Source organism: Actinomyces glycerinitolerans (assembly GCF_900098745.1).
GTDB classification, from domain to species: Bacteria; Actinomycetota; Actinomycetes; order Actinomycetales; family Actinomycetaceae; genus Actinomyces; species Actinomyces glycerinitolerans.
The window spans coordinates 57,150-140,468 of record NZ_FQTT01000010.1 but is presented as its reverse complement, the minus strand read 5'-3'; the positions used below and the strand labels follow the sequence as shown (position 1 = coordinate 140,468).

80 protein-coding genes (1 of these 80 cut by a window edge) are annotated in these 83,319 nt (G+C 68.1%); 29 read left to right on the top strand and 51 right to left on the bottom strand.

The genetic code is table 11. The annotated features are described in order from the left end of the window. Positions 1-144 precede the first annotated feature (144 nt). The 8 genes from ACGLYG10_RS15590 to serS form a co-directional block, all read right to left on the bottom strand. Complete coding sequence (locus ACGLYG10_RS15590) at positions 145-687, bottom strand: hypothetical protein (RefSeq protein WP_244542613.1); 543 nt, start codon at positions 685-687, stop codon at positions 145-147. Between the two features lie 522 nt (positions 688-1,209). Beyond that, positions 1,210-1,905, bottom strand: coding sequence for a hypothetical protein (locus tag ACGLYG10_RS16215; protein WP_170866482.1), 696 nt, complete (start codon positions 1,903-1,905; stop codon positions 1,210-1,212). Between the two features lie 40 nt (positions 1,906-1,945). Next, positions 1,946-2,560 carry a hypothetical protein gene (locus ACGLYG10_RS07195; RefSeq protein ID WP_139240896.1) on the bottom strand — a complete coding sequence of 205 codons (615 nt, stop codon included), beginning with the start codon at positions 2,558-2,560 and terminating at the stop codon, positions 1,946-1,948. An 88-nt stretch (positions 2,561-2,648) separates the two neighbouring features. Then, positions 2,649-4,775 (bottom strand): DUF6571 family protein, encoded by a 2,127-nt coding sequence (locus ACGLYG10_RS07190; RefSeq protein ID WP_073329782.1) that lies wholly within the window; start codon positions 4,773-4,775, stop codon positions 2,649-2,651. A gap of 133 nt (positions 4,776-4,908) precedes the next feature. Beyond that, entirely contained in the window at positions 4,909-5,139 is a 231-nt protein-coding gene (locus ACGLYG10_RS07185; RefSeq protein ID WP_073329779.1) for a hypothetical protein, read from the bottom strand. A gap of 435 nt (positions 5,140-5,574) precedes the next feature. Continuing rightward, positions 5,575-7,266, bottom strand: a complete 1,692-nt coding sequence (locus tag ACGLYG10_RS07180; protein ID WP_073329776.1) for an ABC transporter substrate-binding protein — start codon at positions 7,264-7,266, stop codon at positions 5,575-5,577. Next, positions 7,263-8,270: an HAD family hydrolase gene (locus ACGLYG10_RS07175; protein ID WP_083565718.1), complete on the bottom strand. Its 1,008-nt coding sequence runs from the start codon at positions 8,268-8,270 to the stop codon at positions 7,263-7,265. Before ACGLYG10_RS07175 ends, ACGLYG10_RS07180 begins: the two co-directional genes overlap by 4 nt. A 44-nt stretch (positions 8,271-8,314) precedes the next feature. Further along, positions 8,315-9,589 carry a serine--tRNA ligase gene (serS, locus tag ACGLYG10_RS07170; protein ID WP_073329773.1) on the bottom strand — a complete coding sequence of 425 codons (1,275 nt, stop codon included), beginning with the start codon at positions 9,587-9,589 and terminating at the stop codon, positions 8,315-8,317. A 187-nt stretch (positions 9,590-9,776) separates the two neighbouring features. On the opposite strand from serS, the gene ACGLYG10_RS07165 reads away from it, so the two are divergent. Together ACGLYG10_RS07165 and ACGLYG10_RS07160 are read left to right on the top strand one after the other, a co-directional pair. Then, positions 9,777-10,709 (top strand): hydrogen peroxide-inducible genes activator, encoded by a 933-nt coding sequence (locus tag ACGLYG10_RS07165; protein WP_073329770.1) that lies wholly within the window; start codon positions 9,777-9,779, stop codon positions 10,707-10,709. Positions 10,710-10,874: 165 nt separating this feature from the next. Further along, the gene (locus ACGLYG10_RS07160; RefSeq protein ID WP_073329767.1) at positions 10,875-11,927 is read left to right on the top strand and encodes a diacylglycerol/lipid kinase family protein; all 1,053 of its coding nucleotides are present in this window, start codon (positions 10,875-10,877) and stop codon (positions 11,925-11,927) included. Positions 11,928-11,970: 43 nt separating this feature from the next. On the opposite strand, the gene pheA is transcribed toward ACGLYG10_RS07160, so the two are convergent. Further along, positions 11,971-12,927, bottom strand: a complete 957-nt coding sequence (gene pheA, locus ACGLYG10_RS07155; RefSeq protein ID WP_073329765.1) for a prephenate dehydratase — start codon at positions 12,925-12,927, stop codon at positions 11,971-11,973. A gap of 63 nt (positions 12,928-12,990) precedes the next feature. On the opposite strand from pheA, the gene ACGLYG10_RS16210 reads away from it, so the two are divergent. Beyond that, positions 12,991-15,303 carry a hypothetical protein gene (locus ACGLYG10_RS16210; RefSeq protein WP_073329762.1) on the top strand — a complete coding sequence of 771 codons (2,313 nt, stop codon included), beginning with the start codon at positions 12,991-12,993 and terminating at the stop codon, positions 15,301-15,303. On the opposite strand, the gene ACGLYG10_RS07145 is transcribed toward ACGLYG10_RS16210, so the two are convergent. Further along, positions 15,261-16,094: a glycosyltransferase family 2 protein gene (locus ACGLYG10_RS07145; protein WP_073329758.1), complete on the bottom strand. Its 834-nt coding sequence runs from the start codon at positions 16,092-16,094 to the stop codon at positions 15,261-15,263. The genes ACGLYG10_RS16210 and ACGLYG10_RS07145 overlap by 43 nt on opposite strands. A gap of 502 nt (positions 16,095-16,596) precedes the next feature. Here ACGLYG10_RS07145 and ACGLYG10_RS07140 point away from each other — a divergent pair. Beyond that, positions 16,597-17,463: a sensor histidine kinase gene (locus ACGLYG10_RS07140; RefSeq protein ID WP_073330450.1), complete on the top strand. Its 867-nt coding sequence runs from the start codon at positions 16,597-16,599 to the stop codon at positions 17,461-17,463. Beyond that, positions 17,460-18,185, top strand: a complete 726-nt coding sequence (locus tag ACGLYG10_RS07135) for a response regulator transcription factor (protein ID WP_073329755.1) — start codon at positions 17,460-17,462, stop codon at positions 18,183-18,185. The genes ACGLYG10_RS07140 and ACGLYG10_RS07135 overlap by 4 nt, the downstream gene beginning before the upstream one ends. A 1,063-nt stretch (positions 18,186-19,248) precedes the next feature. On the opposite strand, the gene ACGLYG10_RS16205 is transcribed toward ACGLYG10_RS07135, so the two are convergent. Continuing rightward, positions 19,249-19,389, bottom strand: coding sequence for a hypothetical protein (locus tag ACGLYG10_RS16205; protein WP_170866481.1), 141 nt, complete (start codon positions 19,387-19,389; stop codon positions 19,249-19,251). A gap of 32 nt (positions 19,390-19,421) precedes the next feature. Between ACGLYG10_RS16205 and ACGLYG10_RS07130 the strand changes: the two genes are divergently transcribed. The 3 genes from ACGLYG10_RS07130 (at position 19,422) to ACGLYG10_RS07120 (ending at position 23,645) form a co-directional block, all read left to right on the top strand. After that, the gene (locus ACGLYG10_RS07130; RefSeq protein ID WP_073329752.1) at positions 19,422-20,486 is read left to right on the top strand and encodes an ABC transporter substrate-binding protein; all 1,065 of its coding nucleotides are present in this window, start codon (positions 19,422-19,424) and stop codon (positions 20,484-20,486) included. Positions 20,487-20,619: 133 nt separating this feature from the next. Beyond that, positions 20,620-22,368 carry an ABC transporter permease gene (locus ACGLYG10_RS07125; RefSeq protein WP_073329749.1) on the top strand — a complete coding sequence of 583 codons (1,749 nt, stop codon included), beginning with the start codon at positions 20,620-20,622 and terminating at the stop codon, positions 22,366-22,368. Positions 22,369-22,466: 98 nt separating this feature from the next. Then, positions 22,467-23,645, top strand: a complete 1,179-nt coding sequence (locus ACGLYG10_RS07120; RefSeq protein ID WP_083565717.1) for an ABC transporter ATP-binding protein — start codon at positions 22,467-22,469, stop codon at positions 23,643-23,645. Between the two features lie 31 nt (positions 23,646-23,676). Here the strand turns inward: ACGLYG10_RS07120 and ACGLYG10_RS07115 are convergent, their stop codons facing one another. The 3 genes from ACGLYG10_RS07115 to murQ are packed head-to-tail and all read right to left on the bottom strand — an operon-like array spanning position 23,677 to position 27,299. Then, positions 23,677-24,699, bottom strand: coding sequence for a MupG family TIM beta-alpha barrel fold protein (locus ACGLYG10_RS07115; RefSeq protein ID WP_073329746.1), 1,023 nt, complete (start codon positions 24,697-24,699; stop codon positions 23,677-23,679). 32 nt (positions 24,700-24,731) lie between these two features. Beyond that, on the bottom strand, positions 24,732-26,237 hold the full coding sequence (locus ACGLYG10_RS07110) for a PTS transporter subunit EIIC (protein WP_073329744.1): 1,506 nt from the start codon (positions 26,235-26,237) through the stop codon (positions 24,732-24,734). Between the two features lie 9 nt (positions 26,238-26,246). Beyond that, the gene (gene murQ, locus ACGLYG10_RS07105; protein WP_073329741.1) at positions 26,247-27,299 is read right to left on the bottom strand and encodes an N-acetylmuramic acid 6-phosphate etherase; all 1,053 of its coding nucleotides are present in this window, start codon (positions 27,297-27,299) and stop codon (positions 26,247-26,249) included. Positions 27,300-27,450: 151 nt separating this feature from the next. Between murQ and ACGLYG10_RS07100 the strand changes: the two genes are divergently transcribed. The 3 genes from ACGLYG10_RS07100 to ACGLYG10_RS15875 all read left to right on the top strand — a co-directional run bounded on the left by ACGLYG10_RS07100 (position 27,451) and on the right by ACGLYG10_RS15875 (position 29,646). Next, positions 27,451-28,404 (top strand): MurR/RpiR family transcriptional regulator, encoded by a 954-nt coding sequence (locus ACGLYG10_RS07100; RefSeq protein WP_211482993.1) that lies wholly within the window; start codon positions 27,451-27,453, stop codon positions 28,402-28,404. 25 nt (positions 28,405-28,429) lie between these two features. After that, the gene (locus ACGLYG10_RS07095) at positions 28,430-28,642 is read left to right on the top strand and encodes a TOBE domain-containing protein (RefSeq protein WP_073329738.1); all 213 of its coding nucleotides are present in this window, start codon (positions 28,430-28,432) and stop codon (positions 28,640-28,642) included. Between the two features lie 524 nt (positions 28,643-29,166). Beyond that, positions 29,167-29,646 carry a hypothetical protein gene (locus ACGLYG10_RS15875; RefSeq protein WP_139240895.1) on the top strand — a complete coding sequence of 160 codons (480 nt, stop codon included), beginning with the start codon at positions 29,167-29,169 and terminating at the stop codon, positions 29,644-29,646. 3 nt (positions 29,647-29,649) lie between these two features. On the opposite strand, the gene ACGLYG10_RS16200 is transcribed toward ACGLYG10_RS15875, so the two are convergent. After that, positions 29,650-30,738 (bottom strand): hypothetical protein, encoded by a 1,089-nt coding sequence (locus tag ACGLYG10_RS16200; protein ID WP_170866480.1) that lies wholly within the window; start codon positions 30,736-30,738, stop codon positions 29,650-29,652. A gap of 504 nt (positions 30,739-31,242) precedes the next feature. On the opposite strand from ACGLYG10_RS16200, the gene ACGLYG10_RS07080 reads away from it, so the two are divergent. Beyond that, positions 31,243-31,797, top strand: coding sequence for an ImmA/IrrE family metallo-endopeptidase (locus ACGLYG10_RS07080; RefSeq protein ID WP_073329730.1), 555 nt, complete (start codon positions 31,243-31,245; stop codon positions 31,795-31,797). Beyond that, the gene (locus tag ACGLYG10_RS07075; RefSeq protein ID WP_073329728.1) at positions 31,794-32,291 is read left to right on the top strand and encodes a hypothetical protein; all 498 of its coding nucleotides are present in this window, start codon (positions 31,794-31,796) and stop codon (positions 32,289-32,291) included. Before ACGLYG10_RS07080 ends, ACGLYG10_RS07075 begins: the two co-directional genes overlap by 4 nt. A 710-nt stretch (positions 32,292-33,001) precedes the next feature. On the opposite strand, the gene ACGLYG10_RS07070 is transcribed toward ACGLYG10_RS07075, so the two are convergent. From ACGLYG10_RS07070 to nrdF, 16 genes are all read right to left on the bottom strand, one after another. Further along, the gene (locus ACGLYG10_RS07070) at positions 33,002-34,114 is read right to left on the bottom strand and encodes a hypothetical protein (RefSeq protein ID WP_073329726.1); all 1,113 of its coding nucleotides are present in this window, start codon (positions 34,112-34,114) and stop codon (positions 33,002-33,004) included. Between the two features lie 34 nt (positions 34,115-34,148). Next, on the bottom strand, positions 34,149-35,030 hold the full coding sequence (locus ACGLYG10_RS07065) for a hypothetical protein (RefSeq protein WP_073329724.1): 882 nt from the start codon (positions 35,028-35,030) through the stop codon (positions 34,149-34,151). 12 nt (positions 35,031-35,042) lie between these two features. Next, complete coding sequence (locus ACGLYG10_RS07060; protein WP_073329721.1) at positions 35,043-35,333, bottom strand: hypothetical protein; 291 nt, start codon at positions 35,331-35,333, stop codon at positions 35,043-35,045. 625 nt (positions 35,334-35,958) lie between these two features. Then, on the bottom strand, positions 35,959-36,738 hold the full coding sequence (locus tag ACGLYG10_RS07055; RefSeq protein ID WP_083565716.1) for a DNA primase family protein: 780 nt from the start codon (positions 36,736-36,738) through the stop codon (positions 35,959-35,961). A gap of 46 nt (positions 36,739-36,784) precedes the next feature. Next, positions 36,785-37,345 carry a hypothetical protein gene (locus ACGLYG10_RS07050; protein ID WP_073329715.1) on the bottom strand — a complete coding sequence of 187 codons (561 nt, stop codon included), beginning with the start codon at positions 37,343-37,345 and terminating at the stop codon, positions 36,785-36,787. A 30-nt stretch (positions 37,346-37,375) separates the two neighbouring features. Further along, positions 37,376-37,645: a hypothetical protein gene (locus tag ACGLYG10_RS07045; RefSeq protein ID WP_139240893.1), complete on the bottom strand. Its 270-nt coding sequence runs from the start codon at positions 37,643-37,645 to the stop codon at positions 37,376-37,378. Continuing rightward, entirely contained in the window at positions 37,630-38,013 is a 384-nt protein-coding gene (locus tag ACGLYG10_RS07040; RefSeq protein WP_073329709.1) for a hypothetical protein, read from the bottom strand. The genes ACGLYG10_RS07045 and ACGLYG10_RS07040 overlap by 16 nt, the downstream gene beginning before the upstream one ends. A 349-nt stretch (positions 38,014-38,362) precedes the next feature. After that, positions 38,363-39,043 carry an NYN domain-containing protein gene (locus ACGLYG10_RS07035; protein ID WP_073329706.1) on the bottom strand — a complete coding sequence of 227 codons (681 nt, stop codon included), beginning with the start codon at positions 39,041-39,043 and terminating at the stop codon, positions 38,363-38,365. A 236-nt stretch (positions 39,044-39,279) separates the two neighbouring features. Further along, positions 39,280-39,525 carry a hypothetical protein gene (locus ACGLYG10_RS07030; RefSeq protein WP_073329703.1) on the bottom strand — a complete coding sequence of 82 codons (246 nt, stop codon included), beginning with the start codon at positions 39,523-39,525 and terminating at the stop codon, positions 39,280-39,282. Continuing rightward, positions 39,522-40,814, bottom strand: coding sequence for an AAA family ATPase (locus ACGLYG10_RS07025; RefSeq protein ID WP_073329700.1), 1,293 nt, complete (start codon positions 40,812-40,814; stop codon positions 39,522-39,524). Before ACGLYG10_RS07025 ends, ACGLYG10_RS07030 begins: the two co-directional genes overlap by 4 nt. Then, a complete protein-coding gene (locus ACGLYG10_RS07020; RefSeq protein ID WP_073329697.1) occupies positions 40,811-41,356 on the bottom strand; it encodes a hypothetical protein in 546 nt (181 codons plus the stop codon). The genes ACGLYG10_RS07025 and ACGLYG10_RS07020 overlap by 4 nt, the downstream gene beginning before the upstream one ends. Continuing rightward, positions 41,353-41,799: a hypothetical protein gene (locus ACGLYG10_RS07015; protein ID WP_073329694.1), complete on the bottom strand. Its 447-nt coding sequence runs from the start codon at positions 41,797-41,799 to the stop codon at positions 41,353-41,355. The genes ACGLYG10_RS07020 and ACGLYG10_RS07015 overlap by 4 nt, the downstream gene beginning before the upstream one ends. Position 41,800: 1 nt before the next feature. Further along, positions 41,801-42,049 carry an excisionase family DNA-binding protein gene (locus tag ACGLYG10_RS07010; protein ID WP_139240892.1) on the bottom strand — a complete coding sequence of 83 codons (249 nt, stop codon included), beginning with the start codon at positions 42,047-42,049 and terminating at the stop codon, positions 41,801-41,803. Positions 42,050-42,219: 170 nt separating this feature from the next. Beyond that, on the bottom strand, positions 42,220-43,014 hold the full coding sequence (locus ACGLYG10_RS07005) for a hypothetical protein (protein ID WP_139240891.1): 795 nt from the start codon (positions 43,012-43,014) through the stop codon (positions 42,220-42,222). A gap of 422 nt (positions 43,015-43,436) precedes the next feature. Beyond that, complete coding sequence (locus ACGLYG10_RS07000; protein ID WP_073329685.1) at positions 43,437-44,654, bottom strand: tyrosine-type recombinase/integrase; 1,218 nt, start codon at positions 44,652-44,654, stop codon at positions 43,437-43,439. Between the two features lie 174 nt (positions 44,655-44,828). Continuing rightward, on the bottom strand, positions 44,829-45,803 hold the full coding sequence (nrdF, locus tag ACGLYG10_RS06995; RefSeq protein WP_073329682.1) for a class 1b ribonucleoside-diphosphate reductase subunit beta: 975 nt from the start codon (positions 45,801-45,803) through the stop codon (positions 44,829-44,831). A gap of 168 nt (positions 45,804-45,971) precedes the next feature. Here nrdF and ACGLYG10_RS06990 point away from each other — a divergent pair, with 168 nt between their 5' ends. Continuing rightward, a complete protein-coding gene (locus tag ACGLYG10_RS06990) occupies positions 45,972-47,630 on the top strand; it encodes a Na+/H+ antiporter NhaC family protein (RefSeq protein ID WP_244542612.1) in 1,659 nt (552 codons plus the stop codon). A gap of 223 nt (positions 47,631-47,853) precedes the next feature. On the opposite strand, the gene ACGLYG10_RS06985 is transcribed toward ACGLYG10_RS06990, so the two are convergent. Further along, the gene (locus ACGLYG10_RS06985; RefSeq protein WP_073329676.1) at positions 47,854-48,270 is read right to left on the bottom strand and encodes a DUF2000 domain-containing protein; all 417 of its coding nucleotides are present in this window, start codon (positions 48,268-48,270) and stop codon (positions 47,854-47,856) included. Positions 48,271-48,617: 347 nt separating this feature from the next. Here ACGLYG10_RS06985 and ACGLYG10_RS06980 point away from each other — a divergent pair, with 347 nt between their 5' ends. Both ACGLYG10_RS06980 and ACGLYG10_RS06975 read left to right on the top strand, forming a co-directional pair. Next, a complete protein-coding gene (locus tag ACGLYG10_RS06980) occupies positions 48,618-49,418 on the top strand; it encodes a TrmB family transcriptional regulator (RefSeq protein ID WP_073329673.1) in 801 nt (266 codons plus the stop codon). 457 nt (positions 49,419-49,875) lie between these two features. Further along, the gene (locus ACGLYG10_RS06975) at positions 49,876-51,627 is read left to right on the top strand and encodes a DUF885 domain-containing protein (RefSeq protein WP_073329670.1); all 1,752 of its coding nucleotides are present in this window, start codon (positions 49,876-49,878) and stop codon (positions 51,625-51,627) included. A 119-nt stretch (positions 51,628-51,746) separates the two neighbouring features. On the opposite strand, the gene ACGLYG10_RS06970 is transcribed toward ACGLYG10_RS06975, so the two are convergent. The 5 genes from ACGLYG10_RS06970 to ACGLYG10_RS06950 all read right to left on the bottom strand — a co-directional run bounded on the left by ACGLYG10_RS06970 (position 51,747) and on the right by ACGLYG10_RS06950 (position 56,466). Next, positions 51,747-53,171: an amidohydrolase gene (locus tag ACGLYG10_RS06970; protein WP_073329667.1), complete on the bottom strand. Its 1,425-nt coding sequence runs from the start codon at positions 53,169-53,171 to the stop codon at positions 51,747-51,749. A 74-nt stretch (positions 53,172-53,245) separates the two neighbouring features. Then, positions 53,246-54,001 carry a hypothetical protein gene (locus ACGLYG10_RS06965; RefSeq protein WP_073329664.1) on the bottom strand — a complete coding sequence of 252 codons (756 nt, stop codon included), beginning with the start codon at positions 53,999-54,001 and terminating at the stop codon, positions 53,246-53,248. Continuing rightward, positions 53,998-54,438, bottom strand: coding sequence for a hypothetical protein (locus tag ACGLYG10_RS06960; protein ID WP_139240889.1), 441 nt, complete (start codon positions 54,436-54,438; stop codon positions 53,998-54,000). Before ACGLYG10_RS06960 ends, ACGLYG10_RS06965 begins: the two co-directional genes overlap by 4 nt. A gap of 90 nt (positions 54,439-54,528) precedes the next feature. Further along, positions 54,529-54,747 (bottom strand): hypothetical protein, encoded by a 219-nt coding sequence (locus tag ACGLYG10_RS06955; protein WP_073329658.1) that lies wholly within the window; start codon positions 54,745-54,747, stop codon positions 54,529-54,531. A 318-nt stretch (positions 54,748-55,065) separates the two neighbouring features. Then, positions 55,066-56,466, bottom strand: coding sequence for an amidohydrolase family protein (locus ACGLYG10_RS06950; protein ID WP_073329655.1), 1,401 nt, complete (start codon positions 56,464-56,466; stop codon positions 55,066-55,068). Positions 56,467-56,776: 310 nt separating this feature from the next. Between ACGLYG10_RS06950 and ACGLYG10_RS06945 the strand changes: the two genes are divergently transcribed. The 4 genes from ACGLYG10_RS06945 (at position 56,777) to ACGLYG10_RS06930 (ending at position 61,421) form a co-directional block, all read left to right on the top strand. Next, positions 56,777-57,742, top strand: a complete 966-nt coding sequence (locus ACGLYG10_RS06945) for a helix-turn-helix transcriptional regulator (protein WP_170866478.1) — start codon at positions 56,777-56,779, stop codon at positions 57,740-57,742. A 118-nt stretch (positions 57,743-57,860) separates the two neighbouring features. Then, positions 57,861-59,774 (top strand): Ig-like domain-containing protein, encoded by a 1,914-nt coding sequence (locus ACGLYG10_RS16195; protein WP_073329649.1) that lies wholly within the window; start codon positions 57,861-57,863, stop codon positions 59,772-59,774. A gap of 218 nt (positions 59,775-59,992) precedes the next feature. Next, the gene (locus tag ACGLYG10_RS06935; RefSeq protein WP_244542611.1) at positions 59,993-60,754 is read left to right on the top strand and encodes a nucleoside/nucleotide kinase family protein; all 762 of its coding nucleotides are present in this window, start codon (positions 59,993-59,995) and stop codon (positions 60,752-60,754) included. Between the two features lie 169 nt (positions 60,755-60,923). Next, entirely contained in the window at positions 60,924-61,421 is a 498-nt protein-coding gene (locus ACGLYG10_RS06930) for a TspO/MBR family protein (RefSeq protein WP_073329646.1), read from the top strand. Positions 61,422-61,483: 62 nt separating this feature from the next. Here ACGLYG10_RS06930 and ACGLYG10_RS06925 read toward each other — a convergent pair whose 3' ends face one another. Next, entirely contained in the window at positions 61,484-62,770 is a 1,287-nt protein-coding gene (locus ACGLYG10_RS06925; RefSeq protein WP_073329643.1) for a hemolysin family protein, read from the bottom strand. Between the two features lie 292 nt (positions 62,771-63,062). On the opposite strand from ACGLYG10_RS06925, the gene ACGLYG10_RS06920 reads away from it, so the two are divergent. Continuing rightward, on the top strand, positions 63,063-63,671 hold the full coding sequence (locus ACGLYG10_RS06920; RefSeq protein WP_073329640.1) for a DUF1269 domain-containing protein: 609 nt from the start codon (positions 63,063-63,065) through the stop codon (positions 63,669-63,671). Between the two features lie 57 nt (positions 63,672-63,728). Here ACGLYG10_RS06920 and ACGLYG10_RS06915 read toward each other — a convergent pair whose 3' ends face one another. Beyond that, entirely contained in the window at positions 63,729-64,607 is an 879-nt protein-coding gene (locus tag ACGLYG10_RS06915; protein ID WP_073329570.1) for an SMP-30/gluconolactonase/LRE family protein, read from the bottom strand. Positions 64,608-64,849: 242 nt separating this feature from the next. Between ACGLYG10_RS06915 and ACGLYG10_RS06910 the strand changes: the two genes are divergently transcribed. After that, on the top strand, positions 64,850-65,977 hold the full coding sequence (locus ACGLYG10_RS06910) for a bile acid:sodium symporter family protein (RefSeq protein WP_083565708.1): 1,128 nt from the start codon (positions 64,850-64,852) through the stop codon (positions 65,975-65,977). A gap of 1,055 nt (positions 65,978-67,032) precedes the next feature. Here the strand turns inward: ACGLYG10_RS06910 and ACGLYG10_RS16620 are convergent. The 4 genes from ACGLYG10_RS16620 to nrdH are packed head-to-tail and all read right to left on the bottom strand — an operon-like array spanning position 67,033 to position 70,431. Next, the gene (locus ACGLYG10_RS16620) at positions 67,033-67,578 is read right to left on the bottom strand and encodes a hypothetical protein (RefSeq protein ID WP_139240887.1); all 546 of its coding nucleotides are present in this window, start codon (positions 67,576-67,578) and stop codon (positions 67,033-67,035) included. 27 nt (positions 67,579-67,605) lie between these two features. Beyond that, positions 67,606-69,771: a class 1b ribonucleoside-diphosphate reductase subunit alpha gene (gene nrdE / locus ACGLYG10_RS06900; protein WP_073329564.1), complete on the bottom strand. Its 2,166-nt coding sequence runs from the start codon at positions 69,769-69,771 to the stop codon at positions 67,606-67,608. Then, positions 69,756-70,166 carry a class Ib ribonucleoside-diphosphate reductase assembly flavoprotein NrdI gene (nrdI, locus tag ACGLYG10_RS06895; RefSeq protein ID WP_073329561.1) on the bottom strand — a complete coding sequence of 137 codons (411 nt, stop codon included), beginning with the start codon at positions 70,164-70,166 and terminating at the stop codon, positions 69,756-69,758. Before nrdI ends, nrdE begins: the two co-directional genes overlap by 16 nt. 16 nt (positions 70,167-70,182) lie before the next feature. Continuing rightward, positions 70,183-70,431, bottom strand: coding sequence for a glutaredoxin-like protein NrdH (gene nrdH / locus ACGLYG10_RS06890; protein ID WP_073329558.1), 249 nt, complete (start codon positions 70,429-70,431; stop codon positions 70,183-70,185). A 631-nt stretch (positions 70,432-71,062) separates the two neighbouring features. On the opposite strand from nrdH, the gene ACGLYG10_RS06885 reads away from it, so the two are divergent. Both ACGLYG10_RS06885 and ACGLYG10_RS06880 read left to right on the top strand, forming a co-directional pair. Beyond that, on the top strand, positions 71,063-71,563 hold the full coding sequence (locus tag ACGLYG10_RS06885) for a transcription repressor NadR (RefSeq protein ID WP_073329555.1): 501 nt from the start codon (positions 71,063-71,065) through the stop codon (positions 71,561-71,563). Positions 71,564-71,878: 315 nt separating this feature from the next. Next, positions 71,879-73,051, top strand: a complete 1,173-nt coding sequence (locus tag ACGLYG10_RS06880) for a PTS sugar transporter subunit IIC (RefSeq protein ID WP_083565707.1) — start codon at positions 71,879-71,881, stop codon at positions 73,049-73,051. Between the two features lie 64 nt (positions 73,052-73,115). Here ACGLYG10_RS06880 and ACGLYG10_RS06875 read toward each other — a convergent pair whose 3' ends face one another. Together ACGLYG10_RS06875 and ACGLYG10_RS06870 are read right to left on the bottom strand one after the other, a co-directional pair. Next, positions 73,116-73,469 carry a hypothetical protein gene (locus ACGLYG10_RS06875; protein ID WP_139240886.1) on the bottom strand — a complete coding sequence of 118 codons (354 nt, stop codon included), beginning with the start codon at positions 73,467-73,469 and terminating at the stop codon, positions 73,116-73,118. A 221-nt stretch (positions 73,470-73,690) separates the two neighbouring features. Next, positions 73,691-74,131, bottom strand: a complete 441-nt coding sequence (locus ACGLYG10_RS06870) for a hypothetical protein (protein ID WP_073329550.1) — start codon at positions 74,129-74,131, stop codon at positions 73,691-73,693. Positions 74,132-74,356: 225 nt separating this feature from the next. Here ACGLYG10_RS06870 and ACGLYG10_RS06865 point away from each other — a divergent pair, with 225 nt between their 5' ends. From ACGLYG10_RS06865 to ACGLYG10_RS06850, 4 genes are all read left to right on the top strand, one after another. Beyond that, positions 74,357-74,989 carry a LytR C-terminal domain-containing protein gene (locus tag ACGLYG10_RS06865; RefSeq protein ID WP_073329548.1) on the top strand — a complete coding sequence of 211 codons (633 nt, stop codon included), beginning with the start codon at positions 74,357-74,359 and terminating at the stop codon, positions 74,987-74,989. Between the two features lie 100 nt (positions 74,990-75,089). Beyond that, positions 75,090-75,437, top strand: coding sequence for a DUF4190 domain-containing protein (locus tag ACGLYG10_RS06860; protein ID WP_073329545.1), 348 nt, complete (start codon positions 75,090-75,092; stop codon positions 75,435-75,437). 120 nt (positions 75,438-75,557) lie between these two features. After that, positions 75,558-76,298, top strand: a complete 741-nt coding sequence (locus ACGLYG10_RS06855) for a glutamine amidotransferase-related protein (protein WP_073329542.1) — start codon at positions 75,558-75,560, stop codon at positions 76,296-76,298. Between the two features lie 79 nt (positions 76,299-76,377). Next, the gene (locus tag ACGLYG10_RS06850) at positions 76,378-77,166 is read left to right on the top strand and encodes a Sir2 family NAD-dependent protein deacetylase (RefSeq protein WP_073330439.1); all 789 of its coding nucleotides are present in this window, start codon (positions 76,378-76,380) and stop codon (positions 77,164-77,166) included. A 116-nt stretch (positions 77,167-77,282) separates the two neighbouring features. Here the strand turns inward: ACGLYG10_RS06850 and ACGLYG10_RS06845 are convergent, their stop codons facing one another. From ACGLYG10_RS06845 to ACGLYG10_RS06820, 6 genes are all read right to left on the bottom strand, one after another. Continuing rightward, on the bottom strand, positions 77,283-77,969 hold the full coding sequence (locus ACGLYG10_RS06845; RefSeq protein ID WP_073329539.1) for an NAD(P)H-binding protein: 687 nt from the start codon (positions 77,967-77,969) through the stop codon (positions 77,283-77,285). A 166-nt stretch (positions 77,970-78,135) separates the two neighbouring features. Beyond that, entirely contained in the window at positions 78,136-78,867 is a 732-nt protein-coding gene (locus ACGLYG10_RS06840; RefSeq protein ID WP_073329536.1) for a glutamine amidotransferase, read from the bottom strand. A gap of 65 nt (positions 78,868-78,932) precedes the next feature. Continuing rightward, complete coding sequence (locus tag ACGLYG10_RS06835) at positions 78,933-79,745, bottom strand: phosphorylase family protein (protein WP_073330437.1); 813 nt, start codon at positions 79,743-79,745, stop codon at positions 78,933-78,935. Positions 79,746-79,878: 133 nt separating this feature from the next. Then, the gene (locus ACGLYG10_RS06830) at positions 79,879-80,415 is read right to left on the bottom strand and encodes a hypothetical protein (RefSeq protein WP_073329533.1); all 537 of its coding nucleotides are present in this window, start codon (positions 80,413-80,415) and stop codon (positions 79,879-79,881) included. After that, on the bottom strand, positions 80,408-80,596 hold the full coding sequence (locus ACGLYG10_RS06825) for a helix-turn-helix transcriptional regulator (RefSeq protein WP_073329530.1): 189 nt from the start codon (positions 80,594-80,596) through the stop codon (positions 80,408-80,410). Before ACGLYG10_RS06825 ends, ACGLYG10_RS06830 begins: the two co-directional genes overlap by 8 nt. Positions 80,597-80,736: 140 nt before the next feature. Next, a complete protein-coding gene (locus ACGLYG10_RS06820; protein WP_139240885.1) occupies positions 80,737-81,123 on the bottom strand; it encodes a hypothetical protein in 387 nt (128 codons plus the stop codon). 526 nt (positions 81,124-81,649) lie between these two features. On the opposite strand from ACGLYG10_RS06820, the gene hrpB reads away from it, so the two are divergent. Next, positions 81,650-83,319, top strand: partial view of an ATP-dependent helicase HrpB gene (hrpB, locus tag ACGLYG10_RS06815; protein ID WP_244542610.1) — the 5' portion only. It continues 1,138 nt past the right edge of the window; only the first 1,670 of its 2,808 coding nucleotides appear in the window; the start codon lies at positions 81,650-81,652; the stop codon falls past the right edge of the window.

Sequence of the window (83,319 nt, the reverse complement as noted above, 5' to 3'; positions counted from 1 at the left end):
CACCACCACCGGATTGCGCGTCCGGGTTCTCTGGTCCTACTTCCTCTTGATTGCGACTGCACCGTCTTCATCTCCCTACCTCCCTTCGCCGTCACCGTCCTGAACCACCATCAGCCATCCCACGCGCGCCTCCGCCCGGGCGCCTCATGGTTCATCGGTGGGCTGGACGATAATCGTCTGGATCTCCGCCACCGGGATCGTGGTGGTTGTGGATGTGGTGTGGGTGTCCATGGTTCCGGTAGCACCATCAGAAGCCGTGAACTCGATCGCGTAGGACACCTTCACATCCACCGGGGTGACGCTGTCCTTGAAGTGCGCACTGGACCGGTTGAACACGATCAGGCAGTCCGTACCCTTGGCGTCGTTCTCCTCACTCCAGGGGATGCCGAAGCCGGTGCACTTGGCGGTGCCGTCCTTGGGCTGGAGGGTCAGCATGGAGGCCGTGGCGGTGATCGTGGCGGTCGTCGACCCCGCGGTGGCGGTCACGGTCACTTCCTTCGGGGTGTCGCCCGTGGCCCACACCCAGGTATCCATACCCACAATCGTGGCCCCCACATCCCCAACCATCGGGTTATACGAGATCGTCGCCGTAGGGATCGTCACCGCATCCCACGCCGCCCGCGCCAACGTCGCCCCATCCACCTCCGGCTCCGGGGGCGAGCCACCAGCGGGAACCCATACAGCCATGTTCCTCTCAACCCAACTCTTTGACAGCGTGCTGAAGTCCGCAAGATCATCCCCCCTGTAATACTCGGGAGAGCACCAGGGAATGTACCAATACCCCTCCGAGTCGGACGCATGAGACTCGTAATCCGGGAAACGAGAACGATATTCTTCCAGCGTATGACCACTAAAACGGGTGACATTATAGATAGTATCATTCGACTCCAACGAGCTAGCAGTCTCCTCACCCGTCTTATACGGAATATACCAGCACACCGGATGCACACTCGCGGTCACCGCCTGCGACCACGTCGAAGCGCCACCGCCAGAACCGGCCGACCCATCCGCCGCAGCGGACACCGAGGTCGCCGTGACACTTATCGTCACCGAACCATCCCCACCAGACGACACCGAACCAGACGACGAACCGACTTCGGTATCCGACTCCCTAAAGGCCAGGGCGGTAGGAGAACCGACGAGAGACACGACTGCGGAAAACATGGCCACAACAAGAACAACAGCCAGCTGTTTACACGTATTCATAATTCAGACCACACACTTACCTTCAGATAATGTAGACTCGTCCGAATCCTTCCATACTCCGTCTTCATATTCCATGGTAACCAAAATCTCATAACGACCCTGGAGGGTTTCCGGATTGCTAATATCATTGCCATCGGCATCGTAAGCTACGAGATCTGACTGATCGGAACACGTAAGCACCTGGGCCTGTGTGGGACTCATGGCGAACACCTCCATTACAGAAATCCGCACTGTCCCCTCTGTCCGACCATCACCAAGCGAGTCGTAGCTCTCCTTCAGGATCTGATAAGACTCTGCGGTCATGAGCGGTTCAGCATTTTCCACACCTGACCTGGTGAACCAGATGTTCCAAGTCACCTCATCATAGTTGACGAACGCTTTGATAACCTCGGTCTGCTGCTCATCCAGGTCCTCAGGGATCGACGTGATCACATGCCGCTCGGTGGACAGCGACTCCGCCGTCACCACACCCGCAGCCTCCGCCGAAGCAGCAGCCGACGCAGACGCCTCAGCAGCGGCCGCCGACTCCGACGCCTCCGCCGACGCCGCAGCCTCCGGATCATAGGTAGGGATATTCAAGGGGTTGTCATCCGACTCAGACGAACACGCCACCAGAGGCGCACAGGCCAGCAACAGTGCCAGCAGAGCAGCCACCGGGCGGTGCCGACCGTGGCGCGATATGCGGGTTGAAGGTTGCATGTTTGACGGTTCTCCTTATGGTCCGGCGTAGTGCCAGGAATCAGTCGTCGGTGCTGGAGGCCGTGTCCTCGGCCTCGGGCGTGGGTGAAGGAACAGTGACGTGGGTGGGGGTTGCGGAAGCCAACTCCGGGATCTGGGCCAGGGCCGGCTCAAGGATCGCGTGGAACTTCTCCACCTGCTCATCCAGACCCTCCTCAGGACCCCAGTAAGTCAGGCGAGCCAGCAGCACCTGGGTGTCGTTATACCGCCAAGCCACATAGATGTCGACGCTGTCGGTCCATGCCCAGCCCTCGCCCTCCACACCCTCGAAAGTCACCTCCCGGGCGGTGTCGGGGTACTCAACGGGAATATCATCAAACTCCACCAGCCCGTAGCCGGTATTAAGGTTTGTCCTGATGCCGTAGTCGATGTTAAGCAACCCGAAGGGGCTACTGTCGGAGTCTATGTCGCAGCTGTAGCGGTAACCGGACTCGCCGGTTTCCACATTCGACGTGGGGCCAGTGATGTAGTCGTACCAGTAGGTGTTGAAACCGAGGGTCTCCTGGAGCTCCTGGTTGGGGAAGACGCCACAGATAGTCACATCCGCCAGCGGAGTGCTCGGAGCACGGGTGGGATCATCCGAACCACCAATGAGCCCGCATCCTGCCGAAGTCATGATCAAACATAACGCTACGACAACAGCCCAATCACGGCTGCCTGGAATCCACAATTCGACACACCTCCGACTGACATGACCCGGCTGCCTAATCTCTCTTGATCGCGATAACACCGTCTTTACCTCCCTCACCGTCATTGCCTTGGACCAGACGCTGCCCTCTACTGACACCAGTGTTGATGCCACGATTCGCGTCCACGATTGCGCCTTCGGGGTCGTGTTCGGTGTGGATGGCTTTGGCCCAGCTATGGACCTGAGCATCCTGTTCGCTACTTGGTGGGTTGTCGAGGTTGAAGGTGGTGGTGCCGTCGGGGTTGGTGGTGTACCAGATATAGGGCTGGCCGGAGTCGTCTTGGAGGTATTCGGGGTTGAATGCCTCCGGTTCGGTTATAAGCCCTCGATTGACGGCCTCGGCGTACGCTTGGGCCTCTAACGAGGTGGGAGAACCGGTTTCCGGTACGTCAACGTCGGGCAGATCGTCCGGGGCGAGTTGGTCGACCATGATAGGTTTGGTTACGGTCGTCCCCACGCTCCAGGCAAGCTTCGCCCCAGGGCCGGCAATTCCGGCACCCAAGACAGTGGTCGTCACGCCCAACATGGTGCCCATCGCGTCAGTGGCGGCCTTCTTCTCGGCCGTCGAGGCCTCCTTGAGGTCGGTTAGACGCTCGCTACCGATCGCGTCCAAATACCCATACACACTCCCGACCTCATCGTACTTGTCCCCAAGCTGACCCGAGTCGGTGATGTTGGGATATTCTTCCATCGCGGCGCTGGTGAATGCAGAAGCGATAGTAGCGGCTGCGTTCTCGTTGTCGATGAGCCGATAGATCAGCGTACTGTACAGGTTCCTGTCGTCATGGTCGGTTTTGCTGTCATCGCCCTGGTATAGGCCCAAGCCATGGGGGTAGCCACCGTATGCGACGTCAACGCCTTCCTCGGCGGTGTTGGCCACCACCACCGACAGGTTCTCCTTCATGGCCTCCGTGTAGCTCGCGAAGGGGACCTGGTCGACGGCGAACTCCATGGACCTGGCAACAGTCCAGGTAGCCGCGGCGGCGGTGTCCGCATTGTCGCTGCCGCGCATGGCGGAGTTGCCCGCCATGGCGGCGGTGAAACCGTCCAGCCCGACCTCGCTGTCCCACTCGCGGCCCGTCAACAGCTCCCACCGCTTCTTGGACTGCTCCCCCGGCACCCACTGCCCGTTACTCATCTGACCGTCGGGGTTGAGATACTTGAAAGCCGCCTCGGGATTGTTACCCATGGCCATCGTCACCCCATACAGGGGGTCCATCGAGTAATCACGCAGCGCCTTGCCCTCGTCGTAGCGCACCCCGTAATCGTCGTCATACCAGCCTTGTAGCGAGTCCGGGGTGCTGCTGGCCGCTGCCCCATCAAAGGGCAGGTCCTCCAACTGGTCGGCCAGATCCACCAGCGTGTTGGTGTCGTAGACGGCATCATCGGCAGCCAGCAGCGCGTTCAGCGCCGACATCCGCCCCCGATGCCCCTTGACCGTCACCGACTCATACATCGCATCCGACCAGGAGTCGTAGCCCTCAGGCGTAGATTCGGAGTTGGTGGCTGAGGCCAGCACCCGCCCCAGCACGTCCACCGCCTGATCCAGACCATCCCTGTCAACATGAAGAACACCTTCCTTGTCGACGCTGTTGTAGTGCCACTGCAGGTTAAGCACGAAGTCCAGGTAGTAGTCCACTCCACCGAAGGTGGTCACCACCGCATCCCCGTAGGCGGGCACATCTTGATATCGGGCCATGTCATCAAGGACCTGCTCCACGGTGCGGCCGTCCTCGGACACGCCATCGAGGCTGCCACTAGCCTGCTGCAGGGCCTCGGCGTCCTTCGCGCCATTGGTTACCGCCTCACCGTTATAGATCATGACATTGGCCGGGGTGTCCTCCACACCGTCGGGCAGGTAGTAGGAGATGAGATCACCGTCCATCGGTGTAATCCCGTTGGAGTTCATCTCCACCGCCTGATTCAGCCGCACCTGCAGCTCGTCCGCCGTTAGTGACAAGTCACCGATGCGCACGTGCGGGAGTGCCCACCACTCGACTTTGTCGCGGATATCGGCGGGATCGTCCCTCTCCGTATTTGCCCTGCTTATGGAGTCCAGCTCCGAAATATTCGAGGAGGTGAAGCTCTTCAAGGAATCAATGAATGCCTGTAGGTCTTCCTCATGTAAATATACGTAAGCCATATGTCACTCCTGTACGATCTGACCAACAATCCCGTCGAGTAGCCGGCCGCGAAAGGCGTACGACCAACGCATGCCGCGGCTCATCTGTACGCCGGTGCATCAATGAGCAGGCAACAACCAGTGGGTGGTACGGTTACGTGTCCAGCGCACCCTCCAGGTTGTACCAATCATTATAGATCGCAGTCACCATCTCGCTAATCAGGTCCTCGTAGTCATCGGCCTTCGGCGACTTCCACGCGTCCGACAGATCCTGGGACAAGGTCTCAGCCTTGTTGCTGCCATCCTCCAGACCGAGTTCCGCACGGGAGTCCTGCACCAGCGCACGAAGCTCCTCAATGGCCTCCTGCTTCTCCTCATCCGCCACAACAAAACACCTTCCTTACGTATAACAAGGACTCTCTCGTCACTTTCGTCCCTTTATAACTGCTTGGTGGGTATAACGCTGAACCGACCTCATCAGCCAGGGGCGAGGACCACATCTCTGACATTCCACCGCTGAACGCGCTCAAACCTCCAACATCGCCGTAGGAAGTCTGACGAACCGTCCTCGTCGTCGGCGTCGAAGCCGCCGTCAGCGGCTGTGCCTGCGTAGAAGTTGTGTGACATGGCTGGCTCAGGGCCCCTTCCCCCGGACCAGGGCCCGGGCACGCCAACAGGAACACACCCGCTCCCAGCCACGCAACGACTTGGTGGGACGGGTTAGACACCAGGACGTTATCACAGCTTGACCGGCCCGAGAAGTGCGAGCACCCGACTCCGCCCGCCTGCCCGGGGCTCGGCCCCGTTCACTCGGCCCCGTTCACTCGGGCCAGGCGGCCTCGGCCTGGGCCAGCGCCTCCTTGGAGTCCAGTTCGCCGGTGGTCCACTGGGTCAGGGCGCTCCACAGCGCGTCCGTACCCACGCCCGACGGCATCGAGTCCGAGGCATCGAAGCGGATCACGGACTGGCGCGACTGCAGCAGCAGGGTGGCGCGCCTGGCGACGTCGGAGCGCATCTGTGACGCATCCACACTCCGGTTAGCGGTGGCCACACCGCCGAGGTCGACGCGCCGCTGCGCCCACTCGGCGCTGGAAAGGTACGTCATGACCGCCTCAACGGCCTCGGGATCGGCCCCGTCCTCGGCGGCTTCTCCGGTGGCGGGTGCGCCCGCGGACAGCTGCACCAGGAAGTCGCCGCCGACGATCACCGGGGTGCCGATGTCGTCATCGACCACCCCCGGGACGAGGAACGCGGAGACGACCCCACCCGTCGTCGCGGACGTCTGGGAGGCCGTGGCCTGTGCCGCGGCGCTTTCCTCCGGCGCGGCGGACCCGCTCGCCCCCGCACCGGCAGCGGTGGTGGTTCCAGATCCCGGAGCACCACCGATGGCAACGACTTCCGCCCCCTCGGGCAGCAGGTTCTCGTACCCGGAGGAGGCGTGCAGCATGTAGCAGGACCCGTCCAGAAGCTGCGCGCCGGCCTCCTCCAGGCTCGTCTGCACGGCCTGCTGGCCGCCGCCGGGGACGTTCCCATCGGCGAGGAGCAGGGTGCCCACCGTGTCCAGCGCGCCCACCGCGGAGGCGTCATCCAGCGCGACGGCATGGTTCGCCCAGGCGTCATAGGCGCCGACGCCGTCGGTGGCCAGCAGCGCCTCCTCCAACCAGTCGCTTACGACCCAGCCGGTCGAGTCGCCGTCGGAGGCGCCCAGGCACCAGGGGGTGACGACGGCGTCGGCCCCGTCGCCCTCCTTTTCAGCGTCGCCGGCTTCCGCGTCCTCGGCACTCCCGTCACCGTCGTCGCCACCGGATGCGTCATCGGCGTCGGTGGCATTGTCGGCGGCGATCCGCTCGGTGAGTGCGACCAGTTCATCCCAGGTGCCGGGCACCTCGTAGCCCGCCTGCGCGAACGCGACCGGCGAGTACCAGATGAAGGACTTCACCGACGCCATCAGCGGCGCGGCGTACAAGACTCCGTCCACCGAGCCGACGTCCATCCAGGCGCGGTCCCAGCCGAGCTCAACGTTGGCGCCCACCGAGTCCGGTACGGCCACCAGCACTCCGGCGCGCGCCAGGTCGCCCACCAGGCCTGGCTGGGGGACGACGGCGAGGTCCGGAAGCTCCGCAGCCACCTGCTTCTCTCCGGTTGCGTCCGCGTCGTCCGTGGCCTCCGGCGTAGTCGTAGCCGCGCCGACCGCCTGCCGCAGCAGGGACTCCAGATCATCCGAACCGTTCTGGACGACGTCGATGCCGGTGCACTCCTCGAACTGTTCGACGGAGGCGTCGAAGCGCTCCGCCTCCGTGCCGGTGAAGGCGGTGGCGATGGTGACCGTGGCGCCGTCGGGGAACTCCCCGTAATCGGCCAGTGCGGCGCAGGGGCCGGTCCCGGTGGCGGTGGGGTCGACGTCGTCGCCCGTAGAGCAGGCGGTCAGGCCGCCGGTGAACAGCAGCAGTGCCGCCGCTGCCGGGGCGACGTGGGCGGCGGCATGCCGCAGGGTGTTCCGCGACCGTTTCATGAGCTCCTCCGGGTTCGTTCCACAACGGCGTCCAGCACGGCCGCACAACCATCGTGCCATACCGTATCGGTAACGATATCCCCTTGCTCCTTAACCCACTGCGGCGCCGAGCCCATGACGGCCCCGACGCCCGCCCAGCGCAGCATCTCGACGTCATTGGTGCCGTCACCCACGGCGATGGCGTGGTCGGAGTCGGTGCCGATCCTGGTCACCAGTGCCTGAAGGGCGGAGGCCTTGGTGATGCCCTGCGGGGCGACGTCGAGCCAGGCGGTCCAGCCGACCGCGTACTCCACCGAATGCAGTGCGGCCCGCCCGACGACGGCGCTGAACTCGTCCACCGGCATGCCCGGCGCCCGCAGTACCACCCGGGTGACCTCACCGCGACGCAGCTCCTCCAGGGGCACGACCGTCTGTTTCTCGATCAGCTCCCCGTCGGGGAAGGGCCGGGACACGCGGAAGCCGGCGCCCAGGTCCTCCACCGCGATGATCCCATCCGGGACCGCCTCCAGCAGGGTGTCGATGGCGGTGGCCGGGTTGAAGGTGCGCGAGTCGACGACCTCGTAGCCGCCCGGGGCGACCGGGGTCATCCGCAGCGTGATGGCGCCGTTGGCGCACACCATCCACCCGTCGGTCAGGCCCAGGCGACGGGCGACCGGCAGGGCGGCGGAGATGCCGCGCCCGGTGGCGATGACCACCTGCACGCCGTGGTGGCGCATGCGGGCGATCGACGCCATGACGCGCTCGGAGACGCCGCCGTCCAGGTCCAGGATGGTGCCGTCCACATCCAGGGCCACCATCAGCCGCCCACCGGGGGCCAGGTTCGCCGTCCCGTCGACGCCGATCGCGTCCAGGCGGTCCAGGTCGGCCATGCGCGCGCGCACCAGCGCGTGGTAGTCATCATGGGACAGCGGGCGATCGTATCCGGGCCCGTAGACGCCGACCGTCTGGGAGTTCCAGGCGGCCGAGCCGATCAGCGGGGTGTCGTCGTCGTTCCGGGTTGACATGTCAGAGCGCCGACGAGGCGGGGGTGGTCTCGCTGCGCATGACGTCAGGCGGCCGGCTCGATGACCTCGAGGCCACCCAGGTAGGGGCGCAGCCCCTCGGGGACGACGACGGTCCCATCCGCACGCTGCTGGTTCTCCAGGATGGCGACCATCCAGCGGGTGGTGGCCAGGGTGCCGTTGAGCGTGGCCACGGGTGCGGTCTTGCCGTCGCGGCGCTCGCGGATGGACAGCCGACGCGCCTGGAAGGTGGTGCAGTTGGACGTGGAGGTGACCTCCATCCAACGGTTCTGGGTGGGCAGCCAGGCCTCGCAGTCGAACTTGCGGGCGGCGGAGGAGCCCAGGTCGCCGGCGGCGGTGTCGATCACCCGGTAGGGCAGGCCCACCAGCGCGAGCATCTCCTCCTCCATGGCCAGCAGCCGCTGGTGCTCCTCGGCGGCGTCCTCGGGGCGGCAGTAGGAGAACATCTCCGCCTTGTTGAACTGGTGCACGCGGATGATGCCGCGGGTGTCCTTGCCGGCGGCGCCGGCCTCACGCCGGTAGCAGGTGGACCAGCCCATGTACCGCTTGGGCCCGGCGGACAGGTCCAGGATCTCGTCGGTGTGATAGCCGGCCAGCGCCACCTCGGAGGTGCCGGTCAGGTACAGGTCGTCGGCGGGCAGGTAGTAGATCTCGTCGCTGTGGGCGCCGAGGAAGCCGGTACCGCCCATCACCTGTGGGGTGACCAGGGTGGGGGTGGTCATGGGGATGAAGCCGTGCTCCACGGCCTTGTCCAGGGCGGCGGTCAGCAGCGCCAGCTCCAGGCGCATGCCCCAGCCCTTGAGATAGTAGAAGCGGGCGCCGGAGACCTTCGCGCCGCGGCGCGTGTCGATGATGTCCAGGCCCTCGCCGAGCGCCAGGTGGTCGGCCGGCTCGAAGCCCTCGGCGGCGAAGTCGCGCGGGGCGGGGCCCTCGTGGCGCAGCACCACGTAGTCCTCCTCGCCGCCGGCGGGAGCGCCCTCGATGAGGTTCTGGAACTGGGAGGCGAGCTCGTCCAGTTCGGCGGCTGCGGCGTTGGCGGACGCCTCGGCCTGCCGGACCCGCTCGGCCAGTTCCTTGGCGCCGCGCAGGGCGACCTCGCGCTCCTCGGGGGTGGAGGCCTTGCCGACCGACCGGGAGACCGTCTTCTGCTCGGCCCGCAGGGACTCGAAGCCGGCCAGGCTGGTGCGGCGGGCCTCATCGGCCTCGATGATGCGGTCGACCAGGGAGACGTCGGCTCCGCGGGCACGCTGGCTGGCACGGAAGGGCTCGGGGTTCTCACGAAGCGCACGCAGATCGATCATGGGTGCGAGTGTAGCCAGACGTGGGCCTGCCGCCAGTCAGCGCCGTATGGGCGCCCCAGGCGCGAGCTCCGACTGCAAACGGCATGAGATCCATCCGCGCGTGATCTAGAGTCAATACCAATAAACCACCCCCCACTACTATCCCCGGCCCGCCCGGCCGGATCTCCGCCTACATTCGGGACCCATCATGTCCAGCACTTCTCCCCCCTCCTTCTCCCAGTTGCGGGCCTTCGTCGCGCTATGCGACCACCAGCACTTCGGTGAAGCGGCATCGGCGCTGGGCGTGAGCCAGCCCAGCCTGTCGCAGGCGATCACCGCCCTGGAGAAACGCGTCGACGGCGAACTCGTCGAGCGCACCACGCGCCGAGTGCTGGTCACCCCGCTCGGTCAGGCGCTGCTGCCATATGCGCGCGAGGCCGTACTCGCCGCCGAGGCATTCAACGAAGCCGTCACCAACCAGGGGGCTGCGCTGGCCGGCACTCTGCGCCTGGGCGTCATCCCCACCATCGCCCCCTACCTGGTGCCACTGGTGCTGGATGGCCTCGGCCGCGAGCTGCCGCTGCTTCGCCCCGAACTGCGGGAGATGGTCACCGGCGACCTGCTCGACATGCTCGGACAGGGACGCCTCGATGCCGCGATCATGACCATCGACGTCGACCTGCGCCGCGCCACCGCGATCCCCATGTACGACGAACCGCTGGCCATCCTGGTGCCCGCCGGCCATCCCTGGGCGGGGCGCAACGACGTCGTCCCCACCGAGCTCGACGAACAGCGGCTCCTCCTGCTCGACGAGGACAACTGCCTGCGCGATCAGACCTTGGCCCTGTGTCAGCGCTACGGCGCCAACCCGCCGGCCGCCGTGGCCACCACCCTGTCCACGGTGGTGCGGATGGTGGCACACGGCGTCGGCGTGACGGTGATCCCCGAGGGGGCGCTGCGACTGCTATCCGGCGAGGAGTACGCCGTTGCTCACTTCGCCGCCCCGGTGCCGACCCGCCGCATCGGCCTGGTGCACCGCCGCTCCTCCTCGCGCGGCGCCGATTTCGCCCGCCTCGCCGGGGTCATCACCGGCCTTGCCCGCCAGGCCGGGCTGCCCGGCGCCGACGGCGTGCCCGCCTGACGCCCCATCAATTCGCGGTCTCGGCACAAGTGATGCGCCGAGACCGGTCGATACGGCGGCAACGAGCCTCATCCGTGCCGGAATACGAGTGCGGCCCGTGCTGCGAACCGTGGCCGCCCCGCCCGAACCGGGGCGGCGGAGTCGCCGGGCCGGTAGCCTTGCCTTATGACCGCCGGCACCGTCCCGGCGCCGGTTGCCGCCGTCGTCATCAATCCCGCCAAGCCCGCCGCCACGTCGGAAGTGCGGCGGGTGCTCGGCGGGGCACTGCATGCGGCCGGCTACCGCACCGTCTGGTTGGAGACCTCCGCCCGGGAGACCGGCGCTATTCAGGCTCGTCTCGCGGTCGCCTCCGGGGCCCGGCTAGTGGTCGCTGCGGGTGGGGACGGCACGGTGCGCACCGTGGCGGCGGGCCTGGCCGGGACCGGCGTCGACATGGGGATCATGCCGCTGGGAACCGCCAACCTGGCCGCTCGAAACCTCGGCCTACCGCTGCGGCGCTACACGGAACTGGCACGCATCGCGGCAAGCGGTCGCGCGGCACCGACCGACCTGTTGTGGGTACGCACCGAGGCCGGTGGCCATGCCGCCGGCATCGCTGAGCCGCCGCAGGGTTGGGCGCGGCCGACCTTGGGCGGCGAGCACGCGTGCCTGGTGGTGGCCGGCATTGGTTTCGACGCCGGCCTGGTGGCCTCCACACGCCCCGCCCTGAAGGAGCGCCTGAGCTGGGGTGCATACGGATTGGCGGCACTGGAGAACCTGGGGCAGCGCCGTTTGAATCTGGTGCTGAGGATTGCGAGCGGCCCCGCGAGCGCCGCCGCACCGGAGGCACATGCGGCGGCACCGGCGTCGCCGCAGGTTCCGCGCACCGAACGGATGCTGGCACGCACCCTGCTGATCGCCAACGGTGGGCGGCTGCCCGCGGGGGTCACGCTGCTGCCGGACGCCCGCCTGGATGACGGCCTGCTCGACGTCGCCGCCATCGACACGCTGTACGGTCTGTGGGGCTGGGCGTCGTTGGCGCGGCAGGTGCTGCCGCCGCGGCCGGCGTCCTACTCCACCGGTGGTGCCGCCCAAGTGCTGCTGCGGCGTGGGCGTGAGGTGACGGTGTGGCTGGAGCAGCCCGTCGCCGTCGAGGTCGACGGCGACCTGGTGGCCCCCACGCGCGGCATCCGCGTACGCGTGCAGCCCGGGGCCTTACGGGTGCGGTGCCCCGCATAGCCCAGGGTGCGGCGCCCCGCATGGTCCAGGGTGCGGCGCGCCCTCAGAGGGTGCGGCCGTCGAGCACGTCGGCGACCCAGGAGCGGGCCACCACGAAGTCCTTGTCGCTCGTGCCGGCGGGGACCACCACGGGCAGCGAGTCCAGGCGCGGGTAGGAACCGAGGAAGCGCAGGAACGGGCAGGTGCGGTGCAGACCGATGAAGGCCGCCTGCACGCGCTCCTCCCGGATGTGTCCCTCAACGTCGATGGAGAAGCGGTAGCGGCCCAGGGAGTCGCCGACGGGCCGGGACTCAATGCGCGTGAGGTTCACACCGCGGACACTGAACTGTTCGAGCATGTCCAACAGGGCGCCGGCACGGTTGTGTGGCAGCTGCACCAGCAGGGTGGTCTTGTCGGCGCCGGTGGGTTCGCCGACGCGCCCGGGACGACACACCTTGACGAAGCGGGTGACCGCGTCGGGGTTGTCGGCCACGCCCCCGGCGATGATGCTCAGGTGGTACTGCTCCGCGGCGAGGGGGTTGCACAGCACTGCCTGGTAGTCCAGGGCGGCGGCCGCGGCGTCGTCGGCCTCCGCCAGGGCGCGAGCGGGCGCGGAGGTCGAACTGCCCTCGATGTAGACGGCCTCGGGTAGGTGCTGGTGGACCCAGCCGCGGCACTGTGCCCAGGCGTGCGGATGGGTGGAGATGGCGCGCACGTCCTCCAGGCGGGTGCCCCGGCGACCGGCCAGCACGAAGGTGATGGGCACGGCCATTTCGGCGGCGATCACCAGGGGCGCGCCGGCCACGAGGTTGTCGAGCGTGGCATTCACGCCGCCTTCGACCGAGTTCTCGATGGGGACGACGGCGGCGACGGCGCTGCGGTCGCGCACGCGGTCAAGCGCGGTGGGGACGTCCTGGCAGGGGTCGAGGACGACGTCGCGGGGGGCCACCTGCCGCAGGGCGGACTCGCAGAAGGTGCCTCCGGGGCCGAGGAAGGACCAGGTGGGGGCTGGGGTCGTCATGGGGCCAGGCTATCCCGCGATTCGCCGCCGACGCGCGCGAATGCCCCACGTAGGCTGGGCGGCATGATCGAGCCCCAGCGCATCCGGCGGCGGCCGCGGCGTGCGGTCGCCGTCCGGGCGGTGCTGGCGCTGCTGGTAGGGGTGGTGCTGGGCGCGGTGGGGCCGGTCTCGGCGGCCGCTGCGGAGTCGACGACGACGCCCGCCTCTCCCGCTGCGCGGGCAGTCTCGGCTGCAGTTTCGACTAGCCCTAACGAGTCCGCGCCGCTGGTCGTGCTGGGGGTAAGCGGACTGTCATGGACCGCGGTGCGGGAGCTCGCCGCCTCCGACGACCCGCTGGTCGCCGCGGACGCCGCCGCGGTCCTGGACTATGCGGCGGCGAATGAGCCGGTCAACCTGGTCCAGCGCACGGTCGGGGAGGCCAGCTGCCCGGCCGATGGCTGGTTGACGCTGGGGGCGGGCACGCGCGCCCGCGCCGACGCCTCCCACCTGCATGCCACGACGACGTGCTCCGGTGGCACCTGGACGAGTGCCGCCCGGTTGGCGCAGGCCGACGGCTACGGGGCCGAGCCGGGCACGCTGGCGACGGCGCTCGAGGCGGCCGAGGTGAGCTACGCGGCCGCCGGGGACGGCGCCGTACTGGCACTGACCAATGCGGCCGGGCCGCCTGACTCCGCCGATCCGGCCGCACTGTTGGCGGGTAGCGGAACCGGGGCCGCCGGCGACCGCGCAGCCGACGACGGCACCGCACCGGGCCTGATCCTGATAGACCTCATGGGAACACCGGACTCGGGGGACACCGGGCCGGCGCCGGCGCCGACCGAGCCGTCACGGGCGGCGCAGGCGGTCCGGGCCCTCGCGCAGGCGCTTGGCGAGTTGACCGGGCCGGCGCGCGTCGTCGTCGTGTCCGTGGCCGACCCGCAGGACCCCTCCCCGCAGCTGGCGATCCTGCCAGCCGGAACCACATCCACGCGTGGCAGCGACGGCGGGCTGCTGGTCGGTCCGAGCACGCACCGGCGCGGCCTGATTCAGTTGACCGACCTGGCGCCCACGCTGCTGGCGGCGCTCGCAGGCCGGGACGCCGTCGCCGCTTCCGGGCTGAGCGGCGGGGTGCTGACGCTGCCGACCGCGCCGACCGCCGGCGCCGCAGACCCCTCCGCGGGCGCCGACCGCACAGCCGCCCTGGCCGACGACGCCGTCCACGCCGTCGCCTCCGAGCGCGCGGTGATCCCGGTGACGCTGGTGCTGCTGGCGGCCGCGTTGGTGTTGCTGGTCGCCGTCGGCCTTGGGTTGCGCCGCCCGCGGCGCGGGGCACTGGGGCGGCTTGGCTGGGCGGCCTGCTGGGTGACCGCCCTGCCGGCCGGAATCTGGCTGGCCAACCTGGTGCCCTGGTGGCGCGCGAATACCTGGGCGCCGGCGCTGGCGGCCCTCGTGGGCGCGCTCGGGGCAGGACTGCTCACCGGCTTGGCGGCGCTGTTGGCACGAATGCCGCGCCTGGGCGCCCCGGGCGCGGCGCTGGCGCTGGCCGCCACCGCGCCGGTGGTGATCTTGGCCGATGCCGCAGTGGGCGCACCGCTGGGGTTCAACGGGCCGCTGGGGATGAACGCGGTGGTGGCCGGGCGCTTCTACGGGGTGTCGAATACGGCCTTCGCGCTGGCGGCGGGGGCGCTGGTGGTGGCACTGGCCGTCGGCGCCGACCGGTTCGCCGCCACCCGTGGGCATCGGCGTGCGGCCGTCGTGGCGGCGGTGGCGGTGCCCGGGCTGCTTGCGCTCGCGGTCGATGGGGCCCCGCAACTGGGGGCCGACGTCGGCGGCGCGCTCACACTGATTCCGGCGCTGGTGGCGTTGGGCGCGGGTCTGGCCGGCGTGCGGCTGGGGCTGCGGCGCTGGCTGGGGGTCGGCGCGGTGACCGTGGGCGTGGTCGGTGGGTTCGCGCTGGTGGACTACGCCAGCGGCTCACGCACACACCTGGGCGGCTTCGTGGCCCAGGTGCTCGACGGCACCGCCGGCACCACGCTGGTGCGCAAGGCCGGCGCGCTGGTGAGCCCGTTCCGGTCCAGTCCGCTGGCGCTGGCGGCGCTGGCGGTGGGATTGGTGCTGGCCGTGGCGGTCGCCCGCTGGCTGCCGCGGACGGTGCGCCGGGCCCGGGCGGGGCGGGGCCCCTACTCCTGGTTGGCGACGACGCCCGCACCGGCTTGGCTGTCCCCGGCGCTGCGCGCACTGGCGGTGCTGGTGGTGGTGGAGGTGCTCGTCAACGACTCCGGCCCCACCATGTTGCTCTTCTCGGCGGCCGCCGCCCTGCCGGCACTCGCGGCGCTGCTGCTCTCGGGCCCGGGTCAGGCCTCGCCGACGGGGGCCGCGTCAGCCAGGGCACGGTAGGCGCGGAAGGGCAGCTGGTCGTGGACAGCGGCGGCGTCGAGCTTGTCGGCGGGCACGCGCACGCGCCGCAGACGACGGGAGGTCACCGCCCGCATCACGTCCTTGTACTGGGCGGCCCGGTGCAGGCGCCCGGCACGGTCGTTGCGGGAGACGCGGTGGGTGATGTCGCAGGGCACCTCGATCACGGTCATGCCGGCGACCAGCACATCGATGCTCAGTCCCACTTCGACGCCCCAGCCTTCGGCCAGCGGCGAGGCCGCCTCGTAGGCATCGCGGGTGATGCAGCGTTGCCCGGACAGCGGGGCGACGGGGGCCCAGCCGGTCGCGGAGGCGATCGCCGCGCGGGCGGCGCGCACCACCCTGCCGCGACCACCGGCCCCGGCCTGCTTGGGCGGGACGGCAATGGACATGTCCGCCACGCCGTCGACGATCGGGGGAACCAGTTCGGCGCAGGCGGCGGCGGAGTCGCCCAGGTCCGCGTCGATGAACATCAGCAGTCGGGCCGGACCGTCCTCGTAGTCGCGCATGGCGACGACGCTCGCACCGGTTTCCATGGCGGAGGCCTTGCCGCGGGAGACGGCGTGGCGGACCGTTACTGCGCCGGCGGCGCGCGCGTGCTCCTGGGTGCCGTCGGTGGAGCCGTCGTCGACGACGATTACCAGGTCGACCCGCGGGATGGCCCGGCAGGCGCGCACCGTGCCCGCGATGCGTTCAGCCTCGTCCTTGGCCGGGATGACCACGGCAACGCGTTGGTCAGGGAGCTGGTCGGGGTGCGACTCAGAGGGCGGCATCGGGCTCACAGCCCCAGGGTAGTCATATCGGCGGCAGGTCGTTCCCGAAGACACCACCCTCGGGTCACAGTCCCATTTCTCCGCGTCGGCATGTGAGCGGCACTCATCCAGGCAGACGGAGCCCCGACAACCGCCATATAGGTCAAACGTCCGCCATGGGACAACGGTCCCGATCTCGACCATGTAACCGCGACAGAAAAGTCTTGCTTTCGCCGTTGCGGCAATTTTGTGCCGTCCATCACACTCCGGCGCGTCGGAAGGTGGCATGGTGCAGTCATCGGGACACGTCAAAGGCGACGGGTCCCCATCGCCGGTCTCCCCGCGTCCGCCCCGCCCGGCGGCCACGGGGCCACCGTCGGCCCCGACACCGCGGCGGACACCCCCCGACACCAAAGCGCCGCCCGCGGATCCGCAGCTTGAACTCGCATCCACGGGGGCCGGGTGCACGCGCCGCTACCCGCCGCCCCGCAGCAGGCGGAGACGAACAGGCATGATGGGACTCATGAGCGTCTTCCTCAACGTGGCCGTCGGCTGGGCCCTGGCCACCGCCGCCGTCGCGGCCGCGGTGCTGGCCGCACGCTGGCGCCGGGAACTGACGCTTGCCCGCCGGGACAATGCCCGCCTGCGGGAGGAGGCCCAGCGGCGCAGCACCCCGCGCGACGTCCTCGCCCACGAGATTCGCACGCCCCTGGCATTGATCAGCGCCTCCGCGGAGCTGCTGGACGAGGAGACCCCCGGAGACCTCAACCAGGTGCAGCGACGCTTCGTGACCACCATCCTCGACAATGCCCGCGACGCCTCCCAGATGGCCGAGGACTTCCTGACCGAGGCGCGCCTGGACCACGAGGTCCGCGACCTGCGTCGGGAGCGCGTCGAGCTGCGCGCCCTCGTGCGCGACCTCATCCAGGAGATGCGCCGCTCCGCACACACCCCGATCCGCCTGGAGGACCACGGACGCCCGGTCCGCGTGGAGGCCGATCGCGGACTGCTGCGCCAGGCGGTCGCCAACGCGGTGACCAACGCACTGCGGCACTGCGACGGCCGGCCGGTGACGGTACGCATCAGCGCCGACACCGACGACGCCCTCATCACGGTCATGGACGACGGCACCGGCATGAACCGGCAGGAGCGGCGGCGCGCCTTCACCCCCTATGCGACCTCCAACCCCCTGACGGCGCCGTCGAGCCGCGGCGCGGGCCTGGGCATGATGGTGACGCAGCGGATCATGGAGGCGCACGGCGGCCGCGTGCTCATCGATACGATCGCCGCGCGGGGCACGACCGTCTACCTGACGCTGCCGCTGCACCCCGACACCGTCTCCGGCTCACCTCTGCCGGACGCGGCACCCACGAACGGAGCACCAGCGTGACGTCGAGCAACCCCGTCCCCGGACTGCCTGCCCCGAAGCTGGTGGCGCTCGTCGTCGACGACGAGCCACAGATGCTCTACGTGGTCACCTTCGCGCTGGAGACGCAAGGTTTCGAGTGCCTGACGGCGCCGGACGCCGAGAGTGCCTGGGAGCTGGCCTCCACCCGCGACATCGACCTGGTGGTCCTGGACGTGATGCTTCCGGGCGGTTCCGGCGTCGACCTGTGCCGCCGCCTGCGCGGCACCGGCAGCCAGGTCCCGATCATCCTGCTGACGGCCATGCGCGACGAGCCGGATCGGATCGCCGGACTGGAGGCGGGCGCAGACGACTACGTCACCAAGCCCTTCTCGCCCCGCGAGCTGGCGCTGCGGGCCCGGGCGGTCACGCGCCGCTCCGGTTCGGGTCCGGATGCGATCACCAACGGCCCCCTGCGCGTATCGACGGCGACCGGTCGGGTCTCCTGGGGCGGACGCAACATTCCCCTGCCGGACACGGAGGCCCGCCTACTGGCCACCATGGCGCGGCGGCGCGACGCCGTCGTCACCTGGCAGGAACTGCTCAACGAGGTGTGGGGCACCAGCGACGACTCCGGGGGCCGGGAGATGGTGCGCACCACCGTGTACCGACTGCGTCGGCACCTTCAGGCGCATGACGTGCCCGCCGACGTCGTCGTGGCGGTGCGCGGGCGCGGCTACCGCATGCCGCCCCTGGGGCAGGACTGAGCAGGGCAAGGCAGAACCGCACAGGGCAGGGCGGAAGGGAGGCGCGAGTGCTGACGGCACCCCGCCCCTCACCGAGGTCGGTTGAAGTTACGTGCTGAGATCGGTCGGGGTGGTGGGTCGGTGTTGGATGCGTGGTGTTGGTTACGCCGGTTCACCGTTAACAACGCCACTTAACGGTTTGCTGAAGACCTTGGACGTATGGACAGGCAAACCGGGCTCTTCGTGTTTGTGGGTGTGGTGGTTCCGGGTTGGGGCTGCGAGGCGGTAGTCGTCCTCGGGTGTGAGAGGTCGTTCTCGGGCCGACGAGGTCGTCTTGGCCGAACCCGGGTCGTTCTCGAGCTCGTGACCGTTGGCGGCTGACGACTCGTTGGAATCACCTGGATCAAGCAGTTCCCGAATCACGATGGCGGCCGTTGACGGCGCCGGCCAGTGATTCCACTGATTCCAGCGCTCCTGTTGCCGTGCCCCGGGCGCCCGGGGCGCGAACATGGCCGCCGCGGGGGAGCGGGCTTTTCGCGTACTCACTCGTGCGCCCCGCGGGACGCTGCGCGACGGTTCGTCATGAACGACGACGGTTCGGCAGTTAGCACCAACGATTCGGCATGAACCGCGACGGTACGTACCTCTAGGTGCCGAACCGTCGCAGGAAGTGCCGAACCGTCGACCCGAACACACGAACCGTCGTCGAAACGCACGAACCGTCGCCGCACCCGATCCACCGTGGCCCGCCGAGATCCACGGCGCTCTCTTCCACCCCCGCCCATCACGCCACGCACCGCACCCGATCTGCCGCGCACGCAACCAACAATCCAGACACACGCCAACCATCAACCCGCCACACCCCCAAAACGGAAGAACCGCCAGCGGCTCTTCCGGCCCCCAAGTGCGTCGCCCCGGATTTGTCGAGCCGGCGTGGCTGTTTGACGACGTGGCCAGTCCACGACTGGCATCCCCGTTGCCTCGGACACGGCCCCGTACCGGAGACTCGTTCCCGCGTGAGCCGCCTACACGTCGGCCCAGCAACAACCAGCATCCCGTACGGAACCGAGCTCAGCACGTAACTTCAACCGATCTCGGTGGTTATTTCAACCGATCTCGGCGAGTCCGCGCGGTCCACAAAAATGACACCGCTGTCACAGTTCGCGATCGTCATTCCATCGCCGCCGTCGTTCGCGCCCGGCATCATGGTGGTGACTTGGCGCACAGCTGCGCCAACACTTCCCGAAAGGCATTCCCATGCGTACTTTCTCGCGGTACGGCACCGCGCTGCTAGCAGCCGTCATGGCCGGCGGACTCGCCCTGTCCGGCTGTGCCGGCTCCACCGACTCCGATTCCTCCGCCGCCGGCTCCGACGAGGGCCCGATCACCGTCGCCTGCGGCGCGATGGAGGATCTGTGCCAGGCGTGGACCGACAAGTTCACCGAGCAGACCGGCATCAAGGCCACCTACGTGCGCCTGTCCTCGGGCGAGACCGTCGCCCGCCTGGCCTCCGCCAAGGACAACCCCGAATTCGACGTCTGGCACGGCGGCCCCGTGGACGGCTACGGCGAGGCCGTCAACCAGGGCCTGATCGAGGCCTACACCTCCCCCGAGGCCGCCAAGATTCCCGACGAGTACAAGGACCCCGACGGCAACTGGACCGGCGTCTACATCGGCGCGCTCGGCTTCTGCTCCAACCAGACCCAGCTGGACAAGCTGGGCGTGGACGTCCCCGACTCCTGGGACGACCTGCTCGACCCGGCCCTGAAGGGTCAGGTCTCCGTGGCCCACCCCTCCACCTCCGGGACGGCCTTCACCACCCTGTGGACCCAGGTCACGCGCCTGGGCGGCGAGGACGCCGGCATGGAGTACATGGCGCAGCTGCACAACAACGTGCTGCAGTACTCCAAGTCCGGCACCGCCCCCGGCCAGATCGCCGGGCGCGGTGAGGCCGCCGTCGGCCTGGTCTTCTCCCACGACTGCGTGAAGTACCAGGAGGAGGGCATGACGGACCTGGTCGTCTCCTTCCCCGAGGAGGGCACCGGCTACGAGGTCGGCGGCGTCGCCCTGGTGGCCGGCTCCAGCCACAAGGCGGCGGCCCAGGCCTACATCGACTTCGCCATCTCCGCCGAGGGGCAGAACGTCGGCCAGACCGTGGGCTCCTACCAGGTGCTGACCAACCCCGACGCCGACACCAGCGACAAGATGGCGAACCTGGACGACATCAACCTGATCGACTACGACTTCGCGGCGGCAGCCGCCGCGAAGCCCGACCTGACCGCCCGCTTCGACGAGGAGATCGCCGCCGAGCCCAAGGAGTAAGCCCGGCACCGGGTCGTCGGCCGGTGCGGACACCAGCGTGGTAGCCCGCACCGGCCACACCGCCCCATGCGTCCGCCTCAACCGGGACGGCCGCCATCGACCACTCCCCGCCAGACCCAGCCGAGGACCACCCATGACCTCAAGCGCGCCCCCTTTGACCGCCGCCTCCCTCACCCAGACACCTCCCGCCAAGAGCTCCGCCCGCGGCCGCACCCGGGTCAAGCAGGACCCGGTGACGACGACGATCCTCGTCGTCGTCCTCCTGGTCCTCGTCTTCCTGGTACTGCTGCCGCTGGGCCGCGTCCTGGGCGAGGCGCTGTCCGCGGACGGGCTGGCCGTGCTCAGCAAGCTCGCCTCCTCCCGCACCAACCGGGCCACAGTCCTGAACACGCTCGTGCTGGGCACGGTGGTGGGGACCGTCGGCACCCTGGTGGGCTTCCTGCTGGCCTACGTGCAGGTGCGGGTGGCCTTCCGCGGCAAGCGCCTGTTCCACCTGATCTGCCTGCTGCCGGTGGTCTCCCCGCCCTTCGCGGTGGCGACGGCGTCGATCACCCTGTTCGGGCGCAACGGCATCATCTCCACCCAGCTGCTGGGGCAGGAGTGGAACATCTACGGCCTGCCGGGGCTGACCCTGGTGCTGTCGCTGTCATTCTTCCCGGTCGCCTACATGAACCTGGTGGGCATGCTGCGCAGCCTCGACCCGTCCATGGAGGAGGCGGCCGCATCCCTGGGCGCCTCCAAGTTCACGGTGTTCCGCACGGTGACGCTGCCGATGGTGGTGCCGGGCCTGGGCGCCTCCTTCCTGCTGCTGTTCACCGAGGCCATCGCAGACCTGGCGAACCCGCTGGTGATCGGCGGGGACTACACGGTTCTGGCCTCGCGCGCCTACATCGCCATCAACGGCGAGTACAACACCGCGGCGGGCGCCGCCTACTCCCTGGTGCTGCTGGTGCCCTCCCTGCTGGTGTTCCTGCTGCAGCGGTACTGGTCGGGCCGGTCCTCCACGGTGACGGTGACGGGCAAGCCGACCGGCTCCTTCGAGTTGCTGCGCGCCAACGTGGCCCGTATCCCGCTGCTGGCCGTCTCCGTGGCGGTGCTGGCGCTGGTGGTGACGGTGTACGCGGCCGTGGTGGTGGGTGCCTTCGTGGAGATCCTCGGCGTGAACAACTCCTTTACGCTGCGGCACTTCGAGTACCTGTTGTCCGGCATCGGCAACGAGTCGATGATCGACACCACGATCCTGGCCCTGATCGCCACACCGATCGCGGGGATTCTCGGCATGCTCGTGGCTTGGCTGGTGGTGGTGCGGATGCGGCGCGGCGCCGGGGTGGTCGACTTCCTGGGCATGTTGGGCCTGGCCGTGCCGGGCACGGTCATCGGTATCGGCTACCTGGTGACCTTCAACCGTCCGGTGGCGCTGTTCGGCGTGAACGTCATCGCCCCACTCGCCGGCGGCGGCGCCATCGCGGGCGGCGCCATGGCCATCGTCATGGTGTACGTGGCGCGCTCCATGCCCGCCGGGCAGCGCTCCGGCATCGCCTCCCTGCAGCAGATCGACAAGGCCATCGACGAGGCCTCGACCTCGCTGGGCGCCTCGGGCGCACAGACCTTCCTGCGGGTCACGCTGCCGCTGATCCGGCCGGCGTTCCTGACCGGTCTGGTCTACGCCTTCGCCCGCTCCATGACGACGCTGTCCCCGATCATCTTCATCACCACCCCGCACACCAAGATCATGACCTCGCAGATCCTGGCGGAGGTGGACGCGGGCCGCTTCGGCAACGCCTTCGCCTTCTGCACCATCCTGATCCTGATCGTCATGACCGTGATCGGCGGCCTGAACCTGCTCATACGCGGCACCGGCGCGGGACGCGAGCCGCGCTGAGCGGCCCCCGCCGGGCCGCGCGGCGTCGTCGGCCCCGAACTCACCCACCCAGCCACCCACGCCCCGGCCAGCGGGGCGAGAGCCAAGGAGGCTCCCACATGACCACTTCCGCCACCTCCACGTCGACCGACCGCTCCGAGCGCTCAGCCACCGAGAAGGACGCCCCCACCGGGCACCTCGAGCTGCGCGACGTCGTCAAGGTGTTCTCGGGCCGCGGCAAGGACGTGTACGCCGTGCACGGGGTGAGCCTCGACGTCGCCCCCGGCGAGTTCATCACCTTCCTGGGCCCCTCCGGCTGCGGCAAGACCACCACCCTGCGCATGATCGCCGGCTTCGAGAACGCCACCGAGGGGCAGGTGATCCTCGACGGGCAGAACATGGTCTCGCTGCCACCCAACCGGCGCCCCATGTCCATGGTGTTCCAGTCCTACGCCCTGTTCCCGCACCTGTCCGTGCGCGACAACGTCGGCTACGGCCTGAAGCTGCGGCGCGTGCCCGCGGAGGAGATGCGCGAGCAGGTGGACGTGGCACTGACGTCCATGAACCTGACCTCGCTGGCGGACCGCGCCCCCAATGAGCTCTCGGGCGGCCAGCAGCAGCGCGTGGCGCTGGCGCGCGCCATGGTGGTGCAGCCCAAGGTGCTGCTGTTCGACGAGCCGCTGTCCAACCTGGACGCGAAGCTGCGCGTGCGCATGCGCCTGGAGATCCGCCGTCTGCAGCAGCGCATGGGCATCACCTCGATCTACGTCACCCATGACCAGTCCGAGGCGATGACCATGTCCGACCGGATCGTGGTGATGAACGCGGGGCGGATCGAGCAGGTGGCCACGCCGGAGGAGATCTACCGGCGACCCGCCTCCACCTTCGTGGCGGACTTCATCGGCCGGGCGAACTTCCTGCAAGCGACGGCGCAGAACGTATCCGCGGGCAAGTGCGGCGTGCAGGTGCTGGGACGCGGCATCGAGGCCGCCTGCCATGCGGACGTGCGCGATGGGGACGCCGTCACCGTGGTGGTGCGCCCGGAGTCGGTGCACCTGGAGCCTTACGACGCTGCCGGAAAGGCCGCCGACGCGGGCGAGCTCGTGGGCGACATGGGCCGCGTGCTGTCGGCCGTGTTCTACGGCGACCACGTGGAGTACGAGGTCGAGACGCAGGTCGGCACCATCGTCTGCCTGGAGTCCGACCCGGACGTCAGCGCCGTGCACGCCGAGGGCGACGCCGTGCGCGTCAGCTTCGCCCCCTCCCGCGCCTGGGTGCTGCCCGACGACGGCGAGTAGACCCGACGGTCTGCTCAGAGGGGATCGAAGCTCAGCCGCGTATCAGACGGATGGTCTCGCCACCCCGCAGGAGAGTGACGAGGCCCCGGTAGGGCGCGGCCACGTCACCCAAATGCAGGTGATAGGCATCCAGCGGCTGCTCGCTGACCATCAGTTGCACCTCGCCGGAGTACCGACCGAGCGTGTCAATCTGCACAGACCCCATCTCCAACGCATCGGCGGGTACACATCCCGTGGGCAGAGTGTGTCCACGGGTGCCTACCAGCCGCTGAGAGACACCGCTCTGCTCGACGCGCAGTCGCCAGTCGCGTTCCAGAAGCCACTCGCACTCGCGCACAAGGCCCACCAGCGGCAGAGTCACCACGCCGTCGTCCTCAACCCTCCGTACCCATTCCAGGTGCTGAGACCGTAGTGTTCCTTCCGCACAAACGACCTTCACACCGGGAGTGAGCGCAGAGAGCTCGCAGGCGGTGACATACGCATTGCGGTAGCGGTGAACCTCCAAGGTGGGCAGGCCGAGGTGAAGCGGGGCCCGACGACTCGTCTCACCCGGGATGAACGCCAGCAGCGGCAGCCCGCGGGCGGTGAACAGTTCGGACTGGGCCAGGTAGTACTCCCGGCTGAGCCCGGTACCGGGACGGGGATAGAAGTTATGCCAACCGACGACGTCGACACCGGCGTTCGCAAGTGCATCGAGTTCTTCGGCGGTGATAGTGGAGGCGTTGACCGCGATTCGCATCCCCCGGCGCGCGATGGCACCGACCGCCTCCGTGGTGAAGCCGTAGTCCAGGCGCACTCCCACGACGCCGGCCTCACCCAGCTTCCCGAGGTCTCCACCGAGCTGTTCGAGGGCGCCCGGGGAGACGTCGGCCCAGAAACTTACGCCGCGGTCGCGGTGTACCTCGGCCATCCACGCAATCCACGCATCGAGGTCACCCGCCTCGGGCAGGTGCAGTGAGGTGAATAGGCTCGCCTCGGCGCCGTCGGCGCAGGCCTGCTCGACCACGGCAGCGCGAACCGTCGGAGGATCGGTGGCATAGACGGAGAACAGCATCGTTTTCCTCCCGTCGATCCGGCCCGTGCAACTCAGCCCATGGTATTCAGTACCGGCAGATCAACGGCTCCTCCGTCCCCGTAGACCCGTTCGACGTCGGCCTCGCGGTAGCCGAAGAAGTAGGTCAGCACCGCCCCCATGACGACGGCAATAAGCCAGCCGCCGACGTACCACAGCCACTTTCCAGCGGTGATGACCGGGATCATGAGCAGCCCCGACAGTCCCAGCGCACCGGCGCCGAAGAGGCTCTGCTGCATGCCGAAGGCGATAAAGGCACCCCCGAAACCGGCACCCAGGCAGGCGGTGAAGAACGGTCGCAGCAGCGGCAGCGAAACGCCGTAGATGAGCGGCTCCCCAATACCGAGAACACCGATCGGCAGCGCCGATTTCACGACGTCCCGCAGTTTGTCGTTCTTCGTGCGCATCAGCACGGCCAGGGCCATGCCTACCTGCCCGGCTCCGCCCATCGCCAGGATCGGAAGCAATTCGGTGAACCCGTGGTCGGTGATGAGCTCGGCGTGGATCGGCGTGAGGCCCTGGTGGATGCCAAGCATGACCATCGGGAGGAAGAAGGTCGACATGATGAATCCGCCGATGATGCCTCCGGTCTTGAGGGCGAAGTCGACCAGCAACCAGGTGAGGGCGCGCATGAGGATGGCCGACAGCGGCATGACGACGAATATGCAAAGGGCGGCACCGAGCAGCAGGGTAATCACCGGGACCAGGAAGAGATCGAGTGCAGCCGGCACCAGCTTACGGACCCGCTTCTCAATGGCGGCGAAAAGCCACGCGGTGATAATGACGCCGATGATGCCGCCGAGGCCCGGGGCCAGGTCACCGAATACAGGAATTGTCAGAGGGATCGCCGGAGAGGTCTCGGTGCCATCTGCGCCGATCACGGCGGGAATCCCACCCAGGGCGGTCATATAGGGCACGCCTCCGGCGAGGAAGCCCATAATGGGGGCACCCCCGAATTCCTTGGCGGTGTTGTGGCCGACGATGAAGTACAGCGCCCCGACGAGGATCGACCCGATGCCGGAGAAGGCGAGGAACCACGCGTTGTTCGCTATGTCCGGGTCGAACATCTTCCAGATGTTCGCGATGGCGGTGACCAGGCCGCAGGCGATGAAGCCGGGGATGATTGGAACGAAGATATTCCCGATGTGGCGGAACATCCGCTGGATGGGGGTGGTCTGGCGAGACTTGACCTTAGCGCGGGTGGTTGCCGCCAAGTCGGCTTCAGACCGCGTCAGTTCGGGGTCCGCGTTGATGTCGAGAGCGGCACTGCCTGCGTCGCCCGCGGTTTGATCGAAGACCTCACGCAGCCGGGCGGCGTGACCGGGACCAACGACGATCTGCACCTGTTCTCCCGGAACGACGCCCAGCACTCCGTCGAGCGCCTTAATGCCGTCAATATCGACCTTGCCGGTATCTGCTACGTCCAGACGCAGACGCGTCATGCAGTTGGTGTGCGACCTGATGTTGCCGGGCCCCCCGGCAAGCCGCTGAATGTCGCGGCTGAGCTTGTGATAGTTCATGGCTGAGCACTACTCCTTCGTATCCCCGTGGGGGGAGACCGGATCGGATTGGGTGAAGACGATGGAATCCGGTTGGACGGAAGGCCTTTCCGCAAGCGCGGCCGCGCATCGAGGGGGGTCAGCCGTGGCGCCTGGCTCTTCGATGGCGGCGCGCACGAAACCGTCGGCAGCGTCAAGCGCTCGCCGGGCTTGGGCGGCGTCGACTCCGCGGATCACCATGACGATGGCCGTCTTGGCGTGACCGCCCGCGGCCCGGAGGGCGGCACGAGCCTGCTCTCGGCCGCAGCCCGCAGCGGCCATCACGATGCGCTCGGCCCTTTCGATGAGTTTGGTGTTGTTCGGGGCGACATCGACCATCAGGTTGCCGTAGACCTTGCCCATTCTGACCATGGCGGCCGTAGAGATCATGTTCAGAACGAGTTTCTGACTGGTACCGGCCTTCAACCTCGACGATCCGGTGATTACTTCGGGACCGTTGTCGATTTCGATGGCGATGTCGGCGTGCGCGGATGTGCGGGCACCGGTATTACAGGCAAGCGAGATCGTTGTGGCCCCTAGCTCACGGGCGCGGTCCAGTCCGCCGATGACATAGGGGGTGCGCCCCGAGGCGGCGACGCCGATGACGACGTCTTGCGCAGTCAGCTGTAGCTCATTCAGGTCGGAGACGCCCAGTTCGGCCGAGTCCTCGGCCCCTTCGACAGCCGTGAACATGGCCCCCTTCCCCCCGGCGATGAGCCCAACGACAAGGTTCGGGTCGGTGCGAAACGTTGGGGGGCATTCCGCGGCATCAAGCACCCCGAGTCGTCCGGAGGTGCCGGCTCCCATGTAGATGAGGCGCCCACCCGAGCGGAGGCCCGCAACTACGGCGTCGACGGCACGGGCGATCTGCGGCAAGGCCTGCTGCACGGCATCGGCGACCTTGTGATCCTCCTTGTTCATAACCGTCACGATCTCAAGCGAACTCATGCGGTCCAGATCCGCCGAGGCTGGGTTGCGCTGCTCGGTGATTCCCAGTCGCTGTGATTGCCGATCCCGGGCTGCCGCCGCTTCCAGGTCTGCCATCCTGCTTCCCTCCGACTCCGTTGCCGTCAAGGTGATGCAAGACTACACCATATCTTCCCTGCATGGAACTCCGCTTCATAAGTGGGGGGCATGCTCGAGGATGTACGGTGAAGCTCGCGCAACCAGGAGGACGGCGTTCGAGGAGGCACCCATGCACACCGACATGACCCCGCAATCGGTGCCCGAACAGATCGGCGCCATGGGCTCGCCGCCATCGGCGCAGTCACCCGAAGCAGGAGCTCTTCCACTCACCGAACGGATCCGCCGAGCACGTGACGGTTTCTCCGCCACAGAGGAGGCCCTGGCCGCTCAGATCCTGACGGACCCAAGGGCGGCCCTCTCCGCCACGACCGCCTCGCTAGCACGTGCGGCCGGTGTTTCGCAGGCGAGCGTCGTTCGCTTCGCCCGCGCACTCGGTTACTCCGGCCTGCCCGAGCTACGCCTGGCGCTAGCTCAGGAACTATCGCGCCAGGACCTCGAACGCGAACAGGCCGGCGTCGCTCAAGGCCAGATAAACGCCGACGACACCTTAGAGGAACTGGCCGCGAAGATCGCCTTCCATGAAGCCCGTTCCATTGAACAGACCGTGGCCGGCCTCAACCTGGACGCCCTCGAGCGGGCGGCCCGGGCAATCGCAGACCACGCCCCGGTTACCGCCTTCGGCGTCGGCGCCTCCGGATTAGTGGCCTCGGACCTGTCGCAGAAACTGCAGCGCATCGGACTGCCCTGCCAATTCAGCCCCGACACCCACGTCCAGCTCGTGCACGCCGCGCTCCTGGACACGGATGACGTCGCTGTCGGCATCTCCTTCTCGGGCCGTACCGCCGAAGTGCTCCGCGCACTTCGTCTCGCCCACGGCCGTGGCGCCCTCACGGTAGCCGTCACCGGCAATCCCGCCTCACCAATAGCCGCAGCCGCGGACCTCGTGCTGGTCACGATTGCGCGCGAGACCGAGTTGCGCGCCGCTGCATTGGCGAGCCGCATGGCGCAACTCGCGGTCATCGATGTCTTGTTCGCACGTGTGGCGCAACTGCGGTATGACGACCTCGGTGCCGCACTGGAAATGACCCGTGCCGCCGTCGACGGGCAACGCGTGCGAGAGTAACCACCCGGTCGCACCCGGAGTCACCTTGAGCTCTCCCGCCTGGCACGGTGTCGAGGCTGCCCGCCATGAGGCCATGCGCAACGGCGACCACGTGGAGTACGAGGTCGAGACGCAGGTCGGCACCATCGTCTGTCTGGAGTCCGACCCGGACGTCAGCGCCGTGCACGCCGAGGGCGACGCCGTGCGCGTCAGCTTCGCCCCCTCCCGCGCCTGGGTGCTGCCCGACGACGGCGAGTGAGCCAGCCGAGGTAAGCAGCTCTTCCGGTTTGGGGTGTGGTGCCTTGGTGGTGCGGGCCTTCGCGGCGCCGCAGCCTTGGGGGCGCTGGGACTGTGGGGCCGCAGGGCGCGTTGGGTACGCCCCTTCGGTGTCTACTACGCCGGTTAGACCTGTGCTGAAGGCTCCGCAGCCCTTCAGCAAACACCTAACCGGCGTAATAGAGGTCGAACCGGCGTAGTAGACGGCCCCGTAGGCGACCTCAGCCCCGGGCACCAAGACGCCGCCGGCGCCGCGTCGCGGCCCAAGGGTGTTGCCGAACCGAATAGCCCCCTTGCGGCTCGGCACTCTCCGGGGAGGCCAGGCCCCCGGCACCGATCCCCTATGCCGGCTCAGTCTGAATGCGATCCGGACACAGACCCCGCCACCCACGCTCTGGCGGACACGCCAGCACCCCCCCCACAAACCGGAAAAGCCAGGAAATTCCAGCGACCTGCGCAGCTCCGATCGCACAGCCACCACTCGTCACCATCCCGTAATCTACGGGTGTGACAAACACACCCAACAGGCAAGACACCGTCGGCCCCTTCGCGGGCCGCCACCTTCACGACCTGCACGAAGCGCTGCGCAGCGCCCTGCTTTGGGCAGGCCTGGCCTGCATGGTCGGATCCGCGCTCAGCCCGTGGTATCTGCGGATCCCCACCGGATATAGAAGGGGCGAGGTGGATACGTTAGGCCTGATGGGGATGCTCTTCGGCCCGGAAACCCTGGGACCGGCGAAATTGCATGCGGCCGTAGGGGTCGTTCTGGCCATCACGCTGTGGTTGTGCGCCCTGGGACGGGTGGGCGCTAACAGTGACCGGGTAGATGCCGGGATGTCCCTATTGACCGCGCTGACAGCCCTCGCACTGATCGCGTCCCACGCGGCTCTCACCAATAGTGTCGGTGCCACACCCGGAGCGGGATTACCGCTGATGCTCCTCTCGGTGGCTTTCAGCGGGACTTGCGCCGTGAAGCTGCGCCGCTAGCGCTCAGCCGCGCCGCTCCTGCGCGGCCGCATACAGGGCGTCCGGGTCGGCGAGCCCGTGCGGATAGGGCGTGTCCGGGACGATGGCACCGTCGGCATTGAGATCGAAGTACACGCAACTGCCGGTGGAATCCGGGTCGTCCGTCGTGTCGGCGAGCCACTTAGAAGCGCAGATGCCGACCAGCTCCAGCCCGGGCGTTCCCTCAGCCGCGGCCAACACCGCCGCCGCCTGCTCCTCAACCGTCGGCCCGCCCGGTTGGTCCTCCAGCCGCCTTGCGGTCAGGCTGACAACCGAATCGGCGGGCCGAACGCTTGCGGAATCGCCCTGGGAGTCCAGCCAGACCAGACCGTCGTCATTCGCCGGAAGCGCCTCCATGACGGGGCCCAGGACCTCTGTGGGCACGGTCTTGTCCGAGTCGGCCCTGACCTCCACCTGCCAGCCGCTCACACGTACATCATCCGTGGCCGTCGCCCTTGTTCCGGCGTCGGCGGGGGCGCGCGCAACCAGGCCCGTCGGGACCGCGTCGGCGTCGGCGCGCGTGACCCGCAGGGAGTCGGGGCGGGCGACGATCTCCTCCACGCCCGGGCCCGCCAAGTCGTAGGCGTACTCCAGCGGGGCGCAGTGGGGCGCCTCCCAGTCGCGTCCCACAGACGATCGCGGCCAAAGCAACTGGTCCTCGTAGACGATGCTGGTTCCGCTCCTGGTCAGGCGCAGGCTGAGATCGCGGCGGATGTCGTCACCGGCCTCGGGGTCGAATAGCCCGTTGAGCTGATCCGCCAGTTCACAGACCTCGGCTGCGGTCGTTTCGGGCCGGATCTCCGCCTCCACCACGAGGCGCTCCGGCAGGAGCTCAGGCCACTCCGGATAGAGCTGCGTCGTCGCCGTCAGTACCGCGTCCTGGCCGCCGGCCCAGGACTCCACCTGCCGGCTCAGCCGCCTCAGCGGCGAGTTATACGAGATCACCGCCAGAGTTACCGCCGTAGCCACCACCAGGCAGCAGATGGCGGCCACCCACCGGCGCCAACCTCCCGGCAGGTGCCGCACGCGCCCCCATGGCCGGGAACCGGCGTCGACCACGGGCTGCTCGCGCATCTCATCCCCCACCCGGGGCGCCTCGCCGGTACCCGCGGAGGCCGGAGAGCACCCAGATCTCAGAAATCCCAGTTATGTACACAGCCGCACCATTCCAACGAAAACTCTGACCGACGCTAGTGACGTGTAGCAGACGTGGAACTACCACCCCGAAACAAACTCACCGCACCACCTCCTGACACGAGTTTAGCCACCTTGGCTCAACCCTGTTCGACGACGGAAGGGGTGTCCCCATGATGTCCCGGTACTGCCCCTCGGGACGTCCCCGACGTGTCCCCATGCTGTCCCCGTGGTGCCCCTCGAGACCTCCCCGAGTTCGTGCTGAGTCGAGTAGGCCCGTGTGGCGAAGAAGGCGTGCGGTCCGCCCCATTGACTGGCCACCCATGGTTGTGCATCATGAGTATGCTGATCATGTGCAGCTGCGAGTGACCTCAGAGGCTCTCCGCTTCGATCAGAGTGCCGTTCGGGGCCGCACACGTACGACTCGGCTAAGGAGGTGCGCAGATGGCTACTACACCACTGATCTGGCAGGCGGCGCAGCAGACTGCCGACAAAGTTCGGGAACTTCACGCTCGCCCCGATGGGCAGGTTGATCTTGAGGCTCTATGCGAGTCATTGGAAATTCGTGTGACCCACACCGACGCTCTCCCCGCAGGAACGTCCGGGATGCTCATCAAAAAGAGCGATGACGAGCGTCCACGTATCTACATTAACTCCACCGAGTCAGCCGTGCGCCAGAGGTTTACTTTGGCTCATGAGATTGGGCACTACATGGAGCGCATTACAATCGTAAAGGATAACGACTTCTCATTTCGCGATGAGCGGGGCACTAAGTACGACCTGCACGAGTTCTATGCGGACCAGTTCGCTGGCGCACTTCTTATGCCTCTAAAGCTAATCCTCAGAGCTTTCCCGGATCTTATTAACAACCACGACAGTCTCACTCTCAGCCTTGCTGCCTTCGATGTCGCAGACATGTTCAACGTCTCCTACTCGGCAGCCGCACATAGGCTGGGCCGCTTGGTTAAGCAGGGCGAACTTCAGGCTGCTGCGGCATGAGTTCGCGCGATTCGGAGTCGAGGCCGCACAGCGCACCTGTCCCTCCAACGGCGGCGCAACCCGCATTACCCGAGGGCGAAGGGCCTGATGATGCTGTAATTGATGCCTATGAACAGCTAACTACTGGCGATATCCAGCAGGCGGATGATGTACCCACGTACGCGAGCCACGAAGAGATTGCTGAAAAAGTCGACCAGCTGGAGGTTGATCGGCGCGCGCAAGCCAACGAGTTGCGCTACGAGTTTTTTGACTTTGGTGTGAAGTCTGCATATGTCTGCGTCCTCACTTCGGCGGGCGTGTCCACGTGGATGGCTGCAACTGACAAAATGACCGATACGATTGCTGTCGCATTCATTACTGGCCTGGCTGTAGAAGTCCTGGGCATTACCGCGATCATCGCCAAGTACCTGTTTCCCGATAAACAGAAGGAAGACGCTGAGCGGGATGGGACTAGCGCCAAGCGTCGATACGGCGGTTTGCTGAGAGGTGAATAAGCACGTTTCTCCTAACCTGTTCCCCCGGGGCAGGGGCGGGGTGCGCTCGCGGTCAAGGGGAGGAGTGCGGGAGCACGGCTTACTGAGAACGATTCTCGAATGCGTGGAGGATTTGCGTTTCGATCCGGCCAAGGCCTGCGAATGCTCGGGCGAGGCTCGCCTGGGGGGGCCGCGGGCGGCCTGGAACGCGCCAACCGTGTAGCCTGGGGGCGGGGTGGTGTCGGGCTGCTGGCGGGGCGTTTGACGAGCCCTGGGGCGGTACTCCGGCGGGGTGGCCGGCGGATAGCGGGGTTAAGAAACTGTGGCTACCCTATGGGCAATCTGGGCAGTGACTGGACGATTCTAGAATGTCTGCTGTGCTGTGAGGTGACTGGGCGGTTCCAGGGAGCACGCTGGTTGTTGTGGCCTAGTTGTGGCCGGGTTAGGGTGGCCTGTGCCTGGAAGCGCACCGATCTACTCTCTCACTGGCGTTCGTTCCGTGATGTTGTCGATGTTCGGGCCGCCTGAATCCCGGGCAAAGCCGGGGCAGTGACAGTGCAATACGTGTGTGTTCGGGTAATGTTTGCTGGCTGTTTGCTGGGGGCGGGTGTTTGGTGGGTTGGCCTGGTTCACGTCGGCGGGCCGGTCGACCTCGTGGGTGACGGCGGCCGGGGGCACCGGGGTTTCCTCCCCCGGGTGTCCCCGCCCTGTGTGTTCTGGGTAGCTGGTGGCTAGTGCTGCCATGGCCAGCGGCGGCGCTTACCCCTGGTCTCCTCCTCCTGCTGCTCCTGCTGGCCGGTCTCCTGCACAGCCCCGGTGCCGGTGCCGGTGCTGGTGCCGGCCTCGGTGTCGTCCTCCTGGTCGTCCTGGCCGCCGTCGTAGGTGTCGTAGCCCAGTGCCAGCAGCACATCCCGCAGGCTCACTGCCCACGGGTCCACAGTCGCCGGGTCTTCGGCGGCCGCGTCCTTGAGCACCTGAATGGCCCGCGTGATGCGCACCTGGAAGAAGTCCCCGGTCCACTCGGCCGGCAGCGTCGCCCAGTCCAGGGTGGCTCCGGTCATGTCCTCCCAGGCCTGGGCCTCGTCCACGTCAATGCCGGTCAGGGCGGCCACGATGGTGGCGGACAGCGCCCCGAGGTGGGAGAGGCGGGCGGCTTCGCGGGCGACGGCCCCGCCCATGACGGTGCGGTCGGGCAGCGGTGCGGCGTAGACGGGTTCCTGGTAGATGGTGGAGCCTTCACGGACCTCTCGCAGCTCCACTAGCTCGCCGCGGCCGGCCTGGGCGCGTGCCTGGGGGTCCAGGAGGCGGGTGTCTAGAACCTGGTCGATGGCGCGCTGGCGGCGCTGCTCGACGGTCAGGGCGGCCTCCGCGGCAGCCTCTGCGTCGCGCTCGGCCTTCTCCTTGGCGTCGGCTTCAAGCCGCCGGCGCTTCTCCTCCGTCCAGGCCATGCGCATGGTCAGGGTGGCGTCGCTCAGCTGCCAGGCCACCCACTTCAGGTTCAGCTGCACGTTGCGGTCGTAGTCTTCCTGAAGTTGGGTTAGGGCGTCATCGATGCGTTCGGCGGCGGTCTTGCGCCAGGCGATGGGTAGCTGACTGAACTTGACGGTCTCGCGCGGGTAGTCGGGGTTGTGCCGGTTCAGGTCGGTGCGGCCGCGGCCGGTGACGGCTTCCAGGACGTTGATGTCGATGGACTCGTCCGCTAGCCGCTTGAGGATGGCCAGCCGGGCCTGGCGGCGGGCACGCTCAGCCCCGTCGGGGGCGGGTGGTGGGGCGACGTCGGGGTTGGTGACGTGTAGGCGTCCGTGCTCGACGACGCCGATGACGGTCCCGTGACTGTCGTTCATATAGGTCTCCTAAGGTGTTGGTTCTGTGTGGTGGTCAGGCGTGCGGTAGGCCGGCTGGTGGGTGATTGATGATGCGGGCGGCGACCGCCCTATAGGTCGGGTCCAGGCCCTCGTTGAGCATGACCTGCACGGTGTGGTGGATGCGCTCGCGGGCGAGGTCCCGCCACGCCGGGTCGATCCACCCCCAGCTCATCCGTGGCCCCCACCGGGTCAGTTCACCCTCCGGCGTGCCACACACCTTCTCTGCGGTGCTGGTGCGGACCTTCCCCGTGCCGGATAGCTGCCCCATGATCCGCCGGGTGTACAGGTCGGCCACTAGCTTGTCGAAGTCGCGTCGGCCGACCGCATAGATCACGGTCTTGTAGGCCACCTCGCCGCCCTCGTCCTGTAGAAGCCTGACAGCGTGGCGGACGCGGCGCACGACGGCGGCCTGCTGCCTGCCGGTCAGGCCCTCCCAGCCGGCCCCGTCGGGAAACTCGGTCTTGGGCCGGCCGGTCAGGGCGGCGACTGAGCGTGAGGTGAGCGTGCCGCGCCCGGCAATGTCTCGGATGATGTTGCGGGCGTCGAGGTCGCTGGTCTCCTTCACGTGCCCGAGGTGGCAGATGACCTGGTTGAGGGTGACCGCCCCGGCACCATCCACGCCGTGCAGGGCCAGGTGCTCCAACGCTTCGGCGATCCGGCGCTTCGCCTGCTCACGGTGCGCCGGCCACAGCGTCTGCCAGGTAAGCGCCGGGGTGGGGGTGCCGTCGTCGTCCAGGGTGTCGGCCATGGCGGTGATGATCTCGTCGGGTTCCCCGGTCAGCGCCTCCGCGACGGTCGGGGGCATTGGTTCCAGTGCGGCGGCCTCGTGCAGGAGGCGCAGGTAGTCGGCTCCGAATGGGCCGTCCGGCCCGGTCAGGCTGTACTCGTTGCTCACGGGGGCCTCGCCTTAGAGGAGTGCGGTGGTGGCGGTCATGGTGGCGGCGGTACGGGCGATACGCGCCCCACCGCGGGTGGCAGCCACAGCCACGGGATCGGCGGCGTCGTCCTCCTCCTCGTCGTCGTCGTCGGGCTGGGGAGGCAGGCCGGGGTCCGCGGGCTGCTCGATCACTTCGGTGCCGTCCTCGGCGAGGCGGATGCCTTGGGCGGCGGCGGTGCGCACCACGCGCGGAGTGGCGTCGCCGAGGAGGAGGGCGAGGTCGTCGGTGGGGCTGGTGTTGCGACCGTAGGTGGTGGACATGGTTTGCTCCTGTCTAGGAGTTGGAATTATTAACACACACAGTATACCTCGCCGTTACCTGAATCTGTACCCAATTTCGCTAACGCGGTTGGTGGGTTCGGCCTGGTATCGCGCGGGAAGAATCGAATCAAGGAGGTCCCGTGCTGGGCCGTGGCCGGTTGCGTGTTCGTGACCGGAGGCCGGGCCGGCGCTCGCGGATCGGCCCGGAGGATGAGGCCACGGTACTGAGGCTTCACAGGAGGCGATCTGGGGGCCTCGCGGCCTCGCTCATGTGCTGGCGTCCGGGGAGACGGCGATCGTGCCCCAGGCGCGCCCACAACGACGATCCGGGCATGACGAAGGCGGTCCCGCCTCATCAAGGCGGGGAGAGCGGGCGGGTAGTGCACTTTGTGTACTTTCATGGGTAAAGTCCCTCGCGTGCGCGCGCGTATAGAAGTTTGCTCCTGAAAGTACACAAAGTGCACTACCGCATGATTCCAACGTTTACGGCGTGGTGCAAGCGTAGGTACAAACTGAGGGAAGGTGAACATCAAGTGAACACGCGAGGTTGCACTTACCTAAACTGAGGGGTGTCTGCCACCGATCTCGGCAGCAGACACCCCTTAGATGTCATGACGATGCGGTTCTATCCCTCCTCGTCGGTTCGAAGTCCGAGCCCACGAAAAACGAACCCGCTTGCAGCGCGACGCTTCACGAAACCTCGTGATTCGACCTGACGAGCGAAGGCCTGCTTGCCGATCAGGTCTGCGCCGTCGACCGCTGCCCACGCCTGGAACTCACCGAACAGCTCCTGAACTCCCACGCGCGCCGCCGGGGCGACCGCGCACGCCTCGGAGATGAAACGGGCCACCGTATCCGAATCGGCCTGGTAGCGGTTGGTGGCCTCGGTGACCTTCGCCGCCGTCGGCATCCCGTTGGCGCGGTAGTCGGCCCAGCCGTCGAGCGCCCACGCCAACACGGCGTCGGCTTCCAGCTTCAGTTTCTCCCCAAGCTCGGGGTCACGCTTCGCCTCGGGAATGGTGACGTCGAAAGGAATCACGCGGATACGCCGCCACACCGCCGCATCGTCCCCGGCAACCTTCGGCAGGTGGTTGGTGACCATCAGAGCCGTGTGAGTGGGCGTGAACGTCACAGGGTTGCCGTACAGCGGGCGCGCGGTGATCGGGTCCCCACCCACTAGCTGTTTCATCATCGCAGCCGCGAGCGGCTGATCGCGTTCCGTCTCCGAGGTCACGACGAACCGCCTGCCCATCAGCCCGATCAGCTCGGGGGACGCGTTGGACGCCTTGCCGCGTGCGGACATGAACAGTGTGGATTCGGCGGCGTGCCCGTAGTCGCCGAGCGCGTTCAGGACGGCGTTGTACGCGACCCCCTTAGCGTTCGCGCCGGTACCGGTGGCGGTCAGCGCGCTGGTGGTCTTGCGCGCGGCATGTGTGTCCTTTTGTGGCGGGTCAGCGGCTGCATGCTCCGGCCCACGTCACGGGTTCGCTGTGGAACCCGTGCCACGTGATCTGGAACGTTCCCGTGGAGCCCCAGGCGCGGACGTGAACCAGTGCAATATCGAACGTGTAGGTTTCCAGGTTGGTCGCGACGTAGGACGGACGATAGGTACCGTCCCAGTCGGCATCTTCTTCCATGTTGACAGTCAATGTTTCACCCCTAGGTGGGATGATATGAAACACGCCATCAATGGCGGAGGTGTAGTAGTCAGTCGGGGCGACGCTGTAACTGACTGTGCCATCACAGCGTATCTCGTCGACCGTCATTTGTTTGGTCTGGTCAACAAGCACCCATTCACCGAAGTCGTGTGCTCCGGGCACTTTGCTGAACAGGCCTGTTGCCATGGCGATGATGATCGCCAGGACGGCAGCGGTACCGCCGATGATGACGCGGCGCACGGCCTTGGGGGTGGTGGCCCACTTGGCGCGGGCGTAGTCCCTAATGGACGGGACAGGCGCGGGCGGCGGAGGCGGAGCCGGAGCAGGAGTCGGGGCGGGCATGGGGGTGGTCATGGTAGGGACTCCTTGTATGAGTGGGGGTGGTTAGCGGATGAAGACAGTATGTGCGGGAACGTGTAGTTCCTGTTCTAAGGCGTGGGCGATCTTCCGCTCAGTCAGCATCGAGGTGTCATTATAGGTGAACAGGCTCAGCTGGCTGTGGAAGATGCGACGGACGAAGGCTGCGGTGTCCGACTCGCGCTTGACCCACACGTATGCGGGGGTGCTGGTGGCGCGCACCTCCCACTTTATGACGGCCGCCCCCTGTGTGTGGGATGCGCGGATTGCGACCACCATGGTCAGCGGAAAGTCCATGTGAGGGAACAATGCGGGTGAGATAGGCATCGGGGGCCGGGGTAGGCGGGGCTGGTGAGGATGTTGACGATCCGGTTGCAGCAATAGCCAGCCAGCTCGGCATACTGGTAGGTGAGCCCGTAGGTGTCCACCCGCTCGGCCGCCTTGGGGATGAGGTAGGCGTTCAGGACGAGGTGACCGAGACCGTGGTGGCCGTACTCCAAAGCCGGGTTGGGAAGCTCGACGGTGCGCTCGGATCGCAGGTCATGAGTGGCGAGGAGACGCACCGTCTCGTTAAGGTTGTGCATGGCCCGGTCGGGGTCCGCCATGAGGTCGTTGGCCTCGGGGGGTGAGGATGATGTGCTGCGGCCGGTCTGGGCGTGCAGCACGATGCCGTCATGGATGTCGTTGTGGCTGTTGAGGATGACGTTCCAGTCACCAAACGCGGATACGGGGCTGTCGGCCTGTACGTTGCCCAGGTGTTGCGCATGGTGTTGTGGATTGTGTCCTGGCCGTAACCCAAGGTGGGGTTGGCGCTCGCGGGTGCTGGCGATGTCAAGGTGCCCGGGGAGTGAGTGCGCAGGAGCCGATCTGGGAGCCTTGCAGCCCACCCCACGTGCTGGTGGAGGGCCGCGAAAACCCCGCCAGGCACGCCCGAGTGGCGATCCTAGGCACTCAAACGCCTGCCCTCCCGCCACCGGTACCCCTTGATCGCTTGATCAGATAAAGCTCACAGGTCTAACGGTAATCATGACGGTCGAGCGATGCCTCGAAGCAGGCTCGATCCATATTGGTGTTCCATACCCTTCGGCCACCAGTTGGACGTAGGCTGCCGCCTTTACGCTGCTCGGAGTCGAACCATGCGACAGTTTCTATCTTGGCGATAGCAGCGTTCTCTTTCCTCATGTCAACCAGTGTGTCAAGAACGGGAACGAGGTCCGTGTCCCGCGAGGCAAGGATGACGACATCGATGTCGTTGCGTTGGGCTTGGCGCATGCAGGTCAGTGCCACGAGTACATCTACGCCCTTCTCCCGTCCTGGTCCCGTCGGAATCTTGCGCCCGTGGATGTTGGTGGCCGGAGTGCCGTCTGCTTGTCGCTGGTAGTCGTACTTGAGGTCTCGCAGCTCGACGATGGCCCCTTCCTGACGCCATTGATGTGCCTGGGCTGTAGCGCGGCGGTGCTGTGCTGAGTCGTAGGCCGAGTTGGGTAAGCCGCGGAAGGCGTAGACAGCGGCGAGTTCACCAGGGGGGAACCCTGAGCGCTGTTTGTCGTTGCGGCGACGTACGGCTGTGCGGGCGAAGTTCATCGGCGAGATGAGTGCCTCCCACAGCTGGCGGTCGGGTACGAAGATGCCATGGGCTGTGAGGTGTACGTTCTGATAGTCCATGACGACGACGACACGTAGTGAGCTGTCCACCGGCCACTCCTGGGAAGAGAAAATCCCCACCAACCCAGATGTGAGCGGTGGGGAGCAATGAGGCAAGACTACTGTCGGACAGTCGGAAGTGCAACCTGTGAATCCGATCCTTCATGATGCGGCAGCCCAGGGAGAGGCGCGTGCAGGGCTAGACCCCCGTAGCAACGCGGCAGTGGCCCCGCCACCCCTACCGCGCGGGCGAGGGGCGACGGAGCCACCAGGACGAGTCAGTTGGACTAGGAGGCGCGGCCCTTCTTCCTGCGGCACTCCCGACGCCGGGCCTCACGGACACGCCGCCCGACCGCGGTCTCGGCGCAGGTCGGGTGTATCCCCTGGTCGCCGGGGTATGGGGTGCGGGGAAGGTGGCAGACCGGGCACCAGTAGCCGGTGACCTCTATCAGCCGCGCAGCGGGAATCTCGACCTCACCGGTGTCGATCTTCCACATGTTGCCGCGCTCGTCAATGATGATGCCGTTGCTCATGGCCGGTCACCTCCCGCGAGCGCGGTTCCGGTCGCCCCGCCGCACTCGGCGCACAGGTCGGGTTCGGGTGCGCCGTGGGGGCAGGTGCCGGCCTCGGCTGGTTGTGGTGGTGTCTCCTCTTCGTCGGCTGAAGGTGTCACCGAAGGTGCTGAAGGTGTCGTCTTTTCAGGACATGGCACCTTCAGCACCTTCGTGGCACCTTCGGACTCGAAGGCCCACACCCAACCCTGCCCCATGCTGGCCTTGCGGGTGGTGATCCTGGGGCTCTTGCAGCGGCGGCGGGCGTTCTTCAATGCCTGCTCACTGAACCCCGCTGCGCGTCCCGCCTTGATCACTTCCCCGGCACCGGCCTCCCCGCCCCGGGAGCCGATGAAGTCGACGATGAACGCCTCGGCCGCGCTGCGCTCGTCGGCGTCCTCCCCGTCATCCTTGGCTCGCAGCAGATCGGTCACAGAGCGCTCGGAGACGCCCTGCGGGGTGAAACGCCCGATATGGGCCTCCTCCCCGTTGGGCAGCGGAACCGTAGCCTCTTCAATGGTGTACTGCAACGAAGGCAGCGAGGCAGCGTCCCTGCCGAGGCTGTTCTTCGTCTGGGACACCACACGGCAGTCGTTGCCGTCGTCGCGGGCGAAGGCGAACACGGAGCGAGGCACGTCCGTAAACGCCTTGGACTCGGACACAGCCATGATCGGGTCTGTGTGGGCGCCCTTGTTGTGGTGCGCGATCCCCAGCACGACGCTGCCGGTCCGGTCGGCGATCCTCACCAGAGGGTCAAGCATTCTGCGCACCTCACGTGACCGTGACGCGCTCAGCCCGTCCCCCAGAAGGGACATTAGCGGGTCGACAACCACAAGCGCTACGTCGTTCGCGGCGATGGCTTCCTCCAGGGCGGTGTTGTCCCGGGGCAGGCTCATGGTGACCTCCTCCCCGAAGGCCTCCTGCACCTGCACGCGCCCAACCTTGGACAGGTCGGCACCGGCGGCCATGAGGCGGGGGACAAGGGTGTACTCCCAGGAGTCCTCAACGGCGACGTACAGCACGCGGCGCGCCTGGCCCCGGTATGCGCCGGGCAGGGTTCCGCGGGTGATCTGCGCGGCCAGCCAGATACCGAAGGATGACTTGCCGGTTCCCTCCCGCCCAGCCGCGAGGGACAGGGAGCCGACGGGTATACGCCCGTCGCCCTCGTACTCCCAGGCCCAACGGACCGCACGGGGCGTGATGGTGTCCACCCAGGTAACGCGCAACTGCCGTGCGCCGTCATCGTTGTTGAAGGGAGAGGCGTCGCTCATGCGGCGGCCCCCCTCTCCGACGCGGCTCCCAAGGTCTTGATGACCTCTGCGAGCTGTGCCCGGTCGGCGCGGATATGTGCGGCGGCGTGAGCCTCCTCATCGACGTAGCCGGCGAACGCGCCAGCCACCACCTCGGTCACCTCGGCACGGCCCTCGGCACGGCCGACCACGCGACCACCGCGGTAACCGAGTCGAGTCCCCTCCTCGAACCCGGTGGCGCGGGCCGCGGTCTCCGCGGAGGCGAGCTGGAAGTTGATCCACTCCCGCTGCTCGGGGGTGAAGTCCGGCATCGCCCCCGCCGGCGGCTCGGGCACCTCAGTGTTGTGCTCTGAGGCGACCCTGCGGGCCAGCCAGGAGTCCACCTGCTCACGGACGCGGGCGGCGTCGGCGTGCAGCGGGTAGACGGCAGCCCTCGGGTCGTAGGCACCATCGGCGTCCACGAACAGGCGGGACAGTTCCGCCTTGGTTGGGTACTTCGACGCCGGCTTCGCCGCCGGCCGCGCCGGGGCGACGAACGGATGCGGTGTCACCAGTGTGTTCATCGGGTGCTCCTTTCATCGGAGCACATGCGGACCGGAGACGCCGCAGCGGGTGACGCCGCTGACGGCGGAGACGACGGCGGGGGCGATGCCGGGAGCCTGACCGGTCCATCGCCGACGAGATCACCACCGGCGGCGGCCAGGGCGTCGAGCAGGGCTGCCCTGGCGAACCAGGCGCGCTCGCGCAGCTCGCTTGTTGGCGCGGTCATTGCCGCGCGCGCGGTCAGTTCGGCAGCGATACCCAGGTCGCTTAGGCGTTGCCGGCCCCAGCGGGCGGCGCGCTCGCGGTCCGTCTCACCGTCGATCATCGGGTAGGTGAGCTTGTCAGCCACGATGTCCCAGCAGTCGGGAGAGCTGGACGCCGAGGTTTCGCTACTGCTGGTTGCGGTAGGATTGAACCAGGCCGTCAGGAGGTTCCCCAGGACTGAAATGATGGCCTTTCCCATCTCAGCGCCCCTCCTTGGTGGAGGTGGCGTCGGCAGGGATGCCGACCCCGAGCTGTTCCAGGGTTGCCGGCAGGTCGGCCGGGACGGGGATGCCGAGTCTGTCTAGCTCGGTGATGGGGATGCGGCGGAGCCGGTTCCCGAAGCGGATGACCTTCAGGTCTCCGCGGGCGATCATGCGCTCCACGGCGTCGCGCGAGATCATGGTCAGCGCACAGAACGCTCTGACGGTGATCGCCGTTGGCGCGCTCACGCAAGTGGTCGTTATGGACAAAAGTCTGCCCTCCGAAGAGGCCGAGACCGAAGCTCAGTATCCCTGAGTCCGGTCTGCCACTCGGAGGGCGGCGTGTTGATTAACTTGCAGTACGTACATTACGCGGCCATAACGGACAGTGCAACACTAACCGCGGAATGTGAGTCATATCACGCACGCATGAGCATAAGCCGCCCGAACTGCCTGACACCCTCCTCCACCATCTCCTTCACGCCGGCAACCGAATCAGCGCCGACGCCGCCCTGCGCGACCCGCAACACCCGATCCAGCGAGTACACCACCTCAACACCCTCAACACCCGCAGCTGCCCGCACCGGCACCGAATCCCGCAGGGAGTTCACCACCAACGCCACCCTGCCATGGGAGCGCATACGCGCCAGCAGCCCAGGCCACTCACCGTCGGGCACAACGCGGTCCAGCACCACGCGCCTGTCCTGACCCAAGCCGTATGCATGGAAGCCTCCGTCAACCGGGGTGAATCCCACCAGGAACTTCGTCTCCCGCATCTCCGGGTGCATCCACACCAGCTTGCCCTCACGCACCGCCCGGGCGGTCATCGCATCTACCAGCGGCATCACGTCCGGCTGCCTCCGGCCGACTGCCTTCACCAGCGCGGACAGGGGGATCATCGGCGGCAGGCCCTTGGCGGCGGCATAGGCCAGCGCCTGGTCAAGCACTGCCACGGTCGCATGATCTGATTCAAGGGCCAGGTCAACTGACAGGCGCGAGTTCTGCCGGCGCGCGTGACGCCTGCACTGCGGGCACACGACGTTGACGCTCCCGTAGCCGTCGTACTCCCAGCCCGCAGCGTCCTTCACCGAGTCCCGCCTGCTGCCTCCACGGGCGATGGTGCGCGGGTGGCCGCTGCTCAGCGGGACCGACACCTCATACATGAGGATTGGCTTGTCGTGCCGCAGTCTGTCGGCGGCGCGAGGGGACAGCACCGCGCGCACGGGACGCCGGCAGGGACCCCAAACACCACGCGCCGGCCGAAGCCGCGCCACCGCAGCTGATCGCAACCTCGACGACCTCAGCGGCCGCATCACAGGCAGAATCGACACACGCGGCCCGGAGGTGCGCGAGCCCCGCGGGTAACTGGGGGGCTTGTCCACCGCCAGGAACTCGTACCCCCAGGCCGCTGCCGTCTCGCAAGAGCACTCCGGTCCCGCGTCGCAGCCGGGCTCGTGCACCACCATCCGCTTCAGGAACAGCAGCTCCCTGTCCCCCTCGTGCTCGGGGTCGTCGCAGTAGACGGTCAACACACGGAAGGTGGTGGTCCCGCCACCCACCGGCACCCTCTCCACCGAAACCACCACATCATCCCCGTCCCGGTCAATGACTCGGGTCGCCCGTGTTTCCCAGCGTGTCACGCCTGCCTCCTGTACTTCCTGATACTGACCACGGTGCTGTCCTGTTCACTGTCCAGCAGCGCCCGCTGCCTGGTCTTGACCGCATGCTGGTAGAGCGTCGCCATGCTCGCCGTCGTCCAGCCGTAGCGGTCCATGAGGTCGGCGGTCGTCGCTCCGAGTTCCCCGAACCTGGTTGCGCTGTAGTGGCGGAAGCCGTGCCAGCCCAGGTACTCGTCGTCACCCAGGATGATGCCCGCCTTCCGCAGCGCCACGTCTAGGGCTTTGCTGGCCGTTGACGCCATCAAGAACCTCCTTTTTTCCACAAGGGAAGGGAATATCGGTGCGTCCACCCCGCCCCCCGTGTGAGCGTCCATGTGCTCACGCAGCGCCTCGACAGTGGTGGGCCGCAGCAGGACGGTCCTCGAACGGCGTGTTTTCGTGGAGCCGAGCACCAGCGCGCCGGTCTCATCGCGCGTCAGCGAGTGGCGCACCTCCACTTCCCCAGCATCCAGGTGCACGTCACGCCGCCTCAGCGCCAGGGCCTCATTGATACGCAGACCGGCGTCGGCCAGGAGGATAACCAGCGCCTTCAACTCCGGTCGGATCGCCGCGGCGATCGCATCCACTTCAGCATCGGTCAGCAAATGCCGCCTGCCTCGCGCATGACTCGCCGTGGGGCGCTTCAGGCGACACGGGTTCTTCGCTAAGGGCGTGTCATCGGAGGCGACGGCGGCGTTCAGCATGATCCGCAACGTCAGGTAGGCGGAGGTGCGCACGCCGTCGGAGGGGAGGGCGTCGTACCAGTCGGCGATCATCTCCGGGGTGAGGTCCACGAGCCGCACGTCACCGAGCCCCCTTGTGACGTGACGCAGACGGTCCCTGTAGGTGCGGATGGTGGCGGCAGTGACATCATCAAGGCGCTTGCCCGCAAGCCACCGGTCGGCCCACACGGCAACCGTGAGCGCCTCCGCCTCGGCCTGAGCGGCCGCAGCCGCTTCCTCCTCGGCCTCGCGGGCGGCGACGGCAGCGGGGTGCTCCCAGGTGCCACGGTCCATCGCCAGTTTGACCTCGTGCAGCCACCACTCGGCGTCCTTCTTCTGGTCGTACGTGCGGGGCGCGTTGATCCACGTCCGCTTGGGTAGGGCGGTGGGGTCCTGGTAGCGGGCGCGGTAGCGGCCGGACGGCAGCTTCGTGATGTTGCCGAATGACTGGCGCTTCACCTTCGTCTTGCTCATGGCGGCCTCCTGTAGGTCTGTTACACGGCACCCGATTCCGTGTAACAAGGACAGCATACCCGAGCGGTTTTCCGCGGTCTACAGCGTCTGTACAGTTGTTCGACTAAGCCACCGTTTCAACGATTCCAGGCGCACCATCCCGCAGCAAACCCGCCACCACGACCACCCTGAACGTCAGAAATCCCAGTCCTCATCCTGGGTGGCCTCGGCGGTGCCGATGACGTAGGAGGAGCCGGAACCGGAGAAGAAGTCGTGGTTCTCGTCCGCGTTGGGCGAGAGCGCGGCGAGGATCGCCGGGTTGACGTCGGTGGTGTCGGCCGGGAACAGCGCCTCGTAGCCGAGGTTCATCAGCGCCTTGTTGGCGTTGTAACGCAGGAACTTCTTCACGTCCTCGGTCAGGCCGAGTTCGTCGTAGAGGTCCTCGGTGTACTGCTCCTCGTTGTCGTACAGCTCCATGAGCAGCTCGAAGGTGTAGTCCTTAAGCTCGGCCTGGCGCTCCGGCGAGGCCTCGCGCACCGCCAGCTGGTACTTGTAGCCGATGTAGTAGCCGTGCACGGCCTCGTCGCGGATGATCAGGCGGATCAGGTCGGCGGTGTTGGTGAGCTTGGCGTGCGCCGACCAGTACATGGGGGCGTAGAAGCCGGAGTAGAACAGGAAGGACTCCAGCATGGTGGAGGCGACCTTGCGCTTCTCCGGGTCGTCGCCGCGGTAATAGTCCAGGATGATGCGGGCCTTGCGCTGCAGGTTCTCGTTCTCCTCGCTCCAGCGGAAGGCCTCGTCGATCTCGGCGGTGGAGATCAGGGTGGAGAAGATCGAGGAGTAGGAGCGGGCGTGCACCGACTCCATGAAGGCGATGTTGGTGTACACCGCCTCCTCGTGGGGGGTGCGGGCGTCCGGGATGAGGGAGACGGCGCCGACCGTGCCCTGAATGGTGTCCAGCAGGGTCAGGCCCGTGAACACGCGGGTGGTCATGTTCTTCTCGGCGTCATTCAGCGTGGCCCAGGACTGGACGTCGTTGGACAGCGGCACCTTCTCCGGCAGCCAGAAGTTGCCGGTGAGCCGGTCCCAGACCTCCAGGTCCTTGTCGTCGATCAGTCGGTTCCAGTTGATGGCCTGGACGCGGTCGATGAGCTTGATGGGCTCAGGCATGGGGATCCTCCCGGGTGTGCTCAGTTGAGGGCCTCATGCTATCGACGACGACGCCTCCCACCCCGCCGCGAGGACGTGAGATGCCCCGCGGCCGGGGCCGCCCGGGCCGAAATGCGCAAGCGCCTCACAGACACGGTAGGTCGATGCCTTAGCCTGGTGCCTCCCGGCATGCAACGAACGGAACTGTTGATGATCGAGTCCTACCCGGTACTGTCCCTCGTCCCGCCGCTCCTGGCGATTGCGCTGGTCATTGGGACGAAGAAGGTCATCTCCTCGCTGGCCGTGGGCATCCTGGCGGCTGCCGCGCTGGTCGCCGACGGCGGTATCGTCGGGACGCTGGCGAAGGTCTGGGAGGCCTTCTCCCAGATCTTCTGGTCGGACGGCGCAGTCAACTCCTACTACGTCCTCATCCTGGCCTTCCTGCTGACCCTCGGCGTGATCACCTCCCTCGTGCTGATGTCCGGCGGCACCCAGGCCTTCGCCGAGTGGGCGATGACGCGGGTCCGCACCCGGCGCGGCGCCCAGATCCTCGCGGCGGCGCTGGGAACGGCCATCTTCGTCGACGACTACTTCAACGCCCTGGCCGTCGGGCAGGTGGCCCGTCCGGTCTCCGATCGGCAGCGAGTATCGCGGGCGAAGCTCGCCTATCTCATCGATTCCTCCTCCGCACCGGTCGCCGTCCTCGCCCCCTTCTCCAGCTGGGGTGCCTCGATCATCGGCATCATGGGGCCGATTGTGGCCGCCGTCGGCATCCAGGTCTCCGACGCCAGCGCCTTCATGCGCTCCGCGGGGATGAACTACTACGCCATCGCGGCCCTGGTCCTGTTGTGGGTAGCCGTCGTCTTCGAGATCGACTTCGGCCCGATGCGACGCGAGGAGAGCCGCGCCGTGGCCACCGGCGGCCTGTACGCGCCCGACGAGCAGATCCCGGGCCAGCTCACCGATTCTCTGCCGCGACACGAACCGGGTGCAATGCGCGCCCTCATTGTGCCCTTCGCCGTCCTGGTGGTCGGCGTCGTCGGCGGAATCCTGGGGACGGGCCACCACGCCTCCAGCTCATGGTCCCTCCTAGACATGCTCGCCAACACCGACGTCGCCCTCGCCCTCAACATCGGCGGCGTACTCGGGCTTGCAACCGCCGCCTTCTACTACTTCCACTTCACCCACGAAGACCCGATCTTCGAGGCGAAGACCGCCGCCAGGGGCGTCGTCGAGGGCGCCCGTTCGATGCTTCCCGCCATCAGGATCCTCCTGTGTGCCTGGATGCTCGGCTCGCTGATCTCCGAGCTCGGTACCGGCGCCTACCTCGGCTCGCTGGTCGAGTCGACCGCGGTGTCGGCGCGGTGGCTCATCCCGATGCTGTTCGTCGTGGCCGGGGCGATGGCCTTCGCAACCGGCACGTCCTGGGGCTCCTTCGGCATTCTGCTGCCGATCGCCGGGGAGATTATGGGGGCGGTCGCGGGCGGCGACCAGTTGCTGATCCCCGCGTTCGGGGCCGTTCTCGCGGGCGCCGTCTGGGGCGATCACTGCTCCCCGATCTCGGATACGACGATCCTGTCGAGCACGGGCGCGGGCTGCAACCACATCACGCACGTCAATACGCAGCTGCCCTACGCGGGTGTGAGTGCGGTGGCGGCGCTGCTCGGATACGTGGTCTTCTCGGCGACGGGTTCAGGGGTGCTCGGAGTTGTTGTCGCCGTCGCCGCACTGGTGGGCTTCGCCCTCGCCGTCCGCGTGTGGCTGCCGGTAATCGGCCCGGCGAGCGACGCCTCGTCCGCGCCCGCGGCCGGCGACGGGCATGAAGAGGTGCTGAACTCCCGGAGTTAGCGGGCTCAGCCCGCCCTCACCCTCTGTTACGAGCTTTTGCACCCTGGTGTGCGGGTAATTGCCGCACACCAGGGTGCAAAAGCTCGTAATGGACGAGGAAGGCGTGTGCGAGGCGCCGGGGGTGACACCGGAGCGACCCCGCGCGGCCAACCTGCACGCCCCCGCACCTGAACCGATGACGACAGCCAATCGCCACACCTCCAAATCGGAGGAGTCCATTGACTCAGCGGTACAGCGGGAGGGAGCCGGTCAGCGAGGTGACCTGCGCACGCGGGCCGATGAGCGCCACGGCCAGGTAGTCCAGGTCCGCGGAGGCTACGGCCGCGAGCGCGCGGATGTACTTGTCATAGGTGTGCGCCCCGGCCGCCGTCTTAGTGAAGCCGATGATCTCGATGGGCGGTTGCGCCTGCACGAGTTCGGCCAGGCGCTCCGCGGGGGCGACCAGCACCGGAACGGGGGTGTCGGAGATGCCGGCGTGCAGGTGGCCGTCGGCGTCGGGCACGTCGGGGCCGATGAGGTCCTGATGGCGGGCGCCGATGGTGAGCGCCAGCAGCGCGCTGGCGTTCGCTGCCCTGGCGGCGGTGGTGCCCTCGGCGATGACAATGACGATCTTGCGTTTGGTCGAGTTCTGCTGACTCACAGCGGGTCTCCTCAGCGGGATTGACGAATATTGACAGGCGGGCGGCGGTTGAGCCAGCCCGCGAAACGGTTGGATAGATCGGGAAACCAAGTCGGCCTCCGGTGGACGCCGGGGGCGGGCTCGACCCATGCAGGACATAGTAGTCACCCATTGGGTGACTATGCGAATAGGTTGCTGGGTGACTAGGCTTCGGCGGGGCGCTCCGGGGCACTCGATGCCGCCCGAGCATTTCGGGCGCGTCGTGCACCGATGGACGCCGACGCCGATGCATCGCGGTCAAACGCCACCACACGGCCACGGCGTCTCCCCTGCCCCTGTACGCAGTTGCGAATTGGAGGATGCGGATCATGGCTTCAGTAGCGGAGCAGTTGCAGGCACTGGGGATGACCGATTGGGAGTCCCGCGCCTACCTGGCGCTGTTGGAGGAGGCGCCGGCAACCGGCTACGCCATCGCCAAGCGGGCCGGTATTGCTCGCTCCAAGATCTACGAGGTGCTCGCCTCTCTGGCCGCCGACGACTACGTCCAGGTCTCGCGCGGCGAGCCGCAGCTGTACGCACCCCTGCCCCCGCGCGAACTCATCTCTCGTCTGCGCTCCCGCTTCAACGACAATCTTGATGCCGCTGAGGCCTCACTGTCCGCCTTCGCGGCCGATGCCGTCCACGATGGCGCCATCTGGGACCTTCAGGGACGTGCCGCCATTATTGAGCGGGCCAACCGACTCATCGCCGCCGCGCAGCACCGCATCCTCGCCGAGCTGTGGGCACAGGACGTACCCGCCCTGGAAGACAGCCTGCGTCGGGCCGCGGACCGCGACGTGGAGATCATCATCGTCGGTTATGGCGAGATCGAGCTCGACTGTGCAACCGTCCACCCCCACCCCGCCACGGACACCGTCACCGCCGGGCTGGGCGGCAGGTGGGTGGTCGTCTCGATCGACGACCGCGAACTCGTGGCCGGGAACGTCTCCGCCGGAGCGCACTCGCGCGCCGCCTGGACCAGCCACCCCGGCCTGGTGGTGCCCGTGACCGAGCTCGTGCGGCACGACCTGTACAAGTTGGAGATGCTGGCCCGCCACGGGGACATCCTGGAACGCAGTTTCGGCCCCAGCCTCCAGAAACTGAGGGACAAGTACGCACCCCTCAACTGATCAAGCACCGGGGCGCCAAGCGCTTGCCACCCGGGCCGACTCTGCCAGCGAGAGCGTTGCACGCAACGGCTCAGCACCTGGGAGGAAGAACCGCAGAATCATGCGGAAAACAATCGCCGGCACAAACACGTGGCCTCGCTCCAGTGTGCAGCGAGGTCCTCGTTGCACACTGGAGCCTACTCACGGTTATCCAGCAGAACACAGGAACAGCGAGATTCCAGCGAAAACTCGCCCTCCCACGGAATCGTCGCGGCGCCGTTGCGTGCAACACCGCTTCAATGCGCCACCTAGAGAGGTCCGAGTCCCGCCTGAAGAGGCGAGCCGCCCCGCTCCCGCGCCCGCCACGGTTCCCAGTTCCACCCAGTTCACCAGACGGAGCCTCACCATCCGCGACGCTGCAGCCCCCGCGAGTTCGTCGAGGCGCAGGCACCGCCGCCCTATGCCCTAATCTCAGCCCATGACCGAGACTCCCTCCGACATCCCGTCCGCGACGCCCACTGCGGCCCAGCCCGTCGGCGGCTCCGTCCGCCGTCCTACCCCCGTCGATGCCGTTGCCGAGCGCTACGTGGAGAGCCTTGCGGACCTGTCCCCCGAGTTCGCCGTGTCGGTAGGTCTGCCCGGCCGCCGCGGCGAATTGGACGGCTACTCCCCCGAGGCGCTCGACGCACTGACCGACCTGGACCGGCGCACGCTCGCCGAACTGGAGCAGGTCGCCCCGGTCGACGCGATCGACCGGGTCACCTTGGCCGCCATGCGCGAGCGGCTGGGTGTATCCATTGAGGCGGCCGAGGCCGGTGAGGCGCTGCGCCGCCTGGACAACATCGACTCTCCCATCCAGAACCTGCGGGACCTGTTCGATAACCTGCCCACCGCCACCGAGGCCGACTGGGCGGACTTCGCCGCCTGCCTGCGCGACGTGCCCCGCGCCCTGGAGGAGTACGCCGACTCGCTGCGCCTGGCCGCGAGCCGCGGCGACGTGGCCGCCCGCCGTCAGGTCGAGACCTGCATCGGCCAGTCCCGCACCCAGGCGGCGGAGTCCTCCAGCTCCTACACGGCGCTCATCGACGCCGCCACCACCGCAGACGGCACTCCCCTGCCCGAGTCGCTGCAGGAGGACCTGCGCGCGGCCTCGGCGCAGGCCCGCGTCGCCTACGGCCGCATCGCCGACTTCCTGGGCGAACAGATCGCGCCGCTCGCCGGCGAGGTGGACGGCGTGGGCCGCGAGCGCTACGCCCGCTTCAGCCGCGAGTTCCTGGGCGCCGTGGTTGATCTGGATGAGACGTACGAGTGGGGTCGCGAGCGCCTGGCCGCCATCGACGCCGAGCAGCGGGAGATTGCCGCGCGGCTGTACGGCGCGGGCGTGAGCGTACGCGAGGCGATGGACCGGCTCAATGCCGATCCGGCGCGCACCATCCACGGCACCGCCGCCCTGCAGGCATGGATGCAGCGCACCGCGGATGATGCCATCGCCGCCCTGGACGGCACCCACTTCGACATCCCCGCCCCGCTGCGCACCCTGGAGTGCCGCATCGCGCCGTCGGCCACCGGCGGCATCTACTACACGGGTCCGAGTGACGATTTCACCCGGCCGGGGCGCATGTGGTGGTCGGTGCCGGAGGGAACCGACACCTTCGCCGCCTGGCAGGAGCGCACCACCGTCTTCCACGAGGGCGTGCCCGGCCACCACCTCCAGGTCGGCATGCAGACCTATGTGCGCGACGAGCTCAACGCCTGGCGCCGCCTGGCCTGCTGGGTCAGCGGTCACGGCGAGGGCTGGGCCCTGTACGCCGAACAACTGATGGCGGACCTCGGCTTCCAGGACGACCCGGGCGACCGCATGGGCGTGCTCGACTCCCAGCGGCTGCGGGCCGCCCGCGTGGTGCTCGACATCGGCGTGCACCTGGGTAAGCGGCGCCCGCCGGAGCTGGCCGAGCTGCCCGGCGTCGGCGACGGCGTCTGGGACGCCGACTCGGCCTGGGCCTTCCTGCGCCACAACGTGGCGATGACCGAGTCCTTCCTGCGTTTCGAGCTGGACCGCTATCTGGGCTTTCCGGGGCAGGCGCCCTCCTACGCGGTCGGCCAGCGGCTGTGGGAGGCTACCCGCGATGAAGCGCTGGGTCGCGGTGAGTCCCTGAAGGACTTCCACATGCGGGCGCTGCGGCTGGGCAGCGTGGGCCTGGACGTCATGCGCGAGGCGCTGGCCGACTAGGTCGACGCGCCGCCGTGGGCCGGGACCCGGGCCTGCCGCACGCACCGTGGCGGGTCGGCTGCGCCTGGCTGCGGCCGACCCGCCAGGGGCGCGCTGCCATGGCGCGGCCTCGCCCCGGCTCACTCCCCCCAGAATCCGGCCACATCCACGGCCCCACCGGCGGCCTCGAAGTCGGCGCGCACGGCGTCGCGCAGGCCGGCGTCGTGCAACCAGTCCAGGGCGACGGCGGCCAGCCCGTATGCGCCGTCGACGGCGGCGGCGTCGCCGGTGGGTGAGCCGGCGGCCGCGGCCATCTCGCGGGTGTGCAGGGCGACGTCGTCGCGGTCGGTGACCTTGATGAGCGGGTGGATACCGGGCACGCGCAGCGACACGTTGCCGAAGTCGGTGCCCGCCGCGACGGTCTCCGACACCACCCCGGCGGGCAGCGGGTCGCGGCCGCGCTCCCGCTGGGAACGCACCCAGGCCTGCAGCAGCGGGCCGTTGGAGCGCACCGGCATCTCGTTGGTGTTGGGGTCGGTGATGATCTCCACTCCCGTGCCGGTCATGAGCGCCGCCCCGCGCAGCAGGTCCTCCACGCGCCCCACCAGGTCTTTGAGCGTCTCGGGGTACTTGGAGCGGACCATGAGGTTGAGTTCGGCACGCTCGGGAATCACGTTGGCGACCCGCCCGCCGTCGTCGACGACGGCGTGGACCCGATCCATAGGCAGGATCTGCTGGCGCAGCAGCCCCAGGCCGGTCAGCGCCAGGGTGGCGGCGTCCAGGGCGTTGCGGCCCATGAAGGGCTGGGAGGAGGCGTGGGAGGGGATGCCGGTGTACACGGCGCTCATGCGGCGCACGCCCAGCCAGGTCTGGTCGGCCAGGTCGTGGGCGTAGGAATGGGTCTGGATGGCGGCGTCGACACCGACGAGCATGCCGCGCTGGGCGAGGATCTCCTTGGCGGTGTCGGACTCCTCGGCCGGGGTGGTCTGCAGGATGACGCGGCCGGGCAGGACGCCGGGGCGACGGCGTGAGAGTTCGGCCAGGGCGAGGAAGGCGCCCACCGAGTTGGCGCACATGACGTTGTGCCCGCAGCCGTGGCCGACGCCGGGCAGGGCGTCGTACTCCGCCAGGATCGCCATGGTCGGGGCGTGGGGGTGGCTGCCGCCGGGCGGCCGCGGCGCCTCGGAGTCTCGCTGCTCCCCGTGCGCTGCGGCGTCGGCGCCGATTTCCGCGCGCAAGGCGGTGTCCATGCCGTACACGCCCAGGCTCGGGATGATGCCGTGGGCACGCAGCAGTTCGGCGACGGCGGCGACGGCGTGGTGTTCGGCGTGCCCCACCTCGGGGTGGGCGTGCAGGTCACGCGACAGGGCCACGAGCTCCGGTGCGAGGGAGTCGACGACCTCGTCCAATTCGGCGCGCAACTCGGCCGCGGCACCGACGTCCTCGGGCAGGGCGGGGGCGGGACCGGCCACGGCGGCCCGGGCGGCGGTCTCCTCGGCCATGCGTGTCTGCACGGCGGAGCAGGGCGTGGTGGGCCGACTGAGGTCGCGGACGGGGCGATTCATGGCGCTGATTGTGCCGCGGCCAGGCCGCCCCCGCTACGGCCTTCCGACCGCCAGCCACGACCAACGGGATGCGCTCACGCCCGAGTCAGTGCGGCAACCGTCTCCACAGACCCGGCAAAGTCCCCGACCGGATCGATGACAGTCGCTACGCTCTCCACTGCCCTCAGGTCCTGTTCGTCGGAGACATTCTCCAGGTCGATGAATGCCGCGAAGTCCTTACTAACCTCCGCCTTTTGCGCCACCATCGTCCGATAGGCGAACGCCTGGCCATTCGCCCCTAGACCGTGAGTCGGCAGCACGTCGAAGAGTACCGGCCTGTCGCCCGACAGGGCGTATCCGAACGAGACGCGAACATTCTTGTCATTGACATGCGCCTCAATAGGAACGTTCCTGTCCGGAGCCAAGCCGAGTTCACGGAAGACGTCATCCACCTGCTGACGCATGACCTCCGACGACCTCCGTTTTTTCGCCGCCGTCTGGACCAGCCGGGGGAAGTACTCGTCCGCCAGACGCTCAACGTCGTCACTGTCGAGGATGGTGAGGGCATGTTCCAGGTAGAAGTCCTGTGGCCGACGGCGATGCGCCCGGGCTATGTCCTCCCAGCGTCCGGACCGCGTCTTAGAACGGAAGTAGTCAACCCAGCTGATGTAGACATCCTTGCTGACACCCGGCAACGGTTTGCGCGCCGCGGTGCCGTCCAGGTCGATCCCGAGGAACCGTAGGGCAACACGAGAGCTCGGGTCGTGACCGGTCGTCGCGATGACGCCGACGTTACGCGGCTCGTTGGCGACGCGGTCGGCCAGGTGTTTCACGGTGTACAGCTCAGTCATTCAAAGTCGCCTCCCTCATCGGTGAGCAGGCCCTGCTTGCCGACGGCAGCTCCGGGCCGCCGTCGGACTATAGACCCAATCATGGCACGACGGTCAGACAAGAACTCGATGACAGCCTGACGCTCGGGTGCACGCAGCAGTCCGAGGTTATACAGGTGCCACACGGGCGACTCGATGGCCGACAACGCAAGGCCCGCTCGGATATGGGCGATGGCACGTTCCCTGGCTTCCGACGTCGCAGGCAGCTTCCCCCAGAAGCCCATCGGGTCGTAGTCATAACGACCCTTGGTACTCAGCAGCCCCGTCGCTCTGTTGCCCTTGATGTTGCCGAAAAGAGCCCCGTCATGATCAACGACCCAGGCGTGGCCATCGTTGTCGGCCAGGATGTTCTCCTCGTGACGGTCAGTGTTGTAAATCAGTGCATCAAAAGCCTCCATGAGGGCCCGCGTCTCCTCAGGGATGCTGAGCAACGCGGCCTCCTGCGGAGGCGGGAAGTGGTTTCCCGGCTCTCCGATCTCGGCGACAACCTATGCCGGTTCGCCGGCCGACGGGTCGAACCAGAGGTCACCGAGGGACGTGGGGATGCCCAGGGCAATCGCGATTCTGTTGGCGATGTACTCGTTGACGACAATGTTGGGGTTGTCTACCGTGTTGTGCTTGACCAAAACCTGCGCCCGTCCCCACTGCGAGTCGTTGGAACCCCCTGGATCATCCTCGTTGACCGGAATGAGGTCGGTGACCGTCATACCGGGGACGCGACTCAACGCCATGCGCACCGCCGCCCTCCCTTCCGGAACCTCATGACCTCGGCAGGGAAGCTCTTTGCCGAGCAACACGCCCTAGCCCGCGTCCGAGTTCCAACCTGTCCAGGAGCCTATCTCTACGCCACCATTTCTCGTAACCAAACGCCGCACTTGTCGCGAGCACAGCACCTGTTGACAGCACCATGCGGCTCCAAAGTGTGCCCGAGACCGCCTCCGACCCCGCAGCCGGTCCAGGGCACCGGCGGCTCCGGCTCCCCGGTGTTCGGGCACCCGCCCGGGCGGCACGGACGCGGACACGCCTCAGACCTCCGGGTGGCGGGCGCGCAGCACGTCCCGGTTCCGCCAGGCGCCGAGCACCGCGCCCGGCCCGGTGAAGGCGTCGAGGTCGGTGCGGTGTGCGAGCCCGGGTATGCGGTCGGGGATGAACTCGCGTCCCCGGCTGACCACTAGTCGCAGGTCGCGCAGGACGCCCAGCCCGGTGCGTGGATCACCGGCGACGGCGATCAGGTCGGCGTCGAAGTCGGGGGCGAGCACGCCGGTCACACCCGCCAGGCCGATGCCGGCGGCCGCCCGCGAGGTGGCGGCGAGCAGCACCTCCGTCCGGGGCAGACCGACGTACTCCAGCGCCTCCAGGCCACCGACGTAGCCGCGGTTCGGAACACCGGGGATGCCGGCGTCGTGCCCGGCGACGATCTTCACGCCGTGCTCCCACAGCATGCGGGCCGGTGGGGCGAAGGCGTCGTCGCGCTCAAGCATGCGGGGCAGCTCGGCAGTGATGGTGCAGTCCACGTAGACGCCGGCGGCGGCGATCTCGTCGGCCAGGCGCGGGTCGGGTTCGGAGCGGGCTGCGGGGCTGATGAAGGAGGCGTGGGCGAGGTAGTCGACGCCGGCGCGCACCGCCCGCTCGATGCCCTGGGTGCCGTGGGCGTGGGCTGCGGTCCACTTGCCCAGGCGGTGGGCGTCGGCGAACATGACGGTGAGTTCCTCCTGGCTGAACTGGGCCATCCAGGGCACCGAGCCGGAGGTGGTGAAGCCGCCGGTGGCCATCGCCTTGATGGTGTCGACGCCCCGCTTGTGGTGGAGCCGCACCTGGTGGCGGATGTCGTCCAGGCCGTCCACTTCACCCCCGGCGTGGTGGGCGTGGCCTGCGGTGACGGTGATCTGTGGCCCGGCGGCGGTGATGCGGGGCCCGCGCAGGTCGCCGTTGTCGATGGCGTCGCGCAGGGCGACGTCCACGTAGTGGCGGGCGCCCAGGCTCTGCGCGCTGGTGACGCCGAGGGACAGCAGCTCCCGGGCCGAGCGGGCGGCGTTCAGCGCGAGCCGGGCGACGTCATGCTCCCCGTAGTCGGGGTACTCCACGTCCGTGCCGGAGGTGGGCAGGTGGGCGTGCGTCTCGATGAGCCCGGGCATGAGGGTGGCGCCGGGCAGTTCGACGCGGCGCACCTGCGCGGGCGTGGTCCCGGCCGCTTCGGCCAGCTCACCGAGTCGGGCGGTCAGCTCGGCGGTGGGGCCGACGGCGCGGATACGGGCGCCGTCGATGAAGACGGCGCCGCCGGCGGGGTCGTCCTCACCGATGGCCTCGAGGCTGCCGACGGCGTCGCCGCGGCGTCCGGTCAGTACGCGGTCGGCGGTCAGCAGGGCCGGGCCGGTGCCGTCTAGTCGCTCCCCGCCGTCGGTGGGTGGGGTGATCCAGTCCGTCATGGAGCCTCCTGAGTGCCTGGGTGAATGGGGAGAGACGCAGCAGCGCTTAAAGCCGCGGCGGGACGACCAGCGTCCACCCTTGGGCAACCGTGAGGCCGGCAGCATTAATCCAACTCATGTGCCCTCTCCGAAGCTTCGTTCCAGGGCGCGCTCCACGACCCGCGGCGACGTTCTACGACCTTCGGGTACGTTCCACGACCACCCCAGGGTCGTGGAATGCACCCCAAGGTCGTGCAAAGCCCGGCCCTGCCACGATTCCATGGAGCTCGCTCCCAGCAACGCCCCCATGTTCACCGCTAGCATCACGCGTATGAGCGATTCGGAGGTCGGGGCGGCTCACCGCTTACTCGCCGGACTCGGCATCAGCGACGCCGCCGAGTCCCTGTACCTATCGCTGCTGGACGGCGAACTCCGCGCCGCAGACTCCGAGGACCCCGCTCTCTCAGAGCTCATTGAAGCGGACCTGGCCGCCGTAGCCGACGGGGTGGTGAACCCGCGCTCAGCTGCCCGCGCATTACGCGACCTAGAGCAGCGATACCGGGAGGACGCCCGCCGCGCCGAGACCGCCGCCCTGGAATTGGACCTGCTCGAGCAGGGCGGTCGGCACGCGGTGGAAACAACCCGGTCCCCGCAACGGGCCATCGCCATGTTCAACCAGCTCTTCGCCACCGCCCGCGGCGAGTTCCGGGGGATGGATCGCTCACCGTACCTGACCTCCGCGGGACAGCAGGCGAGCATGCAGCCGGAGTCGCTACGCCGCGGCGTACGACACCGTGCGCTGTACGAAATGGCCTCCTTGCACGATCCGAGTTACTTCAAGGTCGTCGCAAAATCCATCCACCAGGGCGAGGAGGCCCGCTTCGTCGACAAACTCCCCTTCCGCATGCTCCTCGCCGACGAGACGACGGCGCTCATTCTGCGTCAGGGGTCCGGCAACGAAATCGTTACCACCCGCATCACTGAACCTGAGCTGGTCGAGACCTTCGGCGACCTGTTCGAGCACCTGTGGCAGAGGGGCGTTCCAATGCCGCGCGTATCAGCCATCGAAAGCGCGCTGCTGCAGGATCGTGAGTTGGTGTGGATGCTGGCCTCCGGGATGACCGACGAGGCGATTGCGCGTCAGCTAGGAGTGAGCCTGCGGACAGTGGCCCGGCGAGTCGCCGAGCTGAATCATCTGCTGGGGGCGCAGAGCAGGTTTCAGCTGGGTATGCAGGCGGTACGACTGGGGTGGCTCCCGCAGACGGACGACGCCCCCGGCCAAGGGCAATCCGAGTGACGCACGCATGACATGGCAGCTCTTCGCCACTCGTCGCTAGCAAACGCGTTACTAATCCCGTGCTTCGATGAGTCCCGTATTCCATACCAGATCCCCCGATTCATCGAAGGGAAACACAATGAAGGCGTTACGCTCACTCGCCTGCGCCGCGGCCCTGGTGCTAGCTCTAGCTGTTCCGGGGTCCGCCGCCCTAGCCGATGTCAGCGACGACCCCTCCCAGCCTAAAGCCGCAGCCGCGGAAACCTGCGCCGGCTCCGTCACCTCCGTCGCCTGGCGGGACGGCACCCACGTAACCAACGGAACCTACGTCTCCGACGCCTCCGGCCTGGTGCGCGCCGACCTGACGTGGACCGCACCCGCCACCGCAAGCTCCGGGGACAGCTTCACGCTGACCCTGCCGGCCGAGTTGGAGAACCGCGGCCCCAGCAGCTTCGACCTGACGGCACCGGACGGCGTCGTCGTCGGACGCGCCACGTGGTCTGGCAAGACGCTCAACTTCGTCCTGTCCGAGTATGCCGACACCTACGGCGACATCACCGGCTCGGCCTGGGTGACCTTGGGCTGGGACCGCTCCCAGGTCGATGAGGCTGGCGGCGACTACACGCTGACCTTCACCTCCTGTGGTCAGAGCTTCCAGTTGCCCGGAACCTATGTGGGCCCCGGCCCTTCCGGTGTCGACCAGTCCAGCGGCAAGACCGGCGTGTACGACGCCGACATGAGCAGCTCTCGCTGGAGCATTTACGTCGGCACCACCGCGCAGGACGTTTACGAACCGCTGGTCGTTGAGGACGTCGGCGGTGAAGGGCTCACCATGACCTGCGACGGCGCGAAGATCTACGACCGCACGCCCTACCCGTACACGGAGGTCGTCTACGACAACGAGATCGACTCCAACCGCTGGTCCTGCACGGAGACCGCCGGCGGCGGCGTGCGCATCGTCTTCAGCCCCATGGCCGACGGGCGCTACCAGCCCGCTCACGAATCGCTCCAGATCGACCTGCGTGCCGCTGTCGGCCCGGAGGTCGCCGACCTGGACGAGCTGGTCAACACCGCCACGATCTCGGTGGCAGAGGATGGCGAGCCGGCCACGGTGGTTGGGCGCGTCGAGTTGCCCAACAGCGGCGGGACCGGATCCGGCCACCGGGCGTCCTTCACGATCGAGAAGGTCACGACCGGAACCGCGGCGCCGGCCGACGCCTCCTACCAGTTCTCCTACAAGTGCCTGTCCGCCGATTTCATTGACATGCCGGCGATTCAGGCGGGGCAGACCACGACGACGGTGACGACCAAGTCCTCCGCCACCTGCCAGATCGTCGAGAAGAACCTGCCCGAGGACGTGAGCGTCTCTTACGAGGTGGACGGGGCGACGGCGACGCCGATCGAGAACGGGGTGTCGCTGACATTCCCCATCGATGCGGCCGCGACGGTGAAGATCGTGGCGACCAACGCCTTCCCGGATGAGCCGATCGTCGAGCCGACCACTGAGCCCACCGTAGAACCGACCACCGAACCCACCGTGGAGCCGACCACCGAACCCACCGTGGAGCCGACAACCGAGCCCACCGTCGAACCCACCACCGAACCCACGGTCGAACCCACCGTGGAACCGACCACCGAGCCGACCACCGAACCCACCGTGGAACCGACCACCGAGCCCACGGTCGAACCCACCACCGAGCCCACGGTCGAACCCACCACCGAGCCCACGGTCGAACCCACCGTGGAACCGACCACCGAGCCGACCACCGAACCCACCGTGGAGCCGTCCAGCGAACCCACCGTGAAGCCGTCCAGCGAACCCACCGTGGAGCCGTCCAGCGAACCCACGGTCGAGCCGACCGCCGAACCCAGCGCCGGAACCACGCCCGGAGTGACGGCACCCTCACCCGGCCAGCCGTCCACCCCGGCCGCGAAGACGACCCCGCGTGCGAAGCTCGCCAAGACCGGCGCAGGGACCACGTCGCTTGCAATGGTCGCCGCGGTTCTCCTGTTCGCTGGAATCTCAGCCACGGTTGCGCGCAGGCGGGCCTGACCCGACAATCACACCCACGCAATCGACCTCGGCAGTCCTATACGGGACTGCCCGATGGCGGGCTCGGCTCCATTCGAAGCCGAGCCCGCCACGCATATATGCGCTTGAGCGACTTCTGCGCACCTGGACCAACCGGCACCTGCCTCATCCGCGCGAAAATGCTCAGGTGGAACGCCTACACCGCGACGTCCGGCGCCGCCGTATCCGATAATCGCTCCATGCCCACCTCGCCGATCATGCACACCGGCCCCGCCGAGCAACTGCTCACCGACCTCGTGGAACGTCTGGCCGCTCGCCTACACGGCGCCACGGCCGGGAGCACAGCCGACCACCCCGGCCGCCTCGACGGCGTCGACGACGGCGCCACGGCCCGCGACGGCGACGGCGACGGCCGCATCGTCGTCGGGCTGACCGGGGCGCCCGGGTCGGGCAAGTCCACGCTCATGGCAGCTCTGGAGGAGCGACTACGGGACCGTGGCCTGCTCGCGGGCATCGTGCCCATGGACGGGTTCCACATGTCCAACGCGGTCCTGGATGCGCTCGATCGCCACGGCCGCAAGGGCGCCCCGGACACCTTCGACGTCGCCGGCTACCTGTCGGTCCTCGACCGGGTGCGCGCCCCCGCCTGCGTGGACGTGTTGGCTCCGGTGTACCGGCGGGACCTGCACGAGCCGGTGGCGGCGGGGACGCTGGTACACGGGCCGGGCGTCGTGCTCACCGAGGGCAACTACCTGGCACTGGACTCCGGCGGCTGGGAGGACATCCGCGCCCGGATCGACCTGCTCGTTCTCATCGACGTTCCCGAGGCGGAACTGGTGCGTCGCCTGGTGGCCCGACACCAGAGCTTCGGCCGCAGTGCCGCCGACGCCGCGCACTGGGTCCGCACCGTGGACGTGCCCAACGCCCGCCTGGTGACGGCCTGCGCGCACCGCTGCGATGAGATCTGGCGACTGGAGCCCGCCGCAGCGGTGGACGCCTGAGCCGGCGCTGCCGCGCCTCAGCCATTCCCCAGACGCTCCCCCGTATGCGGTCGGCGCCTTGCCGCCCACTTGTGCGCCCGCATCGAGTCCACCCCCATCCGGGGTCAATAGCCTCGCCGCAGCGATGCCTGGAACGTCGGGCGTCCGCCGCAGAAGGAGGAGCATTCCAATGACCCACTTCAAGATGAAGGCGCTGCTGACCACGTCCGCACTGGTCGCGGTGACCGCCGCCGTCGGCACCGCCGCCTCCGACCCGGACGGCAAGTACTACAAGAAACTCAAGAAGCCGGACTGGAATCCACCGAATGCGGCTTTCCCAATCGCCTGGACCACGCTGTACACGGATATCGCCTTGACCACCGGGCTCACCCTGGCCGATCTGTGGGAGGCGGGGGAACTCACGGGCACCAGCAAGGAGGCCAAGCGCTTCCTGACGGCTCTGGTCGCGAACCTCGCACTCAACGGTGGCTGGAGTTGGGCCTTCTTCCGGGCCCAGCAACCGATGCTCTCGGCCGCCTGGGCCGGGGTGCTCGCCGCCAGCTCGGCGGATCTGACTCGCCGCGTCTCCAAGGTCAGCAAGATGCGCGGCATCGCCCTGGTGCCGTACCCGGCCTGGACCGCCTTCGCCACGGCCCTGTCCTGCGCCGTCTGGAAGCTGAACGACTGAGCCGCCGCGCCCCACGACGACGTCGAGCGGGGCTCCCGGGCGCCCGCGCGGGCCGGCCCGTCTCAGGTGTCTCGGCGCTTCCGCGCGGAGACGACCTCGACCCGGTCGACCCGGCGGCCGTCCATGGCCACCACCCGCAGGCGCAGACCGTCCCAGGCGACGACGTCGTCGGCGCGCGGCATCCGCCCCAGCTCGAGCATCATGAAGCCGCCGAGGGTGTCGAAGGGGCCGGCGGGCAGTTCGCGCCCCAGCGCCCGGGCCACCTCGGCACGGGTGGCCAGACCACCGATGACAACGGCGTCACCGCGGCGTACGACGGCGGGCTCCTCGCGGTCGTACTCGTCGGCTATCTGTCCGGCGAACTCCTCCACGAGGTCTTCCAGGGTGACGATCCCGTCCGTGCCCCCGTACTCGTCCACCACCAGGGCGATGTGGGCGCGGGCCGCGCGCATCTGGCTGAGCGCGGACACCATGGGCACGCTCGCCGGCAGCAGCAGGAGCTCTCGGGCCAGCGCGCCGACGGTCAGCGAATCGTCGGCGGGCGCGATCAGGTCCCGCAGGTGCACATAGCCGACGACGTCGTCGTCATCCCGGCCCCGGCGCACCGGGTAGCGGGAGTGCTCCAGCCCGGCCAGGGAGGCGCGCGCCTGCGCGACGGACAGGTTCGCACCGACGAACTCAACCTCGGTGCGCGGTGTCATCGCTTCCGCGACCGTCCGCTCACCCACCTCCAGCAGGTCCAGCACCATGCGCCGCTCCTCGGCTCCGAGACTCTCCTGGGCCTGCACCAGGGCGCGCAACTCCCCCAGTCCGACGGACTCCTCCCGCGCCGCCGGGTTGCAACCCAACCCCCGCAACAGGGCGTTCGTGGACACGCCCAGCAGCCAGATCACCGGCCGCAGCGCGGTGGTGATGGCCGCGAGCGGACGGGCCACCAGCAGCGCCACGGTCTGGGCCGACTGCATGGCAATCCGCTTGGGCACCAGCTCTCCTACCACCACCGACAGGTAGGCGATCAGCAGCGTGACGACGACGAATGCGATAGACGCGGCCGCCGCTCGTCCGACGCCTAATGCGCTCAGAGCGGGTGCCAATGCGGGCGCGATCTGCGCCGCCCCGAAGGAGGCGGAGAAGAAGCCGGCAATGGTCACACCCACCTGGACGGCGGAGAGGAACTGGTTGGAGTCGGCGGTGAGCCGCTTGACGGTCCTCCCGGCGCCGCCCCGCCCGGCCAACTCCTCGATCTGGGTGGGCCGCAGAGACACCAGCGCCATCTCGGCGGCGGAGAAGCAGGCGCCGAGGAGGATGAACAGTACTACCAGCAGGCAGTTGCGCAGCAATGGGTCCACGCTCGCAATTGTTGCGACGTCTGCTGCGGAGTATCTGCCGACTCCCCCAATGGCCGCCAATAGGTTGCTTGAATCGTTATGAGATACCGCCTCGACCCGGCGTTTTCTGATCGCACACATTAAAACACGTGACAGTAGCCTCAAACAGCTCTTAGTCGCGGCCAGGAAAACCATACGAGTTGCCTGAACGGGGCTCAAAACCCGGTGAGTTAGCGGGGTCGGAGCTGTTTACTTTCCTCGTCAACGATCCCCCAGCGGGATCACCAACCACTACCAGGCAGGAGTCAGCATCATGACCGCGCACAATTTCATTGTGGTGACCTTCGCGGAGTCCAGTAAGGCATATGAGGCGCTCAGCGACATCCGCCAGGCCGCGCAGGCGAACAGAATCGTCGTACCGGCGGCCATTATTGCCGAACGGGAGCCGGATGGGCACCTGCATTTGGCCGAGGGAGAGGACGCCCGCATCGGTGATGGCGCCTTCTCCGGCGGGCTCATCGGCATGGTCGTCGGCATTCTGGGCGGGCCGCTGGGAATGCTGTTGGGCTGGGGCGCCGGCGCCCTGGCGGGAGGCTTCGTCGACGTCGAACGGGTCAACCGTGCCGAGACCGCCATCGGGGAGTTCAGCTCGCGCCTGCCCGCGGGCACGACGGCGATCTTCGCGGAGGCCCGCGAGTACGCGCCCGAGGTGCTGGACGGGCTGGTCGCCCCGCTCGACGGCGTGGTGGTGCGGCGCCCCGCGGAGGAGGTACTGGCGGAGCTGGAGGCTGCGCAGGAGGCAGCCAGGGCCGCCCACCGCGAGGCGACGCGGGTGATGCGCGAGGAGCGGCGCCAGGAGCGCAGGGAGAACTGGGACGAGCGCATCGCACGCCTCAAGGAACGCTTCCACCGCAAGGGCTGAAGCCCGGCCGACGGCCGACTCACGCCCTGTGCCGCCCGCGGCGAGCGCGCCCCTGCTCTACCTTCCGAAGGGCAGGGGCGCCAGTCCGCGCACGCCCGGCGCGACGGCGAAGATCGACCCGGCGGCGGGCTCGACGTCGTCGGGCAGTTCCTCGCGGGAGGTGGTGATGAACAGGGTCGCGTAGTCGTCACCGCCGAAGGTGCAGGCGGTCACTCGCCGCACCGGGAGCTCGACGACGGCGTCCAGGGCGCCGTCGGGGGCGTAACGGTGCACGGCCGCACCACCGTTCAGAGCGACCCACACCCCGCCGTCGGCGTCCACACAGAGGCCGTCCGGGTGTCCGGCGGCGGGGTCGATAGACACGAAGGGGCGCGGGGCGGTCAGGCCACCGCGGTCGGCGTCGTCGGGCCGGTAGTCCATGGTGACGACGGTGCCGGTGGGCGTGTCCGTCCAGTAGGCGGTGCCGCCGTCGGGGGAGAAGCCGAGTCCGTTGCAAATGGTGGCGCCACCCCAGGCGCGGACGGGGGTGGCGCCCGGGCCGTCCCACCGGTACATGGTGGCGCCGCCGGGCGTCTTCGCATACGGCATGGTGCCGATCCAGAAGCGGCCGGCGGGGTCGCAGCCGCCCTCGTTGGTGCGCACGGCCGGGTCGGTGAACAGCGTGACCGCGGGGGCGAGGTCGGCCAGATCCTCGCGGCGGGACAGGGAGATCCCGTGCTCCGTGGCGACGATTGCGCCGCCTCCGACGCGGGGCCGGATCACCGAGGCGACGGCGGAGCCGACGGGTAGACGGCGGTGCCCGCCCGGGGCGGCCTCGTCCAGTTCGACGACGGCGCCGGCGAGCATGTCCACGAAGCGGAGTCGGCCGGTGGCCTCCCACCAGCAGGGTCCCTCGGCGTGATAGGCGATGGAGTCGGTGATGCGTTGCGCTCGCATGGGGTAAGGCTATGCGCGGACGACGGGCCTGTCGGCAGGGCGCGAGGCGGGGCATCAAGGCGTAAAGCGACGCACACGGGCAGCGCCGCCGTGCGAAGCGCGCGGCACGGGCTGCAAAAGCGCGCCGGCACTGAGCCACCGCGCGGGGCACGTCCACCGGTTGGACTGCGGCGTCGTCGGGGCGCGGCGGGGCCTACCGTGAAGGCGGACACCCACCCCGCATCTCGCCTTCCGAGGATCCCATGACTCCCTCTGCCAATGACGCCGGCACGCGGCCCGCGCCGCGCGCCACCGACCAGCTCGCCCCCCGCCGTGGAGGTGGAAACGAGGCCGACCGCGCAGCCGCCGAGCGCACCGAGGCCCGGCGCACCGCCGTCGAGGATGCGCGCCAGGAGCGCAGCGCCCGGATTGCGGTCGCCGTCTTCCCCCTGATTATGTTTGCGGCCTTCCTCGCGGCTTTCTTCCTCCCCGACACCTTCGTGCCGCTGTCCAACTACATGACGCCGCTGCTGGCAGTGACCATGCTGGGCATGGGCATGACCCTGTCGGTGCCGGACTTCACCATGATCGCCCGGCACCCGGTGCCGGTGGTGGTCGGCGTGCTCTCACAGTTCTCGGTCATGCCACTGGTGGGCTGGACCGTGGCGCACCTGGTCCCGCTGCCGGATGAACTCAAGGTGGGCATCATCCTCATCGGCTGCGTGCCGGGCGGCACGACGTCGAATGTGTGCAGTTTCCTGGCCAAGGGCAACACGGCCTTGAGCGTATCCATGACCGCACTGTCCACCATGCTCTCCCCCGTCGTCACCCCGCTGCTCACCCTGTGGCTGGCGGGTACTTACATGGAGGTACCCGCGGGGTCGATGGCGCTGTCCATTGTGCAGATCGTGCTGCTGCCGGTGGGGGCCGGGCTGATGCTGAACATGTTCGCCCACCGGCAGGTCGCGCGGGTTCAGCCGATCATGCCGTGGGTGTCGGTGATCGCCATCGCCGGGGTGGTGGCCGCGGTGGTCTCCCGCAGCCAGGCGCTGATCGCCACTGCCGGACTGCTGATGTTCGTTGCGATCGCCGTCGAGAACGCCATCGGCTATGGCCTGGGCTACGCGGTGGCACGGCTCATCGGGGTTTCCCGCCGTGACCGGCGCACCATCTCCATCGAGACCGGCCTGCAGAACGCCGGGCTCGGCTCCACGCTCGCCGCCACCTACCTCAGCGCCGCGGTGGCGGCGCCGTGCGCCGTGGCGACCTTCTGGCACACGATCACCGGTTCGGTGCTCGCCATGTACTGGCGCCTGCGCGGCTTCCCCGAGGGCGAGGACCCGCTGGCCACGGTCCGCCAGCTGCGCGCACAAGCCGCTGTCGGCGACTAGCCCCTGTGCCCTGAGAGACGTGCCAACGTCACCCGGCAACACGTGGGACGTCCCCGTCTCCCTCGTACGGTCGCACCCCGCTCCTGCTCGTGCCCGCCGACGCCACGGCACATGCTGCTGACGCGCTGCAATGCGGCCAAGCCCGAATGAATCGCATCACCGTAGTTGACCCAGGCGGCGTGCTGCACGACCGCGGCGGGAGATTCAACGACCTCCGTGACGTTTTACGACCTTGGGGTGCGTTTTACGACCACCCCAGGGTCGTGGAACGCACCCCAAGGTCGTATTTCGTATTGTGTGGGCCGGACCCATGCGCACTTTTCGGGCTCTTCCGGTTTGGGGGGTGTGGTGCGGGTGCTGGAGTCGGTGGTTGGCGTGGCCGGAGCACCCGCTGGGTGGTGCTGCGCGCGCTGGCGCGGTGGGTCCGCACACTTCAGGAGCGAGCGCCGGGGCCGAATCCGCGTGATTACGCGGATCAGGCTCCCGATCCGGGTGTCATGACGGTGCTCCAGTGTGCAACGCGGGCCCCGTTGCACACTGGAGTGATATCACCGGATTCTGCCCCAGAGGTAGATTCCGCGTATTTCCAAGGGAAACCGGGATTTGGGCGGGTGCGCCCAGACGGCCCTTGCGTGCAAACCCGCAGCTCCGGCTCGACCCGTCGGCCAACACGAAGCACCGGACCTTCACCCGCTGGCCGCCAGCGGGCAGCACATCTCATCGCCGGGCTCCGGCGCCGAGATCGGCCGCCGGAGAACGTCGGCAACGACGATGAAACCCCGAGACCAACCGGCATCGGGCCACCACCCAACCTACCTGGCGAGGCGCTTCCTGACTCGACACCCGCCCCTGGCCACGTGAGCGTCCGACCGACTCGCACGTCACAGCATGCAGGAGACGCAGCCCTCCACCTCGGTGCCGACGATTAGCCCTGCCGGGAAACTGACGCTGGCACCGTAGACGCTGACGAAGTAAGCTGGTGGTCGCTCAGGGCAATAGCCCTGCGAAGTGAACCCGGCAGCCTTCCGGACGGTGGGCGAGCCGGGTTTCGCGTATCAGCTTCCCAGATCAATGACGTCAAGCCTGACGTTAGACAAGGCGGCCCGCCACTGCCCGCCCCTGTTCCAGCACCAGCTGACAGCATCGGCCAGCCAGAGCAGAGGCTCTTCGTGATCATGCAGATGGTCGTAGGTTCCGTCCCAACCAGAGCCGAACGCTTCATGCAGCACGCGTCGATCAGACTGCATAACAGAGTCGTTCCGATCAAGCACGAGCTGTTGGCAAGCGCCATCACGCAACGCCTCAGCCAAGGCGCGTAAGCATCTTGGCCTCGCAATCCTCGGTTTCACCGAACTCCGGTACACCTCAACCTTGATGGGCATCGCCACGACGTCGTCGATTACCGCGCGGCGTACCTCATCACGCTCCTTGGTGAAGTGAATGGAGCGCTGTCCGGAGCGAAGATGATTCCGAAGTGTCTTTCGGATCCGATGCGCATCAGACGGTCGCAAGTACACCGCGGTAATCGAGTAGCCCCGGACCTCAGACTCGTCGACAAACACACGATAGGGACGCGACAGATCCCAACCGCCTTGGCTCACCGCCCTAAGTCCCTTAGCCACGCAGTGTCACAGCATGCAGGAGACGCAGCCCTCCACCTCGGTGCCGGTCAGCGCCGCCTGGCGCAGGCGGATGTAGTACAGCGACTTGATGCCCTTGCGCCAGGCGTAGATCTGCGCCTTGTTCACGTCGCGGGTGGTGGCGGTGTCCGGGAAGAACAGCGTCAGGCTCAGCCCCTGGTCCACGTGCTGGGTGGCGGCGGCATAGGTGTCGATGATCTTCTCGGGGCCGATCTCGTAGGCGTCCTCGTAGTACTCGAGGTTGTCGTTGGTCATATAGGGCGCCGGGTAGTAGACGCGCCCGATCTTGCCCTCCTTGCGGATCTCGATCTTGGCGACGATCGGGTGGATCGAGGAGGTGGAGTGGTTGATGTAGGAGATGGAGCCGGTGGGCGGCACCGCCTGGAGGTTGCGGTTGTAGATGCCGTCTCGCTTGATCTTCTCCGCCAGTTCCGCCCAGTCCGCACGCGTGGGCACGTGCACCGAGGACTTCGCGAATAGCTCGCGTACGTGCTCGGTGACCGGGACGAAGTCCTGGTTCAGGTACTTGTCGAAGAACTCACCGGACGCGTACTTGGAGTCCTCGAAGCCGACGAAGGTCTCCCCCCGCTCCACGGCCAGCTCGTGCGAGGCGGTCAGCGCCGCGAACAGCACGGAGGCGAAGTAGACGTTGGTGAAGTCCAGGCCCTCCTCGGAGCCGTAGTGGATGTGCTCGCGCGCCAGGTAGCCGTGCAGGTTCATCTGGCCCAGGCCGATCGCGTGGGACTCGTGGTTGCCGCGGTTGATCGACGGGACGGACTCCAGTTCGGTCTGGTCGGAGACGGCCGTCAGCCCGCGCACGGCGGTGCGGATGGAGCGCGCGAAGTCCGGGGAGTCCATGGTCTTGGCGATGTTCAGGGAGCCCAGGTTGCAGGAGATGTCCTTGCCGACGTGCGCGTAGGACAGGTCCTCGTTGAGCACGCTGGGCTCAGAGACCTGCAGGATCTCCGAGCACAGGTTCGACATGACCACCTTGCCCTTGATCGGGTTGGCCCGGTTGACCGTGTCCTCGAACATGACGTAGGGGTAGCCGGACTCGAACTGGATCTCCGCCAACGTCTGGAAGAACTGGCGGGCGTTGATCTTGTCCTTGCGAATGCGCTCGTCGGCCACCATTTCGCGGTACTTCTCGGTGACGTTGATATCCGCGAAGGGCAACCCGTAGACGCGCTCGACGTCGTAGGGGCTGAACAGGTACATGTCCTCGTTCGCCCGGGCCAGCTCGAAGGTGATGTCCGGGATGACGACGCCGAGCGAGAGGGTCTTGATGCGGATCTTCTCATCCGCATTCTCCCGCTTGGTGTCCAGGAACCGCATGATGTCCGGGTGGTGGGCGTGCAGGTAGACGGCGCCCGCGCCCTGGCGCGCACCCAGCTGGTTGGCGTAGGAGAAGGAGTCCTCCAGCAGCTTCATCACCGGAATGACGCCGCTGGACTGGTTCTCGATGCGCTTGATGGGGGCGCCCATCTCTCGCAGGTTGCTCAGCAGCAGGGCCACGCCGCCGCCGCGCTTGGACAGCTGCAGGGCGGAGTTGATGCCGCGGGAGATCGACTCCATGTTGTCCTCGATGCGCACCAGGAAGCAGGAGACGGGCTCGCCGCGCTGGGCCTTGCCCTCGTTGAGGAAGGTGGGGGTGGCCGGCTGGAAGCGGCCCGACATCATCTCGTCGATCAGGTCCAGCGCGAGCGACTCATCGCCGTCGCCCAGCGCCAGGGCGACCATGGTGACGCGGTCCTCGAAGCGCTCCAGGTAGCGCTTGCCGTCGAAGGTCTTGAGCGTGTAGGAGGTGTAGTACTTGAAGGCGCCCAGGAAGGTTTCGAAGCGGTAGTCGTAGGCGTAGGCGGCCTCGAAGGCGGACTTGACGAACTCGGGGCGGTAGCGGTCCAGCACCTCCTGCTCGTAGTAGCCCTCCCGCACCAGGTAGTCCAGCTTCTCCTCCAGCGACGGGAAGGTGACGGTGTTGTCGTTGACGTGCTGGAGGAAGTACTGGCGCGTGGCCTCGCGGTCGGCGTCGAACTGGATCATGCCGTTCGCGTCGTACAGGTTCAGCTTGGCGTTCAGGGCGTGGTAGTCGAGGTCCGGGGAGACCGTGGTCTTCGGTGCGGTGCTCGCGGGGGCCGTCAGCGTTTCTGCCAAAACTTGTCCAATCCTTCTTTGACGCGTTCGACGTCTGTAGGGGTGCCGAGCAGCTCATACCGGTACAGGAAGGGGACGTTGAGCTTGCTGGCGATGATGTCGCCGGCGATGCCGTAGGCCTCGCCGAAGTTGGTGTTGCCCGAGGCAATAACGCCGCGGCACAGCGACCGGTTGTGCGGGTCGTTGAGGAACTTGATGACCTGCTTGGGCACGGCGCCCTTGATGGCGCCACCGCCGTAGGTGGGCACGACGAGGATGTACTCCTCGTCAACGCTCAGCGGCTGATCCCCCGAGCGCAGCGGAATGCGTGCGCTGGGGTAGCCGAGCCGCTCGACGAAGCGGCGGGTGTTCTCCGAGGTGGAGGAGAAGTAGACCAGGAGGGGGCGGTCGTTCACGGACGCCTGCCCCCGCTCAGATGGCGGCGGCCTCGGCGGCGACGGAGGCGAGAGCCTTGATCTTGTCCGGGCGGAAGCCGGACCAGTGCTCACCGCCGGCCATGACCACGGGAGCCTGCGCGTAGCCGAGGGAGCGGACCTGGTCGAGCGCCTCGGCGTCCAGGGTGATGTCGACCGTCTCGTAGGACAGGCCGGCCTTGTCCAGGGCGCGGTAGGTCGCGGCGCACTGGACGCAGTTGGGCTTGGAGTAGACGGTGATCGCCATGTCAGTCACTTCCTGGCGTTAGGTGGATGGTCGGACGGTTGCGGTGCGTGCGGCCGATTCGGAACCCCACGAACGGGGACTTACCGGCACGTAATCACACGCATGTAGTTCTCGGGAGGGCAAGCGCCCCCTGCTGTTCAAAACACTACCCCTAGGGGTCGGAGCGCGCCACCACCCCAAGATGATGTGTCTGGCGTGTCGTTGTGCATAGAGTCCCTTCGGCCTGTGGACGGTGCGCCGATCGCTGTGGACGCCCTGTGGAGCCGGCACCGCCCGCCCGCATCGACAGTCCCGGAGTGGTCGGCACGACGCCGTCGCCCGACCACCCCGGATCGGCTTCGCCATGGTCTCGCGGGGGTCTGACATGAATTCCGACCGCTTACCCTCACCGTCTCCACAGGCCTACAGCCGCACCACCACTCCGCCGGTCCCCAGGCTGGGGACAAACTGGTGAAAAATGCCGCCCGAATCACCACGCCCCGGGCGTGTCGCACCGCCAATCACGCGAGCACTACCCGTTCCGTCGACCATGGCAACCGTGCTACGTTCCCATGAGGCGGCTCACAGGGGCCGGCCGCGCGGCAACAAGCCCGCCGTGGGGCAGCAAGAGGAGCATCGAGAGGACCGCGAAATGGACGCATCCGAGCGCCGACAGGCGATCCTGGACCGCCTGCAGGAGGCCGACACCCCGCTGGCTGCGGCATGGCTGGGCGAGCAACTCGGCGCCTCCCGGCAGATCGTCGTGGGTGACGTCGCCCTGCTGCGTGCCGCCGGCCACGCCATCCGCGCCACCAACCGCGGCTATGTCCTGGCCCGCCCCACTTCGCGGCCACGCCGCGTCTTCCACGTCCAGCACGGTCGCGACCAGGTGGCCGCCGAGCTGGCCGCGATCATCGACGCCGGCGGCACCGCTCTGGACACGATCATCGAGCACCGCCTGTACGGCCAGATCACGGTGGACCTGCTCATACACAACCACACCGAGCTGGACCTCTTTCTTGAGCGCATGACCGAGTCCTCCACCCTGTCCGAGCTGACCAACGGCTGGCACGCCCACACGGTTGAGGCCGACTCGGAGGCGCAGCTGAACACCATCGAGTCGCGACTGAGCGAACTCGGCATTCTGCGCTGACGCCCGCTGCCTCCGGAGGACGAATGTCCGAATCCGGCATGAACGATCGGCGGGGCCCCTGCCCTGCGGCAACGGATCGTTGAAATCGTGCGGTTCCACGAGGTCAGACCACACAGCACCCGGGACGTTTGTGCCGTTTTCGGAGCATCAGTTTCCCCACCTGTCGGCCCGGACCCGCACCGCGGTCCACGCGTAAGGGAGAGGCGGCTCACGCCACTTGTGTCATGACACCCGACGGGTCCCGACTATCCTTTTAGTGTCTTGACACCCAGCGTGGGCGCAGGCCGTCGCCCCCGTCGTCCATGGGAGGCTCCCATGTCCACATCCTCCAAGCCCAAGGCCCCCACCAACAACGCAGCCAACATCCCCGCCAAAGACGTCGCCTCCCCCGCCGAGCCGCACGGCCCGCTGGACCGGCTGCGCGCCTTCGGCAACCGGTTCTTCATCGAGGGCTTGACCGGTATGGCGCACGGCCTGTTCGCCACGCTGATCATCGGCACGATCCTCACCCAGCTCGGGGCCTTCATCCCCGGGACCGTCGGCGACTTCATTGTGTTGATGGGGCGGGTGGCCTCCTCGATCACCGGCGCCGGCATTGGCCTGGGTACCGCCCGCCGGCTGGGGGCCGACACCTTCGTCGTCATCTCCGCGGCCGCCGTCGGGCAGATCGGCGCCCAGGCCTCCGGCCTGCTGTCCGGCAGCGCCATACTGAACGACGACGTCGGCACCGCACTGCTGCTGCGCGGCCCGGGTGAGCCGCTGGGCGCCTTCGTGGCGGCCTGTGTGGCCGTCGAGGCCGGCCGCCTGGTCTCCGGCAGGACGCCGGTGGACATCCTGGTGACCCCGTTGACCACGATCCTCGTGGGCGGTGGCGTCGGACTGTTGGTCGGCCCGCCCATCTCCTCGGCGATGACGGCGCTGGGACAGCTGGTCAACTGGGGCACCGAGCGGCAGCCGCTGCTGATGGGCGTGATCGTCGCCGTCATCATGGGGATGGTGCTGACCCTGCCGATCTCCTCGGCGGCACTCGGCGTGATCCTGGGCCTGTCCGGCATCGCCGCAGGCGCCGCGACCATCGGCTGCACCACCCAGATGGTGGGCTTCGCCATCGCCTCCTTCCGGGAGAATCGCTGGTCCGGGCTGCTGGCGCAGGGCCTGGGCACCTCCATGCTGCAAATGCCGAACATCCTGCGCCGACCACTCATCTGGGTGCCGCCCACGCTGGCATCGGCGCTGCTCGGACCGGTGGCGACCGTTGTGCTGCACATGGAGTCCAACGCCGTCGGCTCGGGCATGGGCTCGGCGGGCCTGGTTGGTCAGATCATGACCTGGCAGACCATGAGCGGCGCCATGCCCACGGCGCAGTTGCTGGCCACGATCGTGCTATTCCAGTTCGCGGCCCCGGCACTGCTGACTCTGGCCATCAGCGAGTTCATGCGCGCCCGCGACTGGATCCGCCCCGGCGACATGGCACTGGCCAAGGCCTAGTGGGGGGATCTGGAAGGGGCCGCCGGCCGCATTCCACCGGACTCTTACACCTCGGCGCAGGAAGTCATCTGATGAACGGGATGCCGCGGAAGGGGACGACCTTGCCGCGGCTCGCCCTGACCCCGAAGGCGATACTGATGATGACGTGGAACAGGGAAATGATCAACCAGGTGACGTAAGGCATCGATGGTAGAAAACCGCTGAGGTCATCGGGCGGAAGCACGATCATCTCAACGAAAAAGCCACCCAGGAAGAGGATGGTGGCGAGCAAATAGTTCACTCCCCAGCTGGCCGCCGCAGTGCCGTTGGTGCGGGCAGGCTCAGGATCCCTGCGACAAGTAATGCCGACGGCGATCATTACAATCGCGGCAACAATCGACCCGAGACCAGGAATCAAGACGAATACGAACAGTCCCATGTACCAGGCGTGCGCACCGGTGGGCCGGGACCGCGCCTGCGGGTAGTACGGCTGGCCGTAGGGAGGGCGCGGCACTTGCTGCGGGGTTCCTGGCGGGACCGGGTACAGCGCCTGGTTCGCAGGGTATGCGCCGCCGGGTGGGGACTGAGCCGCGGCCGGTGGGTATGGCGCCGGAGCCTGGGGGTATTGCGGAGAGCGGGGATAGTCGGGGTAAGGGCTGCTCACCGGCTCTGCTTCATCCAGTCCGGAGTCGCCTTGGGGTCGCGCGGGAAGAGCTCTAGCTCTTGGGCGACGTCCTCGGGGGTGTAGGGCGGATTGAGGACGGGCTCGTGGTCGTAGTCGAAGTCGGAGATGAGCTGGTAGTCCTGTTTGTTCATGGTGAACACGCCCCTGGTCCAGGCGCCGCCGCCGGGGCGGGCCATGGCGATGCGCACCTTGACGGCGGGCTCGACGACCTCCCGGGGCACGATGTTGTCCTCCCAGCCCCCGCGGCGCATCAGCCCGGAGGAGCGCAGCGCACGGCTGCGCACGCCGGCGCGCGCACCGACGGCCTGCACCTCAATGGACATCTCCTCCACGTGGGCGGAGCGCATCCAGCGCGCACACGCGTCCGAGAGCGCCTCGACGGCCTGCATCTGCGCTTCGAAGGACCATTCAGTCATCGGTTCCCACCTCTACTCCTGCCAAGGCAAACTGCCATAGACGTTTACCAAAACGACACTACCGTGCGGCCCCGGGGGCAGCAGCCCTTTGTGGGGTCATTCACTTGTCTCGTTCACACCGCCCAGTCCCCCAGAACCGGCGGATTCAAGGCGCCGTTGCCATCGTATTGCATCCCGGCCCTGGCCGGCGCCCCGCAGACCCGGGCCGTCCACTACCCTGTGAGGGTGAGCACCTCCGCCGACCCCTACGCCGAGTACCGACGCCGCCTCAAGCACCGGCAGACGATCGTGATCGGCGGTGTGCTGGCGGTGATGGCTGTGCTGACCGTCGTATGTCTCATGATCTGGAGCGGCTTGCTGCCGGCCATCTACGATCCGGGCTTCTCCACCGCCGAAGATGACACCGAATCCTTGGTGCAGCCCTGCCCGCCCACGGACGCCACCACCGTGGACATCACCTCGATCCCGGTCAACGTCTACAACGGCACCGACACCACCGGCCTGGCCGGCGGCGTCGCAGACACCCTGGGAGACGCCGGCCTGACCGTGAACAGCACGGCCGACTGGCCCATGGGCGATTACTCCGGCGAGGTGCAGCTGACCACCTCCCCCGCCGGCCTGACCAACGCCTACACGCTCAGGCAGGCATTCACCGGCACCGTGATCGTGCAGATCGATGAGACGCAGGAGGCCACCGACCCCACCGTCAGCGTGGTGCTGGGCGACCAGTACTCCACCGGCATTCTGTCCGCGGAGGAGATCGGCCAGCTCAAATCCGGGGAGACCATCTCCGCCCCCGCCGGCTGCGTCGCCGCCACCACCGCCCCCGAGGAGACGGCGGCCGCCGAAGAAGGCTGACGACCAAGACGGCCTGGGGCCGGGTGCGGGTCAGGCACGCCCGACGGTGAGGCGAAGGCAACCCGCGGCCACTCCCGTCAGTCCGTGGCACGATGGCGTCATGACCTCCGAGCAGCCCGACGCCGTCGACCCCACCCGGATCGTGCCGCCCGGCTTCGTCTTCCCGGGCACCGAGCAACTCCACCCGCGCGAGGTGTTCGCCGGTCCCGGATACCAGGCCCCGCGGCAGCGCACCGACCCGACCGCCGTCGGCGCCCTGGCATGCGCGATCCTCAGCCCCATCCCCGGCCTGGGCCTGGTCGCCCTCATCCTGGGCTGCGTCGCATTGCGACGCCTGCGCTCCAGTTACGACACGGGCCACGGACAGGCCTGGTTCGCGATCGTCGTCGGCGCCGCCGTCACCGTCGGCTGGCTATGGCTGTGGTGGCTGATCACGCAGACCACTTGAGCGCCGCTTACCCGGCCGGGCCGTGTCCCGCGGACAGTCCGGGGCATCCTCACCGCCGGGTGGGGCGGCCCACCCGGACGCGCTGCGCCCCACACTCACGAAACCCCGTATGGTAATCGCGTGAAGCCCTTCATCATGGTCTCGACGCGTCCTGAGTTGGAAGCCGCGCAAAACGAGTACGACTCCTTCCTCGCCCAGGGCGGGCTGCAGCCGGAGTACCTCCAGCACATCCTGCTGGAGGAGATTGACCTGTCCGGCTCCTTCGACGCCACGGACGTCTCCGGCGTGTTCATCGGCGGCAGTCCCTACGACACCTCGACGCCGGAATCGGCCAAGACCCGCACCCAGTTGCGCGTGGAGGAGCAGGTGCGCGAGCTGCTGGCCCGCGCCCTGAAGGAGGGCGTGCCCGTGCTGGCCACCGGCTTCGGACTGGAGGTGCTGGCCGGATACCTGGGCACCCCCACCTCCCGCGAGTTCGGTGAGGCGCTCGGCACCGCGGACGTGTACCTGACCGCCGCGGGCCGCGAGGACCCGCTGCTGGCGGGGATGCCGCAGACCTTCAGCGCCTTCGTCGGCCACCACGAGGGCGCGGTCGACGTGCCGGCGCACGCCACCCTGCTGGCCAGTTCGGCGGACTGCCCGGTGCAGATGATCCGAGTCGGCAAGAGCGTCTACGGCACCCAGTTCAATCCGGAGCTCGACGCCGAGCGCTTCGCCCAGCGCGTCTCCGTCTACTCCGACGCCGGCTACGGAGACCCGGGGCTGGTGGACAACATCCTGGCGGAGGCCCGCAGCTCGCAGGAGCACGTGGCCGGCCAGGTCATCCGCAACTTCGTGAGCCATTTCGCCCGCGAGGAGTAAGCAACCCCAACCATTCAGACTCAAGGATCGGTCGTGACCACCCGTGACGCAGTCAGCACTCGAAACCGTCGCTGAGGTAATGGCCGGCCGCCGTACGCTCGCCGTCACCGGCGCCGGCATCTCCACCGACTCCGGCATACCCGACTACCGGGGCGTGGGCACCACTCCCGTGGAGCCGGTGGACTTCCAGCAATTCGTCGCCGACCCGGTGTGGTACCGGTGGGTGTGGGCCCGCAACCACGCCACCTGGCGGCTGTTGGAGCCGCTGACGCCGACGCCGGGGCATGTGGCGCTGGCCCGGCTGGAGGAGGCAGGTCTGCTGACCGGCGTGGCCACGCAGAACGTCGACCGGCTGCACTCACGCGCCGGGCAGCGCACCGTGTGGGAGCTACACGGCGCCTACGACCGGGTCGTGTGCCTGAGCTGCGGGCGCATGATCTCCCGCGCGGACCTGGACACGCGCCTGACCGCATTGAACCCCGACTACCCGCGCGAGACCGACCCGGCCCGCGTGGCCATAACCCCGGAGGCCGACCGGACCGCCGCCGAGGCGTGCGACTTCAAGGCGGTGCGCTGCGAGGAGTACGGCGGCCTGCTCAAGCCGGACATCGTCTTCTTCGGTGAGAGTCTGCCGGCCGCCATGGACGAGGCGATGCAGGCGGCCCGGCACTGCGACGTCGTGCTGGTGGCGGGCTCGAGCCTGGCGGTGCTCACGGGCTTGTGGATCGTGCAGCAGGCGCTGGCCGGCGGCGCCGAACTGGTGGTCATCAACCGCGGCCCGACGGCGGCTGACGGGCTGGCATCGGTGCGCGTGGAGGGCGGTGTCAGCGAGTTCCTCACTCCGCTGGCCGATCGGCTCATCGGCTGAACCGAGCCGCCCGGGGCGCGCGGATGCGCCCCGCATGCGTGCCGCCCGCCGGCCTGACGCACAGGCCCGCGGGCGGCAACACTTCACACCGGGTTGGCTGATCGGCTCGGTCGGCCTCAGCTGTCCAGGTCGGCGTACTCGGCCGGGACGTCGGCGATCGCCTCGGCGATGGGGGTTTCGCCGTCGCGGAAGGGGATCACCTTCCCGACGGTGGCGGGCTCGGCGAGCACCGCGGCGAGTACCGCGGCCACATTCGCCCGCGAGGTCGGCGCCTGCGACCCGCCGTCGAAGCGGCCGACGTCGATGCGGCCGGTCGGCTCGTCCAGGGTCAGCAGGCCGGGGCCGAGGATCGTCCACTCCAGCCCGGAGGCGACCAGGTGGCGGTCGGCGGCCAGCTTGGCCATGGCGTAGGTGCGCAGCGGGTGGTCGGCCGGTACCGGATCCTGACCGTGGGAGCCGGCGAAGGAGACCATGACGTAGCGAGGCACGGAGGCGGCCTTCGCGGCCTCCATGGAGCGGATGGCGGCCTCGCGGTCGATGGCCTCGGTGCGCTCGGGGCCGCCCTTGCCGCCGGCGCCGGCGGACCAGACCACGGCGTCGGCCCCGTCGAAGGCCGCGGCGAGTTCCTGCTGGCTGGCGTCCTCGACGGACACGACCAGGGGGGTGGCCCCGGTGGCGGCTACGTCGTCCGCCTGCGCGGGGTCGCGGATGAGGGAGACGACGTCGTCGCCGCGCTCCACCAGGAGCGGGGCGAGCAGGAGGGCGACCTTGCCGTGGCCGCCGATAATGACGATGCGGGACATGATTGAACCTTCTTCCGTGCTCGAAGGCGGGTGATGCCTCCTCGCACTCGGGAATCCGTGAGCGTCCACCCACGGGTATCGCTTCATCCTGTCACCGCGCCACAGCCGGTGTCCACGTCTCGGAACACCCGCGAGCGCCGGTTACGCCCCGGCCGAACGGAGCCCCTCAGCGGGAATAGCGCGCCACGAAGTTGGACAGCACCTTCCAGGAGTCGGACACGTCCTGGCGGCGCACGTCCTCCTGGACCTCGGACAGGTGATCGTCGTCGAAGTAGCCGTGGCCGGCGTAGAAGGACAGGCGGTGAGCCAGGTAGTTGCCGTCCAGCTCGGGGTGGAACTGGGTGGCGTACAGGTTGGTGCGCATCCGCAGCAGCTGCACGGGGCAGGACGCCGAGCCGGCCAGCACGACCCCGTCGGCGGGCGGAACGGTGACGGCATCGGTGTGGGCCACGAAGGCGGGGAAGGCCGCCGGAACACCCTCCAGCAGGGGGTCCTCGCTCCCGGCCTCGGTCAGTTCCACCTGCGGGTAGGAGACCTCCTCCTTGTAGGTGCCGTCCACGACGCCACCCTCGTGGCGGGTGAGCAGGCCCAGCCCGTAGCAGGCGCCCAGGAAGGGGAAGTCCGCGTCCAGGAGACGGGTGACCAGGTCGTCCAACTCGGCCTCGACGCGCAGTTGCACCGGGCTCTTGCGCTCCTGCGGGGTGGAGACGTTGAAGGGGGAGCCGCCGACGATGATGCCGGACCAGTCCGCCAGGTCGATCTCCGGCATGGGTTCGGCCTCGAGGCGGTGGCGGATCAGGGAGGACTCGTCGAGTCCGGTGCGCAGCAGGAAGGCCTCGTATTCGGCGTCGGCCGGCTCGTCGTCGGCCCGGGCGGCCAGCATGAGGAAGGGTTTCACAGAGCAGAGACTATTTCCTGCCATGGGGCTGTTCACCCATTTGTCTCACGTATCACTACTGTCGTTTACAGACAGGTCAGCAGCTTCTCCGCCGCGGCGAGGACGACGTCGGGGGCGGGTGCCTGTTGGAAGGCGGCGCTAGCGCTCGGCGCGGCGCGACGTCCCGGGGTGCGACGCGCCGTGTCGACGGTGGCGTCGATGTAGGCCAGCCCGGCCACGCGCACGCCACGTGAGGCCAGGGCCATGGCCTCGGCGACCATGTCATTGACGACGACGTCGGCGCCCAGTGCCGCCAGCACTCCCGCCTCGGTGGGGCTCGGACGCACCGGGCCGGGGGTGAGGGCGACGAGGCCGGGGGCGCGCACGCCGTCGAGCTCGGCGACGGCGGCCGTCAATTCCGCGTCCCAGGCCGCGTCCAGCGGGGCGGTGGCGGGGAAGAGCGGGGAGCCGGTCAGGTTCAGGTGGTCGCCGACGGCGAGGAAGTCGCCCGGGGCGGAGCCGCCGAGGCTCGCCGCGCGGGCGACCAGCAGGGCGGCGCGCACGCCGGCGCCGGGGGCGATGCGGGCCAGCCCGGTGGTGCGGCGGGCGGGCTTGCCCTCGAAAAGACTGGTGTGGCCGCGGGCCACCAGCACGCCGCGACCGTCGCGGTCGTAGGAGAACAGGGCGTCCTCCTGGCCGGGGCCGGTGGGGGCGGAGACACCGGGCAGGAAGGACAACCGCACGCGGGAGTTCGGGCGCCCCCAGGTCTCGTCAAGTTCGGTGAGCAGCGAGGGCTCGGCAACTACCAGCAGGTCGTGGCGCTGCCGACCGGTGGCCAGGACGATCGAGGCGCCATCGGGGTCTTCGTCCCATACTCCGGCTGCGGGCTGTGTGGCCACGGGTGCTCCCTCTTGCTTGTCGCGTTCGTCGTGCTCGTCCAACTGGAGAGCCTACCCGGCCCACCTGGCATCGGACTCCGCCCCGAGGACGAAAGCGTGCCACAGGTGTGCCGGGCGAACCGGGCGTTCGCCGCTACATGGTGCGTTCGTAATAAAAGCGCGAGCCGTACAGGGCGATGATGTTGACCCACAAGGCGATGATGGCGGCCGTGCCCAGCTCCAGCTCAACACCGAATAATGCGACGATCACCGCGCCCAGGACCACGAACCAGGCCACCCTTCCGGTCAGCGCCCACGCAGACTTCCAGATGAGCTCGTCGCGCTCGTCCTGGGTGCCGTCGAGCGCGCGTGAGTAGGAGCTGCCGCCACGCCGCCGCACCCACCAGCCGATCAGCCAGAAGGCGCAGATCGCCATAGTCACACCGGTTACGTAACCGCTCAGGGAGTCCGCCTCACGGTGCTTGGGATCGCGCAGCCAAGCGAACGTGAGGATTATCAGCAGAACGGCGGAGCAGGCCATGGCGAGCATCCGCACCTTAGGTCGACGGGCCGCCTTGGCCGACTGCGGGTTACTCGCCGCGGGGGTGCGTGCGTCATCGCCTTCTGGCGCATTGCGGTCGTCGGGGGTGTCGGCGGCGGGGGTGCTGGCGTCGTCGGGTAGGTCAGGCATGGAAGATCTCCTCGACTGTTTTGTCGAAGTAGCGGGCGATGGCAATGGCCAGCGGCAGGGATGGGTCGTAGCGGCCCTTCTCAATGGAGTTGATGGACTGGCGGGACACGCCGACGGCCTCGCCCAGCTGCGCCTGGGTGAGACCCTTGGCCTCACGCAGGGCGCGCACGTCGTTCTCCATCGTTAACTCCTCTTTAGCTCCAGCACGATGGTAGCGAAGAGCCCGGTGGTGGACGGCATCGCGCACGACGGGACTCACCGTGGTCCGGGATCGCGGCCGGCCGCCGCGGGAGCGGTCGACCCTACCGCGGCAAAGCCGGTTCACGCCTTCCCTTTTCCGGCCGCCCGGCCCCGGGCGGCAATGACTGTCGCATTGCCGGCGACGCTGGCAAGAAGCACCACGATTGCCGCGGCCCCGAGCACCAACCCCCCGGCATCCGACTCAATCCTCTGAGCCACCACGCTCAGGCCCATGCCAATCGGGAGCAGGGATGTCCATAGACCAACCATCGCGGGGCTCTCCATGGACAACGGTGCACCGCCCGCACCGTGCCGCACCCGGCGGCGGACAAGCCCATAGGCCGCTGCCACCGCCGCACTACCTGCGACCAGTCCGAAGAAGATCCCGAGCAAGGAGGAGCGAGAAGCGGGGAAAGCGCCGGCAATGACGACGCCCACCAGGAACACCGCGGCGAAGATCACTGCCATACGGGTCCTCATCGTTTGCAAAGTCAACCTGTTCATGCGGGTCTCCGTTCGGATCGGTTTTCATACGTTTGGGCCTGACATCACGCTCGCGCGGTCAAAGTCGACACCCAATGTCCGGCACCCTTGACATGACTAGCATGCTTTACATCCGCGGTCGCGTCAAGTTTGCTTACCTCCCATGCCGTACCGGTTCGCCGTGCCCGAGTCGCCGCCGGCATACCCGCGCCCGAGGCGGTTGCCGGCATCCCCTCGCCCGGAGGCGGGGCCGCCTGCTACGCCACTTCAGCGTCTGCAACGCCACTTCGGGGTTAACAACGCCTGTTAACGGTTTGCTGAAGGCTCCTGGGGTATACAGCAGACCGTTAAGTAGCGTTGTTAACGTCCGACCGGCGTAGTAGACGGCGGGCGCCGCCACATCTGGACGCCCCGGGTGCATCCCGCCCCAGTACCCGCCATCCCGTGGGCGGTGGGTAGGCGGGCCGAGCGTGAGGGCATGTGGGTAACGCGGTGCGGGCATGATGGGCGGGTGAAGCAGACCGCGGACCCCGTCGCCCGACTCCTGGCCGACCCGCCGGACCTGCCCGTCGTCGCCGCCATGCCCGGGCTCCGCGCACTCCTGCTGGGGGAGCGCCCCGGCACCGACGCCGCCTCTGACGCCGACGTCGCACAGGCCACCGCCAACGTCTCCCCCGGCGAACCCCCACACGCGCCGACTGTTGTGGTCACCGCCCCGCCGGGAACCGGCAAGACCACACTGGTGCCGCTGCTGGTCGCCGACGTCCTCGCCCATCCTGACGCCGCCCCCTCCCCCGGGCGCGTGATCGTCACCCAACCGCGGCGCGTGGCCGCCCGGGCCGCCGCCCGCCGCCTCGCATCACTGTTGGGCGAAGAGGTCGGCGAGACGGTCGGCTACGCGGTGCGCGGGGAGCACCGGAGCTCGGCCCGTACCCGCATCGAGGTGGTCACCGCCGGATTGCTGCTGCGCCGCCTGCAGGGCGACCCGGAGCTGCCCGGTGTGGCCGCGGTGGTCCTGGACGAGGTGCACGAGCGCTCCCTGGAGTCGGACCTGCTGCTGGCGCTCCTGCTGGACGCGCGCGCCGCCCTGCGGGAGGACCTGGCGGTGGTCGCCATGTCCGCCACTCCCGACCTGACGCGCCTGCCCGGCCTGCTCGGCGGCGCCACCACTCCGGCACCGGTGGTTGAGGTGCCCGGTGTGCTGTACCCGCTCGAGGAGATCTGGGCGCCACCGCCGTCGGGCACCTCCCGGCTCGGCCCGCGCGGGGTGCCGCGCCAGTTCCTCGTGCACGTGGCCGCCACGGCGATGCGCGCACTGACCGAGCGAGAGGGGGACGTGCTGGTCTTTCTGCCCGGCGCGCGGGAGGTCGACGACGTCGTCGCCCGGCTGCGCGAGGCCGTCCAGGGCGGCGGGCCCGGGCCCGGGGCCGGGAGCTCGGCGGCCGCCGTTCAGGTGCTGCCGCTGCACGGGCGTCTACCCGGTCCGGCGCAGGACGCCGCACTGACGCCGTCGGCCGGTGCGCGGCGGGTGATCGTGTCCACCGACGTGGCCGAGTCCTCCCTGACGGTGCCGGGCGTACGCATCGTCGTGGACGCCACCCTCGCCCGGGAGCCGCGCCTGGACGTGGCGCGCGGCATGTCCGGGCTGGTGACGGTCGGCGAGTCCCGGGCGGCCGGGACCCAGCGGGCCGGGCGGGCGGCGCGCACCGGGCCGGGCGTCGTCTACCGCTGTTGCACGCAGGTGGACTGGGCGCGGGCCGCGCTGGCACCGACCCCGGAGATCCTCATCGCGGACCTGACCCGCACCGCGTTGGAGTTGGCCGCCTGGGGCGTGCCCGGGGGCGAAGGCCTGGCTTGGATCGACCCGCCGCCCGGCCCCGCGCTGGCGGCCGCCACCGACTCGCTTGAACGCCTGGGTCTGCTCGACGGCGACGCCGTTACCGGGCTGGGCCGCGCCGTGGCCGCCGTCCCCGCCGAAGTGCGTCCGGCCCGCGCCCTGCTGGCGGCCACCGAGGTGATCGGCCTGCGCCGTGCCGCCGAGGCGACCGCGCTGCTGACCGCCGACCTGCGTGCGCCCCAGGCCGACCTGGCCGCGCTGGCGCGCAGCGTCCGCCGTGGCCCGCAGGAGCGGGCCTGGCGGGTTGAGGCCCGGCGTCTGGAGCAGGCTGCACGTCGGCACCC

Bases quoted from the DNA above. Each gene is read 5' to 3' on its own strand.
- ACGLYG10_RS15590 (WP_244542613.1), bottom strand. From the start codon at position 687: ATGGCTGTATGGGTTCCCGCTGGTGGCTCGCCCCCGGAGCCGGAGGTG.
- ACGLYG10_RS16215 (WP_170866482.1), bottom strand. From the start codon at position 1,905: ATGCAACCTTCAACCCGCATATCGCGCCACGGTCGGCACCGCCCGGTG.
- ACGLYG10_RS07195 (WP_139240896.1), bottom strand. From the start codon at position 2,560: ATGACTTCGGCAGGATGCGGGCTCATTGGTGGTTCGGATGATCCCACC.
- ACGLYG10_RS07190 (WP_073329782.1), bottom strand. From the start codon at position 4,775: ATGGCTTACGTATATTTACATGAGGAAGACCTACAGGCATTCATTGAT.
- ACGLYG10_RS07180 (WP_073329776.1), bottom strand. From the start codon at position 7,266: ATGAAACGGTCGCGGAACACCCTGCGGCATGCCGCCGCCCACGTCGCC.
- ACGLYG10_RS07175 (WP_083565718.1), bottom strand. From the start codon at position 8,270: ATGTCAACCCGGAACGACGACGACACCCCGCTGATCGGCTCGGCCGCC.
- serS (WP_073329773.1), bottom strand. From the start codon at position 9,589: ATGATCGATCTGCGTGCGCTTCGTGAGAACCCCGAGCCCTTCCGTGCC.
- ACGLYG10_RS07165 (WP_073329770.1), top strand. From the start codon at position 9,777: ATGTCCAGCACTTCTCCCCCCTCCTTCTCCCAGTTGCGGGCCTTCGTC.
- ACGLYG10_RS07160 (WP_073329767.1), top strand. From the start codon at position 10,875: ATGACCGCCGGCACCGTCCCGGCGCCGGTTGCCGCCGTCGTCATCAAT.
- pheA (WP_073329765.1), bottom strand. From the start codon at position 12,927: ATGACGACCCCAGCCCCCACCTGGTCCTTCCTCGGCCCCGGAGGCACC.
- ACGLYG10_RS16210 (WP_073329762.1), top strand. From the start codon at position 12,991: ATGATCGAGCCCCAGCGCATCCGGCGGCGGCCGCGGCGTGCGGTCGCC.
- ACGLYG10_RS07145 (WP_073329758.1), bottom strand. From the start codon at position 16,094: ATGCCGCCCTCTGAGTCGCACCCCGACCAGCTCCCTGACCAACGCGTT.
- ACGLYG10_RS07140 (WP_073330450.1), top strand. From the start codon at position 16,597: ATGAGCGTCTTCCTCAACGTGGCCGTCGGCTGGGCCCTGGCCACCGCC.
- ACGLYG10_RS07130 (WP_073329752.1), top strand. From the start codon at position 19,422: ATGCGTACTTTCTCGCGGTACGGCACCGCGCTGCTAGCAGCCGTCATG.
- ACGLYG10_RS07125 (WP_073329749.1), top strand. From the start codon at position 20,620: ATGACCTCAAGCGCGCCCCCTTTGACCGCCGCCTCCCTCACCCAGACA.
- ACGLYG10_RS07120 (WP_083565717.1), top strand. From the start codon at position 22,467: ATGACCACTTCCGCCACCTCCACGTCGACCGACCGCTCCGAGCGCTCA.
- ACGLYG10_RS07115 (WP_073329746.1), bottom strand. From the start codon at position 24,699: ATGCTGTTCTCCGTCTATGCCACCGATCCTCCGACGGTTCGCGCTGCC.
- ACGLYG10_RS07110 (WP_073329744.1), bottom strand. From the start codon at position 26,237: ATGAACTATCACAAGCTCAGCCGCGACATTCAGCGGCTTGCCGGGGGG.
- murQ (WP_073329741.1), bottom strand. From the start codon at position 27,299: ATGGCAGACCTGGAAGCGGCGGCAGCCCGGGATCGGCAATCACAGCGA.
- ACGLYG10_RS07100 (WP_211482993.1), top strand. From the start codon at position 27,451: ATGCACACCGACATGACCCCGCAATCGGTGCCCGAACAGATCGGCGCC.
- ACGLYG10_RS16200 (WP_170866480.1), bottom strand. From the start codon at position 30,738: ATGCGCGAGCAGCCCGTGGTCGACGCCGGTTCCCGGCCATGGGGGCGC.
- ACGLYG10_RS07080 (WP_073329730.1), top strand. From the start codon at position 31,243: ATGGCTACTACACCACTGATCTGGCAGGCGGCGCAGCAGACTGCCGAC.
- ACGLYG10_RS07075 (WP_073329728.1), top strand. From the start codon at position 31,794: ATGAGTTCGCGCGATTCGGAGTCGAGGCCGCACAGCGCACCTGTCCCT.
- ACGLYG10_RS07070 (WP_073329726.1), bottom strand. From the start codon at position 34,114: ATGAACGACAGTCACGGGACCGTCATCGGCGTCGTCGAGCACGGACGC.
- ACGLYG10_RS07060 (WP_073329721.1), bottom strand. From the start codon at position 35,333: ATGTCCACCACCTACGGTCGCAACACCAGCCCCACCGACGACCTCGCC.
- ACGLYG10_RS07050 (WP_073329715.1), bottom strand. From the start codon at position 37,345: ATGACCACCCCCATGCCCGCCCCGACTCCTGCTCCGGCTCCGCCTCCG.
- ACGLYG10_RS07045 (WP_139240893.1), bottom strand. From the start codon at position 37,645: ATGGACTTTCCGCTGACCATGGTGGTCGCAATCCGCGCATCCCACACA.
- ACGLYG10_RS07030 (WP_073329703.1), bottom strand. From the start codon at position 39,525: ATGAGCAACGGCATCATCATTGACGAGCGCGGCAACATGTGGAAGATC.
- ACGLYG10_RS07025 (WP_073329700.1), bottom strand. From the start codon at position 40,814: ATGAGCGACGCCTCTCCCTTCAACAACGATGACGGCGCACGGCAGTTG.
- ACGLYG10_RS07020 (WP_073329697.1), bottom strand. From the start codon at position 41,356: ATGAACACACTGGTGACACCGCATCCGTTCGTCGCCCCGGCGCGGCCG.
- ACGLYG10_RS07015 (WP_073329694.1), bottom strand. From the start codon at position 41,799: ATGGGAAAGGCCATCATTTCAGTCCTGGGGAACCTCCTGACGGCCTGG.
- ACGLYG10_RS07000 (WP_073329685.1), bottom strand. From the start codon at position 44,654: ATGAGCAAGACGAAGGTGAAGCGCCAGTCATTCGGCAACATCACGAAG.
- nrdF (WP_073329682.1), bottom strand. From the start codon at position 45,803: ATGCCTGAGCCCATCAAGCTCATCGACCGCGTCCAGGCCATCAACTGG.
- ACGLYG10_RS06990 (WP_244542612.1), top strand. From the start codon at position 45,972: ATGCAACGAACGGAACTGTTGATGATCGAGTCCTACCCGGTACTGTCC.
- ACGLYG10_RS06980 (WP_073329673.1), top strand. From the start codon at position 48,618: ATGGCTTCAGTAGCGGAGCAGTTGCAGGCACTGGGGATGACCGATTGG.
- ACGLYG10_RS06975 (WP_073329670.1), top strand. From the start codon at position 49,876: ATGACCGAGACTCCCTCCGACATCCCGTCCGCGACGCCCACTGCGGCC.
- ACGLYG10_RS06970 (WP_073329667.1), bottom strand. From the start codon at position 53,171: ATGAATCGCCCCGTCCGCGACCTCAGTCGGCCCACCACGCCCTGCTCC.
- ACGLYG10_RS06965 (WP_073329664.1), bottom strand. From the start codon at position 54,001: ATGACTGAGCTGTACACCGTGAAACACCTGGCCGACCGCGTCGCCAAC.
- ACGLYG10_RS06960 (WP_139240889.1), bottom strand. From the start codon at position 54,438: ATGGAGGCTTTTGATGCACTGATTTACAACACTGACCGTCACGAGGAG.
- ACGLYG10_RS06955 (WP_073329658.1), bottom strand. From the start codon at position 54,747: ATGACGGTCACCGACCTCATTCCGGTCAACGAGGATGATCCAGGGGGT.
- ACGLYG10_RS06950 (WP_073329655.1), bottom strand. From the start codon at position 56,466: ATGACGGACTGGATCACCCCACCCACCGACGGCGGGGAGCGACTAGAC.
- ACGLYG10_RS06945 (WP_170866478.1), top strand. From the start codon at position 56,777: ATGAGCGATTCGGAGGTCGGGGCGGCTCACCGCTTACTCGCCGGACTC.
- ACGLYG10_RS16195 (WP_073329649.1), top strand. From the start codon at position 57,861: ATGAAGGCGTTACGCTCACTCGCCTGCGCCGCGGCCCTGGTGCTAGCT.
- ACGLYG10_RS06935 (WP_244542611.1), top strand. From the start codon at position 59,993: ATGCCCACCTCGCCGATCATGCACACCGGCCCCGCCGAGCAACTGCTC.
- ACGLYG10_RS06930 (WP_073329646.1), top strand. From the start codon at position 60,924: ATGACCCACTTCAAGATGAAGGCGCTGCTGACCACGTCCGCACTGGTC.
- ACGLYG10_RS06920 (WP_073329640.1), top strand. From the start codon at position 63,063: ATGACCGCGCACAATTTCATTGTGGTGACCTTCGCGGAGTCCAGTAAG.
- ACGLYG10_RS06915 (WP_073329570.1), bottom strand. From the start codon at position 64,607: ATGCGAGCGCAACGCATCACCGACTCCATCGCCTATCACGCCGAGGGA.
- ACGLYG10_RS06910 (WP_083565708.1), top strand. From the start codon at position 64,850: ATGACTCCCTCTGCCAATGACGCCGGCACGCGGCCCGCGCCGCGCGCC.
- nrdH (WP_073329558.1), bottom strand. From the start codon at position 70,431: ATGGCGATCACCGTCTACTCCAAGCCCAACTGCGTCCAGTGCGCCGCG.
- ACGLYG10_RS06885 (WP_073329555.1), top strand. From the start codon at position 71,063: ATGGACGCATCCGAGCGCCGACAGGCGATCCTGGACCGCCTGCAGGAG.
- ACGLYG10_RS06880 (WP_083565707.1), top strand. From the start codon at position 71,879: ATGTCCACATCCTCCAAGCCCAAGGCCCCCACCAACAACGCAGCCAAC.
- ACGLYG10_RS06875 (WP_139240886.1), bottom strand. From the start codon at position 73,469: ATGGGACTGTTCGTATTCGTCTTGATTCCTGGTCTCGGGTCGATTGTT.
- ACGLYG10_RS06870 (WP_073329550.1), bottom strand. From the start codon at position 74,131: ATGACTGAATGGTCCTTCGAAGCGCAGATGCAGGCCGTCGAGGCGCTC.
- ACGLYG10_RS06860 (WP_073329545.1), top strand. From the start codon at position 75,090: ATGACCTCCGAGCAGCCCGACGCCGTCGACCCCACCCGGATCGTGCCG.
- ACGLYG10_RS06850 (WP_073330439.1), top strand. From the start codon at position 76,378: ATGGCCGGCCGCCGTACGCTCGCCGTCACCGGCGCCGGCATCTCCACC.
- ACGLYG10_RS06845 (WP_073329539.1), bottom strand. From the start codon at position 77,969: ATGTCCCGCATCGTCATTATCGGCGGCCACGGCAAGGTCGCCCTCCTG.
- ACGLYG10_RS06830 (WP_073329533.1), bottom strand. From the start codon at position 80,415: ATGCCTGACCTACCCGACGACGCCAGCACCCCCGCCGCCGACACCCCC.
- ACGLYG10_RS06825 (WP_073329530.1), bottom strand. From the start codon at position 80,596: ATGGAGAACGACGTGCGCGCCCTGCGTGAGGCCAAGGGTCTCACCCAG.
- ACGLYG10_RS06820 (WP_139240885.1), bottom strand. From the start codon at position 81,123: ATGGCAGTGATCTTCGCCGCGGTGTTCCTGGTGGGCGTCGTCATTGCC.